Origin of the sequence: Corallococcus silvisoli, from assembly GCF_009909145.1 — a bacterium.
Lineage (GTDB): Bacteria > Myxococcota > Myxococcia > Myxococcales > Myxococcaceae > Corallococcus > Corallococcus silvisoli.
In genome coordinates this window covers 173,014-288,356 of the sequence record NZ_JAAAPJ010000001.1, presented here as the reverse complement: position 1 = coordinate 288,356, position 115,343 = coordinate 173,014, and the positions used below count along the sequence as shown (strand labels likewise).

General features: G+C 70.9%; 92 protein-coding genes (2 of these 92 only partly in view). 34 read left to right on the top strand and 58 right to left on the bottom strand.

Features of this window, described 5'->3' with window-relative positions:
- From GTY96_RS01040 to GTY96_RS00950, 19 genes are all read right to left on the bottom strand, one after another.
- A protein-coding gene (locus GTY96_RS01040) for a DUF3052 family protein (protein WP_143897634.1) crosses the window boundary here: on the bottom strand, window positions 1–136 show its 5' portion. The gene continues 401 nt to the left of window position 1, outside the view; 136 of the gene's 537 nt are visible here — the first part of the coding sequence; its start codon is at window positions 134–136; its stop codon lies beyond the left edge, outside the window.
- 93 nt (window positions 137–229) lie between these two features.
- On the bottom strand, window positions 230–748 hold the full coding sequence (locus GTY96_RS01035; protein WP_161663638.1) for an SRPBCC family protein: 519 nt from the start codon (window positions 746–748) through the stop codon (window positions 230–232).
- A 72-nt stretch (window positions 749–820) separates the two neighbouring features.
- Window positions 821–1,780: a sigma 54-interacting transcriptional regulator gene (locus GTY96_RS01030; RefSeq protein ID WP_161663637.1), complete on the bottom strand. Its 960-nt coding sequence runs from the start codon at window positions 1,778–1,780 to the stop codon at window positions 821–823.
- Window positions 1,781–1,939: 159 nt separating this feature from the next.
- The gene (locus GTY96_RS01025) at window positions 1,940–3,094 is read right to left on the bottom strand and encodes a multicopper oxidase family protein (RefSeq protein WP_161663636.1); all 1,155 of its coding nucleotides are present in this window, start codon (window positions 3,092–3,094) and stop codon (window positions 1,940–1,942) included.
- 4 nt (window positions 3,095–3,098) lie between these two features.
- Window positions 3,099–4,346 (bottom strand): beta-ketoacyl-[acyl-carrier-protein] synthase family protein, encoded by a 1,248-nt coding sequence (locus GTY96_RS01020; protein WP_143897627.1) that lies wholly within the window; start codon window positions 4,344–4,346, stop codon window positions 3,099–3,101.
- On the bottom strand, window positions 4,343–5,419 hold the full coding sequence (locus tag GTY96_RS01015) for a c-type cytochrome (protein ID WP_161663635.1): 1,077 nt from the start codon (window positions 5,417–5,419) through the stop codon (window positions 4,343–4,345). The genes GTY96_RS01020 and GTY96_RS01015 overlap by 4 nt, the downstream gene beginning before the upstream one ends.
- Window positions 5,416–6,192, bottom strand: a complete 777-nt coding sequence (locus tag GTY96_RS01010; RefSeq protein WP_143897623.1) for a cyclase family protein — start codon at window positions 6,190–6,192, stop codon at window positions 5,416–5,418. Before GTY96_RS01010 ends, GTY96_RS01015 begins: the two co-directional genes overlap by 4 nt.
- Entirely contained in the window at window positions 6,189–8,024 is a 1,836-nt protein-coding gene (locus GTY96_RS01005; RefSeq protein ID WP_161663634.1) for a virginiamycin B lyase family protein, read from the bottom strand. Before GTY96_RS01005 ends, GTY96_RS01010 begins: the two co-directional genes overlap by 4 nt.
- Window positions 8,021–9,118 (bottom strand): alpha/beta hydrolase family protein, encoded by a 1,098-nt coding sequence (locus tag GTY96_RS01000; protein WP_161663633.1) that lies wholly within the window; start codon window positions 9,116–9,118, stop codon window positions 8,021–8,023. Before GTY96_RS01000 ends, GTY96_RS01005 begins: the two co-directional genes overlap by 4 nt.
- Window positions 9,119–9,123: 5 nt before the next feature.
- Window positions 9,124–11,346 carry a virginiamycin B lyase family protein gene (locus tag GTY96_RS00995; protein ID WP_161663632.1) on the bottom strand — a complete coding sequence of 741 codons (2,223 nt, stop codon included), beginning with the start codon at window positions 11,344–11,346 and terminating at the stop codon, window positions 9,124–9,126.
- Entirely contained in the window at window positions 11,333–11,833 is a 501-nt protein-coding gene (locus tag GTY96_RS00990) for an SRPBCC family protein (RefSeq protein ID WP_143897613.1), read from the bottom strand. Before GTY96_RS00990 ends, GTY96_RS00995 begins: the two co-directional genes overlap by 14 nt.
- A 3-nt stretch (window positions 11,834–11,836) precedes the next feature.
- Window positions 11,837–14,299 (bottom strand): virginiamycin B lyase family protein, encoded by a 2,463-nt coding sequence (locus GTY96_RS00985; RefSeq protein ID WP_161663631.1) that lies wholly within the window; start codon window positions 14,297–14,299, stop codon window positions 11,837–11,839.
- A complete protein-coding gene (locus GTY96_RS00980; RefSeq protein WP_161663630.1) occupies window positions 14,296–14,574 on the bottom strand; it encodes an acyl carrier protein in 279 nt (92 codons plus the stop codon). The genes GTY96_RS00985 and GTY96_RS00980 overlap by 4 nt, the downstream gene beginning before the upstream one ends.
- A gap of 9 nt (window positions 14,575–14,583) precedes the next feature.
- Window positions 14,584–15,507 (bottom strand): beta-ketoacyl synthase N-terminal-like domain-containing protein, encoded by a 924-nt coding sequence (locus GTY96_RS00975; protein ID WP_161663629.1) that lies wholly within the window; start codon window positions 15,505–15,507, stop codon window positions 14,584–14,586.
- A 126-nt stretch (window positions 15,508–15,633) separates the two neighbouring features.
- Window positions 15,634–16,476, bottom strand: a complete 843-nt coding sequence (locus GTY96_RS00970) for a hypothetical protein (RefSeq protein WP_143897605.1) — start codon at window positions 16,474–16,476, stop codon at window positions 15,634–15,636.
- 35 nt (window positions 16,477–16,511) lie between these two features.
- Window positions 16,512–17,270: a hypothetical protein gene (locus GTY96_RS00965; RefSeq protein WP_161663628.1), complete on the bottom strand. Its 759-nt coding sequence runs from the start codon at window positions 17,268–17,270 to the stop codon at window positions 16,512–16,514.
- Window positions 17,271–17,824: 554 nt separating this feature from the next.
- A complete protein-coding gene (gene serB / locus GTY96_RS00960) occupies window positions 17,825–19,030 on the bottom strand; it encodes a phosphoserine phosphatase SerB (RefSeq protein ID WP_161663627.1) in 1,206 nt (401 codons plus the stop codon).
- A 75-nt stretch (window positions 19,031–19,105) separates the two neighbouring features.
- The gene (locus GTY96_RS00955) at window positions 19,106–20,734 is read right to left on the bottom strand and encodes a serine/threonine-protein kinase (protein WP_161663626.1); all 1,629 of its coding nucleotides are present in this window, start codon (window positions 20,732–20,734) and stop codon (window positions 19,106–19,108) included.
- Between the two features lie 69 nt (window positions 20,735–20,803).
- Window positions 20,804–21,556, bottom strand: coding sequence for a TIGR02266 family protein (locus GTY96_RS00950; RefSeq protein ID WP_143897597.1), 753 nt, complete (start codon window positions 21,554–21,556; stop codon window positions 20,804–20,806).
- 104 nt (window positions 21,557–21,660) lie between these two features.
- Between GTY96_RS00950 and GTY96_RS00945 the strand changes: the two genes are divergently transcribed.
- The 7 genes from GTY96_RS00945 to GTY96_RS00915 are packed head-to-tail and all read left to right on the top strand — an operon-like array spanning window position 21,661 to window position 29,875.
- Entirely contained in the window at window positions 21,661–22,149 is a 489-nt protein-coding gene (locus GTY96_RS00945; RefSeq protein WP_120559403.1) for an NADH-quinone oxidoreductase subunit NuoE family protein, read from the top strand.
- A gap of 40 nt (window positions 22,150–22,189) precedes the next feature.
- Window positions 22,190–23,530, top strand: coding sequence for an NADH-quinone oxidoreductase subunit NuoF (gene nuoF, locus GTY96_RS00940; protein WP_143897595.1), 1,341 nt, complete (start codon window positions 22,190–22,192; stop codon window positions 23,528–23,530).
- Window positions 23,527–24,033 (top strand): NADH-quinone oxidoreductase subunit J family protein, encoded by a 507-nt coding sequence (locus GTY96_RS00935; protein ID WP_143897593.1) that lies wholly within the window; start codon window positions 23,527–23,529, stop codon window positions 24,031–24,033. The genes nuoF and GTY96_RS00935 overlap by 4 nt, the downstream gene beginning before the upstream one ends.
- Window positions 24,034–24,058: 25 nt before the next feature.
- A complete protein-coding gene (gene nuoK, locus GTY96_RS00930) occupies window positions 24,059–24,361 on the top strand; it encodes an NADH-quinone oxidoreductase subunit NuoK (RefSeq protein ID WP_143897591.1) in 303 nt (100 codons plus the stop codon).
- A 25-nt stretch (window positions 24,362–24,386) separates the two neighbouring features.
- Window positions 24,387–26,612 (top strand): NADH-quinone oxidoreductase subunit L, encoded by a 2,226-nt coding sequence (gene nuoL, locus GTY96_RS00925; protein ID WP_143897589.1) that lies wholly within the window; start codon window positions 24,387–24,389, stop codon window positions 26,610–26,612.
- Window positions 26,609–28,300 carry a complex I subunit 4 family protein gene (locus GTY96_RS00920; RefSeq protein WP_143897587.1) on the top strand — a complete coding sequence of 564 codons (1,692 nt, stop codon included), beginning with the start codon at window positions 26,609–26,611 and terminating at the stop codon, window positions 28,298–28,300. The genes nuoL and GTY96_RS00920 overlap by 4 nt, the downstream gene beginning before the upstream one ends.
- A gap of 15 nt (window positions 28,301–28,315) precedes the next feature.
- Window positions 28,316–29,875: an NADH-quinone oxidoreductase subunit N gene (locus tag GTY96_RS00915; protein ID WP_143897585.1), complete on the top strand. Its 1,560-nt coding sequence runs from the start codon at window positions 28,316–28,318 to the stop codon at window positions 29,873–29,875.
- Between the two features lie 613 nt (window positions 29,876–30,488).
- On the opposite strand, the gene GTY96_RS00910 is transcribed toward GTY96_RS00915, so the two are convergent.
- From GTY96_RS00910 to GTY96_RS00890, 5 genes are all read right to left on the bottom strand, one after another.
- Window positions 30,489–31,922 (bottom strand): sigma-54-dependent transcriptional regulator, encoded by a 1,434-nt coding sequence (locus GTY96_RS00910; protein WP_161663625.1) that lies wholly within the window; start codon window positions 31,920–31,922, stop codon window positions 30,489–30,491.
- The gene (locus GTY96_RS00905) at window positions 31,919–34,438 is read right to left on the bottom strand and encodes an ATP-binding protein (RefSeq protein ID WP_161663624.1); all 2,520 of its coding nucleotides are present in this window, start codon (window positions 34,436–34,438) and stop codon (window positions 31,919–31,921) included. Before GTY96_RS00905 ends, GTY96_RS00910 begins: the two co-directional genes overlap by 4 nt.
- The gene (gene selB / locus GTY96_RS00900) at window positions 34,435–36,363 is read right to left on the bottom strand and encodes a selenocysteine-specific translation elongation factor (RefSeq protein ID WP_161663623.1); all 1,929 of its coding nucleotides are present in this window, start codon (window positions 36,361–36,363) and stop codon (window positions 34,435–34,437) included. The genes GTY96_RS00905 and selB overlap by 4 nt, the downstream gene beginning before the upstream one ends.
- Before the next feature lie 27 nt (window positions 36,364–36,390).
- Window positions 36,391–37,086, bottom strand: coding sequence for a phosphoribosyltransferase (locus tag GTY96_RS37380; protein WP_186001709.1), 696 nt, complete (start codon window positions 37,084–37,086; stop codon window positions 36,391–36,393).
- A 165-nt stretch (window positions 37,087–37,251) separates the two neighbouring features.
- A complete protein-coding gene (locus GTY96_RS00890) occupies window positions 37,252–38,145 on the bottom strand; it encodes an Hsp33 family molecular chaperone HslO (RefSeq protein ID WP_143897577.1) in 894 nt (297 codons plus the stop codon).
- A gap of 273 nt (window positions 38,146–38,418) precedes the next feature.
- On the opposite strand from GTY96_RS00890, the gene GTY96_RS00885 reads away from it, so the two are divergent.
- Complete coding sequence (locus tag GTY96_RS00885) at window positions 38,419–39,102, top strand: succinate dehydrogenase (protein WP_143897575.1); 684 nt, start codon at window positions 38,419–38,421, stop codon at window positions 39,100–39,102.
- Window positions 39,103–39,213: 111 nt separating this feature from the next.
- On the opposite strand, the gene GTY96_RS00880 is transcribed toward GTY96_RS00885, so the two are convergent.
- Together GTY96_RS00880 and dacB are read right to left on the bottom strand one after the other, a co-directional pair.
- On the bottom strand, window positions 39,214–39,735 hold the full coding sequence (locus tag GTY96_RS00880) for a single-stranded DNA-binding protein (RefSeq protein ID WP_143897573.1): 522 nt from the start codon (window positions 39,733–39,735) through the stop codon (window positions 39,214–39,216).
- A gap of 240 nt (window positions 39,736–39,975) precedes the next feature.
- Window positions 39,976–42,213 carry a D-alanyl-D-alanine carboxypeptidase/D-alanyl-D-alanine endopeptidase gene (dacB, locus tag GTY96_RS00875; protein ID WP_161663622.1) on the bottom strand — a complete coding sequence of 746 codons (2,238 nt, stop codon included), beginning with the start codon at window positions 42,211–42,213 and terminating at the stop codon, window positions 39,976–39,978.
- A gap of 134 nt (window positions 42,214–42,347) precedes the next feature.
- Here dacB and GTY96_RS00870 point away from each other — a divergent pair, with 134 nt between their 5' ends.
- The 4 genes from GTY96_RS00870 to dtd all read left to right on the top strand — a co-directional run bounded on the left by GTY96_RS00870 (window position 42,348) and on the right by dtd (window position 46,291).
- Window positions 42,348–43,946, top strand: a complete 1,599-nt coding sequence (locus GTY96_RS00870; protein ID WP_161663621.1) for an ABC transporter substrate-binding protein — start codon at window positions 42,348–42,350, stop codon at window positions 43,944–43,946.
- Between the two features lie 85 nt (window positions 43,947–44,031).
- Window positions 44,032–44,946 carry an ABC transporter permease gene (locus tag GTY96_RS00865; protein ID WP_143897567.1) on the top strand — a complete coding sequence of 305 codons (915 nt, stop codon included), beginning with the start codon at window positions 44,032–44,034 and terminating at the stop codon, window positions 44,944–44,946.
- Window positions 44,943–45,776 carry an ABC transporter permease gene (locus tag GTY96_RS00860; protein ID WP_161663620.1) on the top strand — a complete coding sequence of 278 codons (834 nt, stop codon included), beginning with the start codon at window positions 44,943–44,945 and terminating at the stop codon, window positions 45,774–45,776. Before GTY96_RS00865 ends, GTY96_RS00860 begins: the two co-directional genes overlap by 4 nt.
- 53 nt (window positions 45,777–45,829) lie before the next feature.
- Complete coding sequence (gene dtd / locus GTY96_RS00855) at window positions 45,830–46,291, top strand: D-aminoacyl-tRNA deacylase (protein WP_143897563.1); 462 nt, start codon at window positions 45,830–45,832, stop codon at window positions 46,289–46,291.
- A gap of 21 nt (window positions 46,292–46,312) precedes the next feature.
- Here dtd and GTY96_RS00850 read toward each other — a convergent pair whose 3' ends face one another.
- The 12 genes from GTY96_RS00850 to GTY96_RS00795 form a co-directional block, all read right to left on the bottom strand.
- Window positions 46,313–47,434, bottom strand: coding sequence for an alpha/beta hydrolase family protein (locus GTY96_RS00850; RefSeq protein ID WP_186001708.1), 1,122 nt, complete (start codon window positions 47,432–47,434; stop codon window positions 46,313–46,315).
- 87 nt (window positions 47,435–47,521) lie between these two features.
- Window positions 47,522–48,655, bottom strand: a complete 1,134-nt coding sequence (locus tag GTY96_RS00845) for an alpha/beta hydrolase family protein (RefSeq protein WP_161663619.1) — start codon at window positions 48,653–48,655, stop codon at window positions 47,522–47,524.
- A 135-nt stretch (window positions 48,656–48,790) separates the two neighbouring features.
- Window positions 48,791–49,636: a hypothetical protein gene (locus GTY96_RS00840; RefSeq protein ID WP_143897557.1), complete on the bottom strand. Its 846-nt coding sequence runs from the start codon at window positions 49,634–49,636 to the stop codon at window positions 48,791–48,793.
- Between the two features lie 25 nt (window positions 49,637–49,661).
- Window positions 49,662–50,123: a PTS sugar transporter subunit IIA gene (locus GTY96_RS00835; protein ID WP_143897555.1), complete on the bottom strand. Its 462-nt coding sequence runs from the start codon at window positions 50,121–50,123 to the stop codon at window positions 49,662–49,664.
- A gap of 173 nt (window positions 50,124–50,296) precedes the next feature.
- A complete protein-coding gene (gene hpf / locus GTY96_RS00830) occupies window positions 50,297–50,959 on the bottom strand; it encodes a ribosome hibernation-promoting factor, HPF/YfiA family (protein WP_143897553.1) in 663 nt (220 codons plus the stop codon).
- A gap of 264 nt (window positions 50,960–51,223) precedes the next feature.
- Window positions 51,224–51,961, bottom strand: a complete 738-nt coding sequence (locus tag GTY96_RS00825) for a hypothetical protein (RefSeq protein ID WP_161663618.1) — start codon at window positions 51,959–51,961, stop codon at window positions 51,224–51,226.
- 67 nt (window positions 51,962–52,028) lie between these two features.
- Window positions 52,029–52,667 carry a GNAT family N-acetyltransferase gene (locus GTY96_RS00820; protein ID WP_143897549.1) on the bottom strand — a complete coding sequence of 213 codons (639 nt, stop codon included), beginning with the start codon at window positions 52,665–52,667 and terminating at the stop codon, window positions 52,029–52,031.
- A gap of 81 nt (window positions 52,668–52,748) precedes the next feature.
- Window positions 52,749–54,269: an RNA polymerase factor sigma-54 gene (gene rpoN / locus GTY96_RS00815; protein WP_143897547.1), complete on the bottom strand. Its 1,521-nt coding sequence runs from the start codon at window positions 54,267–54,269 to the stop codon at window positions 52,749–52,751.
- 252 nt (window positions 54,270–54,521) lie between these two features.
- Window positions 54,522–55,265, bottom strand: a complete 744-nt coding sequence (lptB, locus tag GTY96_RS00810) for an LPS export ABC transporter ATP-binding protein (RefSeq protein WP_143897545.1) — start codon at window positions 55,263–55,265, stop codon at window positions 54,522–54,524.
- Window positions 55,262–55,906: an LptA/OstA family protein gene (locus tag GTY96_RS00805; RefSeq protein WP_161663617.1), complete on the bottom strand. Its 645-nt coding sequence runs from the start codon at window positions 55,904–55,906 to the stop codon at window positions 55,262–55,264. The genes lptB and GTY96_RS00805 overlap by 4 nt, the downstream gene beginning before the upstream one ends.
- Window positions 55,903–56,454: an LptA/OstA family protein gene (locus tag GTY96_RS00800; protein WP_143897541.1), complete on the bottom strand. Its 552-nt coding sequence runs from the start codon at window positions 56,452–56,454 to the stop codon at window positions 55,903–55,905. The genes GTY96_RS00805 and GTY96_RS00800 overlap by 4 nt, the downstream gene beginning before the upstream one ends.
- 13 nt (window positions 56,455–56,467) lie before the next feature.
- Window positions 56,468–57,421 (bottom strand): lysophospholipid acyltransferase family protein, encoded by a 954-nt coding sequence (locus GTY96_RS00795; protein WP_143897539.1) that lies wholly within the window; start codon window positions 57,419–57,421, stop codon window positions 56,468–56,470.
- An 18-nt stretch (window positions 57,422–57,439) separates the two neighbouring features.
- On the opposite strand from GTY96_RS00795, the gene astB reads away from it, so the two are divergent.
- Window positions 57,440–58,762: an N-succinylarginine dihydrolase gene (gene astB, locus GTY96_RS00790; protein ID WP_161663616.1), complete on the top strand. Its 1,323-nt coding sequence runs from the start codon at window positions 57,440–57,442 to the stop codon at window positions 58,760–58,762.
- A 133-nt stretch (window positions 58,763–58,895) separates the two neighbouring features.
- Window positions 58,896–59,417, top strand: a complete 522-nt coding sequence (locus GTY96_RS00785) for an aminoacyl-tRNA deacylase (RefSeq protein WP_201755748.1) — start codon at window positions 58,896–58,898, stop codon at window positions 59,415–59,417.
- Here GTY96_RS00785 and GTY96_RS00780 read toward each other — a convergent pair.
- Window positions 59,378–61,987: an O-antigen ligase family protein gene (locus tag GTY96_RS00780; RefSeq protein WP_161663615.1), complete on the bottom strand. Its 2,610-nt coding sequence runs from the start codon at window positions 61,985–61,987 to the stop codon at window positions 59,378–59,380. The genes GTY96_RS00785 and GTY96_RS00780 overlap by 40 nt on opposite strands.
- Window positions 61,988–62,162: 175 nt before the next feature.
- Between GTY96_RS00780 and GTY96_RS00775 the strand changes: the two genes are divergently transcribed.
- Window positions 62,163–62,438 carry a hypothetical protein gene (locus GTY96_RS00775; protein ID WP_143897533.1) on the top strand — a complete coding sequence of 92 codons (276 nt, stop codon included), beginning with the start codon at window positions 62,163–62,165 and terminating at the stop codon, window positions 62,436–62,438.
- 40 nt (window positions 62,439–62,478) lie between these two features.
- Here GTY96_RS00775 and GTY96_RS00770 read toward each other — a convergent pair whose 3' ends face one another.
- From GTY96_RS00770 to GTY96_RS00740, 7 genes are all read right to left on the bottom strand, one after another.
- Window positions 62,479–63,669 carry an acyltransferase family protein gene (locus GTY96_RS00770; protein WP_143897531.1) on the bottom strand — a complete coding sequence of 397 codons (1,191 nt, stop codon included), beginning with the start codon at window positions 63,667–63,669 and terminating at the stop codon, window positions 62,479–62,481.
- Window positions 63,666–64,964, bottom strand: coding sequence for a UDP-glucose dehydrogenase family protein (locus tag GTY96_RS00765; RefSeq protein ID WP_143897529.1), 1,299 nt, complete (start codon window positions 64,962–64,964; stop codon window positions 63,666–63,668). The genes GTY96_RS00770 and GTY96_RS00765 overlap by 4 nt, the downstream gene beginning before the upstream one ends.
- Before the next feature lie 104 nt (window positions 64,965–65,068).
- A complete protein-coding gene (locus GTY96_RS00760; RefSeq protein WP_143897526.1) occupies window positions 65,069–66,040 on the bottom strand; it encodes a nucleotidyltransferase family protein in 972 nt (323 codons plus the stop codon).
- An 80-nt stretch (window positions 66,041–66,120) separates the two neighbouring features.
- The gene (locus GTY96_RS00755; protein ID WP_161663614.1) at window positions 66,121–67,221 is read right to left on the bottom strand and encodes a nucleotidyltransferase family protein; all 1,101 of its coding nucleotides are present in this window, start codon (window positions 67,219–67,221) and stop codon (window positions 66,121–66,123) included.
- A gap of 4 nt (window positions 67,222–67,225) precedes the next feature.
- A complete protein-coding gene (locus GTY96_RS00750) occupies window positions 67,226–68,713 on the bottom strand; it encodes an MraY family glycosyltransferase (protein WP_143897522.1) in 1,488 nt (495 codons plus the stop codon).
- Between the two features lie 88 nt (window positions 68,714–68,801).
- Complete coding sequence (locus GTY96_RS00745) at window positions 68,802–69,950, bottom strand: glycosyltransferase family 4 protein (RefSeq protein WP_161663613.1); 1,149 nt, start codon at window positions 69,948–69,950, stop codon at window positions 68,802–68,804.
- Window positions 69,951–69,975: 25 nt separating this feature from the next.
- Entirely contained in the window at window positions 69,976–71,001 is a 1,026-nt protein-coding gene (locus GTY96_RS00740) for an ROK family protein (protein ID WP_143897518.1), read from the bottom strand.
- Between the two features lie 244 nt (window positions 71,002–71,245).
- On the opposite strand from GTY96_RS00740, the gene GTY96_RS00735 reads away from it, so the two are divergent.
- The 5 genes from GTY96_RS00735 to GTY96_RS00715 are packed head-to-tail and all read left to right on the top strand — an operon-like array spanning window position 71,246 to window position 77,464.
- Window positions 71,246–72,757: an oligosaccharide flippase family protein gene (locus tag GTY96_RS00735; protein ID WP_161663612.1), complete on the top strand. Its 1,512-nt coding sequence runs from the start codon at window positions 71,246–71,248 to the stop codon at window positions 72,755–72,757.
- Window positions 72,754–73,917 carry a glycosyltransferase family protein gene (locus tag GTY96_RS00730; protein ID WP_161663611.1) on the top strand — a complete coding sequence of 388 codons (1,164 nt, stop codon included), beginning with the start codon at window positions 72,754–72,756 and terminating at the stop codon, window positions 73,915–73,917. Before GTY96_RS00735 ends, GTY96_RS00730 begins: the two co-directional genes overlap by 4 nt.
- A gap of 23 nt (window positions 73,918–73,940) precedes the next feature.
- A complete protein-coding gene (locus GTY96_RS00725) occupies window positions 73,941–75,065 on the top strand; it encodes a glycosyltransferase family 4 protein (protein WP_161664109.1) in 1,125 nt (374 codons plus the stop codon).
- Between the two features lie 15 nt (window positions 75,066–75,080).
- A complete protein-coding gene (locus GTY96_RS00720; protein ID WP_161663610.1) occupies window positions 75,081–76,316 on the top strand; it encodes a glycosyltransferase family 4 protein in 1,236 nt (411 codons plus the stop codon).
- The gene (locus tag GTY96_RS00715) at window positions 76,313–77,464 is read left to right on the top strand and encodes a glycosyltransferase family 4 protein (protein ID WP_161663609.1); all 1,152 of its coding nucleotides are present in this window, start codon (window positions 76,313–76,315) and stop codon (window positions 77,462–77,464) included. Before GTY96_RS00720 ends, GTY96_RS00715 begins: the two co-directional genes overlap by 4 nt.
- 3 nt (window positions 77,465–77,467) lie before the next feature.
- Here the strand turns inward: GTY96_RS00715 and GTY96_RS00710 are convergent, their stop codons facing one another.
- The 5 genes from GTY96_RS00710 to GTY96_RS00690 are packed head-to-tail and all read right to left on the bottom strand — an operon-like array spanning window position 77,468 to window position 84,595.
- Window positions 77,468–78,553 (bottom strand): glycosyltransferase family 4 protein, encoded by a 1,086-nt coding sequence (locus GTY96_RS00710; RefSeq protein WP_161664108.1) that lies wholly within the window; start codon window positions 78,551–78,553, stop codon window positions 77,468–77,470.
- A 19-nt stretch (window positions 78,554–78,572) separates the two neighbouring features.
- Window positions 78,573–80,006, bottom strand: coding sequence for a hypothetical protein (locus GTY96_RS00705; RefSeq protein WP_161663608.1), 1,434 nt, complete (start codon window positions 80,004–80,006; stop codon window positions 78,573–78,575).
- A 20-nt stretch (window positions 80,007–80,026) separates the two neighbouring features.
- Entirely contained in the window at window positions 80,027–81,151 is a 1,125-nt protein-coding gene (locus GTY96_RS00700; RefSeq protein WP_161663607.1) for a glycosyltransferase, read from the bottom strand.
- A gap of 10 nt (window positions 81,152–81,161) precedes the next feature.
- Entirely contained in the window at window positions 81,162–82,403 is a 1,242-nt protein-coding gene (locus GTY96_RS00695) for a glycosyltransferase (RefSeq protein WP_161663606.1), read from the bottom strand.
- Window positions 82,400–84,595, bottom strand: coding sequence for a GumC family protein (locus tag GTY96_RS00690; protein WP_161663605.1), 2,196 nt, complete (start codon window positions 84,593–84,595; stop codon window positions 82,400–82,402). The genes GTY96_RS00695 and GTY96_RS00690 overlap by 4 nt, the downstream gene beginning before the upstream one ends.
- Window positions 84,596–84,813: 218 nt before the next feature.
- On the opposite strand from GTY96_RS00690, the gene GTY96_RS00685 reads away from it, so the two are divergent.
- From GTY96_RS00685 to GTY96_RS00630, 12 genes are all read left to right on the top strand, one after another.
- A complete protein-coding gene (locus tag GTY96_RS00685; protein WP_143897501.1) occupies window positions 84,814–86,145 on the top strand; it encodes a bifunctional glycosyltransferase/class I SAM-dependent methyltransferase in 1,332 nt (443 codons plus the stop codon).
- 7 nt (window positions 86,146–86,152) lie between these two features.
- Window positions 86,153–87,847: a hypothetical protein gene (locus GTY96_RS00680; RefSeq protein WP_161663604.1), complete on the top strand. Its 1,695-nt coding sequence runs from the start codon at window positions 86,153–86,155 to the stop codon at window positions 87,845–87,847.
- A gap of 47 nt (window positions 87,848–87,894) precedes the next feature.
- Window positions 87,895–88,221, top strand: a complete 327-nt coding sequence (locus GTY96_RS00675) for a c-type cytochrome (RefSeq protein WP_143897496.1) — start codon at window positions 87,895–87,897, stop codon at window positions 88,219–88,221.
- A 62-nt stretch (window positions 88,222–88,283) separates the two neighbouring features.
- Complete coding sequence (locus tag GTY96_RS00670) at window positions 88,284–88,610, top strand: hypothetical protein (RefSeq protein WP_143897494.1); 327 nt, start codon at window positions 88,284–88,286, stop codon at window positions 88,608–88,610.
- Window positions 88,611–88,817: 207 nt separating this feature from the next.
- Window positions 88,818–89,522, top strand: coding sequence for a hypothetical protein (locus GTY96_RS00665; protein ID WP_161663603.1), 705 nt, complete (start codon window positions 88,818–88,820; stop codon window positions 89,520–89,522).
- A 25-nt stretch (window positions 89,523–89,547) separates the two neighbouring features.
- Window positions 89,548–89,997: a c-type cytochrome gene (locus GTY96_RS00660; RefSeq protein ID WP_143897490.1), complete on the top strand. Its 450-nt coding sequence runs from the start codon at window positions 89,548–89,550 to the stop codon at window positions 89,995–89,997.
- Complete coding sequence (locus tag GTY96_RS00655) at window positions 89,997–94,307, top strand: DUF4114 domain-containing protein (RefSeq protein WP_161663602.1); 4,311 nt, start codon at window positions 89,997–89,999, stop codon at window positions 94,305–94,307. Before GTY96_RS00660 ends, GTY96_RS00655 begins: the two co-directional genes overlap by 1 nt.
- The gene (locus GTY96_RS00650) at window positions 94,304–94,813 is read left to right on the top strand and encodes a type IV pilus modification PilV family protein (RefSeq protein WP_143897486.1); all 510 of its coding nucleotides are present in this window, start codon (window positions 94,304–94,306) and stop codon (window positions 94,811–94,813) included. The genes GTY96_RS00655 and GTY96_RS00650 overlap by 4 nt, the downstream gene beginning before the upstream one ends.
- Window positions 94,810–96,048 carry a PilW family protein gene (locus GTY96_RS00645; protein ID WP_161663601.1) on the top strand — a complete coding sequence of 413 codons (1,239 nt, stop codon included), beginning with the start codon at window positions 94,810–94,812 and terminating at the stop codon, window positions 96,046–96,048. The genes GTY96_RS00650 and GTY96_RS00645 overlap by 4 nt, the downstream gene beginning before the upstream one ends.
- Window positions 96,048–96,746: a pilus assembly FimT family protein gene (locus GTY96_RS00640; RefSeq protein WP_161663600.1), complete on the top strand. Its 699-nt coding sequence runs from the start codon at window positions 96,048–96,050 to the stop codon at window positions 96,744–96,746. Before GTY96_RS00645 ends, GTY96_RS00640 begins: the two co-directional genes overlap by 1 nt.
- Before the next feature lie 165 nt (window positions 96,747–96,911).
- Window positions 96,912–100,496, top strand: coding sequence for a transcription-repair coupling factor (gene mfd, locus GTY96_RS00635; protein WP_161663599.1), 3,585 nt, complete (start codon window positions 96,912–96,914; stop codon window positions 100,494–100,496).
- A gap of 53 nt (window positions 100,497–100,549) precedes the next feature.
- Complete coding sequence (locus tag GTY96_RS00630; RefSeq protein ID WP_161663598.1) at window positions 100,550–101,272, top strand: DUF2652 domain-containing protein; 723 nt, start codon at window positions 100,550–100,552, stop codon at window positions 101,270–101,272.
- Window positions 101,273–101,281: 9 nt separating this feature from the next.
- On the opposite strand, the gene argE is transcribed toward GTY96_RS00630, so the two are convergent.
- The 5 genes from argE to GTY96_RS00605 all read right to left on the bottom strand — a co-directional run bounded on the left by argE (window position 101,282) and on the right by GTY96_RS00605 (window position 107,569).
- Window positions 101,282–102,424, bottom strand: coding sequence for an acetylornithine deacetylase (gene argE, locus GTY96_RS00625; protein WP_161663597.1), 1,143 nt, complete (start codon window positions 102,422–102,424; stop codon window positions 101,282–101,284).
- Window positions 102,425–102,491: 67 nt separating this feature from the next.
- Window positions 102,492–103,952: a hypothetical protein gene (locus GTY96_RS00620; RefSeq protein ID WP_161663596.1), complete on the bottom strand. Its 1,461-nt coding sequence runs from the start codon at window positions 103,950–103,952 to the stop codon at window positions 102,492–102,494.
- A gap of 148 nt (window positions 103,953–104,100) precedes the next feature.
- Window positions 104,101–105,579, bottom strand: coding sequence for a hypothetical protein (locus GTY96_RS00615; RefSeq protein ID WP_161663595.1), 1,479 nt, complete (start codon window positions 105,577–105,579; stop codon window positions 104,101–104,103).
- A 78-nt stretch (window positions 105,580–105,657) separates the two neighbouring features.
- Window positions 105,658–107,040: a formimidoylglutamate deiminase gene (gene hutF, locus GTY96_RS00610; RefSeq protein ID WP_161663594.1), complete on the bottom strand. Its 1,383-nt coding sequence runs from the start codon at window positions 107,038–107,040 to the stop codon at window positions 105,658–105,660.
- A 43-nt stretch (window positions 107,041–107,083) separates the two neighbouring features.
- Complete coding sequence (locus tag GTY96_RS00605) at window positions 107,084–107,569, bottom strand: ferritin-like domain-containing protein (RefSeq protein WP_143908067.1); 486 nt, start codon at window positions 107,567–107,569, stop codon at window positions 107,084–107,086.
- A gap of 271 nt (window positions 107,570–107,840) precedes the next feature.
- Between GTY96_RS00605 and ligD the strand changes: the two genes are divergently transcribed.
- On the top strand, window positions 107,841–110,375 hold the full coding sequence (gene ligD / locus GTY96_RS00600; protein ID WP_328700750.1) for a DNA ligase D: 2,535 nt from the start codon (window positions 107,841–107,843) through the stop codon (window positions 110,373–110,375).
- A gap of 75 nt (window positions 110,376–110,450) precedes the next feature.
- Window positions 110,451–111,401, top strand: a complete 951-nt coding sequence (locus GTY96_RS00595; RefSeq protein ID WP_143908065.1) for a DMT family transporter — start codon at window positions 110,451–110,453, stop codon at window positions 111,399–111,401.
- Between the two features lie 15 nt (window positions 111,402–111,416).
- Here GTY96_RS00595 and GTY96_RS00590 read toward each other — a convergent pair whose 3' ends face one another.
- Together GTY96_RS00590 and GTY96_RS00585 are read right to left on the bottom strand one after the other, a co-directional pair.
- Window positions 111,417–115,160: an FG-GAP-like repeat-containing protein gene (locus GTY96_RS00590; protein ID WP_161663593.1), complete on the bottom strand. Its 3,744-nt coding sequence runs from the start codon at window positions 115,158–115,160 to the stop codon at window positions 111,417–111,419.
- Between the two features lie 36 nt (window positions 115,161–115,196).
- Window positions 115,197–115,343 carry the 3' end of a hypothetical protein gene (locus GTY96_RS00585; RefSeq protein WP_328700749.1) on the bottom strand. The gene runs 1,368 nt beyond the window's last position, so the window shows 147 of its 1,515 coding nt (coding positions 1,369–1,515); its start codon lies off the right edge, out of view; its stop codon occupies window positions 115,197–115,199.

Sequence of the window (115,343 nt, the reverse complement as noted above, 5' to 3'; positions counted from 1 at the left end):
TCCCGGTGAGCTCCGGGCCCAGCGCGAAGCTCGCCACGCCCTCCGCCGTGGACACCTTCAGCGTCCCCTGCTCCACCGTCACCCCGAGCACGTTCTTCACCGGGATGTTGAAGCGAAACGCGCCACGGAAGCTCAAGCCCTCACTTTCAAGGTAGGCCCTGCCCTCGCCGGATTTCCCCTGGAAGGAAACCTTGCACTGCGCCTCTGAACCCATGTGCCCCCCCGCGCATCACGTCGGCTGCACCGATTCACCGAACTTGCGGCCCAGCTCCTTCAAATACGCATCCATGTTGCGGTGATGCCCCATCACGAAGCGCGACACGAAGCGGTAGAACGGATGGGTCACCGAACCGTTCTCCGTGATGGACACCCGGCACCCCTCGGCGTGGGGCTCCGCCTTCCAGGTCCAGGTCCCGCCAAACGGCAGCTGGGGATCCGCGATGCGCGTGACCAGCGTCGCCCCAGGGGGAGGCGCCACCTGCATCACCTCGGAGGGGATGGGCCCGCTCGAGTCCTCCACCAGGTAGACCGACCGGCCCTCCCTGTCCGGCAGGCGCTCCACGCGTTTGAGATTGGCATTCCATGAAGGCCATTGCGCGATGTCCGCGATCACCGGCCAGACCACCTCCGGCTGCTGCTTCAGGACAATGCTGCGCGTGGCGACATGGTCCTGGGGAAGGGCTGCCCCAACGACAGCCATGATGCCAACCAGCCCCAGCAGCGAACCCAGGATGCCGACAATCCACATGACAATCCTCTTATTCACGAAAGATAGAGATAGACCAGACCCGCCGATGGCGTCAACCCGACGGGTTGGATGTCAGCGCAGCTCACTGCCCTGGATGCCGTGTTTGCGCATGAGCTCGAAGAAGGCCCGCCGCGCCTTGCCACTGGCCCTCGCGGCCTGAGAGATGTTGCCTCGATGGCGGCGGAGCGCCTCGGTGATGTAGCGCCGTTCAAAATGATCTATCAGGTCGCGCTTGGCGCGCTGGAATGTCAAATCCAGACGCATTCCAGGCAACTCCTCTTGCCTGTTGGATTCCGGATCCATCAGGTCGATGTCCTCCGGTTCGACAAGCCTCCCCAGCTGAAGCGCGGTGAGGTAGCGAACGACGTTCTCCAGCTCCCGCGCGTTGCCCGGCCAGGAGTACTCCTGAAGCCACTTCACCGCGCGGGGCGAGTATTCGGCCCGCGAGAGGCGGTAGGCCTCCGCGTAGTGTTCCGTGAAGGCACGCAGCAGGGGGAGGATGTCGGAGGGCCGCTCCTTCAGGGGCGGCACCCGCACGGGCACGACGCGCAGACGAAAGTAGAGGTCCGCGCGAAAGATTCCCCGGCGCACGGCGTCCTGCAGGTCCGCGTTGGTCGCGGCCACGATGCGCACGTCCGCCCTGCGCGTCCTGTTCTCCCCCAGCCTGCGGTACTCGCGCTCCTGGATGAAGCGCAGCAACTTCACCTGGCTCACCAGCGCCAGGGAGTCCACCTCGTCGAGGAAGAGCGTCCCGGACTCGGCGCTCGCGACCAATCCCTCGCTTTGCAGGCGCGCCCCCGTGAAGGCCCCCGACACGTGGCCGAACAGCTCGTTCTCCAGCAGCTCCGCGGGCAGCGCCCCACAATTGATGGCGACGAACGCACCGCGCTGCCGGCTCTGCTCGTGCAGGAAGCGCGCATAGCGCTCCTTGCCCACGCCCGTGGGTCCGGTAATCAACACCTCGGTGAGGGTGGGGGCGACCTTCGTCAACTGCTCGAGCACCCGTCGATGCTCCGGACTCCGACCAACCATTTCCATGAGGCTCTTCGATTCGGCGTCGCTCGAAACATCCCCGGCACACGCGCCGGGCGTCATTGCCAGTGGACCTCCCCGACCTTCTCGTACGGGGATGCTCGCGAAACTTCCCGCCGCCCCCAGGATCCGCGCCAGGAGCGGGCCGTCTCTTCCGGCTCAGGGCGCCGGGCCCTTTTCCACATCCACCTTGAGGGCTCTCAGGGCCGAGGCGCGCCAGAGCTCTCGCAAGCTCCGGATGCCGGGCCCGACCGGGCCTTCTCCCTTCTTCGGGAAGCGCTCGGGGCCCACCAGGAAGTGCGCCATCATCCCTCCCGGATAGCGCCCCGCGTTCGTGACGTGCGGGGACGAATGACAGTGCAGCGGCCAGTCCCCCGGATTGTTCGCCACGAACACGATGTCCACCCGCTCCCCTGGCCCCAGCGTCACCGTGTCCATCAGGGCCGGGTCGGTCAATGGCTGTCCATCCTTGTGCGTCACCAGGAACTCATGCCCATGCAGGTGCATGGAGTGCGACAGCGCTCCCGCGTTGATGAAGCGCACCCGCACGACGTCCCCCAGGCGCGGATGGAAGGACTCCGTCTCCGGATAGGAGCGGCCATTGATGGTGAAGATGTCATAGAGCCCGGAGTCGCGCGGATGCCCCGGCGTGCCCATGTCCGCGTAGTCGCGGTTCCACTCGTCGAGCAGCATCACCAGGTCCTGGTCCACCGCGGGCTCGGCCGTGCGGGGGAGGATGATGAGCGCCCCGCTCATGCCTCGGTCCAGGTGCTCGTTGGTGTTGACGTGACAGTGGTACCAGTGCGTCCCCGCCGGCCGCGCGATGTATTCGTAGGTGTAGCTCTGGCCCGGCGGGACGGGGTTCGCCCAGACGGGGAGCTCCATCCCTTCGTGGGATTGCCCCGCGGGGTGCGGATGGGGAGCGCCATCCATCCGGTGCGGCACCCAGAGGCCGTGGGAGTGGAGGGAGTGCGGGTTGGAGGTCTCGTTCACCAGGCGGATCCGCACCCGGTCCCCTTCCCGCGCCACCAGCGTGGGCCCGGGGATGCTCCCGCCAAAGGACCAGACCTTGTACATCGTGCCGTCCGCCAGCCTCAGCTTGCGCTCGCTCACGACGAGCTCGTATTCCCAGACCGCCTGACCGTTCTCCATCCGCGGCTTCAGCTTCGCGCGCAGCAGGTCCAGCCGGGCGGAAGGCGGTGGCAGGGTCTCCTCCATCAGCTCCTCCTGCGATTGGGCATGCCCCGGACCTCCCGCCCACAGCAGGACCAGCGCGACACAGGAGAGCCGCAGGGCCTTGGCAATGGCTGTCATCGCGTCAGACCGCCGCCATGACCAGGGCGGAGTGGATGCCCGAGAAGCCATTGCTGAGCTTCACCAGGTGGCCGCACGCCGCTGCGCGGCCCGCGTGCGCCAGATAGTCCAGGTCACAGCCCGGTCCTGGCTCGTCCAGGTTGATGGTGGGGAAATGGAACTGGTGGCGCAGGGAGAGCGCGCAGGCAGCCACCTCCAGCGCGTTGGACGCCCCCAGCGCGTGCCCCAGCATCGCCTTGAGCGAGTTGACGGTGATGGCTCGGGAGCGCGCCCCCAGGACGGCCTTGATGGCGTTGGTCTCACACAGGTCGTTCTGGGGCGTGGAGCTGCCGTGCGCGCTGACATGGTCGATGGCCTCCGGAGGCAACCGCGCGTCCTCCAATGCCAGCCGCAGGCAATGCGCCAACGACAGCCCATCCGCCGCCAGCTGGGTCATGTGGTAGGCATTGCTCGAGGACGCGAAGCCGGTGACCTCCGCGTAGATGGGCGCCCCACGCTCGCGGGCGTGCTCCCGCTCCTCCAACACCAGCAGCGCCGCCCCCTCCGCCAGGACGAAGCCGTCCCGCTGGCGGTCGAAGGGGCGGGACGCGGCGGTGGGAATGTCGTTGCGGCGGGTGGTGGCGCCAATGACGTCGAAGGAGGCGAAGACCATGGAGGTGAGCGGAGCCTCCGCTGAACCCGCCAGGGCCACGTCCGCCACGCCGGTGCGCACCAGGTCGAACGCCGTGGAGATCGCATCCAGCGAGGCCGTGCACCCGGTGGACACCGTCAGCACCAACCCCTCGCAGCCACAGCGGGCCGCCAGCTCGTCCGCGACGGTGTGGAAGGAGAGCTGCCGGAGCAGGGCCGGGGGCGCCACGGACGGCGCGCCGAGCTCCCCCCGCTCGCGTCGCAGGAAGGCCGCCTCCACTTCGATGGGCGCGCCCACCGCGTTGCCCAGGACGAGCGCGGAGCGGGTCTCATGCAGACTTCGCAGGTCCGCGTCCTTCAGCGCGAGGTCCAGCGCCAGCTCCGCCAGGAACGAGCGGCGGTCCGTGTGGCGCCGCTCATCCTCGGGCAGCAACGCGTCCGGAATGCGGCCCGCCACCCGCGAGCGCAGCGTCTCCACCGGGAAGCCTCCCGGCAGCTCCGTCAGGGCCACCGTCCCGCTGCGGCCCTCGCGGATGCCGTTCCAGAAGGCCTGCCGGCCCACTCCCACCGGAGAGACCGGCCCCACCCCGGTGATGACGACGCGACGACGGTTCGAGTTCATGGCTGGAGGTCTCCTCGCGAAGGGGCGGCCCCTCCGCTCAAGGTCATCACGTAGTCCGCGAGCAGCTCGATGTCCGGGCGGTCCAGGACGGCCCCCCAGGCGGGCATCAGGGACGACTTGCCCACCGCGCTCCCGCCGGAGCGGATGGCGGTGATGATGCTGTCGCGCGTGAGCATCCCCATCTCCTGCGCGGAGCGGTGGTTGCGCGGCGCCACGAAGAGGTGGCGCGCGTTGATGCCGCGCCCGTCGCCCCGCACGCCGTGGCACTGCGTGCACAGGAGCCGGTACAGCCGCTGCGCGCGACGCTTCGGCTCGGGCACCGTCTCCACCGCCACCCACGCCTCCGCCTTCACGACCGGAGCCTGCGCGGCGGCGGCGGGGGGCTGGGCCAGGTAGTCGACGATCGCGGCGATCTGATCGCTGCGCGCATCCGACCGGGGCATCAGGCTGCGCAGCCAGTAGCCCGGATCCGCGATGTACGCCGCCATCCACTCGCGCTCCAGGCGAGCACCGGCGGTGGACAGCTCCGGTCCGGACACCCCGCCCTGCCCTGCCCCGGACTGATGGCAGCCGCCGCAGGGCAACAGCTTGGAGAAGTGCACCTGCGCGCGGATGGCGCCGTGGGGCTCCGCGATGGGGTACGGGTTGAGCTCCCGCTTGAGCCCTCCCAGATGCGCGGCCACCTCCCGCGCGTCCTTCGCGGACAACGCCAGATGCGCTGGCAGACGGGCCACGTCCACCCGGTCCCCCTCCGCCGTGGGCACCACGTAGCGGTAGGGGAGCCAGCCCGCGGGCCGCACCCGGGTGGGCGCCTGGAGCCAGGACTCCACCCACTCCGGCCGCAGCCTCGTGCCCGCGTATGACAGGTCCGGCCCCTCGGCCTTCTCCGCGTCCAACACGTCGCCGGTGCCGGCGGGCCGGGGGACATGACAGCCCTGGCACCGGTCGCGAAACAGCGCCGCCCCCGGGCCCTCGGTGGCCCGCGTCCTCGCCGCGCGGGCCGGGCCCCCGGCCTTCGCGACGCCCGCCAGCAAGAGCCCCAACAGCAACGTCCCCCGCGCCACGCGCTTCATGACGCCACTTCCGGGTCGAGGAAGGCCACCGGGCGGACCCAGCCTCCGCTGCCCCGGTGGACCTTGATGGGAAAGCACGCGACCCGGAAGCCCGCCGCGGGCAGGCGCTCCAGGTTGCACAGCTTCTCCATCACGCAGAACTCCGCCTCGCGGCCCACGAAGTGCGCCGCCCACACGGTGTCCGCCCCCTGCTCCTCCATCCGCCGGCGCATGACGCCATACGCGGGGTCGATGCTCCACGCGTCGGTGCCGAACACGCGCACGCCTCGCGCGACCAGCAGCCGGACCAGGTCCGCGGACAGCCCCCGGCCCCGGTCCGAATACCCCTCCTGCCCGAAGAAGGCCCCGGCGCCGGTGTGGAACAGGACGATGTCTCCCTCGACAATCAGGTGGCCCTGGCGCTCCTCCCAGTCCAGCAGCTCCTCGGGCGTCACCAGCGCGTCAGCGGGCCCCGCCTCCACGTCGACGCAGCACCCCTCGCTCCAGAACCACTCCAGCGGCATCTCGTCGATGGTGCGCGCGGGCACCCCGTTCACCCTGGGCGCGTAGTGGAACGGCGCGTCCATGTGCGTCCCCGCGTGGGTGATGGCGGTGATGCGTTCGCTCGCCCAGGCGCGTCCCCCCTCCAACCGCTGGGGATCCATGCCCACGAGGCTCGCCAGATGGGCGCCCCCCGCCTCGTGTGGCAGCCGCTCCAGCACCACCGGCACGCGCTCGCCCGGATTGGGGCCGAAGGGCGCGCTCAAGTCCACCAGCCGCGCGAAGCCGCTCATGGCTCGCCCACCTTCACCGCCAGCACCGCGTCCGGCGACTCCGGCGCCTTGACCACGTACTGCCCGGGCCGCTCGAACTTGAACGTGAACCGGTCTCCGGACTTGAGGAGCCCCGAGGACAGCAACTGGCCTCCGCCCTCGACCGTCAGCGCGTGCGTGGCGGTGGACACCGTGTGCCCGGTGTTGGGCGAGTCATACCGCCACCGCACGCTGTCTCCGGGGCGCAGCACCAGCTCCCTGCGGTCGAAGTACGGAGGGGTGTCGAGCACGCGCACCTCCACGTCGCCAGCGGAGGTGTTCGCGATGAAGTCGACCAGCCCCTGGTACGCGGACAGAGGGAACGGATGGAAGCGGGCCGCCTCCTCCCCCAGCGTGCGACGGATGCGCGTCAGCCCGTCGCGCACGTCCTGCTCCCCAAGCCGCTCCGCCTCCGTCACGAGCCGGTCCCGCACCTGCTGCCCCTCCAGGTCGACGGGCCGCAGGCGGGACAGCGCGTACTGGAGCGCGAGCCGTCCTGGCCGGTACTCGAAGCGGGACTCGACCGAGGCGCGCTGCCCCGCGCCATCCGTCGCCTGCACGCTGAGGATGTGGGGCCCCGGCGTGAGCGATACCAGCTCCAGGAACCCTTGCACGGGCGTCACCGGCACGCCGTCGATGCGGTACTCGGTGTCGCGCACCCCGGAGACGCGGTCGGTGATGCGCACCGACAGCATCGTCCGGCCTCCCTCCGCGACCCCCGCGGGAGAGAGCACCTGGATGGACGGGGGCGCCAGGTCCAGCACGCCCAGCTTCCCGGCGTACTGCTCGGAGAACCAGAGATTGCCCTGCTTGTCGAAGCCCAGACCGAAGGGCCGGGAGCTGCGCGCGGTGGGCGGCACCCCGGGCTCCAGGTCGGGCGCGCCCGTGGGCATCGGGAATGACGTGAAGGCCCCGGTGGACGGCCGGTAGCGCAGCGCCAGGTTCCCATCCAGCGCCAGCGTCCACACGCCACCGGACGGCGACACGGCGATGCCAGCGGGGCGCCGCGCCTCCGCGGGCACTTCGATGATCCGCGGCGTCTGCGCGTCCGGAGCCAGATAGCCCAGGCGGCCCTCCAGCTTGGCGAACCAGACGCCGCCTTGCGCATCCACCGCCAATCCCGCCGGTCCGCTGACGACGCCCGTGCTCTCCGTGCCCAGGCGCCACTCCCGGATCGCCCCCGTCGCGGGATCCAAGCTGCCCACGGTGTCGGTGAAGCCCTCCGTGAACCAGACCCGGCCGCTGCGCGCGTCGACCGCCAGCCCCGCGGGGCCCGACTGCCGGTTGGGCAGCGGATAGTTCCGGACGCTCCCGGACGCGGGATCCAACCGGCCCACCTGCCCCGCGAAGCGCTGGGTGAACCACACCGACCCGTCCGGCCCCAGCGCCACGTTGAAGGGCCAGGTGTTCTTGCCCTCCAGGGGGAACTCCTTCTTCTCGCGCGTGGTCCGGTCGAAGCGGATGAGCTTGTTGTCGTAGCTGGCGGCCACCCACACGGAGGCCTCGTGCGCCGTCCCCGGCGCACCCACGGCCACCCCCACCGGCCGGCTCTCTGGACCGAACGGGAAGAGCTCCAGCGAGCCGTTGGAGAAGCGCGCCAGCTTGCCCGTCTTCGCCAGCGCCACCCACACCGCGTCCTGCTCGTCCACCGCGACGATGGCGGGACCGCTGCCGGGATGATCCAGCGCGAACTCCTGGAAGTAGGGAGTGGGCATCCCCGCGGGGGCCTCCGGCGTCGGCTCCGAGGTGCCCTGCTTGCAACCCACCGCCAGCGCCAGCAGCGCCGCCGTCCACGTCCATCCTCCACGCTTCATTTCCGTGCCCCCCATGTGTTCGTCGTCCTCTCCACGTCCGGGTCCGCTGCCTTGATGCGCTCGAGGAGCCAATCCACCGACTGCGGAAGCCACTCGTGGACGCGGCTCGTGCCCACGTGCTCCGCGTTCCAGGTGCGCAGCTCCACGCGCGAGCCTCCCCACGCCACGAAGGCCTCCGCGTGCTCCGGGCCGAACAGGCGGTCCTGCTCCATGTGCAACAACAGCAGCCGTCCCTCCGGCGCCTTCAGTCCCCCCAGGTGGATGCGCGAGGCCAAGCCCTCCACCTCCGCATCGCCCCGGAGGTTGAACGACAGCGACAGCATCCGGCGCATGCGCTCCAGCGCCATGAGCGGTCCATCCATGCCAGCGTTGGGTGACACCGCCACGCCCGCCACGAAGCGCGGCTCGCCCGCCAGCGCACGCGCCACCAGGTGCCCTCCGAAGCTCACCCCCAGGGCACCCAGCCCACGCGCCACCAACCCGGGCTGCCGCGCGGCCCAGTCCGCGAGCGCGGGCGCCACCGCCTCCACCTCGAACAAGGGTGTCCGGGGCCGGGCGCCGAACGCCGCTGGCAGGTCCAAGGCCAGCACCGCCATCCCCCGGGCCAGCAGCGGCTCTCCAAAGGCATGCAGCTCCACCTCGCACAGCGAGTCCAACCCGTTGAACAGGACCACCAGCGGCGCCGGTCCCGTCGCCGGCAGGCGCAGGTAGCCCGTCACCGGTCCCCGTGGCGTGGCGAGCCGCACCGCGCGGCCCAGCCCCGGCTGCAGCGCGAGCGCCCGCCGGTACGCCAGCCGCGCCCGGTGGCGCAGCCGCAGCGCGCTCCGCCACCACGGCGTGCCGGACGCCACCAGGTGGAGTCCCAGCGACGCCGCCTGATAGGTGCTCGCCGTCCACAGCCAGGCCTGGGCCGCGGACCGCGCCCGCCCCTCGCGCGAGGCCTGATCCGCCAGCTGCCGCAGGTCCATGGCGGAGCCCAGGAGCGCCGCGGTCCACTCCTGGCCCGCATCCATCCTCCGGGTGGCCGCCTCCAGGGCGCCGAAGGGGACCCCCGCGAAGGCCGCCCGGAACACCATGAATCGACGTGGCTCCATGGCGTCTACCGTCCCGCGGACGCGCCAGTGCCCGGCGTCGCGCCCGGCCCCAACGTCGCGCTGGACACGCCCTCGATGCACAGCCGCCCCAACTTGTTGGCGAACTGCTCGGAGAACCACAGGCAGCCCTGGCTGTCGCGGTCCAGCCCTCCCATCCACGCGCCCTCGGCGGGAATCTTGTAGATGGACACCACCTGCTTCTTCGTGAGGTCGAAGCGCAGGATGGCGTTGTAGAAGACCGTGGACACCCAGATGGCGTTGGACGCCTTGTCGTAGTTCACCTTGAACGGCGCGGACTGAACGGGCAGCGCGTACTCGGTGATCTTCTTCGTCTTGCGGTCGAACATGCCCAGCTTGTCGCTGCGCATCTCCGCGAACCAGATGTTGCCGTCCGCGTCCTCCATCAGCGACAGCGGCCAACCCAGACGCGTGGGCAGCTCCCACGTCTCCACCGTCCACCGGTCCTTGTCCAGATGGCCAATGCGGTTGCCCGTCTTCTGCGCGAACCAGACCTCGTTCGCGCTGTCGACGAAGATGGTGCGCGGCTCCGCCTTGGGATTGGGCATGTCCAGGAAGCGCCACTCGCCCTCGGGCGTCATCCGCGCCAGCTTGTTCGCGTCGCTCAGCGCCACCCACACGTTGTGGTCCAGGTCCACCGCGATGCCCACGGGCAGCGCGCCGGGCAGCGGGATGGCGTACTCCGTGATTTTGAAGTCGCGGATGCGCGCGATCTTGTTCGCCGTGCGCAGCGTGACCCAGACGTCATCGCCGCAAGGATCCAACGACATGGACGTGGGACCGGATTCAGGCGTGGGCGTCTTCAGCTCGTGCAGGGCGCCATCCTTGTAGTACCCGATGGCGCTGCCGCCCGGCCCGGGGGGGAAGCCCGGGCTCACCCAGCCTCCGCCCATCTGCGTGAACCAGACGGTGTCGCGCGCATCCACCGCGACGATGCCCGGCACCGACTGCGGCGTGGGGACCTCCAGCTCCATGAACTCATGCCGCGCGTTGACGATCTTCCCACCCGGCCCCGCTCCGGGCGTCTCCCCGGCCAGGTACGACAGGTCCGTGCGGACGATGACGCCCACCACGTTGGAGCCCTGCTGCGCGAACCAGAGGTTGCCCTTGGAGTCGAGCGCGATGCCGGCCGGGAACGCGTCCTTGCCGGGCAGCTCGAAGTACTCGAACGTGCGCGTCTTCGGCTCGAAGCGGCCCACCCGGTTGGAGAACAGCTCGCTGAACCAGATGTCCCCGCGCTTGTCCGCCGCCAGGAAGAAGGGGCCCCCGTGGCGGTTGTCCGTGGCGAACTCCTGGATGGAGCCGTCCTCGTGGATGAGGCCGATCTTCCCCGCGTTCCGCATGGAGAACCAGACCTGTCCGGCGCCGTCCACCACCAGGCCGCACGGCTTGGAGTCCGGGGTGGGGAGCTTGAACTGGTCGAACGTGCCCGTGCGCGGGTCGTAGCGGCCCAGCGTCCCGACGTCGCGCATGGCCACCCAGACGCGGTCCTGACGGTCCACGGCGATGCCGGTGGACTTGGTCTTCGTCGCGGGCAGGGGCACCTCCGTCACCTGCCCCGTCTTCGCGTCGATGCGGGCCAGCTTGTCCGCCATCGTCTCTGTCACCCAGCCATTGCCCTGGGAGTCCAGGACGATGGCGGTGGGCCACGCGTCGGGCGTGGGGATGTCGTAGCGCACCAGCCGGGTGCCGTCCGCGCTGCGCCGGGAGATGCGGTTGGCCAGACGCTCGGCCACCCACATGTCTCCATCCGGACCGAAGAGGATGCCCATGGGACTGGAGCCTTCGGTCCCGGTGGTCCACTCGGTGATGGTGCCCCCCTGGTCCAGGCGGGCCACCTTGTTGACCGCCGGCACGTCGATGAAGTTGCGAGCGAAGCGCCCGCCGCTCTCCGTCACCCAGACGCGGTCCTTCTCGTCGATGGCGATGATGTGCGGCACCGCGTGGGGAGTGGGCACGTCATACGCGAACAGCGAGAAGGGGCGCTTCGCGCTGGAGCGCAGCTGGTGCAGGCGGGCCTGCACCTTCGTCACCGCGGACTCCACATACGCGTCGGTGGCGGCGGCGCTGGGCGCGCGCCCCGGTTCGGAGGACTCCGGGCTCCGAGCGACCGCGGCCGGAGCCAGGTCGGAGGCCTGCGTCGCCAACGACGCGGAGCACCCCAGGGCCCAGCCCAGCCCGGCCAGCAGCCATGCCCTAACGGCTCGCATGGGCCACCTCCTCCAGGTTCTCCATGCGCCGCTTGAGGCCCAGCATCGTCTGCAGGCTGTTGTTGCGGATGAGCTCCAGCATCTGGGCGCGGACGTCGTCCGGCCCGGTGAGCGCCGCCCCCGTCTCCGTCAGGTAGCGGGTGGCCACGTCCAGGTGGAGGTCCACCTCATGGCGGCTGGTGATGATGGTGGCGTCCTGCTCGCTCGCCACCTCCCACCAGCCGTAGTGCCGGCGCAGGAACGGCGGCGGCTCCGGCTGGTAATAGAAGATGCAGTCCCCCTGGAGGACCCGCATCGTCTTGAAGACATCCGTGCGGCCCCGGCTCCGGACGGTCATCTTCAACACCTGCGTCTGCGCGTCGGCGTAGAGCATGTCGATCTTCAGCACGTGCGGCGCCACCTCCGGCCAGGACTCCAACCGCCAGAAGGCGTCGAGCACGGTGCGCGCGTCACGGGCGATGCGGATGCCCACGGAAAACGTTTCCATTGTTCATTGACCTCGAAAGTGAATGCGGGAGAGGAGGTTGGCGTTCTGCTGCGTGAACCAGATGTTTCCGTCCGCGGACGCGAGGATTCCGCGCGGCTTGGCGCTGGCGATGCGCATGGGGATGAGCTCGAAGGCCCGGGTCCGCGGATCGAAGACCGCGATGCGATTGCCGCCCACGCCCCCCAGGCCGCCGCCATCCGTCAGCCAGATGCGACCGCGCGCATCCTTGGCCAGCCGCACGGGCTCCGCGTCGCTCGCCGGCACCGTGAACTCCTCCCAGCGCCGGGTCCCCAGGTCCAGGCGCGCCAGCTTGCCGGCGCCTCCCTCGGCCACCCAGACCGCCGCGTCGTCCACCAGCACGCCAATGGGCGAGCTGTCCGGGGTGGGCATCGCGTGGACCTCGAAGGTGTGACGGACGGTGTCGAACCGCGCCACGTAGTTCCCGGCCTCCTCCGAGGCGGAGATCCACAGCCCGCCCCGGCGGTCCGCCGCCAGGTGGAGCGGGCTGCTGCCTTCGCGCGGCATCTCGAACAGGTCGAAGCGGCGCTCGGCCCTGTCGAAGCGTGCGATGCGATTGGCCCCCAGCAGCGTGAGCCAGACCGCGTCGTGCTCGTCCACCGCCACGCTGGAGGGCAGCGCGGCATCGATGGGCAGGGGATACTCGTCCACGTGGCCCGTGCGCGGCTCCAGCCGCGCCAGCGCGTTGGTGCGGAACTGGGCGATCCAGAACTGGCCCGAGCGATCCATCGCCATGCCCGACGGCATGCTGGAGACGCTCGGCAGCGCGTACTCGCGGAAGCGCTGCGTGCGCCGGTCGAAGGCGCCAATGCGGTTGCCGTAGAGCTGGTTGAACCAGAGCAGCCCCTCCGCGTCCTCGATGAGCTCGTTGCCCGGGCCACTTCCAGCGTGTGGAAGCGCGAAGTCCTCCTGGCCCAGGAGCGCCTGGGGGCCCTCTGGCTTGGGGCTGGGCCCCGGAGCAGGCACCCCACCGCGAGTCCCCTGCGTCCCCGCGGGGGGAGCCACGCGCGGCGCGCCATCTCCATCCCCGGGCGCCGGGGGGCCGCCTGGGGAGGGCGCCCAGGGCTTCTCACGCCCCGAAGCCTGCACGGGCCCCAGGGAAGGCCCGGGGACGGGATCCGGGTAGCGGGCCAGCTCCTCCGGCACCACCATGCCAATCTTGTTGCCCGTCTGCTCCGTGAACCAGACGCGGCCCTTGCGGTCCACGGTGATGCCGCCCGGCCGGCTGTCCGGGGTGGGAATCTTGTACTCGAGGATCTTCCCGGTCCGGGTGTCCATCATCCCGATGGCATTGCCAAACACCTCGGTGAACCAGAGCCGGTCCTTCGCGTCCGCGACGATCTTGAACGGCGCGGAGAAGCGCGTGGGCAGCGCGTACTCGATGATCTGGTCACCCACGACCTTGGCGAGCTTGTTGCCCACCATCTCCACGAACCAGACGGTGCCGTCGCTCGTCTCCGCGATGCCCGTGGGACGCGCGTTCTCCGTGGGGATCTTCAGCCGCACGAAGCGGCGGCGCGCCGGCTCGTAATAGCCAATCTCGTTCGCGGTGCGCGCCGTGTACCAGATGCGCTGACGGCGATCGACGTACACCGTGCGCGGCTCGGAGTCCTTGCCGGGCAGCTCCACCTCCGTCACCTTGCCATCGGGAGTGATGAACCCGATGCGGTTCGCGTACCGCTCGGCGAACCAGATGCGCCCCTTGGCGTCCAGGTCGATGCCCAGCGCGTATCCCTTGGGGCTGGGCAGCGGGAACTCGCGGATGGTGCCCGAGGGGTCCAGGCGGCCAATGCGATTGGTGAGGCGCTCCGTGAACCAGACGGCGCCAGAGGCGTCCATCACCAGCGAGTCGACGCCCACCGTGCTGCCGTCGCTGCCGGGCGTGGGCGTGGCGAACTCGATGATCCGCCCCTGGTCATCCACCTGGCCCAGCTTGTTGTTGGCGGGGATGTTCTCGAACCCATAGAAGTCCCCGCCCCCTTCGGTGAACCACAAGGTGTCGTCCTTGCGGCTGGGGATGATCATCCGGGGCACCGCGCGCAGGGTCGGGATGACGAACTCGCGAAACGCCGCGTGGTAGGGGAACTCGGGAGGCGAGTCGGTGGTGCCGTCCGGGTTCTCCACCGTCACGGCTCCGCGCATGAAGTGGTGGCGGAAGCAGACGTAGGGGTACACCCCGGCGCGCTTGAACGTGTAGCTCCACTCCGCCCCCACGGCGAGGTCGCCGGAGAAGAGGATGAGGGCATCGTCGGTGATGGAGTGCACCATCTCCGGCCCGTGGTTCTTGAAGGTGATGGTGTCGCCCACCCGGGCACGCAGCGACAGCGGCGTCATGTACGGCGGCGCATCCGTGAGGTCGATGACGTGCGTCTGGCCAGCGCGAGCCTGCACCGCGAGGAGCAGGCCCATGAGCAGCAGCAGGCCACGCGAGGAGGAACCCAGGGTCACGGCGAGGCCCCCGTGTCGCCATTGCCTTCCGCCAGCAGCGGCGTGATGCGCGCCGCGAGCTCCTCGACCGTATGGACGTTGCGCACGTCCGCGGCCACCCGCGACGGCAATCCCAGCCGCTGGCAGACGACCGCGGACAACTCCACGGTCTCCAGCGAGTCGATGCCCAGCTCCTCCTGGAGATGGGTGGAAGGCTTCACGGTGCCGGGCGGGTGCCCGAGCGAGTGGAGGGACTGGAAGATGGTTTCGATCACATCAGGGGTTGGGAGCGCCATGGGGGTTCCTCAGGTGTAGAGCCACAGCAGGTCGACGCACTGATGTCCCAACGACAGGACAAGCACCGACCGGCCTGGGGAAAGGGATTGAAGGAGCTCGCAGGCGAGCGCCGCCGCGAGCGCGCTGCCAGCCCCCAGCGCGTCGCCCACCGTGCGGCACACGTCGAACAGGCGGAGGCCCTCTCCGCGGGTGCGCCGGAGGAGCCCATGCAGGACCCGCTCGGTCCCGCTCCAGGGAGGGGCGTCACACACCACCGCTTCGAGCGGCCGGTCCCGGACGTGCCGGTCCAGGAACCCGCGCAGCCGCGCCTCGGCGTTGACCGCCGTGGTGAGCCGGAAGCTCGCATGAGCGCCAATGACAGGCGCGCCCACCGGGGCGGCCCCCTTGCGCAGCAACAGGAACGCGGACGCCTCCGCGAGCGGGGCCGGCCGCTCGTCATCACCGAGCGCGGTCAGGACCAGCGGGGTCACGGGCGCCTCCGCGCCCCCCGCCAGCATCAGTGAGCCGGACGCGCCGTGGCGAAGCCGGTGATAGGCCATCCCAATGGCCTGCCCACCGGAGCACCGGTCCGTGGTCACCGTCTTGGCGATGCCCTGCATCCCCAGCGCGATGGTGGTGTGTCCCTGGGCGGCGGCGGGAAACCAGGCGGTGGCCAGATAGGGGCTCACGGCCCCGGCGCCCTGGGTGTGCAACGTGCGGATCTGCGGTTCGGTGAAGGTCCAGCCCGCCAGCATGTTGCCCACGAAGAGTCCGCACGCCGTCCGCTCCTCGGCGGACAGCGGCGCGAGCAACGGCTGCACGGCGGCCAGCGTGAGCAGCGAGAAGCGGTCCATCTTGCGGAACTCCCGCGGCGGGAGGTTCGCTCCCGCCGCGAGGTCCTGCTCAGAAACCAGGCGATCCCGCTCCGGGTCGAAGCGGTGATGGCTTCGCACCGCGGAGAGAATCTCCCCCAGCGTCCTCCATCTCGGGGTGAAGGCGGCATGTGATTGGACAAAGACAGGGCATTCACCGCCCTGCCGGGAGATGTCAGGAGAGGACATGGCTGGAATGCGGTGCGGTTAGCGGGGCTTGGAGCGGCCCTGACGGACGTTGGCGGAGGAGGGTCCGTAGTTGTCGACCACCCGGAAGATGTAGAAGCGGGCGGGCACCTGGAGCGACCCGTAGAACACTCGCGCGAGCGCGGCGATCTTCGGATCCTCGACGGGCCCATGCCGGCGCACGTACGAGTTCTCCGCGTCCTCCAACGTGTTGTATTCGCCGTAGTTGAAGGACATCCGCGAGGCCTCGGCGGCCCGAGGCGAGTACGGCGTCTGCCGCTCCGGGGCGGGAGCCGTCGTCTCCACGAGCACGTCATCCCCCAGGAAGCCCGCGGGCTTGCGGCCGCGGGTCACGGTCTTCACGTCATCCAGCGCCTTCTCGTACTGCTCCCAGTACTTGGGGAACGGGATGAACATGCCCAGGTGGGCCACCTGGTTCACCTTGCCCTCGGCGAACTCATTGCCCTTGGGCTTGCGGTTGATGGCCTGCGGGGTGAAGGCCTGCGTGAGGACGGCCGTGTGGACCTCCGGGGCACGGCGGACATACGGCGCCACGGCGTCCAGCCGGCGCTTGAGCATGTTCTCCGCCGCGACGGCGTTGGAGAAGCGGGCGTAGGTGGCGTACTTGAGCGCCAGCGTGTCCAGGCTGTCGAGCACGCGCTCATTGATGAAGCCGGGTTCGCGTTGGTACGCGACGCGCGTCGACGCCAGGGCCTCCTTGAACTGCTGCTGGGCTTCTGGCGCGACGTCATAGACGATGATCTGCGCCACGGGCCCCTGCTGCTCCCCGGGCGGCTGGGCGGCGGCTGGCGCGGACATCGCGAGCGCGCAAGCGAAGGTGAACAGCGGAATCAACTTTCGCATGGTTGGGATTTCCTTTCCGGAGTCGGAGGGCGGACTCAGCGCGCCATGTAGTTTTCGATGACGACGCCCGAAGCCACTCCCGCCACACGGCTGCCGGCGCGCGACAGCTGCGCGCTCTTCAGCGTGGAAGGCAGCTCGTAGTATTCGGTGTAGGCCGCGTAGCCATTCCCATCCGACAGCGAGAGGATGGCGGTGCCGGACATGCCCGGGCGCCCGGTGATGGCCTTGCGGATGTCGTCCAGCGGCGTCTTGGCGTCGAAGAACTCCACGCTCGCCGTCTGGCCCACGTAGCCGATCTTCATGAAGTTGAGCGACGCGGTGTACTCCTGGAACACCTTGCTGTCCTGGTACGGCATGGCCCGCACGAGCGTGGTGGCGGCCTTCTTCACGCCCTTGGCGTGGTTGCGCTCCCAACTCCAGTCACTGAGGATGACATCCACCAGCTTGCCCTGCAGGCGCGTGGGCGACGCGCTGGCGAGGGAGTCCGTCTTGGATTGCCGGTAGCGGGTGATGGAGGTCCCCATGTCCGGGTCGAAGTAGCGGCCGAGGACGATGTACGTCGGGTCCGCCTCGCGGTGCGCGGGCAGCACCTCGACGATCTTCTCGCTGCCGAAGCCCGTCGCGACGCGGTCATACGGGCCGGAGCGCAGGGATTGGGTCAGGAAGGCGCTCTCCCCGCCCTTCTTCACGGTGTAGATGTCGATGGTGAAATAGCTGGCGAGCGCCGCGGCTTCCATCTCGTACACGGGCTCATCCGCGTGCGCGAGGGTGCCGCACAACAAGGCTGGCGCCATCGCCAACCATCGCAGTGCTTGCTTCCAGGTGGGACTGCACGTCTGCCTCATGGTCCATACCTCCGGTGGGTGGAAACTGCGCTGTACGGGCGCGCTGTACGGGCAGCCAGGACATGAGCAAGCGTGGGGCCAACGTCTGCCCTTCTAAAAAGACAAGCAATTACACAATGTTGGTCTTTCTCGGACTAACCTGACGGACCTGTCAGGTCGGATATTTTTGTCCAGCTCCATGGGCACTCCCCCCTGCGTGCCTAGGATGATTTTGACCTCGGCCGAGGGCTGGGATTGGCGTCACGGCGCGGCGCCCTCCGGAAACGGGCGGAGGCCCGGCGAACGCGGCGCCAATCCATGGCATTTCCGATGCCCGCCGAGGACCGAGCGGACCCAGCAGGTCCTGTCGGACGCACGGGGCGTGCCATGCCCTTGTCAGGCATTCACCGCCACGAATGGCTGGATGGCATTGCACAGGGCGGCTTCAAGCGCTTCGCGCCGGCGCCCCGGCTCGCGTCAGGGACGCGAGGCATTGATGAAGCAGGTCCCGTCCGCCGCCTGCTTCAACCCACCTCGCGCAGCTCGCGCGCGGTGAGGCCCAGCAGGGTCAGGATGGTGTCCAGCCCGCCAGCGGAGATGGACGTGTCAGCCGCCTCGCGAAGCCGGGGCTTGGCGCGGAAGGCGATGCCCAGCCCCGCCTTCTCCAGCATCAGCAGGTCATTGGCCCCGTCTCCCACGGCGATGACCTGCTCCAGCAGGACGCCCTCCTGCTTCGCCAGCAGTTCCAGAAGCTCCGCCTTGCGGCGCGCGTTGACGATGGTGCCCACCGTGCGCCCGGTGAGCTTCCCGTCCTGGACCTCCAGCGCGTTGGAGTACGCGAAGTCGATGCCCAGCCGCCGCTGGAGCGCCTCCGCCGCCACGGAGAAGCCACCGCTGATGACGGCCGTGCGGTAGCCCAGCCGCTTGAGCACGCGGATCAACGTCTCCGCTCCTTCGGTGAGCGGCAGGTTCGCCGCCAGCTCGTGCAGCACCCGCGCGTCCAGTCCGGCGAGCAGCGCCACGCGCTGGCGCAGGGATTCGTCGTAGTCCATCTCCCCGTGCATCGCGCGCTCGGTGATGGCGGCCACCTCCGCGTGGACGCCGTACGCCCGCGCCAGCTCGTCGATGACCTCGATGCGGATGAGCGTGGAGTCCATGTCCATCACCACCATCCGCTTGCCGCGCCGGTAGAGGCTCTCGCGCTGGAGGGCCACGTCGAACGTGGAGCTCTCCATGGACAGCGCCAGGAGCGCGCCCTTCAGCGCCACCGGGTCCGCGTCCGGAGGGAGCGTGACGTGCAGCTCCACCGACGCCAGCGGCGTCTCGCTCAGCCGGGTGATGCGCTCCACGCGAGCGCCGCCCGCCGCGAGCCGCGCCGTCAGCGCATGCACGTCGCGCATGCCCAGCGCGCGGCCCACGGCGGTGACGACGTAGCGCAGCGGCTCCGGCCCGGCGGGCTCCACGGCGGCGGGCACCACGCGGACGTCCACGGTGACGCCCAGCTCACGGGGCAGCTCGGACAGGGCCCGCAGCAGCGGCTCGACCTCCGGAGGGGCCGCGGGCAGGCGCACCCAGAGGGCCAGGGTGAGCATTCCCCGGAGCACCCCCTGCTCCACGTCGAACAGCTCCGCGCCCGCTTCGGCGAGCAGGCCCGTGATGCGGGCGGTGGTGTCGGGGCCGTCCCTTCCGGTGACGGTGAGGAGGACGCTGTCGGAGGGGCGCGCGGTCATGGGCGCGCCGCAGTCTGACAGGTCCCAGCCGGAGCGGGCGAGCCTCGCGTGGAGGCCCGCCTGCCCGGAGAGGGGCTACTCCTGCTGCGGATCCGAGGACAGGATGAGCGAGCCGCGCTCCTGGTATTCGCGCTCCGGGAAGGCCTTGTAGAAGTCCTCCAGCATCGCGTCCACGTCCGGGTAGCGCTGCTCCCGCTTGTCCTGCGTGGCCTTGTCGAAGAGCTGATCCAGGCCGCTGGGCGCCTCCGGGTTCACCTCCGACGGCAGGGGCGAACGGCGGCCCGGGATCTGCCCGGTGAACATCTCGTAGAGCAGGATGCCCAGGCCGTACACGTCCGCGGACGGGCCCGGCTCCTTGGCGCCCCGGTTCATCAGCTCCGGCGCCATGTACACCATGCCGCCGGTGCCCACGAACACCTGGGGCATGCCCTTGGTGGCGTCCACCTCCACCACGCGGCTCATGCCGAAGTCCGCCAGCTTCGCGTTTCCGTACGCGTCGAAGAGGACGTTCTCCGGCTTGAGGTTGTGGTGGGTGAGCCCCGCGGCGTGCGCCGCCCGGAGGCCATAGGCCAGCTGCAGGAAGGTGCGCAGCGCGTGCGGCACTTCAATGCCCTTGCCGCCGCTCGCCTCCAGCCGCTCCTTTAGGCTGCCGCGCATCAGCTCCACGACGAAGTAGGGCCGCCCGGAGTCCACGTTCTGGTCGATGATCTGCACCACGCCCGGGTGGCGCACCTGCGCCTGCGCGCACAGCTCCTTCTTCAGGCGCTTGAGGACCTCACCGCGCTGGAGGAAGGAGAAGTAGCCGAAGATGTCCTTCAGCTCCTTGATGCAGATGTCCAGCCCCAGGGCGTTGTAGCGACCCTTGAAGACCGTGCCGAGCGGCCCCGTGCCGATGGGGTCGAACTTCTGGTAGCGCAGGTCCAGGTCGCTGGAGCCCTTCGCGGCGGCGGCATTGGGAACCGGGGCTGCGGGAGCGGGGGTCGTGGCGGGAGGGGGCATCGGAGCGGGCGCGGCGGCGAGCGGAGGGGTGATGATGAGCGGTTGGGGGGCGCTGGGGACCGGCGCGGCCACGGGCTGGGGGGCCGGTGCGGGCGGCAGCCCGATGAAGGTCTCCCGGCGGCCTTCCGCGGGCCCGTCCTGGCGGGCCATGGGCTGCGGCGTGGAGATGGGCGGCGCCGGCATCGGAGGGGCGACCTGCGCCAGGTCCAGGGCCGGCATCGCCACCCGGTGCGTGCGCGACGGCGGCACGGGCGGCGGCCCCGCCTGCGACTGCGAGGGGCCCCCCGCCGACGACGGGTCCACCTCCGCCTCGTCCAGCAGCAGCTCCGGCGGCGGCGGCGGCACGCTCATCGGTTCGTCCTCGTCCAACGGACGGCCGATGTGCGTCGCGTCCTCCGCCGGGAGGAGCTGATCCGCGAAGAAGTCGTCGACCTCCGACGCGAACCGGTCCTGGAGGTCCCCCTCCACCACCCGCTCACCCTGTTCGGTGAGCTTGAGCTGGGCCTCGCGGTCCATGGCGATGTAGTGGAACTTGCGCAGGAAGAAGAAGTAGTTGTCGAACTCCAGCGAGACGGACGGTTCGAGGGCGGCCTTCACGTCGGCCAGCTTGTTCGAGCGTCCCAGGCGGCCGTTCTCCCGCAGATTCTGCAGGATGAGCAGCGCCTCGCCACTGACGGTGTCACGATGGATGGCGGGCTTCGTCATGGGTGCGCCGGACTCTACGCGGCACCTGCCCGGCGCTTCAACGTCTGGTGCGACGAAGCCGCGTCTTCTCTACTTGATGCGCAGGAGCTGCTTCACCGTCTCCAGCACTTCCACGAACCGCACGGGCTTGCGCAGGTAGATATCCACCCCCAGCTGCATCGCCCGCTCCTGGGCCTCCTTGCCGCCCGCGGAGATGGCGATGACCGGGATGCCCTTGAGCGCCTCCTCCTCCCGGATGCGCTCCACCAGGGCGAAGCCGTCCATCACCGGCATGTAGAGGTCCAGCATGACCAGGCTGAAGCGGTCCTCGCGCAGCCGCAGCAGCGCGTGGTGCCCGTCCGGCGCGAAGTGGACCTCCAGCGGCACCTTGCCGTGCAGGTCGTTGCTCGCGAGCTTCTTCAGCACGTAGCTGTACATCTCGATGATGTGGGGGTTGTCCTCGACGATGAGCACACGGTACCCGTCCTGCTCGGAAGGGGTCGTCGCGCTCTCCTCTGGTCCCGCCGCAGTCAAGATGTCACCCAGTCGCCGCCGGTCCTGCTCGCTCTCCACCCGGATGCCCACGCCGCCCGGCTGATCGGGAGCGGCCAGGCGCACCCACGCCACGGTCCCGGCGACTTCTACCGGATCCAGCAGTCCCGGGAAAGAAAGAGCAAGCCGAAGCTCATCCCCCACCGCGAAGAGCTGCTCGGTCTGGACGAAGAAGCCTCCGGCGGAGAGGTTCTCCGTCACGTCCCGGAGTGGACGCCCATGCGGGTAGTCCACCCGGAGGACGGTGGGGACACGAGGGTACTGCCGCTGGTCCGCAGGGTCCGGGCTCATAACAAGGGGTTGAAATCGCTCGGAAATTTGCTGATGGCGGTCCAGTCTACCGCCGAGGGTTTATGTTGACAACGAAGCCATTGCGGCAATACGTACGGCCCGCCATGGCGGAGCCCCTGTTCACTCCTGAAGAGCAGAAGAAGTTCGACGCGGGGATCGCGGAAATCCTCTCGCACTACCCCCCTGATCGCAAAAGCGCCGGCATGCTTCCCGCGCTGCGCCTGCTGCAGGACCTCAAGGGGTGGTTGCCTCCTGACGGTCTGCGCCTGGTGGCGAAGAACCTGGAGGTCACGCCGGAGCGCGCCTACGAGGTCGCCAGCTTCTACGTGATGTACCACCTCAAGAAGCCGGGCAAGTACGTCATCGACGTCTGCACGAACCTGTCCTGTTCACTGTGGGGCGCGGAGAAGATGCTCGCGTACCTGGAGCAGAAGCTGGGGCTCACCGCCGGTGAGACGAACGACAAGTTCACCCTGCGCGAGACGGAGTGCCTGGCGTCCTGCGGGACGGCGCCCTGCCTGCAGATCAACGAGGACCACCACGAGCGCCTGACCCAGGCGAAGCTGGACGCCATCCTGGCCCGGCTGTCGTGAGTCGCCCCTCCTCCCCCTCGCTTTCCTAGGACATCCATCCATGGCCTCTACGGCAAAGGCGGTTGAACCCGTCATCTCGGCGGCCTGGGGCAAGCCCCAGTCCTGGACCCTGGACAGCTACCGTTCACGCGGCGGCTACGACGGGCTCAAGCGGGCCCTCACGATGGAGCCCGCGGCCATCATCGATGAGGTGAAGAAGTCCAACCTCCGCGGCCGCGGCGGCGCCGGCTTCCCCACGGGCATGAAGTGGAGCTTCGTCCCCAAGGACAGCCCCAAGCCCAAGTACCTGGCGGTCAACGGCGACGAGTCCGAGCCGGGCACCTTCAAGGACCGCTACATCCTGGAGAACGACCCGCACATGATGCTGGAGGGCATCGCCATCGCGTCGTACGCGCTGGGCGTGCACACCTGCTACGTGTACCTGCGCGGCGAGTTCAAGTTCCAGGCGGAGCGCACCCAGGCGGCCATCGACGAGGCCTACAAGGCCGGCATCTTCGGCAAGTCGATGCTGGGCAAGGACTACGAGCTCAACTGCTACGTCGTCCGCGGCGCGGGCGCGTACATCTGCGGCGAGGAGACGGCGCTGCTGGAGTCGCTGGAGGGCAAGAAGGGCTGGCCCCGCCTGAAGCCCCCCTTCCCCGCGGTGGTGGGCCTGTTCGGCAGCCCCACGGTGGTGAACAACGTGGAGACGCTCGCCAGCGTGCCCCCCATCCTCGCCAAGGGCGCGGAGTGGTACGCGAAGCTGGGCACGGACAAGTCCGGCGGCACGCACCTGGTCTGCCTGTCCGGCTCCGTGAACCGCCCCGGCGTCTACGAGGTGGGGATGCACACCACCATCCTGGAGCTGATCCACGACGACCAGTACGGCCAGGGCATGCCCAAGGGCCGCAAGGTGCGGGCGGTCATCCCGGGCGGCTCCTCCGCGCCGGTGCTGGGGGCGGACGAGCTGGACGTGGCGCTGGAGTTCGAGGCGCTGAAGATGAAGCAGACGATGGCCGGCTCCGGCGGCGTCATCGTGATGGACGACGCCACCTGCATGGTGCGCAGCCTCTGGCGCGTGGCCCGCTTCTACGCGGAAGAGTCGTGCGGCCAGTGCACGCCGTGCCGCGAGGGCACGCCCTGGCAGACGCGCCTGCTGCGCAAGATTGAAGAAGGCCGCGCGGACATGAGCGACATCGACATGCTGTCGAACGTCGCCTCCTCCATCGCGCCCTACCCGCCCATCGGTCTGGGCAACACCATCTGCGCGCTGGGCGACGCGGCGGCCCTGCCGACGCACTCGTTCCTCATGCGGTTCCGGGACGAGTTCGAGGCTCACGTTCGGGAGAAGCGCTGCCCGTTCGGTGACCACCCCTGGGGTTCCTTCGGAGACTGGTCTTGAACATCGAATTGGTTCTCTTCGGCGTGTTCGCCGTGATGACGCTGCTGTCGGCGGGGCTGGTCATCACCGCGCGGAGCCCCATCAACTCCGCCATGGCCCTGGTGTCGACGTTCTTCTTCCTGGCCGGCATCTACGTGCTCCTCTGGGCGCACACGGTGGCCGTGATCCAGGTGCTCGTCTACGCGGGCGCCATCATGGTGCTCTTCCTCTTCGTCATCATGCTGCTCAACCTGGGTGACGCGGCCCACCGCGGCCGGCCCACGGTGACGCGCATCCTGGGAGGCGCCTCCGCGCTGGGCCTGCTCGCCGTGCTGGTCGTGACGCTGGGCCGCATCGACGCGCAGCCCGCGCGCCTGGGTCCGCAGGCCCAGGCGACGTTCGGCACCATGGCGTCCATCGGCGAGACCATCTTCACCACCTGGCTGCTGCCCTTCGAAGCGGTCAGCCTGCTCCTGCTGGTGGCCATGGTGGGCGCGGTGGTCGTGGCCAAGTCCCGCATCTAGTCCTCGCGCCCTTCAGGACAATCCAATGGTCCCCATCACCTACTACCTCCTGCTGGCCGCGGCGCTCTTCTGCATGGGCATGTTCGGCGTGCTGGTGCGTACCAACGCGCTGGTCGTCTTCATGTGCGTGGAGCTGATGCTCAACGCGGTCAACCTCACGTTCCTGGCCTTCGCGCGCATGCACGGCGACGGCATGGGCCACGTGTCCGCCTTCTTCGTCATCGCCGTGGCGGCCGCGGAAGCGGCCATCGGTCTGGCCATCGTCATCGCGGTCTTCCGCAGTCGCGGCTCCGTGAACGTGGACGACATCCGGACGATGAAGCACTGAATCCCGTCACTCCCTGAGCCCATCCATGGACGGAATCGTCGAATTCTTCAGAACGGCACCCATCCCCCCCGATGTGTTCGCACCATCGCTGGGGTTGATCATCCTGCTGCCGCTTTTGGGCGCGTTCGTGTGCGGCGTGTTCGGCAAGTGGCTGGGCCGGGCCAACGTGCACCTGGTGGCGTGCTCCGCCATCGCGGGCGCCTTCGTGCTGAGCGTGCTGGCCTTCTGGGCCACCAGCGACGCGGCCGGCGGGCGCGTGGTGAGCATGGCCAACCCGTTCGGCCTCGAGCGGGACGTCATCCGCTACGCCATCGCGCACGACTATGGGACGTGGTTCGCCGCGGGTGACTTCCGGGTGAACTTCGGCCTGCTGGTGGACCACCTGTCGGGCATCCTGCTGCTCATCATCACGGGCGTGGGCTTCCTCATCCACCTGTACTCCACGAGCTACATGGAGCACGACGACGGGTACTGGCGCTTCTTCGCGTACCTGAACCTCTTCGTCGCCGCGATGCTCACGCTGGTGATGGCCGACAACCTGGTCCTGCTCTTCGTGGGCTGGGAGGGCGTGGGCATGGCCAGCTACCTGCTCATCGGCTTCTGGTACACGGACAGCGCGAAGGCGTGGGCGGGCCGCAAGGCGTTCGTCACCAACCGCATCGGTGACTTCGCGTTCCTCATCGCCACGTTCCTGCTCATCCTCACGGTGGGCGCCTTCAACCGCCAGGCGGACGCGCGCGACTTCAACGCCGCCAGCAGCTCGCGGGCCCGCTACGCGCAGGGCATCGAGCAGAAGGGGCCCGTCACCTTCAAGGGCCTGGAGAAGATGGCCCTGGCCCTGCCGGAGGGCACGGGCGGCGCGGTGTCGCTGGCCACGCCCATCGAGGCCGGGCCGCTGTCCGGCTACACCTTCGGCGGCGTGATGACCGCCATCATGCTGCTCTTCCTGCTGGGCGCCGCGGGCAAGAGCGCGCAGCTGCCGCTGTACGTCTGGCTGCCGGACGCGATGGCCGGCCCGACGCCGGTGTCCGCGCTCATCCACGCCGCCACGATGGTGACGGCGGGCGTGTACCTGTTCTGCCGCATGAGCTCGCTGCTGGTGCTCTCCCCCACGGCCATGGCGACCATCGCCATCGTGGGCGCGCTCACGTCGCTGTTGGCGGCGCTCATCGCGTTCGCGCAGGACGACATCAAGAAGGTGCTCGCCTACTCCACGGTGTCGCAGCTGGGCATCATGTTCATGGGCGTGGGCATGGGCGTCTTCTGGGCCGCCGAGATGCACCTGATGACGCACGCGTTCTTCAAGGCCTGCCTCTTCCTGGGCGCCGGCAGCGTGATGCACGGCAACGCGGACGAGACGGACATCAAGAAGCTGGGCGGCCTGTGGAAGGAGATGCCCTGGACGCACGGCACGTTCCTCGTCGCCACGCTGGCCATCACCGGCATCTTCCCCATCATGTCGGGCTTCTTCTCCAAGGACGCCATCTTCCACGGCGTGCACCACAACCACCTGCACGGGCTGGAGTGGGTCTCCACCTTCGTCTACGTGATGGGCCTGCTCATCACCGCGTCCACGGCGTTCTACATGTCGCGCGTGTACCTGCTGACCTTCACGGGCCCGCGCTCCAAGGAGGCCAAGGTGCCGCACGCGCATGAGAGCGCGTGGCACATGACGCTGCCGCTGGTCGTCCTGGCGTTCCTCAGCTTCGTGACGTTCGCCTACGCGCTGCCCCTGATGCCCCGCACGGGCGGCGGGATGCAGCCGGTGTTCGAGAACTTCCTCAGCCCCGTGCTCCGCCCCGCGGAGGCGGTGGCGCGCGCGGCGGAGACGGTGAAGCTGGACACCAGCACGCCGGCCATCACGGACTACCTCTTCGCGTGGCTGGTGGCGCTGTCCGGCGGCGCGGCGGCGGCGTTCGCCTACCTGAAGTACTTCCCCTCGCGCGCGGGCCAGCCCGTGCCGGCGTTCGCCCGCGCGGTGCGCCGCACCGCCCAGAACAAGTTCTACGTGGATGAGCTCTACGAGTTCATCCTCATCCGGCCGGTGAAGTTCGTGGCCTTCATCCTCTTCCGCGTGGTGGACGCGCTGGTCATCGACACGGTGCTGGTGCGCGGCACCGCCTACGTCACGGAGAAGGTGGGCCTGGGGCTGCGCCGCCTCCAGACGGGCGACGCGCAGGCCTACGCCGCCATCATGGCGCTCGCCATCCTGGGCGGCGCGGTCTACGCCCTCCTGCAGGTGCTTTCATGAGCTTCTTCGACACCCACCTGTTGAACGTCGTCATCTACCTGCCGCTCGTCTTCGCGGCGCTGGTGCTGATGCTGCCTGCCTCCGAACACGGGCAGGTGCGCGCCATCACCTTCGTGGGCATGCTGCTGGACCTGGCGTTCGGCGTCTGGGCGTACTTCCGCTTCGAGCCCTCCGGCGCGGAGTTCCAGATGGAGTACCGCGTCCCCTGGTTCCAGCAGTTCGGGATGAGCTACCACCTGGGCGTGGACGGGCTGGCGGTGAGCCTGCTGCTGCTCACGGTGTTCCTGGGCCCGCTGGTGGTGCTCGCCTCCACCACGTACATCCAGCACCGCATCAAGGAGTTCCACCTGGCGCTGCTGGTGCTCCAGACGACGATGCTGGGCGCGCTGGCGTCGATGGACGTCCTGCTCTTCTACATCTTCTTCGAGGCCATGCTCATCCCCATGTACCTGATGGTGGGTGTGTGGGGCGCCGAGGACCGGCGCATGGCGGCGGTGAAGTTCTTCCTCTACACGCTCGTGGGCTCCCTGCTGATGCTGGTGGCCATCGTGGCCGTGTACTTCATCAGCGGCGGGCCGGGCACGCGCTCGTTCGACTACGGGCAGCTCTACAACAACCTGCTCGCCGCCAATCAGCAGCTGGCCGCGTGCAGCAGCGGGCCGGAGGGCGCGTGCGCGTCGCTCACGGGCCTGGCCGCCACGCTGTACACCTACGGGCCGTGGATGTTCGCCGCGTTCGCGCTGGCGTTCGCCATCAAGGTCCCCATGTGGCCGGTGCACACCTGGTTGCCGGACGCGCACGTGCAGGCGCCGGTGGCGGGCTCCATGATCCTGGCCGGCGTGATGCTGAAGATGGGCACCTACGGCTTCTGGCGCTTCGCCATCCCGCTGTTCCCGGTGGCGGCGCACGCGGCGCGGCCGGTGCTGGCGGTGCTGTCCGTCATCGGCATCGTGTACGGGGCGCTGATGTGCCTGGCGCAGCGGGACATCAAGAAGCTCATCGCGTACTCGTCCGTCAGCCACCTGGGCTACTGCATGCTGGGCCTGCTGGCGGTCACGGGTGAGGGCGCGACGGGCAGCGCGTACCAGATGCTCAACCACGGCGTGTCCACGGGCGCGCTGTTCCTCCTGTTCGGCTTCCTCTACGAGCGCCGCCACACGCGCCTGATGTCGGACTACGGCGGCATCGCCAAGGTGATGCCAGTGTTCACCGCGGCGTTCGTCATCATCACGTTCTCGTCGGTGGCGGTGCCGGGCACCAACGGCTTCATCGGCGAGTTCCTGGTGCTGATGGGCACCTTCAAGAGCACCCTGCCCCTGCCCTTCGGCGTGTTCGCCACGCTGGGCGTCATCCTGGGCGCGGCGTACATGCTGTGGATGGTGCAGAAGGTGTTCTTCGGCGGCATCACGCACCGGGAGAACCAGCACCTGCGCGACATGAACCTGCGCGAGATGCTCACCACGGCCCCCTTCATCGTGCTGGTGGCGGTGATGGGCCTGATGCCGCAGCCCTTCCTGGACCGCATCGCTCCGTCCACGGACCGCTACGTGGCGCGCGCCAGCGTGGGCGCTCCGAGCGCCCCCCAGGCGAAGGACGACCAGCTGCGCGTGGAGGTGATGTCGCTGCCCTCCACCGCCGCCGCGGCCCGCCCCTCCGTTCCCGCCGCGCCGCTCGCCGTGCGCGAGTAGGCCCCGAAAGACTCCATGAACCTGCCAAATCTCACCCTGGCGGATTTCCTCCCCCTGCTGCCCGCCATCATCATGGTGGTGGCGGCCTCCGTCCTGCTGCTGTCGGAGGTGTTCCTCTCCGCGACGGCGTCCCGCGGCTACCAGGCGGTGCTCACCGTCGTGGCGGCGGCGGCCAGCGGCGCCGTGGCCGTGGGCCTGATGTTCGAGCCGCCGCACGAGGTGTTCCTCGGCTTCGGCGTGCTGGACCCCTTCTCCAGCTTCCTCACCCTGGTGGTGAGCGTGGGCCTGGCGCTGGCGGCGCTGAGCGCGGTGGGCTTCCTGCGCAAGCGCGGCGCGGAGCGCGGTGAGTTCTACGCGCTGATGCTCTTCGCTTCGGCGGGCATGAGCCTGCTGGCGATGTCGTCGGAGTTCATCACCATCTTCGTCAACATCGAGGTGCTCTCCATCGCGACGTACGCGCTGACGGCGTACCTGCGCCGCGGCACCCGTCCCAGCGAGGCGGGCTTCAAGTACTTCATCCTGGGCGCCTTCTCCTCCGCCATCCTGCTGTACGGCACGGCGCTGCTGTATGGCGCCACCGGCACGACGAAGCTGAACGACATGGTGGGCCCGCTGCAGCAGGCGCTGGCCACGTCGCCGGCGCTCGTCTACGTGGGCGCGGTGCTCATCGCCGCGGGCTTCGCGTTCAAGGTGGCGGCCGTGCCGTTCCACATGTGGACGCCGGACGTGTACGAGGGTGCCCCCACGCCGGTGACGGCGCTGATGAGCGCGGGCGTGAAGGCGGCGGCGTTCGCGTCGCTGGTGCGCGTGTTCCTCACGGTGGGCAAGGGCATGGACCCGAAGCTGCCGCTGATGCTGTTCGCCACGCTGGCGCTGCTCACGATGGTCGCCGGCAACCTGATGGCCATCCCGCAGCGCAACGTGAAGCGCATGCTGGCGTACTCGTCCATCGCGCACGCGGGCTACCTGCTGCTGGGCGTGGCGGCGCTGTTCGTCGCGGCGCCGGGCGAGCACTTCCGCCTGCTGTCCGCGTCCTCGCTGTCGGGTGGGACGCCGCTGGACGTGGCCCGCTCCGACGCGCTGCGCGGCATCCTCTACTACCTGCTGGCGTACACCTTCAGCGCGGCGGGCGCGTTCGCGATGGTGTCCGCGCTGGAGCGCCGCGAGGACGAGGAGAAGGGAACCGCCTGGGACCTGGAGCGCTTCGCGGGCCTCGCGCAGCGCCGTCCGGGCTGGGCGTTCGCGATGGCGGCCTTCATGCTGTCCCTGGGCGGCATCCCCCCCACCGTGGGCTTCATGAGCAAGCTGCTCATCTTCCAGGCGGCCATCGACGTGGGCCTCGTGGGCCTCACCGTGGTGGCGGTGCTCTCCAGCGCCGCGGGCGCGTATTACTACCTGCGCGTCGTCGTCTACATGTTCATGCACCCCATCCCCGAGGGCGCGCAGCCGCTGGAGCGCAACTGGGGCACCGAGGCCGCGCTGGTCATCTCCACCGTCGCCGTCGTCCTGCTGGGCATCCTCCCCGGCCACGTCACCGACTGGCTCGCCCAGGCCGGCACGCTGTTCGGCCAGTAGCCTCCCGCCGGCAGCTCGCGGCACCCGACGCCCGCCTCGGCCCCCCCGGCCCTGGCGGGCGTTGTCGTTGCGGGCCTGGCCCGTGGCGTCATGGACCCACGTCCATTGCAGAAATGAAATGGAGGGCTGGGGGTGCCCGCCCCCGCGCCGCATTTCAGAAATGAAATGGCTCCCCCGCGTGGCTCACGGCGTCATGAGCCCGTTCCCAGACGCCCGAGGCGTCACGCGCGGCGGAAGCGAGGCAGGAGGGAGGGGGAAAAGAAGGCGGCCCGGCACCCGTGAGGGTGTCGGGCCGCGGGTCTTCTCAAGGTGACACACCGGAAGTGCTGAAAGGGTGGGGGGGAACCACTTTCAACCTCGCTTCGATGCGTCCCGCCGTAACCTTTAGCAGGTGCCATGCCAGTGCCCGCGCGGATCAAAACTCCAGACTTCTCAGGCACTTGGACGACCGGACGACACTCCCACCCCCACCCTCCCCCATTGCAAGGCTGCAATCGCGTTTCAGGGATGAAAACGCTGAACGAAATCAGGGACTTGTTTTTTTCATCCCTGAACGTGGCGGATTTCGGATCTGCACTCACCCTGGAAGGTGGTGCGAGGCGCCGCCGGGGCCCTACTCACGGGCACCGGCGGGCGGCCGGAGGTTGAGCCGCTTCATCTTCCGCCACAGCGTCGTGGAGGAGACGCCCAGCTCGTCGGCCACGCGGGCCAGGTCCACGCCGTGGCGCTCCAGGGCCTGGACGATGGCGCGGCGCTCGGCCTCCTCCACCACCTCCGCCAGCGTGGGGCCGGTCGCCTCCGCGGAGGGCGACCGCGCGTCGGTGGGCGGCAGGCCGGGGGACGCCGGGAGCACGCGACCCTGGGGGCGCAGCGGGAAGTCCTCTGGCAGCAGCTCGTCCGCTTCCGCGAGCGCGGCGGCCTGCTCCACCAGGTTCTCCAGCTCGCGCACGTTGCCGGGGAAGCTGTACGTCATCAGGTGGTCGACGGCGGAGGCGGACAGGCGCCGGGGCCGGGGGCTGCGGGCGTTGGCGCGCTCCAGGAAGTGCTCGGCCAGGGCGGGCACGTCCTCCAGGCGCTCGCGCAGCGGGGGCACGCGCAGCATCACCACGTTGAGGCGGTAGTAGAGGTCCTGGCGGAAGCGCTTCTCCTTCACCTCCAGCTCGATGTCGCGGTTGGTGGCCGCGGCGATGCGCACGTCCACGCGCAGCGCGGTGGACTCGCCCACGCGGCGCACCTCGCCGTCCTGCAACGTGCGCAGCAGCTTGGACTGGAAGGTGGGGCTCGTCTCCGTCACCTCGTCGATGAAGAGCGTGCCGCCGTCCGCCTCCTCGAAGAGGCCCCGGCGCGTCTTCACCGCGCCGGTGAAGGCGCCCTTGGCGTGGCCGAAGAGCTCGCTCTCCAGGAGCGTCTCGCTGATGGCCGCGCAGTTGACGGGCACGAAGGGCTGGTTGCTGCGGCGGCTGTGCGCGTGGAGCGCCCGGGCCACCAGCTCCTTGCCCGTGCCGCTCTCGCCCTGGATGAGGACGGTGGCGTCGCTCTGCGCGACGCGCAGCAGGCGCGTGGTGAGGTCCCGCATCGCCTGGCTGCGGCCCACCAGCGCGGACAGGCCGTGGCGCTGGTTGAACTCCGTGGCGAAGTTGTCCACCGCCGCCTGGAGCTTCGCCCGGTCCAGGGCGCGCTCCACGCGGTAGCGCAGCTCCCCTTCCTTGAAGGGCTTGGTGACGTAGTCGTACGCCCCCAGGCGCATGGCCTCCACCGCGCTGTCGATGGAGCCGAAGGCCGTCATCATGATGACCTGGAGGCGCGGGGCCACCTCCAGCGCCCGCTTCAGCAGCGTGAGCCCGTCCATGGGCTCCATCTTCAGGTCGGTGAGGAGCAGGTCCACGCGCCCCTGGGCGAGCACGCCCAGGGCCTCCTCGCCGGTGGCGGACTCGGAGACGGTGTAGCCCTCCGCGCGCAGGAGCAGCGCGGTCGTGGCGCGCATGTTGCGCTGGTCGTCCACCACGAGGATGCGTCCTCGGGGAATCGGGGTGGTCGCGTCGGTCATGGGAAGGACAGGGGCTGCATGAGCGGCAGCCAGAAAGTGAAGGTCGTACCGCGCCCCGGGACGCTGCTCTCCACGGCGATCTCGCCGCGGTGCTCCTCCAGGATGCGCTTCACCACCGCGAGCCCCAGGCCCGTGCCCTGGGCCTTGGTGGTGAAGAAGGGTTCGAAGACGCGGTGGAGCAGCTCGGCCGGGATGCCCGGGCCTTGATCCACCACGTCGATGCGCAGCTGCTCGCGGCCGCCGTGCGCCTCTCGGCGCGCACGCACCTGGACCTGGCCTCCCTGGGGCATGGCCTGGATGGCGTTGACGGCCACGTCGAACAAGGCCTGGCGGATGAGCCGCCGGTCCATGGGAACCGGAGGCATGTCGGGCTCCACGTCCAGGTGGATGGACACCGGCCGCTCCGTGGTCCCCTGGGCCTTCGCGGCCTCCAGCGCGTCCTGGAGCACGCGCTGCAGGTCCTCCGGCTGGAGCACCGGGTTGCGCGGGCGGGTGAAGTCCAGCAGGTCGCCCACCATCCGGTTGAGCCGGTCGCTCTCCTCCCCCAGGATGTCCAGCAGCATGGCGGCGTCCCCCTCAGGCTTCATGATGCGCCGGAGCGAGGCCACCGCGTTGAAGATGACGCCCAGGGGGTTGCGCACCTCGTGCGCGACGATGGCGGACAGCTCGCCCAGCGCGGTGAACCGCTCGCGCTTCACCATCTCCGCGCGGGTGGCCGCCAGCTCCGCGTAGCTCGCCCACAGGGACTCGTAGAGGCGCGCGTTGGCGATGGACAGCGCGAGCTGGCCACACGTCGCCTCCGCCAGGTCGATGAGCTCCGGGCCGAAGGGGCGCGGCCCCCGCACGTCGTCCACCATCACCACGCCGATGAGCTCCTCGCGCGAGGTGAGCGGCAGCCCCAGCAGGGCCTTCTCCCCCAGGCGCTCGACGAGCGCGGCGCTGGCGGCCTCTCCCCCGGACGTCAGGTCCTCGATGGCGATGGGCCTGCGCTCGCGGGCCACGCGCGCGGCCAGGTCCTGGCTGTCGAGCGGCACCACCACCGTGCGGAACAGGTCCCGGTGGGCCGCCGACGCCGCCGCGCCGCGGAGCAGCTTGGCCTGCTCGTCGTAGAGCAGGATGAAGCAGTTGGACACGTCCAGCAGGTTCACCAGGAAGTCGGACGCGACGTCCAGGATGCTCGCCGTCTCCAGCACGCCGGACGTGGTGCGCGCCAGGTCCAAGAGCAGGCGCGACTCGGTGAGCTGGCGCGCGGCCTCCGCGCGCAGGCGGCGCTGCTCCAGCAGCGTCACCAGCAGCTCCGCGAGCGCGGCCAGCAGCCGCGCGTCGCGCTCGTCGAAGGGGCGCTCCTTCGGACGCAGCGCCTGCACCACCCCCACGGCCTCCCCGCCCCGGGTGAGCCGCGCCGCCGTGCCACCGCCGAAGCGGCCCGCGGACAGCATCTCCAGCGCGCGCCCCTGGGCCTCCGAGGACAGCACGCCCCCGTCCTCCCGGAGCGAGGCGGACAGCAGCACGCCCGTGATGCGGCCCGCGTCCACGCCCATGGGGCTCCCCTCCTCCAGCCCCACGTGGGCGAGGAGCCGGGGGCCCTGGCCGGCCTCGGGGACGACGTGCAGCGCCACCGCGCGGGCCTGGAGCAGCTCCGCCACCCGCGCGAGGAACGTCTCCGGCGGCGGGGGCACGGGCTGCGCCACGAAGCGCGCCATCTCCGCCACCGCCTCCACCTCCCAGCGGCTGCGCACGCCGTCCGCCTGGAGGTTCGCGTCCGCGAGCGCCGCGCCCACCACCTTCGCGAACAGCGTCAGCACCGAGCCGTGCCGGGGCGCCACCCACGGGCCCGTCACCCACAGCACCTCCGACCGCGGCCCGCCCACCGGCAGGTACGCGTGCGTGGGCTGCGCCTGGTCCGCGCCGCCGAACACCGGCCGGCCATCCGACAGCGCCTCCAGCGCCAGGTGCGCGTCCGCGGGCGGGGGCACGCCGTCGCGCACCACCAGCCGCGTGCCCTCCCAGCGCAGGAGCCGCGCCCGGAAGCCCGCGGCCTCCAGGCCCGCCAGCGCCACGCGCCGCACCGCCTCCTCCGAGCGCGCGGACACCAGCCCCGCGGAGGTGTCCACCAGCCGCTCCGCCACCGCCAGCTCCAGGGGGCGGTCCGGCTGGACGATGCAGTTGAGGAGCAGGCCGTGGCCGCCGCCCTCCAGCAGCAGCCGGGAGCCCTGCACGCAGACCTCGTTCAGCTGCCCCTGGAGGCTGCTCACCCGGTAGAGCTGCATGCGCCCATCCAGCGGCGAGCCCGCGGCCAGCCGCTGGTAGCGGTCCGCCAGCCGGCTGCGCTCCTCGGGCTGCACGAAGTCCAGGAAGGAGTGGCCCTCCACCTGCTCCAGGGGCAGGCCCAGGAGCCGCGCGTACGCGTCGTTCGCCACCCAGACGCGCCCCTCCCCCTCCAGCACCAGCATGGGATTGGAGAAGGGCTCCACCAGGGCGCGCAACGCCCCCACGCTGTAGGCCTTGGGACTCATCCGCGACGCAGGACCCGCTTGTCACCCACCCGCAGCGTCACCTTCTCGCGGTCGAAGTACTCCGACAGGGGGATGGTGAACTTGCGGCTCTGCCCCACCAGTTCCTTGAAGTCCTGCGTGGTGATCTCCTTCTGTTCCTTCAGGTACGTCACCAGCCGCGCGCGCAGCTCGTCGAGCGCGCCCGCGTCGAAGCACAGCTCCTCGCTCACGCGCACGCCCGTGCCCGTGGCCACCAGCACCTTCAAGAGCTCCTGGAGCTTCGCGGGGGGAAGGCACAGCTTCAGCGCCAGCTCCGTGACGGTGGGCGGCGCCAGCCCCGCCGCGGACAGCTCCGCGGACAGGCGCGTGCGCGCGGCCTCGTCCCCCAGGGTCAGCGTGCGGCCCCGGCCTTGGAGGCGCACCACGTCCTTCTCCGCCTCCACCTGCCCCGCGTCCACCAGCGCCTGCACCACGCGCTGGAACAGCCGCGCGTCCAGCCCGGAGGAGAGCCGCTGGCGGAGCTCCTCGCGCGGCAGGCCCTCGCGCATCGGCTCGCGCTCGTGGAACGCAGCGAGCAACGCGAGCGCGCGCTGGCGCAGCCCGTCGAACACGTCGTGCGCCACGTAGAGCCGCTTGTCGCGGTCCACCAGCAGCACCTGCCCCTTCGCGCCCAGCAGCTCCAGCGTGCGCGCGAGCACCTTCGGCCCCAGCCCCGAGCGGCCGAACAGCTCCGTCTGCGTGAGCCCCGCGTAGCCCGCCTGCCGCAGCAGCCAGGCCACCTGTCCGGCCGCGTCCGACTCCAGCAGCGGCCGCACCACCGCGGACGCGCCCCGGCGACGGCGCGGCGGGGTGATGGAGAGCACGCGCCCCCCGGCCACCGTGGCGCCCCGCCCCGGCAGCGCGCGCGAGCCGCGCAGGATGAAGCGCTGACCCACGAGCGCCCCCACCGGGGACTCCAGCCGCAGCTGCGCGAGCCCCGTCTCCCCGGGCGAAAGCGAGTCCAGGTCCAGCAGCGCCACCGTGGCCTCCACCTGCGCGGTCCCCAGGTGCAGCAGCAGCTTGCGGCGCTTCGCGAGCGGCGCTTCGGCCGCGGGCAGCAGCGTCAGCTCCACGTCCAGCATGGACGTCTCCGGCAGCTCACCCGCGCGCGTGAGCACCATGCCCCGGTGGAGGTCCTCCGTCTGCGCGTCCGCCACGTTCACCGCCGCGCGCTGCCCCGCCTCCACGCGAGGCACCGGCTGCCCGTGCACCTGCACGCCCCGCACGCGGAACGGCCCCGGACGGGCCCCGGGCGCCCCCGGAAGGAACGCCACCGCTTCATCCACCGCCAGCGCGCCGGACAGCAGCGTGCCCGTCACCACCGTGCCGAAGCCCTTGATGGTGAAGGCCCGGTCCACCGGGAGGAACACCGGCCCTTCGGAGGGCCGCCGCGGCAGCGTGGCGCCCGCGCGGCCGAGCGCCGCCTTCAGGTCCGTCAGGCCCGCGCCCGTCTTCGCGGACACCGGCACCACGGGAGCGGACTCCAGGAAGGTGCCGGTGGTGAGCGAGGCGAGGTCCGCCTCCACCAGCGCGCGCCAGTCGTCGCCCAGGGCGTCCAGCAGGTCCGCCTTGGTGAGCGCGACGACGCCGGCCTTCACGCCGAGCAGCCGGCAGATGTCCAGGTGCTCGCGGGTCTGGGGCATGACGCCCTCGTCCGCGGCCACCACCAGCACCGCCAGGTCCACGCCGCCCGCGCCCGCGGCCATGGCCTTCACGAAGCGCTCGTGGCCGGGCACGTCCACCACGCCCGCCTCCTGGCCGCCAGCCAGGGACAGGTGGGCGAAGCCCAGCTCCAGCGTGATGCCCCGCCGCTTCTCCTCCGGGAGCCGGTCGGTGTCGATGCCCGTCAGCGCCTTCACCAGGGACGTCTTGCCGTGGTCGATGTGCCCCGCCGTCCCGATGATCATCGCCGCGTCAGCGCCCGGGTCCCGGGCTCAAGCCCCGGCCTTGTCCGGGTCGTCGTCGAAGTGGGCCTCGCCCATCACCGGCTCGTAGTCCCAGGGGAAGACGAAGAGCGAGTCGGTGGACAGCCCCACGTGGTCCGGCGTGAAGCCCTCCGGCCGCGCCACCAGGCACGCCGTGCGGATCTCCTTCGCGCCCACCTTGCGCGCCAGCGTCGTCGCCAGCTCCAGCGTGTCCCCGCTGGAGGCGATGTCATCCACGATGAGCACGCGGCGGCCCTTGAGCTCCGAGGGCATCTCCCCGCCCACCTGGGGCTGGCCGCGCTCCTTGGTGCGCTCGGCCTTGTCGCGGCTGCGGCGGCTGATGCGCACGGGGAAGAACTCGCAGCCGAGCGCGCCCGCGAGCGCCCCGCCCACGAACACGCCGCCGTGGGCCACGCCCACCACCGCCTGCGGCTCCCACGCCTGACGGATGGCGCGCGCCAGCTTCTGCACCGAGCGGTCGAACTCCGCCCACGACAGCTCCACCACGCCGGTGGACTTCTGCCGGGACTGGTCACGCCCGGTGGGCTGGCGCGGCGCTTCCACCTGCGGCGCCAGGACCAGGTCGGTGGGAATGGAGACCAGCTTCTCCGCGTCCTTCTTCTGGGACGCGGAGGGCACGGCGGACTTCGGGGAAGGCTTGCGCTGGTCCTGGGACTTCGGCGGCGCTGCCCGCTTGATGGCCACGACGAAAGCTCCGGGTGAGGTGAGGCGGCCCTGTCATATCCCGAGCATCGCGACCCCGCCACAACCGCCGCGCCTGCTTTCCTGAACGGTGTGAAGCGTTGAAACATCCTCCGGGACGGGGGGATGTCTGTCTTCACGACAGGGGGCTTCCCCCGGGTTCCACCGTCAGGCGCTTCCCTCCGTGAGCATCTGCTGGATCTCCGCGCCCGGGATGACATAGCGCGTCGTGCAGAACTGGCAGGTGGCCTCCGCCTGGCCTTCCTTCTCCAGCAGGTCCTGGAGCTCCTCGCGCCCCATGGCCAGCAGCGCGAGCTTCACGCGGTCGCGGCTGCACGAACAGGTGAAGCGCAGGGGGTAGCGCGACATGACCTCCAGGTCCGCCTCCGGCACCAGCGACCGCAGGAGCGTCAGCGCCCCGTCCCGGGCGTGGGCCCGCACCGCCGTCTCGAACTGCGCCCGCAGCCGGGTGCCCAGCGCGTGGAAGGCGTCCTTGTCCCCGTTGGGCAGGGGCTGCACGAGCAGCCCCACCACGGTTCCCAGCGCGTCCTCCTGGCCGTCCACCACGCCGGGCAGCTGCGTCATCAGCAGGTGCGAGGGCACCTGATCGGACTGGTGGAAGTAGCGCTCCAGGTCCGCCACCAGGTCGAAGTGCTCCAGCTCCACGGAGGAGCGGTAGTATTCGCCGCCGCCCTGGTCGCGCAGCACGGACAGGAAGCCGTGGTTCCCCAGCACCGGCCGCCAGTGGTAGTGGCCCTCGGTGCCCACGTATTCCACCAGCGTGTTCTTCACGTAGCCGCGCACGACGCCGTTCGCGTCGCCGTCCACGAAGAGGCCGCGCAGGGGGCCGTCGCACTCCAATTGCAGGTTGATCCGGGAGTCCGTGCCCTTGCGGAGCGCGCCCATGAGGGCGGCGGCGGTGAGGCCCTGGGACAGGAGGGCGGCGGAGGCCGGCATGCTCTGGTGCGAGGCGCGGGCCTGGCGGGACAGGGCCCCGGTGGTGGCCAGGACCAGACGCAGGTCCGACGCCTTCAACAATCCACTGACAAGCTCATCGGGCATAGGGTGGGTTAGCGTGCCCCAGCCGGTCGCGCCCGCCAACGGAAGAGGGGCGGGGGCGGGACGGCCGCTCGCCGGCCAGCAGTCAGGGCGGGGGGCTGGCATCGCCAGCGCTTATGAGTCGGTGTGCCCCGGCTGGCACGGGCGGATGCGGAAGAAATCCAGCGGGAGGGAAGGAACGGCTATAAACCGCCCCCTGGCCGTCATCACCGGCCCTGACTTGGGCTCGCGGGGGTTCTCCACCCCACCCATCCGCGTGCCCGCGCTGGAGACTCGATGAGCACCCAAGCCACCGCCGAAGCCATCACCGACCGGACGCCCCTGTTGAAGTCTCGGCTGGGGTCGTTCCTCGCCGTGATGCCCCTGAGCATCTGGGTCATCAACCATCTGTGGAACAACCTGTCCGCCTTCTACGGCGCGGCGGCCTGGGAAAAGTCGGTGACGGAGTACGCGAACCCGTTCGCCCAGGCGTTCACGTTCATCATCGTCATCCTGCCGCTGCTCATCCACGCCGCGTGGGGCATGGTGCGGATGTTCAGCTTCAAGCCGAACAACCTCGCCTACAACAACTACGGCAACCTCAAGTTCCTCGTGCAGCGCGTGGCGGGCCTGGGCGTGCTCGCGTTCCTGGGCGCGCACATCTGGCTGGCCTTCCTGCACCCGCGCCTGGTGGAGGGCCACGCGGAGCCCTTCGCGGACATCGCGCGGGAGATGCGCTTCCACGGCCCCACGCTGATGGTCTACCTGCTGGGCACGCTGGGCACCGCGTTCCACCTGGCCAACGGCCTCCAGACGTTCGCCATGGGCTGGGGCATCTTCGCCAGCGACCGCTCCATGCGCCGCTTCGAGCCCTTCACCATCCTCATCTTCCTGGTCCTGCTGGCCATGTCCTGGGGCGCCATCTACGCCCTCTACACGGCGGGCGCGGCGTACGGCCCGGGCGGCATGGACGTCGGCTGAAGGCAGCGCCGAGGCCGGGGCGCTCCGACGGGGCGCCCCCTGAAAACACGACCGGCCGCCCCTGACGTCCAGGAGCGGCCGGTTCGCTTTTCAGGGGTGGGCCCCCGCGCGTCAGAACGGGATGTCTTCGTCCGTGCCGCCGGAGTGGCCACCGCCCATGTTCCCGCCGTCGTCCATGCCCATGGGGGGCGGCTGGCCGTAGTCGTCCCGGCCCTGCGAGTAGCCGCCGTTGCCACCGCCCTGCTGCTGCCGGCGTCCGCCGCCGCTACCGCTGCCGCCGCTGTAGCCCTCGCCGGCGTCACGGCCGCCGAGGAAGGTGACGGAGGTGGCGACGACCTCGGTGGTGTAGTTCTTCTTGTTCTCCTTATCCATCCACTCACGCGTCTGCAGACGGCCCTCGACGAAGCACTGCCGCCCCTTCTTGAGGTACTCGCCGCACAGCTCCGCGAGCTTTCCCCAGACGACGATGCGGTGCCACTCGGTGCGCTCCTGCTTCTGGCCGTTCTTGTCGTTCCAGCTCTCGCTCGTCGCGATGCGGAAGTTCGCCACGGCCTGACCGCCCGGGGTGAAGCGCACTTCGGGGTCCGCCCCGAGATTGCCAATGAGAATGACCTTGTTCACGCCACCAGCCATGTTTCCTCCCGAAACCCGGCCCACCAAGGGCCCGGCACAACCCGCGGGGCCAGACGCCCCGACAGGTCCTTCAGCCCATAGCATCCACCACTGACATTCCCCCGGCCAGATTCCGGCCAGGGCGCACGCCCGCCTGCTCCCTGGTCGGGAGGCGCTGGGATTCCAGGGGGTTGCGCGGGTGCTGGGAGGGCGGCCGCCCGGGGCCGTGCGTCCCGGGCGGCGGAGGCCGGCGGCGGGAGCCTACCCGCCCGGGCGGAGGACGCCGGAGGCGGGCACGGCGTCGGGCGAGGCGGAGCCCGGCGCCACCACCTGGACCGGCTGGGCGCGCTGGGTGGTGCGGGCCTCGGCGGTCTTGATGGTGAGGGTGGAGTCCAGCCCCTTGGCGAAGGCGGTGAGCTGCGAATCCGCGCCGCCGGTGCCCAGCTTGCGCAGGGACTTCCAGAAGGGATGGGTGGTGTCCCCGCCCTTCACCAGCCCCTGGGCCAGCAGGGTGACGGTCGCGTCGCGCTCGCCGGCGCTCGCGGTGCGCAGGGCGGTCACCAGCTCCTCGGGGGCGGTGCGGGCCACCTCGCCCAGGCCGTCGCTGAGCTCATCCTGGGCCTGGGCATCGCGGGCCGTGCCCGCCGCGCGGCACAGCTCCAGCACGCGGGCCAGGGCCTCCGTGTTCCCGCTGGCGGCCAGCTCCACCATGCTGCTCACGCCGGGGACGCCCACCGACAGGACCCGGGCCACCTCGCGCAGCCGGCCGTAGACGTCATCCGTGGAGGAGTAGCTGTCCAGCAGCGTGCGCGTGCCCAGGTAGTCGTGCGGGTTGGACTGGTAGAGGCCCTCCGCCAGCACGGCGCGCACGGCGGGGTCGCGCTCGCTGCGCCACGCGGTGCGCAGGAAGCCGATGTTGCGCTGGTCGTGCTGCTTGCCCAGCTCCAGGTAGGTCTTCACGCGGTTGACGATGTCCGGCGCGCCGCCCTGGGCCTTCTGGCCGTCATTGAGCGACGCCAGCGCGGTGCCCGGCCCCAGCGTGGAGCCGGTGGCGGCCACCGCCGCGCCCAGGGCGTCCATGCCCGCGACGACCGGGCCGGCGCGGCCCGCGTAGTCGTTGACCATGATGGAGAAGGAGAACTTCTCCCCGCCCGCGGACTGCACGTAGCCGCTGAGCGCGGAGACGCCCTCCAGGGTGCCCGTCTTGGCGCGCAGCCGGCCCACGGCGTCCGTGCCGTCGAAGCGATACTTGAGCGTGCCGTCCTTGCCAGCGATGCCCAGCGAGGACAGGTACTCCGGGGCCAGCGGGAAGCGCTCGTACATGTGGCGCAGCAGCCGGTCCACCTGCGCGGTGGAGAAGCGGTTGGCGTCGTTGAGGCCGCTGCCGTTCTTCATCACGTAGGTGCCGCGCGCGATGCCCACGTCGCGGGCCAGGAACTCCTCCACCACGTCGATGCCCTTGGCGAACGAGCCCGGCGCGCCCCGCAGCTCCGCGCCCATCGTCTTGAGCAGCGTCTCCGCGACGAAGTTGCTGGAGAGCTTGTTGAGGCGCTTGAGGACGATGTCGAACGTGTCGGACTGGGACACGTACACCATGCGCGCGCGCGAGGGCGTGAGGCCCAGCTTCACCTTCCCCTTCACCTTCACGCCGCGCGAGACGAGCAGCTGCTTGAGCGTGCCGCCGAAGTACAGGGGCGGGCTGTCGATCTTCTTCCACACGCTCACCGCGCCGCGCTCGTCGGGCACCTGGCCCTTCACGACGATCTTCTGCTTGTCGCCGGACGCGTCGGACTTCACGGACACGCGCCGCGCGCGGCCGGGGCCGCTGGTGACGGTGTTGTCCACGATGAAGAAGTCGCTGGGCGGCTCCATGTCCACCACGGCCTTGCCGCCGGGAGCGGAGCGCACATAGACGGCCACCGCGTTCCAGTTGAGGCTGACCGCGCCGGTGGGCGCCATGTACGCGCGGTCGGAGTCCTCCTGGTCGTAGCCGGGCGGGGTGCGCTCGGCGTCGAACCAGGAGTCGTCCACGACGATGTCCTGCACCTCCTTGAGGCCCGCGTGGAGCAGCTCGGAGGTGATGCCGTAGAGGCGCTCGGTGGTGATGGTCGGGTCGCCCTTGCCGCGCACGTAGAGCGTCTTGACCTTGCCGTCGGCGGGCAGCTCCGGCTCGACGAGGAACTCCGTGTCGTAGCGGAACTCCGGCCCCAGGGACACGAGCGCCGCGGAGGACGTGACGAGCTTCACGTTGGAGGCGGGGTTGAGCAGCTCGTCCGCGTTGTGGCTGAACACCACCGTGCCGTCGTCCAGGCTCTGCATGTGCACGCCGACGCGGCTGCTCTTGAGCGCGGTGCGCTGCATCACCTGCACGAGCGCGTTCTTCAACGCCTCGCGTTCAGCCTTTTTGTCGGTGGACGGCGGCGCGGCAAGGGTGGCGGACGGCAGCCACAAGGCAATGGCGGCCGCTGCCCAGAAGGGTCTGGTTCGAAAAACCTGCACGCACGCTCCGGGGAAGTCGCGTTCCATTATGAAGAAGGGAGGAAAGGGGCGGCAAGGGCGGGGGGTGGATGCATCACCGCCTTCAACTTGCCCGCCTGCCTGCTTCCTGGAAACAGAGAGAAGGCTGTCGCAGCATGGGCGCTCCGCCTGACATCCACCCCGTGACAGACGCCATCCTTCCCCTGCCCTCCCACGGCCCGTGGGTGTTCGTCATCGCGCTGGCGTTGGCGCTTGACGCCGGCTGCCGCGCCCCCACTCCCCCGGCCGGCATCACGGTGCTGCTGGAGGCGCCGCCGGACAGCCTGGATGACCGCTTCGCCCTCACGGCCCATGGACAGCGCCTGGCGCAGCTCATCAGCCCGGGCCTGCTCACCTTCGACGACGCCAGCCGGCCCGTGCCCCAGCTGGCCGAGTCCTTCCGGGAGGTGTCCCCGACGGTGGTGGAGTTCATCCTGCGCCCGAGGCTCACCTTCCACGACGGGAGCCCCGTCACCGCCGGGGACGTGAAGGCCAGCTACGACAGCCTGCGCGACCCGAAGCTGGGCAGCCCCAAGCGCGAACGGTACGAGCCCCTGGAGCGGGTGGAGGTGGTGGACGCCCGCACGGTCCGTTTCCACCTGAAGCGGCCGTACGCGCCGCTGCTCGCGGAGCTGTCCGCGGCCATCCTCCCCGCCGGACGCGCCGGGCCGGGCGGCATCGAGGCACAGGCGGCGCACCCGGTGGGCGCGGGGCCCTTCCGCTTCGAGTCCTGGCCGGACGAGGAGCACCTGACGCTCGTCCCCTTCGCGGGCTGGCACGGAGGAGCGCCCGCCATGTCCCGGCTGACGTTCCGCGTGGTGCGGGACGAGACGACCCGGGTGCTGGAGCTGCTCAAGGGCCGGGCGGACCTGGTGGTCAACGGCGTGTCCCCGGCGGTGCTGCCCGCGCTGCGCGAGGCGCCCCACCTGCGCGTGGTGACGAAGCCGGGCACGGGCTTCACCTACCTGGGCCTCAACCTGCGCGAAGGGCCGCTCGCGGACGTGCGCGTGCGCCAGGCGCTCTGCCACCTCATCGACGTGCGCCCGCTGGTGGAGCACAAGCTGCACGGGTTGGCGGAGCCCGCCTCCAGCATGCTGCCCCGCGAGCACTGGGCCTTCACGGCCACGCCGGGGTGCGGCTACGCGCCCGAGGAGGCGGCCCGGCTGCTGGATGCGGCGGGGTATCCGGATCCGGACGGTCCCGGGGGCAGGCCGCGCCTGTCCTTCACCTTCAAGACGAGCACGGACCGCTTCCGGCGCGCGGTGGCGCTGGTGCTCAAGGAGCAGCTGGCGAAGGGCGGCGTGGCCGTGGAGGTGCGGGCGCTGGAGTTCGGCACCTTCTTCGAGGACGTGCGCCGGGGCCGCTTCGAGCTGTTCACGCTGAAGTGGGCCGCGGTGATGGAGCCGGATCTGCTGCGGGGCGCGTTCCATTCCGCGAACATCCCCGGGCCGGAGAACCACTGGGGCGGCTTCAACCGGGGCGCGCTCAAGGACCCCACGCTGGACCGCGTGCTGGAGGCGGCGACGCAGGCCTCCCCCGAGGAGCGGCGGGCGCTCTACGCGCAGGCCCAGCGGGAGCTGGACGCGGACATGCCCGTCATCCCGCTGTGGCACGAGGCGAGCATCGCGGTGGTGTCCTCGAGGCTGGCGGACTTCGAGCCCAGCGCGCACGGCCTGCTGCTGCCGCTGGCGAAGGCGCGGGAGGTGACGCCGTGAGCAGGCACCTGGTGCTGGGGAGCGCGCACGTGAGCGGCGGCCCGCGACCGTCGCGGGCCCGAGCCATGCCCCCCGGGAGGGCCCCGTGAGCCGGCGGCTGGTGTCGGCGGTCATCGCGTTGGTGGGCGCGCTGCTGCTCGTGTCGCTGTTCCTGCACCTCGTGCCGGGGGACCCGGTGGACGTGATGCTGGGCGAGCAGGCGACCCAGGTGGACCGCGCGGCGCTGCGGCGGGCGGTGGGGTTGGACCTGCCGTGGTACGCGCAGCTCTGGACGTTCGCCAGGGACCTGGCCACGGGGGAGCTGCGCACGTCGCTGCCTCCCTTCCAGCGCAAGGTGCTGCCGGCCCTGGGCGCCGCGCTGCCGTACACGCTGCTGCTCACCGTGGCGGCGATGGCGGTGTCGCTGGTGCTGGCGCTGCCCCTGGGCGTGATGGCGGCGGCGCGGCGGGGCACGCCCGTGGACGCGGCGGCGATGGGCGTGTCCGTGGCGGGCGTGGCCCTGCCCCGCTTCTGGCTGGGCCCGGTGCTCATCATCCTCTTCGCGCTGAAGCTGGACTGGCTGCCGGTGTCGGGCGCGGAGTCCTGGCGGCACCTGGTGCTGCCCGCGTTCACGCTGGGCACGGCGCTGGCCGCGTTCCTCGCGCGGATGACTCGCGCGACGATGCTGGAGGCCCTGCGCGAGGACTACGTCACCGTGGCCCGGTCCAAGGGCCTGTCCCCCCGCGTGGTGCTGTGGAAGCACGCGTTCCGCAACGCGCTGCTGCCGCTGGTGACGGTGCTGGGCCTGGAGTTCGGTGCGCTGCTGGGCGGCGCCATCGTGACGGAGAAGGTGTTCGCGTGGCCGGGCATGGGCACGCTGCTGCTCACCGCCATCGAGAAGCGCGACTACAACACCGTGCGCGCCACGGTGCTGCTCTTCACCTTCTGCTACGTCCTGGTCAACACGCTCACCGACGCGGCCTATACGTGGGTGGATCCCCGCGTGAGGAGGCGCTCGTGAGCGGGCCCCGCGGCCTCCGGCTGCGCTCCTGGGGCGCCCGGTTCGGGCTCGCCGTGGCGTGCGTCTGGGTGTTCACCGCGCTGTTCGCGCCGTGGCTCAGCCCCTCCTCGCCGGACGCCATCGACCTCACGCGCGAGCTGTCGCCGCCGACGTCGGGGCACCTGCTGGGGACGGGGGAGAATGGCATCGACGTGCTCACCCACGTGCTGTACGGCGCGCGCGTGTCGCTGGAGGTGTCCTTCTTCGCGGTGGTGCTGTCGGCCGCGGTGGGCATCACGCTGGGCGGCATCGCGGGGTACGCGGGCGGGCTCGTGGACGAGGGCCTGATGCGGCTGGTGGATGTGCTGCTCGCGTTCCCCGGCATCCTGCTGGCGCTGTTCATCACCGCCGTGCTGGGCCCCAGCCTCGCGAACGTCGTCTTCGCCCTCTCCTTCACGGGATGGACGGGCTACGCGCGGCTGACGCGCGGACAGGTGCTCACCCTGCGCGAGCGCGACTACGTGCAGGCGGCGCGCGCCCTGGGCAGTGGCCCGGGGCGGATCCTCGTGCGGCACCTGCTGCCGAATGCCGCGGGCCCCCTGCTCGTCCAGGCGACGTTCGCGCTGCCGGGGGCCATCGTCGCGGAGGCCTCGCTGAGCTTCCTGGGGCTGGGCGTTCCACCGGGCACACCGTCCTGGGGCGCGCTGGTGGACCAGGGGACGCAGTACCTGCTGGTGGCGCCGCATGTGGCGCTCTTCCCCGGCATCGCGTTGGCGGTCACGGTGCTGGGCTTCAATCTGTTGGGCGACGCGCTCCGCGACGCGATGGATCCACGCCAAGAAGGCCGGTGACTTGAAGGCACCGGGCGTCCCTGGCAGGAAGCAGGGACGGAGGTGACGAAGACATGAAGGCCGTGGTGCAGCGGGTGCTGGAAGCGTCGGTGACGGTGGACGGCCAGCGCGTGAGCGAGATGGGCCCGGGCCTGCTCGTGCTCCTGGGCGTGGGCAAGGGCGACACCGACGCGGACCTCGCGTGGATGGTGGAGAAGCTGGCCACGCTGCGCATCTTCGAGGACGCCGACGGGAAGATGAACCTGTCGCTGGAGGACACCTCCAAGCACCTCATCGTCGTCAGCCAGTTCACCCTCTACGGGGATGCGCGCAAGGGCCGCCGGCCCAGCTTCACCGACGCGATGGAGCCGGTGGCGGCCAAGGCCCTCTACGAGCGCGCGTGCGAAGCGCTGCGCCAGCGCGGCCTCACCGTGGGCACCGGCATCTTCGCCGCGGACATGAAGGTCGCGCTCGTCAACGACGGGCCCGTCACCCTCCTGCTGGAGAGTCCGCCGAAGGCCGCGGCCCCGGCCTAGCCACCGGCCCCAGCGTCCGCCTCAGCGGAGCGCCCCGGCGGCCTGCTGGCGCACGTCCAGCGTGCGGCGGAAGAACGCCACGCCCTCGGCGCTCGTGCGCGCATGCGAAGCCGCGCGCGTCCCGGCCACGGGGTCCTTGCACAGCATGGCGATGACGTCGAAGCCCTTGGGGTAGCACTCGGGCAGGAAGCTGAAGTGGCCCGCGTCCTCCAGGACCACCGTCGTCGTGGAGGCGACCGGCAGCAGCGCGGACAGGTGGAGGCCGTGCCGCGCGTGCGGCATCAGCTCGTCGCCCTTCGCGAGCACCAGCTCCACCGGCCGTTGGATGTCCGCGGTGTCCCGGGCCTCGAAGGAGGCCGCCATCCCTGGCGCCATCGCGAAGGCCGCCTTCACGCGCGGGTCCTGGTACGAAGCCCGCGACACCTTCATGTCGATGCGGTCGTAGTCCACGTCGCGCAACCCCTCGCAGCCAATCTCCTCGCGGGTGCCCGGCGTCTTGCAGCGCCGCGCGATCCACTCCAGGTTCAGGTTCAGCCCCACCAGCGCCAGCGCCGTGTAGCCCCCCATGGAGTGCCCCGACGCGCCGATGCGCTCCGGATCCACTCGCGGCCCCCACGTCGCGTCCTTCAGCAGGTGGTCGAGGATGACCGTGAAGTCCCGCGGCCGCTCGTAGGCCCGCGCGAAGCCCTCCGGACTCGTGTCTCCGTAGGTGTTGCCCGGGTGGTTCACCCCCACGACGATGAAGCCGTGCGCCGCCAGGTTCGCGCCGAACCAGGACAGGTCCATGACCGAGCCACCGCTCCCGTGCGACAGCAGCACCACCGGCCAGCGCGCCTGTGCGTCCGACAGCGGTGCGTCCTTCGCGCCGAAGAAGGGCTTGAACAGGTCCGACGGCGCGCGGTCATCCATCGGCGTGCCCGGAGCCACCGGGTACCAGAGCAGCGGCTTCAGCGTGCGGTGGCGGGCCGCGTCCTCGAAGGTCAGTGACTGCGTGACGCCCACCGCGTAGGCCGCGTCCGCCCCGTAGAGCGCCGCCACGTCCGTGCGCGGCGCCTCGGACGGCTTCTTCGACGCACAGCCTCCCGTCAGCACGACGGCGGCGACGAGGAGCGCTGCGGACCTCAGCTGGAAGGCGCGGTGCATGGGCCCAAGCATGGCCGGGAACAGACTTCGATGGAAATCACGGGCACACGGCCCAGCCCGGTCCCCGGGCCGCGACCGGGCCCCTGCTCAGCGGGCGGCGAGCGTGCTTCGGAAGAAGGCCACGGCCTCCGCCAGCGTGCGCGCATGCAGGGCCGCGCGCGTTCCGGGGACCGCATCCCGGCACAGCTCGGGGGTGGCCTGGAAGCCGAGCGGCGTGCACTCGGGCAGGAAGCTGAAGTGCGCCGCGTCGTCGAGCACCACCGTCCTCGCCGCCGGCAGCTGTCCCGCCAGGCGCATGCCCATGCGCTCATGCGGCATCAGCTCGTCGCCCTTCGCGAGCACCAGCTCCACTGGCGCGTGGATGTCCACCAGGTCCTGGTCCTCGTAGGAGCCCGCCATGCCCGGCGCCATCGCGAAGGCCGCCCTCACGCGCGGGTCCTGGTACGAAGCCCGCGACACCTTCATGTCGATGCGGCCGTAGTCCACGTCGCGCAGCCCGTCACAGCCGGGATGCATCCGGGTCTCGGGCGAGGTGCAGACCCGGGCGATCCACTCCAGGTTCATGCGCGCGCCCACCAGCGCCAGCGCCGTGTAGCCCCCCATGGAGTGTCCCGCCGCGCCAATGCGCCGCGAGTCCATGCGCGGCCCCCACGCCGGGTCCTTCAGCAGGTGGTCGAGGAGGACGGTGAAGTCCCGAGGCCGCTCATAGCCACGCGCGTAGCCCTCCGGGTTGTCGTCCCCGTAGGTGTTGCCCGGATGGTTCACCGACACGACGAGGAAGCCGCGCGCCGCCAGATGCGCGCCGAACCAGGACATGTTGATGGCCATGCCCCCGCTGCCGTGGGACAGCAGCACCACCGGCCAGCGCGCCTGGGCGTCCGACACCGGCGCGTCCTTCGCGGCGAGGAAGGGCGCGAACACGGCGGACGTCTTCTGTTCCCCCATCGGCGTGCCGGGCGACGCCGGGTACCAGACCACCGCCTTGAGCGAGCGGTGTCGCTCGGTGTCCTCGACGGCCAACGACGCGAGCCCCACCGCGTAGGCCGCGTCCGTCCCCTCGGGGGACACGGAGGCCTCCGCAGGAGCCTGTCCGGCGCCACGCGAGGAGGCACAGCCGCCCAGCAGCAACGCCGCGGCGACCCCGAGCGCACCCAGCACGCGCGGGGAGTCGGGAGGGCGCGCACGAGCGGTCCGGGAGGAGCGTCGCGAGAAGGGGGACATGGCGGGACTCCTCCAGTTCAGGGGGTGGAGCCGCGCGCGCTGGCGCGCGGACAAGACCGGGCCGGGACCGCCCATGGGCGCGGTCCCGCGGTGCCTACGGCGCGCCTGGGCCCCCATTGCGAGGGCCTCGGCGAATCACAACCGCACGGTGGTCCCGCGCGTCACCAGCGCCGCCAGCCCCTGCTTCGTCTGCGCCGCGGAGCGCAGGTGCAGCGTGAGCGCGCCCAGCTCGCGGATCCACGTGGCCGCGTTCGGGCCCAGGCCGGAGAAGAGCACGGACAACGGCGGCGGCTGCGGCAGGCGGCCCGACCAGTAGCCCAGCACCTCGTCGCGCTCCGGCAGCGACGGCAGCTTCATGCGCTCCTGCTCGCGCGTCAGCAGCCGCTCCAGCTTGCGCGGCAGGTTCACCTGCCAGTGCGCCACCGTCTTCGCCGGCCGCCACGCCCAGTCCGCGAAGGCGAAGCGCTCACGGGCCGCGTACTCGCCCCGGCCCTGCGTGACGAAGACGCGGTCCGGAGGGAACTCCGGGAAGGGGTCCCACTGCCCGGCCAGGAGCGACGCCAGCCCCTGGTCTCCCGGGGGACGCCGCCGGAAGCCGTCCCGCACCGCCCGCGCCGCCCGCGTGTCCCAGTAGGGATAGGACGGGTCCTCCACCATCAGCGCCAGGTTCAGCGCCTCGTCCCACTCGTCCGCGTAGCCGCCGGGGGCACCGCCCACCTCCCAGCCACCGGGCGCCTCGCGCCAGGGCTGGAACACCAGCCGGTCCACCAGGTCCATCCACCCGTCCGAGTCCACCGAGCCCACGCCCCCCGGCAGCGCCGACGAGGACAGCCGCTGGCAGAGGGTGAAGGCCTGCGCATCCCCCAGCTGGTTGGAGAGCGACTCCAACGCGCCGGAGGCATCCCCCATCGCGCGTTGGAAGAAGGGCAGGACCTGCTCGTGAAAGAAGCGGTCGTTGATGGGACGTAGGACGACGTCCATGCGGGGCGTCCTTCCTGTCCGGCCCTCAGGGCCGCGCGTCTTCCTGGACGATGAGGGCGTGGATGTCCGACGCCGTGGGCGCTTCCAGGATGGCTGCCCGGAAGCGAGGGTTCTTGAAGAGCCGCGAGATGCGCGCCAGCGCCTTCAGGTGCACCCCCGCGCTGTTCTCCGGCGCCACCAGGGCGAAGAACAGGTGCGTGGGCTTTCCGTCGATGGATTCGAAGTCCACCCCCGCGCGCGACACGCAGAAGGCCGCCTGGAGGCTGTCCATGCCGGCCAGCTTGCCGTGCGGAATGGCCACGCCTTCACCAATGCCCGTGCTGCCCAGCTTCTCGCGTTCCTGGAGCACCGCCACCAGCCGGTCCTCGCGCAGCGTCGGGTGCGCCCTGGCCAACGTGGCACTCAGCTCGCGCAGCACCTCCGCCTTCGTGCGGGACTGCATGTCCGCGACGACCGCCTGGGGGCTGAGGAAATCGGCGATTCTCAATGGCGCTCCCGCACTGGCGCTCCGGGCCGGCAATGATTCCTCGGCCGGCAATTACTCCTCACACTGGATTCGCGCAAGGGTCGCCTGGGCGGTCACAGGCGCTTCGCTCACTGCGCGTCAGCCCCGGACCCGGGCCCGGGCGTTCATGCCCCGGACCCGGACCCCGGCCCGCGTCACGTGCCGGTGGCGGCCACCGGCGCGGAGGGCAGGTGCGGTTCGATGACGCCGAACCCCCCTTCCTTGCGGCGGTAGACGATGGACAGCGCCTGCGACTGCTGGTTCTGGAACACGTAGAAGTCGTTGTTCATCAAGTTCATCTGCATCACCGCGTCGTCCACCGACAGCGACTGGATGGCCAGATGGGTGGTGCGCACCAGGCGGGCGACGCCCGGCTCGGCCACCGGCACGGCGGCCGGGGGGCGCGGGGCGGGGGGCGCGGCCTCGGCGGCTTCGGTCGCCTCGGCGGCCTCGTGCTCCGGCTCGTGGACCTCGAAGACGTCGTGGCGGACCCTCACCAGGTCCTGGCCGTGGTGGACCCGCTCCTTGCCGTGGTGCGACTTGAGCTTGTCCCGGTAGCGGCGCAGCTGGCGTTCGATCTTGTCCATCGCCAGGTCGATGGACGCGTACATGTCATCGCTCTTCTCACGCCCCCGGAGGATCCATGCGCCGGAGTGGATGGTGATGTCCGCGTGGTGCAGGTGCCGCTCCAACGACAGCACCACGTGGGCCTCGCCAGCCCGGTCCAGCAGTCGGTTCACCCGTTCGACCTTTTCACGGGCGTACTCCTTCAGGGAATCCGACGCTCCGAATTGACGGAAGGTGATGTTGAGCTGCATGCGTGGCCGCCTCCTAGGGAGAGAGGTAAGCTCCGTGACAGATCAGAAACGGAGCCCACGCCGAAAGCAACCCGGCCCCCCAGGTTGGAACTTCCCGTCCACGGCTCGCGCTCGCGAAAGCGACCGCCAGAGGACAGGTCTTGTGTCCGCTGCCCACCACGCGGGAGGGATTCCGACCCAGGTCTGATTTCCCGGATCTCCGTCCCCCACTCCCGGTGTGTTGCGTTCACTCGAGCAACATGCCCGTCAGCGCCCGCCTGGGTTTCAGGGGACGACGGAGAGCACGAAGTCCTGCGAGTGGTAGATGGCGCCGGAGCACGACGCCACGCCCGAGCACTCGCTCATGACGCCGGACAGGTCCGCGCCCAGGGTGAGCGTGTGGTTGGCCTGCGGCGTGTTGGCGGGGATGGGGAGGCGCACCTTGACGCCGTCTTGCGTGACGGCGAGCTGACCGGGCGCCCTGCCGCCTTCGCGCAGCAGCAGCGCCTCCACGGGGCCGGGGACCTCCGTCGCGGGCTCCCAGCGGAACTCATACGTCTGCCCCACGCGCAGCTTGTCCGGGGTGCCCTCGCCCTGGAACACGAAGCGGCGCTTGGCCTTGGCGTTCTGGAGCACCAGGCGCACGGTGCTGGTGGCGTCCTGGAGCTGCACGGTGATGTCCCCCACCGGCTCGCGGCCCCAGGCCTCCGGGTCGTAGTTGAAGTAGACGCGGCTGTTCTCGCACGCGCCCGACCGGCCGCCCACGGACGACGCGCCGCCCGGCACCACCGTCATCGCCGCGCCGTTGAGGGTGGCCGTGACGTCGTCGGCGAAGCGCGAGCACGGGCCGTCCCCCGTCACCGAATAGCTGACGGTGAAGCGGTGCGCGCCCTCCGCATCCGGCGTCTCCGCGTCGTCCACGTCCGTCAGCGCATACGTGAGCGAGCGGTCCGCCATCTCCGCCAGCGACATGACCTTCGTCTCGCCGCCGCCGCATCCGGTGAGCGCGACGAGCGCCCCCAAGGCAAGGGATGCACCAACGGTTCGACGGGGGGACATGACAGGAAGGACCATAGGGCCCGGCACCCTATCACTCCCGCGCCAGCAGTCCTTCGAGTCGTGTCCGCACGCCAGGCCACTCGGTGTCGAGGAAGGCGTAGTACGCGCTGTCCCGCACGACGCCGCCCCGCACCAGCATGTGGTTGCGCAGGATGCCCTCGAAGCGAGCACCCAGGCGCTCGATGGCCGCGCGCGAGCGCGCGTTGCGCTGGTCCGTCTTCAGCTGCACGCGCATCACGCCCAGCGTGTCGAAGGCGTGGCGCAGGAGCAGGAACTTGCACTCCGTGTTCACCCGCGAGCGCCACACCCGCCGGGCCAGCCACGTGGAGCCGATCTCCAGCGTGCGGTGCTCGCGGGAGATGTCCATGAAGCGCGTGGTGCCCACCACGGCCCCGCTCGCCTGCTCGCAGATGGCGAAGGGCTGTTCGGTCCCCGCGGCGGCGGCCCGGAGCGCGGCGGTGACGTAGTCCGCCACGTCCGCTTCGGTGCGCAGCACGCGTGAGAAGTGCGCGAAGAGCTCCGGCTCACAGAGCGCCGCGAGCGCGGGCACGTGGGAGGAGGACAGGGGCACCAGCCGCACCGCCGCCCCCTCCAGGGTGACGGGCGGGACGGTCAGGGGCGCGGGGTCGCGGCGGGGCACGCCGACGTCATGGGGGAACACGGGGTCCATGGCCCCACTTCATGCCCCAGGGCCGGCCCTGGCGTGCAGGGCCGGTTCCGACAAACCGGCTGGACCAGCCCGGCCCGCGGCTCAGAAGTACTTCTTGCGCTTGCTGCTGGGGAGGATGCCCAGCACCTCGCGGTACTTGGCCACCGTGCGCCGGGCGATCTCCGTGCCCTGCGAGCGCAGCAGCTCCACGATCTTCTGGTCCGAGTACGGGTTGCGCGCGTCTTCCTGCGACACCAGCTGCTTGATGTGGTGCTTCACGGCCTCGCTGGCCGTGTCCTCGCCGGACACGCGCGCGATGGACGAGTTGAAGAAGTACTTCAGCTCGAAGATGCCCTGCGGCGTGTGCACGTACTTGCTCGTCGTCACGCGGCTGACGGTGGACTCGTGCATGCCGATGTCCTCCGCCACGTCGCGCAGGATGAGCGGCTTGAGGTGCGCGATGCCCTTGTCCAGGAAGTCCCGCTGGAACTTCACGATGCTCTCGGTGACCTTGTAGATGGTGCGCTGCCGCTGGTGGATGGAGCGGATGAGCCACATCGCGCTGCGCAGCTTGTCCTGGATGAACTCCTTGGTCTGACCGGGGCTCACCGCGCCCGTCTTGAGCGCGTTCCGATACATGCCGGAGATGCGCAGCTTGGACAGGCCGTCGTCGTTGAGGACCACGGTGTAGTCCTCGTCCCCCAGCTTGTAGACGAAGACGTCGGGGGTGATGTACTGCGCGTCATCCCCGCTGAAGTTGCGGCCCGGGCGCGGATCCAGCTTGGGCAGCAGCTTCGCCGCCGACACGACCTCCTCCAGCGTGACCTTGAGGTCCTTGGCGATGGCCGGCAGGTTCTTGCTCTCCAGGTACTTCATGTGCCGCTTGATGATGAGGCCCAGCAGCGCCGCGTTCGGGTCCTTCATCGCCTGCAGCTGGATGAGCAGGCACTCCTGCAGGTCGCGCGCGCCGCAGCCCCGGGGCTCCAGGTTCTGGATGCGGCGCAGCGTGCGCTCCGCCACGTGCATGGGCACGTCCGCCTCGTTGGACAGGCGGATGAGCGGGTCGCCCTCCACGTCCGGCAGCTTGAGGTAGCCGTCGTCGTCCAGGTTGCCCAGGATGAGCACCGCCACGCGGCGCTCGGCCTCGTTGAGCCGCAGCGTGCCCAGCTGCTCCTGGAGGTGGTCGACCAGGTCCTCCTTCTTCACCATGTTGGCTTCGAACGACGGCAGGTCGTCCGTGGCCACGTTGCCCTTGTTGGAGGCGGTGGTGGGCTCGTTGAACTGGTAGCTGTTGAGGTAGGACTCCCAGTCAATCTCCGGGGGGCCCTCCCCGTCCGCCTTGAACTCCTGGGCGGTCTCCGGCGTCGCCGAGGGCAGGTCGACGTCCCGCGCGATTTCCGCGTTGTCCGCTTCGAGCGAGGCCTCGCCCGGCTCCTTCTCACTCACCTCGCCCGGCATGCCCTCCTCGGGCTGCTCCAGGAGCGGGTTCTGCTCCATCTCCTCGCGGACCTGGTCCAGGAGCTCCATTCGCGAGAGCTGGAGGAGCTTGATGGCCTGCTGCAGCTGGGGCGTCATCACCAGCTGCTGCGCGAGCTTCAGGCTCTGTTTGAGTTCCATCGCCATGTGGGGGCGTCTCCAGAAGGCATCCGTGCCACTTGAAGGGAGGTTCCCATCAAGGACCGTGCCAACCTAACAAGGACCCCCGGCCACGTCCAGTGCCCCGGGCCGTGGTTCCTGACTTGCATCATCAAAAATCCGCAAGAAATCCAAAAGGTTGTCGCAACCCCCGCCTGCCTGGCCGATGTTCAAACGTCGACGCAAAAGCGGGGCCAACTTCACTCCGAGCATCTGGAGACACACGGAGAGAGTGGCTTTTCAGGGGGCTTGGAGGCGAAACCGGTCCCCCAGGTAGACGGCCCGCGCGCGGGCGGAGCCGGCGATCTGCGCGGGGGTTCCTTCTTCCAAGATTTGCCCCTGTGCGATGATGTAGGCCCGGTCACAGATGCCCAGGGTGTCCTGGACGTTGTGGTCGGTGATGAGGATGCCCAGGCCCCGCTCGCGCAGCAGGTGGATCTGCCGCTGGAGGTCGCCCACGTTGATGGGGTCCACGCCCGCGAAGGGCTCGTCGAAGAGGATGAAGCGGGGGGCGGGGATGAGGCTGCGGGCGATTTCGGCCCGCCGCCGCTCGCCGCCGGAGAGGGTCTCTCCCCAGGACTCGCCGACGTGGGAGAGGCCGAACTCCTCCAGGAGGGTGTCGGCGCGCTTCTGGCGGTCCTGGGAGGTGAGGCCCTTCTGGAGCTCCAGCACGGCCAGGAAGTTCTGGCGCACCGTGAGCTTGCGGAAGACGGAGGCCTCCTGGGGCAGGTAGCCCACGCCGCGGCGGGCACGGCGGTGCATGGGCAGGTGGGTGAGGTCCTCGTCGCCCACGCGCACCCGGCCCGCGTCGGGCGTCACCAGGCCCACGACCATGTTGAAGCTGGTCGTCTTGCCGGCGCCGTTGGGGCCCAGCAGGCCCACGACCTCCCCCGGGGAGACGTTGAAGGAGACGCCCTGCACCACCTGACGGCGGTGGAAGGTCTTCTGGAGGCCTTCCGCGAACAGCTTCGCGCCGCCGCTCATGGGGCGGTGCCCCCGGCCTTCGGCGCGGGCGCCTTCTTGCGGGCGCCGGGGACGGCGGTGCTGGCCGGGGACTCCACGAGGATGCGGGCGTTCTCCACCTCCACGCGCTCGTTGCCCAGGATGAGGCGCACCTTGGTGCCGGTGACGTAGGTGTTGCCCTGGCGAGCCTCCGGGGAGCCCGTCACCACCAGCACGCCGGAGGGGACGTCGTAGTCGGCGCGCTCGCCCCGGGCCTGCCGGTCGCCGTCCACGGCGCGCACGTTGCCCGCGCACACCACGCGCGTCACCTGGCGGGTGGCGTTGTAGTAGCCGGTCATCTTGTCGCAGCGGATGTCCATGGTCTGGTGCTTCACCCGCACGTTGCCGGTGAGCACCGCCTGGGTGCGGTCGCCGGTGACGTGGTCCGCGGACAGGTCCACCGGGTTGCGCAGGTCCGCGGGGGCCAGCGACGTGCCCGGCGCGGGCAGCGGCGCGGCGGGGGCGCCCGCGGCGGGGGCCGGGGGCTGCGCGGCCGGGCCCGCTCCGGGCTTCGCGGCGGGGGTGGCCTGCGCGACGGCCGGCATGCCCGGAGTGGCGGGCGAGGCGGCCTGCGTGGACGTGGGCTGGGCCAGGAACAGCGCCATCACGAGGAACTCAATCACTCCGTCGCTCCACCCAGCACGGCCTCGACCGTGCCGTCGAAGGTGAACGTCTGGTCCTGCGCGGACAGCTCGAAGCGGTCCGCCCGCATCTGGTAGTCGGGGCCCTTCATCGTCACGCCCTCCTCGCCATGCGCCCGGCGCACGTCCGCGTCGTAGGTGAGCCGGGGCGTGTTGGCCACCATGCCCACGTCCGTGCGCACGACGACGCCCCCCGTGCCCACCCACCGTCTGGACGCGAGGCTGCCGTCCATATTCGGCGCGGCGATGGTGGTGCCGTCGGACAAGGTGGGAGGCGAGCCCTGCCCGCCCGGGCCGGGGGGCAGCCGGACGACGACGTCGGTGGCCTGCACCTCTCCGCCCGCGCGCCGGTAGAGGACGCGCGCGGCGGTGCCGGACACCTGGAGCCTGTCGCCTTCGAACGAGCGGAGGTGCGCGCCCTCCAGCACCACGTCCGGGAGCGGCTCGCTCGCGGCGCCTGGGGCGGACCGACGAGGGCCGCAGGCGGTGGCGAGGAGTCCCAGGAAGCTCAAGGCAAGCAGGCGCGGCACAGGGGCCTCCTTATCACCGCGCCGGGGCGGACGCTGTGTCGGCGAGGGCCGGGGAAACGTCCCCGGGAGGACGCGTCTTCCACCGCTGATGCATCCACACCCACTGTTCGGGTGCCCGGCGGATGGCCGCCTCGATGCGCTGTGACAGGGCCGTGGTGAGGGCCTGGACGGCCGCCTCGCGCTCCACCGCGTCCGGGGCGGGCACCTCCTCCATGGTGAGCCGGTAGCCCTCCTTGTCGCGCTGACAGAAGCCCACCACCACCGCCGCGCCGGTGCGCAGCGCCAGGTCCGCCGCCGCGCGCGGGGTGGCCGCCAGCTCCCCGAAGAAGGGCACGAAGACGGACTGCACCCGGGTGTCCTGGTCGATGAGGATGCCCAGGATTTCACCGCTCCGCAGCGCGCGGAGCATGGCCCGGGCCGCGCCCTCCTGGCCGCGCCAGATGCTGCGGACGCCGCCCTTCGCGCGGAAGTCCTCCACCAGCGCGGTGAGGCGCGGGTCGCTGGTCTCCTTCGCGATGCTCTGGCTGGGGTAGCCCGCCTTCGCCACGCGCCGCGCGAGCAGCTCCCAGTTGCCCACGTGCCCGGACACGAAGACGACGCCCTTCCCCTTCGCCAGCGCGGACTCCAGCACCTGCCGGTCCTGCGCGGGCCAGGCCACCAGCGCCTCCAGTCCGGCATCCAGCGCGCGCGTGGAGGCCACCTCCAGGGCGGCGGCGGCCAGGTGGCGGAAGGCCCCCCGTCCGAGCGCGTCACGCTCCGCGTCACCCAGGTCCGGGAAGGCGCGGGCCAGGGACTTGAGCGCCTTGCGCCGCTCTCCGCCCGCGAGGGCATAGGCCCAGCCGCCCAGCGTCATTCCCAGGGTGCGGGCCATTCCCAGCGGCAGGAACTGGAGCAGGCGCAACATCCCAGCGATGAGCAGGTAGCGCAGGTAACGCTTCAGGCGCTTTGTTAAAGGGGGACGCTCCACGACGCGTCTCCATATCCCATGCGCGAATACAACTTCGACGGCCTCATTGGTCCGACCCACAATTACGCTGGCCTCTCGCCCGGCAACCTGGCGTCACAGCACCACGGGGGCCAGCCCAGCCAGCCCCGGGAGGCGGCGCTCCAGGGGCTGGAGAAGATGCGCTTCGTGTCGGAGCTGGGCGTGGGGCAGGCCGTGCTGCCGCCCCAGCCGCGCCCGTCCCTGCGCACGCTGCGCGCGCTGGGCTTCACGGGCTCCGACGAGGAGGTCATCACCCGCGCCGCCCGCGACGCGGAGCACCTGCTGCGCCTCACCTCCAGCGCCTCCGCCATGTGGACGGCGAACGCGGCCACCGTGGCGCCGTCGGTGGACACCGCGGACGGCCGGGTGCACCTGACGCCCGCGAACCTCACGCAGATGTTCCACCGCGCCATCGAGGCGGACACCACGCACGCGGTGCTGCGCGCCATCTTCGCGGACCCCCAGAAGTTCCAGGTCCACGCCCCGCTGCCGGGCGGCTCGCACTTCGCGGACGAGGGCGCCGCGAACCACACGCGCCTCGCGACGCCGGGCCACCGGGGCGTGCACCTGCTGGCCTGGGGGCGCAGCGCGTGGCAGGACGTGAAGGGGCCGCAGCGCTTCCCCGCGCGGCAGACGCTGGAGTCCAGCCAGGCCCTGGCGCGGCTGCACCAGCTGGACCCGGCCCAGGTGCTCCTGCCGCAGCAGCACCCGGACGGCATCGACGCGGGCGCGTTCCACACCGACGTGCTCGCGGTGGGCAACGAGCGCTTCCTCATGCTGCACGCGCTGGCGTTCGTGGAGCACCCGAAGCTGCTCCAGGCGCTGCGCGAGAAGCTGGGTGACGCCTTCCGCTTCGAGGTCGCGACGGACGCCGAGCTGCCGGTGAAGGACGCGGTGCGCGCCTATCCGTTCAACTCGCAGGTGCTGTCGCTGCCGGATGGCACCATGGCCATCATCGCGCCCATCGAGAGCCGCGAGACGCCCACGGCGCGCGCCTTCCTGGAGCGCGTCGCCGCCGGGGACAACCCGGTGAAGGCGGTGCACTACCTGGACGTCCGTCAGTCCATGAACAACGGCGGGGGCCCGGCGTGCCTGCGCCAGCGCATCTCCCTCACGGACGCGGAGCGGGCCGCCATCACCGCGGACGTCTTCTACTCCCCGGCCCTGCACGCGTCGCTCGCGGACTGGGTGCGACGGCACTACCGCGACGTGCTCAAGCCGGAGGACGTGAGGGATCCGCTGCTGGCGCGCGAGACGATGACGGCGCTCGACGAGCTGACGCGCCTGCTCAAGCTGGGCAGCGTCTACGACTTCCAGCGGTGACGTGAGCCTGTCCTCCTGCCTGCCCTCCGTCACGCCAGACGTCCGAGGGCAGGCCCGCCCGCCTGCGCTCGGCGGCGCATGGCCGCTCGCGTCGTCCGGACACACCTTGACTGTCAAGGAGGTGACGTCCCCCATGATTCCGACCGCCATCCAAAACTACCTGCGGCGCCACCGCGTCCCCTTCGAGCGGTACGCCCACGACAGAGCCGTGACCGCGATGGAGCTCGTGGGCGTCCTCAACGTGCCGGGCTGGCGCGTCGCGAAGTCCGTCATCGTGCTGGCCAACCGGCAGCCCTGGATCGTCGTCGTGCCCGCGCTGGCGAGCCTGGACCTGCGGCTGGTGCGCGACACGCTGGATGTGCGCACCGCGCGGCTCGCCGCCGAGTCCGAGTTCATCGACCACTTTCCGGGCTGCGAGCCCGGCGCGGAGCCGCCATTCGGAGAGCTGTACGGCCTGCCCGTGGCGCTGGATGAATCGCTCAGCATCAACGAGCGACTGCTGTTCCGCGCCGGTTCGCACGAGGAGGCCCTGGAGATGCGCTTCCAGGACTTCGCGCGCCTGGAGTGGCCGCTGGTCGCGTCCTTCATCCAGCCGACCGCGGTGGAGAAGGCGACCTACGGCGCTCCCATCGAGGACTCGGGCGCGTCCGCCTGAGCCTTCGGGGCCTCCAACAGGTCCCGCTGACGTGCGTCCACCAGCGCACGCTCGCGCTCCTCCAACCGCGCCGCCCAGGCCTCCGCCTCCGCGCGCCGCGTGTCGCCCTGCCCCATGAGCCGAAGGCCCTCGTGCACCGAGCGCGCCGCCGCGTCGTAGCGCGACAGCAGCTCTTGCAAGCGAGCCACCGCGAAGTGGCTCTCCGGTCCTGGCAGCAACCCCACGACCGAGCGGCGCTGCTCCAGCGCACGGGCCAGCAGGCCTTCGCGCTCGAAGCTGTCCGCCTCCAGGGACAGCAGGCGGGCGCGCTGGCGAGTGTCCGTCAGGTACGGCGCCACCACGGCCAGCGTGTCCCGGGACCGGCGCAGGAGGCCTGCCTCCTGCTGCCGTGTGGAAAGGGTGAAGGCCAGCTCCACGTCCTGGGGGAAGCGCTTCGCGAGCGATTCCAGGGACTGGAGGGCTTCGGCCTGCTTGCCCTGCGCGCGCCACAGGTCCGCGCGCAACAGGTGCGTGGGCAGGACATCCGGAGCGCGCCGCTCCACCTCCGCGCACGCCGCCTCCGCCGCTGGGAGGTTCCCCTGGGCGAGCTGGCCGCGCGCCTCGCGCACCCAGAGCGCGGTGGCCTCGGGCCGGCCCTCGAAGTGCTCGCGCGCCCAGGCGAGCCACGTGAGCCCCAGGGCGCGACGCGCGGGCTCGGCGAGCAGCGCCCCGGCCAGCTCCGAGGCCTGTCCCGGGGACTCGGGGGTCAGGGTCTCGAGCTCCTCCAGGGTGCGCGCCAGGGGCACCGCTTCGGTGAGCAGCACGCGCGTGTCACCCGCGTCGTGCGCGAGGCGGTACTCCAGGAAGGCCTGCGCGCGGCGGCCCAGGTGTAGCAGCGCCCGCGCCGCCACGCGGTGCGACGGCGCATCCAGCGGCCGGAGGTACAGCGCGTGGTTGACGAAGGTCAGCGCGTCCCTCGCGCCCGTCGCCCCGTCCGCCACGGAGGCCATCGCCACCAGCCGGTACAACAGGTAGTCCGCCGGGTGCACGTCGATGAGCTGGAGCCCCAGCGCGCGCACCTCCGCGCTCGCAGGATGGGCCGTCACGCGCTCCGCCAGCAGGGCCTCCGCGTCCGCCATCCTCCGGCGGCCCGACACGAGCGCGAGGAGCATCACCGCCGTGAGCGCCGCCGCCAGGGCCAGCGCGGGACCGGTGGGCACCGCGCCCATGCGCGTCCGTCGCGCCACGCCGCGCTCCGCGTCGCGAGGCCTCGCCACCGCGCCCAGCACCACCGCCACCGCCACCGCGCACGCCGGCAGCTCCAGGCTGAAGTCGAAGAGGTTGTGCAGTCCCAGGGCCGCCACGCCCGACAGCACCGCCAGCTCCACGGGGCCATGGTCCTCGCGCCGCACGCGACGGACGAAGGCCCAGACGCCCAGCCCCAGGAGCAGCAGCCCGGGCACGCCCCACTCCGCCGCCACCTGCAGCACCCCGTTCTCCGGGTGCGTGAAGGTGTTGGGGTTGGGTTCGGTCTGGTAGCGCGGGAAGGCGGCCTCGAACGCGCCGCGGCCCATGCCCAGCACCGGGAAGGCGCTGGCCGCGCGGGCCATCATCGGCCACGGCTCCATCTTGCCGCGGCCCAGGGCCTCCACGCCGTCCACGCTGCGCGCCTCCGCCCACAGCTGATCCGCCGCCAGGGACACGCCCACGGACACCATCGCCAGCAGGCCCAGCAACACCGCCGCGCCCCGGCCCCACGCGGGCCGCGCGGGAGTGCGTGCCTCGCGCCGCTGCTTCAGCAGCCACGCCGCGAGCAGCACCTGTCCGAAGACCAGGAACACGATGCCCGCGCGCGACAGCGACAGCAGCACGCCCACGCCAGAGACGAGCGCCGCCATCGCGAAGGGCCACGCCCGCGAGCGCGGCTGCTTCGACAGCGCGAGCCCCACCGCCACCGTCGCGCACAGGCCCAGGAACCCGGCCAGGTGGTTCGGATTTCCAAACGGCGTCACCAGCGGAGGTCGCGCGTGCACGTAGGCCCGCAGGCCGAACAGCGTCTCCACGCCGAAGAGCGCGTGCCCCAACCCCACCAGCGCCACCGCCGCGCCCGTGAAGGCCAGCACCGCGAGCAGCCGCTGCCGCGACGCCCGCGCGCGGCACACCTGCGCCGCCGCGACGAACGTCAGCAGATACGCCGCGTGCTTCGCCAGCTCGCGCCACGTGGCGGACGGATCCAGCGACACCGGCCGCAGCCCCTCGAGCCCCAGCGGCACGAGCACGTCCTCGCGCAGCGCGAAGGCCTCCGGGCTCACGTACTTCAGCACCCCCGGCGGCAGCGGCACGAGCTGGAGCGCGCACAGCACCACGCCCCCCACCAGCGGCGCCGCCAGCAACGGCACGCGCGGCGTCTCCCGCTGCCGCCGCGCGCCCACGAAGGCCAGCACCGCCGCGGCCCCGGACAGCACGCACAGGGGCCAGGACACCCAGGGTGCCGCTCCGCCCAGCGCCGCCGGCCCCAGGACCACCAGCGCCGCGAGCGCCGCTTCGGCGAGGACCGTGTACCGGGAGACGCGGAGAGGGCCAGGAGCCATGCGAGGCGCGCGAGTATGTCACGCCCGTCACGCGCCCCGGCCCCGTCCTCCCAGCCAGGGGACACGCCGCCCGGACGCCTCCTCCCTCCAGGGAGGCTTCAGGGCCACCGAATGAACGGGCCCACCGGGACACCGCTTGCATCCGGGGACCCATCTGGCATCTTCGCCCGACCCCATGCGTCGCTTCCTGCTTACCGCCGCCGTCCTCTGCGCTTCCCTCTCCGGACTCACCGCGTGCAAGAGCAGTTGCCGCGAGCTGTCCGAGAAGCTCTGTGAGTGCGCCTTGAACTCGGTGGAGAAGCAGTCCTGCCGGCAGCGCGCCGCCGACGAAGAGAAGCGCGTGGAGCCCACCGCCGAGGATGAGCTCGCCTGCGAGGCGAAGCTCGACGGCTGCGACTGCCGCACCATCGAGACCGAGGAAGGCAAGAAGGCCTGCGGTCTCGCGCGCTGAGCGCCGTCCGCTGACGACGGCGCGGGGCCCGCCCGCGGACCTACGCTCCCGGTGCCATCCGCGCCGGAGCCGCCCGCGCGGAGTCCCCGCCCTCCACCCACGGCTGGAGCCCGCGCTTCACCTTCGCGCGCCACGGCGTCTCCACCCACCGGTGCACCGCCACGGACGCCGGCACCAGCACCACCAACAGCACGGCCAGGAAGCGCGAGGGCGACGTCAGGTCCACGTAGCGCTCCAGCCAGTGCACGAACTCGCTGACCGGGTACTGGAGCAGGTACAGCGCGTAGCTGGCCCCGCCCAGGTGCACCAGCCACGGCCGCGCGAGCAGCCGGCCCAGGGGGCCTCCGCCCCGCGCGAGCCCGTACACCAGCAGCGCGGACGCGGGCGCCAGCAGCGCGTTGTGCATCAGCGGATACGGGATCCACCCACCCTGGGAGAACCCCGCGAGCAGCAGCGCCGCGCCCGCCAGCGCCATCACCGCGCCGGAGCGCGGAGGGCGGGAGGCCGCCCGCTCCCGCACGAAGACGAGCCCCAGGAGCACGCCCAGGAGGAACTCCGGCAGGCGCAGCAGCGGGTTGAACTTCACCACCGACAGCCAGAGGCCCGTGAACGCCACGTCCAGCGTGCCCGGCCCGTCCGGACGCAGGGCCACGTAGAGCACCGGCGGCACCAGCCCGAGCAGCCACACCCCCACCAGGGCCGCCGTCATCCGCGCGCCCCGGAAGGGCGCCAGCCGCCGGGCCAGCGCGGGGAACACCGCGTAGAAGAAGGCCTCCACCGACACGGACCAGGACGGCGGGTTCCAGTAGAGCGCCAGCCGGGGCACCCAGGCCTGGAGCAGCGCCAGCGTGGTGAGGCCCGCGGTGCCCAGCTTCGCGGCGGCGACCGGCAGCGAGTTCACCGCCAGCGACGCCCCCATGGTGGGCGCCGCAGACAGCAGGAACATCAGCAGGAACACCGGGTAGACGCGCGCCACGCGCGCGCTCCAGAAGGCCCGGGGCGCGGTCCCCATCCCGCCGCCCGCGTCCACGTAGTTGTACGCGAGCACGAAGCCGGACAGCAGGAAGAACACCCCCACGGAGGCGTAGCCGGAGCCCACCAGGTGGACCACCCACTCCGGCGCCACGTCCTTCAGGCACGCGGTCCCGAAGTGGAAGAGCACCACGTGCAGGGCCGCCAGGAAGCGCAGCCCCGTCAACGCATCCAGCGCGCCACCCGGCTGCTGCTTCATCGACGGCCGATGCCGAAGTAGGTGAAGCCCTGCTCACGCATGCGCGCGGGCTGGAAGATGTTGCGGCCGTCGAAGACCACCGGCGACTTCATCAGCGACTTCATGCGCGCGAAGTCCGGGTGGCGGAACTCGTTCCACTCGGTGACGACGAACAGGCCGTCCACGCCCTCCAGCGCGTCGTAGGGCACGTCCGCGTAGCGGATGCGGTCGCCGAAGACGCGCTTGGACGCGTGCGCGGCCACCGGGTCATGGGCGATCACCTGCGCGCCCTTGCCGATGAGGCCTTCGATGACCTCGATGGCCGGCGCCTCGCGCATGTCGTCCGTCTTCGGCTTGAACGCCAGCCCCCAGACGCCGAACTTCTTGCCCTCCAGCGACCCGTAGTGCTTCACGGCCTTGCTCACCAGCAGCTTCTTCTGGCGCTCGTTGGTGCGCTCCACCGCGCGCAGCAGGTCCAGCTCCAGGCCGTACTCACGCGCCGTGGTGACCAGCGCCTTCACGTCCTTGGGGAAGCAGGAGCCGCCGTAGCCCACCCCCGGGAAGAGGAACGGGTAGCCGATGCGCTTGTCCGCGCCCAGGCCCTTGCGCACGAAGTCCACGTCCGCGCCCACCTTCTCGCAGAGCGCGGCCACGTCGTTCATGAAGGAGATGCGCGTCGCCAGCATCGCGTTGGCCGCGTACTTCGTCAGCTCCGCGGAGCGCGTGTCCATGAACAGGATGGGGTTCTCCGTGCGCACGAACGGCGCGTAGAGCTCTCCCATCAGCTGCCGGGCCCGCTCGGAGTCCGCGCCAATGACGACGCGGTCCGGCTTGAGGAAGTCGTCCAGCGCGGCGCCCTCCTTGAGGAACTCCGGGTTGGACACGACGTCGAACTCCACCTGCGTCACCTTGGAGATGGCGTCGCGCACCTTGTCCGCGGTCCCCACCGGCACGGTGCTCTTGTCCACCACCACCGTGTACTGCTTCATCGCGCGGCCAATCTGCTGCGCCGCCGCGAGCACGTACTGGAGGTCCGCTTCGCCGCTCTCGCCCTCCGGCGTGCCCACCGCGATGAACACGGCCTGGGCATTCGCCACGCCCTCCGCCAGGTTCGTCGTGAACGTGAGGCGCTTCTCCTTCACGTTCTTGCGGATCAGCTCCTCCAGACCCGGCTCGTAGATGGGGACCTGCCCATCCTGGAGCATGCGGATCTTCCGCTCGTCGATGTCCACGCATGCGACGTCGTTGCCCGAGTCCGCGAAACAGGTACCCGCGACGAGTCCGACGTAGCCCGATCCGATAATGGCAATGCGCATTCTTGAAGTGTCCTGGTTTCGACAGGTGGCGTCATGAACTCATACGCCGACAGGCGCACCGAAAGAAAGCCCGGGGGCGATGGACGCCGAGCGGCCGGACAGCCTCATCGCCCCGTGAGAAGGCGGCGCAGCCGGTCCACGCCTCTCAACGCGGAAGAACGCCCGGGGGTGCTCACCGGACCCACCACCCCCCGGTCCAGCAGCTCCCGGGTCGCGCGGCGCAGCGGAGGGAAGGCGGCGGTGGCCGCGCCCTCCGCTTCCGGGAACAACCGCGCGACGATGGCGAGCGACGTGTAGAGGGCGCGCTCCAGGCCGAACGCCTCCGCGCGCGTCAGCAGCGCCGGGACGTCCAGGGGACGCGAATACACGCCGCCCATCCACGTGGCGCCGGTGATGAGCTCCCGCAGGTCCACGTACGACAGCCACGGCACGTCGTAGCCGTGGTGGGCCTGGTCCAGCGCGGTGAGCAGCAGCGCGTCCTCCAGCTCCGGACGGAAGACGGACTGCCCGTAGACCTTCATGGGTCGCGCGCGGTCGAAGATGCCGGCCAACTGCTCACGTCGGCTCGCGCCCAGCACGTCCGCGTACAGGTAGATGGGGGTGCGGCCGTCGGACACCACGCGCGCGGCGCCGCTGTTCGTGGTGTCCGCTTCGGGGACGAACTCGTGGTTGGACAGGTAGCCGGCGAAGCCGTCCACGTCCATGCGGCGCACCAGCACCTGGATGTCCAGCACGGGCCGGAAGCCCACGTGCGGATAGAGCGCCTCCGCGAAGGCGGCGCCGCCCAGGAGCAGCAGCTTGCGGCCCTCCAGCTGGTCCACGATGCGCTTGAAGTGCACCAGCTTCATGACGTTGTCGTTCACGGAGCCGGTGTAGATGGACATCATCCGGTCGCGGGCCCACTCCGGCGCCTCGCCCCCGCCCATCCGGTACTCCAGGTTGTACGCCGCGAGCGGTGCCAGCCCCTGCGAGATGGCCCAATCGACATAGGCCTCCCACGGTGCGCCCCGGAGCTTTCCGCGCGGGGGCTCGAAGGAGGACAGGACCCGGAAGGTATCGAGGAGGCTGGGCGCCATGGTGCGGCACCTTTAATGGTCCGGGCCTGCCCGCCGCAATCACCGTCTTGCGGCGCGCACGCGGAGCTGGGGCCTGGACATCACTCGCGTCCCACTCCGGGACGGGCCGCTCGTGGCCCTGGCGGGCGCACGGGCCTGGGTTCCCCTGCCTCCGGCGCGCTCCGGAGCGGGCCCCCGAAGCCCCGCAGCCGCCGCAGCGCGTACCGCACCATGGGCCCTGCCCGGGGGGCCAGCGCGAGCTTCGCGGCGACCCACGCGGGCTTGCTCCGGGCGAGCTCCGCCTCCACGAGCCGGGGCCCGGAGAACAGCCGGACCGCCAGCACCCGCTGCCACCGGGGCGGGGCCAGGGCCTTCAGCACCCAGGGAGGCACGGGCGCGTCCAGGAGCCGGTGCGCGGCGTCCCACGCGTACCAGACCAGGTGGGGCAGACCGCTCTGCCTCGCGCGCGTCACCACCCGGTCCCAGTCGAGCGTGGGGTGGGCCCTGGCCAGCAGCTTCAGGTCGAACAGCCATGCCAGCCGCTGCAGCAGGTGATTGCTCGCGTGCAAGGCCAGGTACACGGCCTCGTCCTCGGGGCACAGGTAGCGCACGCGCTGGCCGTCCAGCTCCGCGTCCCGGGCCCGCGCCACCAACGCGTCACCCTCCAGCGCCTGTCCGTAGCCCGCGAGGGCGCGGTAGTGCAGCTCCACCAGCCCGTCGGGGCTGGAGAGCTCGACGTGGTGCGTGTCGTCCCGGTCCATGTCCCCGGCCCTCGTCGTCAGGCCCAGCCCCTCCAGCGCGTGCACGGAGCAGAGCACCCGGGCGCGCGCGACGAGCAGATCCACGTCCGTCGTGGCCCGCTGGAGGGGCTCCGGGTAGAGCCTGCGCGCGAGCCCGTAGCCCTTGAGCAGCACCGGCGTCACGCCCACCTCCGCCAGGGCCGCGAGGCTCTTCGCGAGCAGCGCCCGCACCCGCATGCCCCGCGCCGCGCCCGCCAGCGCCTCGCGGCGAAGCAGCGCCTGCGCGTCCGGGGTCAGCCGCCAGTCCGCGCGGGCGAGCGCGTGCTCGACGAAGCCCGCGAGGCCGTGGCGGACAGCGGACTTCACCAACGCGTCACAGGCACCGGCCTCCGTGGGCGCGGGGGCGGCGGGCGCCGCCGGCCAGGCCTGGAGCAAGGACAACAGGGCCACGGAGGTCGTCATGCGCTCACCGCCGCAGCGCGATGATGCGCCCGGGCTCGGCGGCCTCCAGGGCCACCAGCTGCCCGGCGCGTTCGGCCACCACGTCCGCGAGCACCTCCAGCGCCAGCTCCTCGTCCCGGTCGATGGTGGAGCGCCCGTCGCGCCAGACCAGGCGCAGGACGCCGAGCAGCGCCTCTCCGTCCTTCACGTCGATGCGCACCTCCAGCGCGGCGGCGGAGCCGGCCGCGGGATCCTTCGACTCGAAGATGACGCCTCCGCCCGGCTCCTCATGCGGGCGGCGCAGGCGCAGCTCCACCTGGGACGTGGACATGCCGCCGGACAGCGGGCGCACGGCGTTCCACACCTCCTGGAACGAACCGGCCGCGCGCACCGCGGCGGTGACGGAGCGCACCAGCGTGCGCAGCTCGTGGTTGTGCTGGCGCGTCTGCTGGACGGCGCCCACGTGGCGCATGTCCAGGTAGCCCAGCTTGCGCATCAGCACCACGATGACGACGCCCATGCCGCAGAGCAGCAGCGCGCTCTGCGTGCTGTTGGCGAAGTGGAGCCCCAGCGCGGTGAGCATGAAGAGCGTGCACAGCGCGTAGAGCACCAGCACGGTGGTGCGGTGGGAGAGCAGCAGGCGGCTCATCAGCCGGTGGTGGATGTGCTCCTTGTCCGCGCTGAACATCGGTCTGCCCAGCAGCGAGCGGCGCACCATGGCCAGCAGCGTGTCCATGATGGGCAGGCCCAGCGCCATCACCGGCACGAGCAACGCCACCGCGGTGCCGCTCTTCGACGACGTCTTGATGGACACCGCCGCGAGCACGAAGCCCAGGAACATGCTGCCCGTGTCCCCCATGAAGATGGAGGCCGGGTTGAAGTTGAACACCAGGAACCCAAGGATGGCGCCCGCGAGCGCGGCCATCAGCAGGCACAGCAGCACGTCCCCGCGCATCAGCGCGAGCAGGAAGTGGGTGCCCACCCCGAAGAACGCGACCCCGCCCGCCAGCCCGTCCAACCCGTCGATGAGGTTGAGCGCGTTGATGACGCCCACCACCCACAGCAGCGTCAGGGGCAGGCTGAGCAGCCCCAGCGTCAGCTCCGCGCCGAACGGGTTGGCCAGCACCTCGATGCGGAACCCCAGCGCGTAGAGGCCCAGCGCCACCGCGAACTGCACGGAGAACTTCAGCTTCGCGCCCGCCCCCTTGAGGTCGTCGTAGAGGCCCAGCGCCGCGATGATGCCGCCGCCGACGAAGAGCCCCACGATGAGCGCCGTCTGCGAGACGAACTGGTCCCCCACGCCCGAATCCACCAGGAACAACGCGCACAGCGGCGCGAAGAAGCCCCCCACGATGCCAATCCCGCCCAACCGGGGGATGGGCCGCACGTGCACCTTGCGGCTGGAGTTCGCCTGATCCAACCAGCCCCACGCCAACGCGCGCTCACGCACGCCCCACGTGAGCGCCAGCGCCACGACGAGCGATACGAGGAAGGCGACGAAGAAGGTGATCATGCGGGGAGAACGTCCACCCCACATCGTGACGGCCCTCTATGCAACGCGTCAACGTCCCGGCGGCGCAGGTGCGGAACGACTCGCCTGCCTACCTGCTTCCAAGAGAGCCGACACGCAGGACTTCTTCGTAAAGCGACAGGGTGCGGGTGGCGATGTCGGGCCAGGTGAGTCCCTGGACTTGAGCCTGGGCCGCGCGGCGCAGCGCCTGTCGCAGGGCCGTGTCCCGCGCGAGCGTGCGCACCGCGTGCACCAGGGCGTCCACGTCCCCGATGGGGACGAGGAAGCCCGTGCGGCCGGGGTGCACGACGGAGGGCGCCACGCCCACGGGGGTGGAGACGGGCACGAGCCCGGAGGCCATGGCCTCCACCAGCGCCATGCCGTAGCCCTCCGCGTGACTGGGGAAGAGCAGCACCTCCTCCCGCGCGAGCAGGCCGGGCAGCGTCGCGTGGGCGTAGTGCGGCACCACGCGCAGGCGCGGCTGGAGGGGCGCGGGGAAGGCGGCGCGGACCTCCGCTTCGGGGGTGCCGGTGCCGTACAGGGTCAGGGTGAAGTCGAGCCCCCAGGCGTGCAGCCGGCTCGCGGCGGCGATGACGTCCTCGCGTCCCTTGCGCTGGATGAAGGTGCCCACGGTCGCGAGGCGCAGCGGTCCGTCCGGAGGTGGCGCGGGCGCGGGCAGTCCGTGGAAGGCCTCCGCGAGGCCGTGGGGGATGAGGCTCAGCTTCGGCGCGGGGACGCGCAGCCGTTCACGCGCGTAGGCGGCATCCGCTTCGTTGAGGAGCACGGAGCGGTCCGCGAGGCGCAGCGTCTGCGCCACTTCCCAGAGGCGGAAGCCCCCGTGGTACAGCGGGTACTTCCAGCTCAGGCGCGCCTTGCCCTCGCGCGCGTCGGCGCGGAGCTGTTCGGAGACGGTGTGCTCCAGGCCGTGGCTGCGCGTCACCAGCGCGTGGCGCGCGGCGGCGCCGGGGCGGCCCGCGCGGGCCCAGGGCCAGGCGTCGCCGGTGGTGACGTCGAGCACGTCGTAGTTCCTTGCGGCGCGGGCGAGGTGCGCGGAGAGGATCCACGGGAAGCGGAGGTTGTGGAGCGCGGAGTGGTGCCGCTCCCCGGGGAAGGCCTCGCCGTAGCTGTAGTAGTCCACGGTGCAGCCCCGGGCCTGGAGCGCCCGGCCCAGCGCGAGCGTCACGCCGGGCGCACCCAGGTCCTGGGACAGCGGGTGGTGGATGGCCAGGAGCACGCGCATGCGCGCGCTTCATAGCAGGCGCTCCTCACATCTGCGGGCCCGCGAGCAGCGCCGCGCCAATGGCGCCGGACAAGTCCCCCAGCGTCGACACATGCATCGCGGGCCTGCGCTCCGTGATGAACAGGTGCGGGTACATGGCGTCCTGGATGCGGCCCAGGTAGGCCGGCCCCAGCCGGGACCCCAGCCCGCCTCCGATGACGATGGCCTCCAGGTCCAGCAGGTTGATGACGGACGCGAGCGTCGCGCCCAGCATCTCGATGGCCCGGTCGATGAGCCGCGTCGCCAGCGGATCCTTCTCCTTCAGCGCCCGCGCCCACACGCCGCTCGACAGGCGCGTGCGGTGCTTCTCGCGCATGATGTCGAACAGGACCGTCTTCTCCCCTTTCCTCGCCGCGCTGCGCGCCTTGCGCTCCATGGACGCCCGGCCCGCGTAGGCCTCCATGCAGCCGCGCCGGCCGCAGCCACAGCGCGCGCCGTTGGGCTTCACCACCATGTGGCCAATCTCACCGGCGGCCCCCTGCCCCCGCCATGGCACGCCATTGAGCACCAGCCCGCCGCCAACGCCCGTGCCCCACCACACGCCCAGCAGTGAGCGGTAGTCGCGCCCCGCGCCCAGCTTGTACTCGGCGGCGACCGCGACCTGCACGTCGTTGCCCAGCACCACCTTGCCGCCCACGAGGTCGCCCAGGTCCGAGGCGAGCGGATACGGCGCCTCCCACCCCCCCGCCACGTTGGCCGTGTGCGCGAGCGTGCCGCTGTTGGCATCCACCGCGCCTGGAGCGCCCACGCCCACCCCGGCGAGCTTCGCGGGCTCGATGCCCGCCGTCTTCGCCGCTTCGCCCAGCGTGCCGTAGAGTTCCTTCACGATCACGTCCGGGCCGCCCTCGGCGGGAGTCAGGTGGCGGGCCCGGCCCAGCACCTCGCCGCTCGCGTCCACGACGACGGCTTCAATCTTGGTGCCGCCCAGGTCGATGCCTCCCCATGCGCGAGCCGCGTCCTTCGGTGTCCCGTTCGTGGCTCCGTGCCCGTTCTTCGCTGAAGCGTCGGCCATGTCGCGCCCCCTGGTTCGCGGCGCACTGGTGGCCGCACGCGGCACAATCTGCGCAGTGGCGTTCCCGCAGGGGCCGCCGTGCCGGGAACCCCCGGGGCCGCTCGCCCGCTCCCCGGGGCTGCATCCGGGCCCTTCCGCCTCGGAGGAGAACCGCGCGCCCTCCTCCTCCGGCCCTTGTTCGCCGGAAGCAAGGGCGCATATAGGCTTGAGCGCCAGTCCCCTTCGTGGAGCGCCCCGCCTTCCCATGAGCAGCCGTCCCACCTCCACGCCCGACGCACCGGAGCTGGGCACGTCGGACGTGAAGGTCCGCGCCCAGCGCTCCATCATCGCGCTGGGCCTGCGGACGCTCGGCTCCCTGGGGCTGCGCGTGGTGAGTTCGCTCGCCCTGTCGCACCTGCTGTTCCCGGGGGACTACGGCGCGTTCGCCATCGTCGCCTTCACCGCCGCGATGGGCGCGTTCCTGGGGGACCTGGGCCTCAGCGCCTCGCTGGTGCGCCAGCAGCACGAGCCCACCCAAGATGAGATCAGCACCGCGTTCTGGAGCCACCAGGCGTTCACCGTCCTCATCGTGGGCGTGCTCTTGTTGCTCGCGCCGTGGCTGTCGCGCTCGTACGACCTGGGCCCTTCGGGCGCGTCGATGGTGAGCGTGATGGCGCTGGGGTTGTTCTTCCACTCGCTGCGAGTGATTCCCATCATGGTGCTGGAGCGTCAGCTCCACTTCCCCAAGCTCGCGCGCATCGAGCTCATCGAGGGCATCGCGCAGACGGCGGCCACCATCCTGCTGGCGTGGTTGCACTGCGGCGCGTGGTCGCTCATCGGCGGAGGGCTGGTGCGAGGCGGCCTGGGCATGTTGATGCTCTGGGCGGCGGCGGGCTGGAGGCCGAGGGGCGCGTTCCGGTGGGACATCGTGAAGCGGCTGCTCGCCTTCGGCATCTGGTTCCAGCTCACCGGCATCATCCCCGCCGCGCTCCAGGGTTGGATTCCGCTCGTGGTGGGGCGCATGGAGGGCAAGGACGCGGTGGGGCTGGTGAACTGGGCGAGCGCCCTGGCCTCCGTGCCGCTGGCGCTGAGCAGCGTCCTCACGCGCGTCGCGTATCCGGCCTACAGCCGCATGCAGCAGGATCCGGTCGCGCTGGCGGAGTACCTGCGCACGTCCATCCGGCGCGTCAGCGCGGTCCTGTGCCTGGCCATCCCCTTCGGTGTCATCGCGCTGCCGCCCTTCATCCCGGTGGTCTTCGGAGCGCGCTGGAGCCTCGCGTCCACGCTGGTGCAGTGGTTCACCATCGAGGCCTCGATGCAGGCGGTGCAGGGCCTGCTGCACTCGCAACAGCACGCCAGCGGACACGCGCGGGAGCGGATGTACGTCGCCACCGCCGCCAGCCTCGCGCGCTTCGCCCTGGGGGCGCTCGCGGTGATGCGGTGGGGCATCGTCGGCGTCGGGGTGAGCGCGACGGTCATCACGCTCACCGAGCTGTGGGTGACGGCGCGGCTGGTGGCGCGACGCAACCCGAGCCTGTCGCGGCTCGAGTTCGAGGTGATGGAGCCGTTCCTCACGGTGGGCGCGCTGCTCGCGCTGGCGCTGGGGCTCTCCCGGCTCGCGATGGGAGAGGATGGCCTGCTGGTGCAGGCGCTGGTGGCGGCGGGCGTGCTGACCGCGCTGGTGCTCGCGCGCGAAGCCACGCGGCGCGGCCTGTCGCTGCTGGGGGAGCTGCGCGGCCTCGTCCAGCAGGTGCGCGCGAGGCGGGCGCCGCCGTGAGCCGTCCCGCGGCCCCGACGTGGCACCTGCTGACCGGCGAGTATCCGCCCGCGCCCGGCGGAGTCTCCGACCATTCGAGGAGCATCGCCCAGGCGCTGGTGAAGGCGGGGGAGACGGTGCGGGTGTGGACCCCGGGGACCGAGGCCGTCACGGAGGAGCAGGGCGTCACGGTGCACCGCTGGCCCGGCCTCTTCACGCCGCTGGGCTTGCCGCGCCTGACACGGGAGCTGGATGCGTATCCGGGCCCCCGGAGGCTCTTGCTCCAGTACGTACCGCATGCGTTCGGCTGGAAGGCGATGAACGTGCCGTTCTGCGCGTGGTTCGCGGCGAGGCGGCAGGACGAGCGCGAGCTGTTCCTCCACGAAGCGGTGTACCCATGGAGCGCGGGTGCGCCGTGGCGGCATCAGGTGCTCGCGGGCGTCACACGCGTCATGTTGCGCACGCTGGCGCATGGCGTGGGGCGCGCCTACGTCTCCATCCCCGCGTGGGCGGAGCATCTTCCGGAGCCGCTGCGCACGCGAGCCCGGTGGTGTCCCATCGCCAGTCCCCTGCCCCTCGAGGTCTCGCGGGAGGCCGTGCGAGCGGTGCGCGAGGCGTTGGGGGGGACACCGTGCGTGGCGCACTTCGGCACCTATGGCGCGGCCATCGCGAAGCCACTGGAGGCGGTGCTCGTCCCGTTGTTGCAGCGCGATGAACGGCGACAGGCGCTGCTGCTGGGCCGGGGCAGCCAGGGCTGGTGCGGCACCATCGCGCGGAGGCATCCCGCGCTGGCCCGCAGGCTCCACGCGAGGGACGGCCTGTCACCGGAGGACGTCGCCGCGCACCTGAGCGCGGCGGAGGTGTTGTTGCAGCCGTACCCGGATGGCGTCAGCGCGCGGCGCAGCAGCGCGATGGGAGGCCTGGGCCTGGGCCTCCCCATCGTCACCCACACCGGACACCTGACCGAACCGCTGTGGCGTGAGCTGCGCCCCGTGGCGCTCGCGGACGACGCATCCCCCGGTGCGTTGTTGGAGCTCGTGGAGCACCTGCTGGGGCACGGTGAGGAGCGCCGGGCCCTGGGTGAGCGGGCGGGCCGCGTCTACCGTGAGCACTTCGCCCTGGAGCACACGGTGGCGCATCTGCTGCGTCAGGCCCCTCCTGTGTTCAGGGACAGCCCGTGAGTGCCTTGCGACTGAAGGTCCTGATGGATCCGCGCGAGGAGGGCTGGCCCAGCATGGACCTGGTGGGCGAAGCGCTCGCGGAAGGGCTGACGGCCTTTCCCGCCGAGGTCGACGTCGCCCGTGTGCGGCCGTCCATCCCTCGCGTCCTGCGAGGACTGCCCCGCGTGGGCAGCCGCAAGGCCGCCTTCAACGGGGACCGGCTGCTCACACGCTTCGGCCTCTACCCCACGCGCCTGCTGCGAGAGCGCCGGGGCCCTGATGCGTTCCACGTCGTGGACCACACCTACGCGCAGCTCGTCCACGCGCTGCCAGCGGACCGCACCGGCGTCTTCTGCCATGACCTGGATGCCTTCCGCTCCGTCCTGGAACCCCACCGCGAACCACGGTCGGCGTGGTTCCGCCTGATGGCGCGCACCACGCTCAAGGGGCTGGAGCGCGCGGCCATCGTCTTCCACGGCACGCAGCAGGTGCGGGAGGAGCTGCTCGCGCACAGCGTGGTGCCTCCCGAGCGGCTGGTGTGGGCTCCGTACGGCGTGTCACCAGAGTACCGGCCGGCCCCTGTTCCCGGAGACGCCAGCGACGCGGTGCTCGCGCCGCTTCACGGACGCCCGTACCTGCTGCATGTCGGAAGCGCCATCCGCCGCAAGCGCCTGGACGTGCTCTTCGACGTCTTCGCGGCGCTGCGCGCACGGCACCCGGACCTCATGCTGGTGCAACAGGGCGGAGACCTGGACACGGCGCAACAGGCGCGGGTCGCACGGCTCGGCTTGGAGGATGCGCTGCTGCGGCCGCCCCGGCAGGAGCGAGCCACGCTCGCGGGCCTCTACCGCAAGGCGCGCGCGGTGCTGGTCCCCAGCGAGGCGGAAGGCTTCGGGTTGCCGGTCATCGAAGCCCTGGCTTGTGGCGTCCCCGTGGTGGCCAGCGACCTGCCCGTGCTGCGCGAAGTGGGCGCCGACGCCTGCACGTACTGCCCGGTGGGAGACGTGGCCGCGTGGACGGACACGGTGGATGCATTGCTCACCGGGCGCGGCCCCGCGCCGGAGCCGGAGACGCGGCGAGCCCGGGCCGCACGCTTCACCTGGAGCGCCCACGCGCGCACGGTGCTGGACGCGTACCTGCATCGCCTTGACCGGCCCGGACGGGTCTGATTCGGTCGCTTCCGCGTGCGCATCCTGTTCCTCAACCCCGTGGGAATCCTGGGCGGCGCCGAGCGCGCGCTCGTCGATCTCCTCGCCTGTCTGCGCAAGATGGAGCCCGCGCTGTCGCTGCACCTCATCGCGGGCACGGACGGGCCACTCGTGGAGCTTGCCCGGGGCCTCGGCGTGGAGACCCGCGTGCTCGCGCTTCCCGACTCCCTGGCCGCGCTCGGCGACAGTGGACTGAGGGGCCAGGGCCGGGCCGGCCTCTGGCGCTTCACGCGCGACCTGGCTCCCACGCCGCTGATGCTGGCCCGCTACGGCCTGGAGCTCCGGCGCGCGGTGCGCGACGTGGCGCCCGACCTGATCCATTCCAATGGCATCAAGACGCACCTGTTGAGCGCGGCCACCACCGGGCTCGCGATTCCGCTCGTGTGGCACGTGCACGACTTCCTCGGTGAACGTCCCCTCGTGCGCCGTGCCCTCATGGGGATGCGGCTCCTGGCGTCGGCCGCCATCGCGAACTCGCAGGCCGTGGGCGAAGACGCGCGCGCCGTGCTCGGGGAGGTGCCCGTGCACGTCGTCCCCAACGGCGTGGACGTGGAGCGGTTCTCCCCGGGTCCTGGTGACGGCGCGCACCTAGATGAACTGGCGGCGCTGCCCCCCGCGCCGCCGGGGACGCCGCGCGTGGGGCTGGTGGCGACCTACGCACGCTGGAAGGGGCACGACGTCTTCCTGGAGGCCGCGGCCCTGCTGACGCGTCAGCGACCGGACCTCCCCGTGCGCTTCTATCTCGTGGGCGCCCCGCTCTACCGCACGGCGGGCTCGCAGTTCACCGAAGCGGAGCTGCGCGAGTGGGTGGAGCGCCACGGCCTGACGGGCCGCGTGGGCTTCGTGCCCTTCCAGCCCGAGCCCGCCCGCGTCTACCGGGACCTGGACGTCTTCGTGCACGCGAGCACCCGCCGCGAACCCTTCGGCCTCACCATCGCGGAGGCGCTCGCCTGCGGCCGTGCCGCCGTCATCTCGCGGTCCAGCGGCGCCGCGGAGTCGCTGCGGAACGAAGCGGACGTCCTGGCCATCGCCCCCGGAAACGCGAACACGCTCGCGGCGGCGCTGCGCCGGCTGTTGGAGGACGAAGGCCTGCGAGACACCCTGGCCTTCTCTGCCCGCGCGACCGCCGTCTACCGCTTCTCCCGCGAGCGCTACACCCGGGACATCCTCGAGGTGTACCGGGGCCTCGTCTCCCCGCGAGGACATTCATGAAGCGCCCCTGGAAGCTCGTCACCGTCTCGCACTCGTATGTCGTCACCCTCAACCGGCGGCTGGCCAACGAGATGACCCGCGTGGGAGCGGGCCGCTGGGATGTCACCGCCGTGGCGCCTCGCGCCTTCCATGGGGATCTGGGCCCGCTGGTGCTCCAGCGCGACGCCACCGAGTCCGTGAACCTGGAGGCCGTGCGCGTCTTCTTCAGCCGCTCCCTGCACGGCTTCGTCTACGGACCCGAGCTGCGCGCACGGCTGTCGGACGGCGTGGATCTGGTGCACGCATGGGAGGAGCCCTATGTGTTCTCGGGCCTGGAGGTGGCGCTGCTGACACCGCGCCACGTGCCGCTCGTCTTCTGCACGTTCCAGAACCTGGCCAAGCGCTATCCCCCACCCTTCGCGCAGGCCGAGCGTTTCGTGGTGCGCCGCGCCGCGGGGTGGATCGCCTGGGGCCAGACCGTACACGACACGCTCCTCGCCCGGCCCGGCTATGCGCTGCGTCCCTCGCGCTTCATCCCCGTGGGAGTGGACGTGGAGCACTTCCAGCCATCGCCTGAAGCAGGCCGCGCCTTCCGCGAGGGCCTCGGCTGGAAGCACGAAGGACCTCCCGTGGTGGGCTGCCTGGGGCGCTTCGTTCCGGAGAAGGGCCTGCGCCTGCTCATGGGCGCGCTCGACGCCCTGCGCACTCCGTGGCGTGCCCTCTTCGTCGGTGGCGGCCCCATGGAAGGAGAGCTGCGCGCATGGGCGGAGCGCCATGGAGATTCCGTGCGCATCGTCACGGGCGTCAAGCACGCGGAGGTCCCTCGCGCGCTCAACGCGATGGACGTGCTCTGCGCGCCCAGCCAGACGACGCCCGCGTGGAAGGAGCAGTTCGGCCGGATGCTCGCGGAGGCCTTCGCGTGTGGCGTGCCCGTGTTCGCCAGTGACTCGGGAGAGATTCCGCACACCGTGGGGGACGCCGGTCGAATCCTTCCGGAGGCGGATGGCAACGCGTGGACCGCCGCGCTCGCGGAGCTGTTGGAGAGCCCCGCCCTGCGCCAGGAGCTGGCCGCGAGGGGCCGCGAGCGCGCGACGTCTCGCTTCGCATGGCCGGTGGTTGCCCGGGCGCACCTCGACTTCTTCGAGCAGGTGCTCCAGCGGGGCACCTGAAGCTCACGCCTCCAGCCGCGCCACCACCGCCGCCGCCATGGCGTCCCACGTCCAGGCCCGAAGCTCCGACGACAGCGCGGCCACGCCGGGCATCCACTCCCCGCCCTGGGCTCGCCATGACTCCAGGCGCCGCACCAGCTCCGCCACGTCCTCGGGGTCTTCCAGCAGCAACCCCTGGAGCGAAGGCGGATAGCGCTCCGCCACGCCCGCCGAACGGCTCACCAGCGCGGGGATGCCCACGCACAGCGCCTCGTGCACGCCCAGCCCATAGGACTCATAGCGCGTGGGTGACACGAGCAGATCCGCGGCGGCCAGCAGGCGAGGCACGTCTTCACGGAAGCCCAGGAAGCGGATCCGTCCGTCCAGCCCCTGCTCGCGCGCGGCGCGCTCCCAGGTCTCGCGTTGCGCGCCCGTCCCCACCACGCACAAGTCCACGTCCCACTCAGGCCGCGAGCACAGGCGCGCCCAGGCCTGGAAGAGCGTGTCGAAGCCCTTGCGCCGGTCGCCCAGCGCGCCCACGAACAGCGCCACGCGCCGTTCGGCGGACCAGCCCAGCGACGCCCGGGCCTCGCGGCGGAGCTCGGGAGACGTGGACGCGAAGCGCGCGGGGTCGCCGCCCAGGTACACGACGTGGACGCGGGAGGCGTCCACGCCCGTCGCGGCCAGCAGGTCCTGCCGCGTGCGCTCCGAGTTCGCGAGGATGATGCGTGCGCGGCGCAGCGCGCGTTGTTCGCGGCGCAGATACACGCGGTGGCTCACGTGTCCCTTGAGCCGGCGCAGGGGATTCCCGACGGGCTCGGGGGCATGCGCGCCGTGGACGTAGTGGACCCAGTTGGCGGCGGGCACCTCGCAGTTGCCGCCGTTGGCCACCACCTGCCCCCCTTGCGCCAGCGTGCGCGCGGCCCAGAAGCGCCCCACCGCGTCGAGCAGCGGCTCACCCAGGAGGTACGCATTCGCGGGCTTGGGCACGCGGACGAAGCGCACGTTGGGGTAGCGCAGGAGCGAGTCCTCCACCCGATACGCCACCAGCCGCACCGGCCCGCCCTGGCGCGCGAGCCAGTCCGCCAGCGCGAGGTTCGCGCGGTCCATGCCTCCGGTGGACACGAAGTCACCGGCGATGAGGGTGTACGGCCGCATTCCGGTTCCAGTACGCACTGAAGAAGGCCGCGTTGAGCAGCCAGAACTCCATGCCCATCTGGCTCATGAAGAATTGATAGCTGAAGGTCTGGGCCAGCGCGCCCAGGTCGTACGCGAAGAGGAGGCTGCCCCAGAGCCAGAACTCGCCCTGCGAGTCATCGCGGCGCCGGGCCACCTGGAAGCCCCACCCCAGCGTCGCCAACAGCGCGAGCGGGTAGCAGACGAGCCCCAGCCATCCGCCGTCGTAGGCCCAGGCCGTCCACTGAATCTCCGCCCAGAGCGGCGGGTTGGCGCGGTCGCTGTTGTCGCCGAAGTAGGCGTTGGCCATGCCGTAGCGGCCCAGGCCCGCGCCCAGCGGGAACTCCGGAAGGACCTCCTCGAAGGTGCTGTCGAGGAAGCGGCCCCGGTTGGCCTGATACACCTGCGAGGGCCCGGATGCGGTGAGCGTGCTCCACCGCGAGAGCACCGCGTCGCCGCCGACGGCGACCGCCCAACCAAAGGCCACCACCGCGAAGCCGCCCACGACGCCGGCCAGCGCCATGAGGCGCACCCACCGGCCACTCACGGTGAGCACCAGCCCCATGGCGGCCATGCACACCAGCAGCGTCACGGCCGCGACGCGGACCTGTCCCAGGTACAGGCAGCTCAACCCGATGCCGATGCCCGCCGCGCCCAGCCCCTTCTTGAGCAATCCCTCGCGGCTGAGCAGGAGCGCGCCGCCGAGCAGCACGGCGTAGAAGGCGCCCGTGGAGGCTCCGCCCGGGACATCCGTCAGCCCCATGGGGCGGAACACCCGCTCACCGCTCGCGGTCTCGAACTGAAGGCTGCGCACGTAGCCTTCGCCCTGGCTCTCCACGATGGCGGACAGCGCGGGCTGGAAGCGGCCGGGGAAGGACACCTGGAGGATGCCCAGCGCGGCGCTCGCCATGTTGAACAGGAAGAGCAGCAGGACCACGCGCCCGAACATCTTCGCGTCGATGCGCAGGCGGCTCGCCCAGAACAGCGGCGCGAACACGGACACCTGGATGCCGAGCTGCGCTGCCGCGGCGAGCGGACTGTTGGTCCCCGGGTGGAAGAAGTTCAGCGCGGTGAGCCCCGCGGAGGCCAGCAGGAAGGGCTTCGCCGGGTGCTTGAGCCGAGGCCCCTTCGCCAGCGCCAGCAGCGCGAGGCTCGTGCCGAACGCCAGGATGCGGAACACCACACGCACCGGCGCCAGCGCCTCCACCAGCAGCGCGAGCTGGCAGACGAAGAGCAGCACGATGAAGGCCACCACCAGCCGGCCTGAGCCCAGCAACCCCGTGGGCGCGGAGGCGGGCGTGGGTGCCGCCCGAGCCACGGGCTCCAGCGCGCGGCGCACATAGCGCGAGTGCAGCACGCCAGGTCCCCGGAGCTGGGGGCGAGGCATGGAAGCGAAGCGTGTTCCCTTCACGGAGCACGCTCCCGAGCCACGGAGCGCACCGCGTGCTCCAGTCCCTCCAGGAACGCGGCCGGGGCGCTGAGCTTCGAGGCGCGCGCGGGCCCGCCGGCGCCCAGGGTCCGCCGAACGTCCCCATCCTGAATCAACGCGAGCAGCGCGCGGGCCAGCGCCTCGGGCTTCGGCGGCACGAGCACGCCGCACGACGCGTCGACGATCTCCAGCGGCCCCCCGAGAGAGGTGGTGACCACCGGAAGCCCTGCGTACAGCGCCTCGACGAACGCCAGTCCGAACGGCTCTGGCCCCGTGTTGGGCTGACAATGCACCTCCGCCGCGCGAAGCAGCCGGGGCACGTCCGAGCGCTGGCCCAGGAAGCGCACCCGCTCACCGAGCCCCAGGCCCACGGCCTGCGCCTTCAAGCCCGCTTCGTACGCGGCCTCTTCCGGACGTTGTGCGCCCCCCACGAGCCACGCCTTCCAGCGAGGCACCTGCCGCAACCGCCCCAGGGCCTCCAGCAGCAGCCGCTGTCCCTTCCACTCCTGCATGCGGCTGGCGTGGACGATGACGACCTCCTCCGCGTCCGCGCCCAGCTCGGCCCGCAGAGAGGCGCGCTCGGAAGGAGTGAGCCCCGCGCCCCCATCCGAGACAGGCGGATGAAGCACGCGCCACGGCGTGCGCGGATACACCCTCGGCAAGGTGCTCGCGGTGTATCGGCTGTTGCACAGCACCAGCTCCGGAGCGGTGACGCGCGCCCAGCGCTCCGCCCAGTGCTCACCCGTGAGGGCGTCATGCTGGAAGAAGACGAGCGGCACCCCGGCCGTGCGCGCCACCGGACCGAAGAGCGCCTGCGGCCATGCCGCGTGACACACCACCGCGTCGAACGCCTCGCGCTTCAGCAGCGCCATCAGCGCGCGGCGTGCCTCCCAGACCCGCCACGGACGGCTCACCTTCGCGGGGCCCAGCAACGTCAAGGAAGCGCCCGCCGCGCGAAGCTCCTCCGCGATACGCCCCTCGAAGCACAGCGCGAATGCGTGCTCCGCGCCGCCGCGCCGGTTTGTCCCGGCGAGCGCGAGCGTGCGCAGCAGTGTCTCGACGCCGCCGTACAGGTTGCCGCTGGACACATGCAGCACGCGCATGGGCGGACCTTCAGCTCCCACCCGCGACGTGCCGGACGGACGCACCCGGCCGGACCTCCGCCAGGGGCTGACGTCCAAGCGCCTCCGCGTACAACTCCAGGCTGCGCGACGCCATCACGTCGTGGCCGAACTCACCTAGCGCCCGCTCCCGCGCTCCACGCCCCAGCCGCTCCCGAAGGCCCGGCTCCTCCACCAGCCGGCGCGCCGCCGCCGCGAGGGCCCGCGCATCCCCCACCGGCACCGTGAGCCCGGTGCGCTCGTGGAGGCTCACCCACGCCACGCCCGAATCCGGGACCGCGGTGTTGATGACGGGCAGCCCACTGGCCAGCGCCTCCACCTGCGACAGGCCATACGCCTCGCTGCGCGCGTTGCTCGGGAACCACAGCGCGGTGGCGGCCCGGTACGCGCCCGCGAGCGCATCCGGCGACAGATAGCCCGCCCACGTCACGCGCGCCTCGATGCCCAGCGCGCGGGCCCGCGCACGTCCCTCCTCCGCCAGCGGTCCCTCGCCCACGATGACGAGCCTGCCCGGCGCGTGCACCAGCGCATCCAGCGCCGTGAACAGTCCCTTGTAGTAGACGAGCCGCCCCACCATCAGCCACAGCGGCCCGCCCGCGGCCTCCGCCGTCCAGCGGGCCTGGGCTTCGCGGGCCTCCGTGGACGGGTGCAGGTATGCCTCCAGCTCGATGCCCAGCGGCAACACCCGCACCTTCGACCTGAACGTGGAGAGCAGCGACGAGCCGCGCACGTACGCCTCGCTCGTGGCCAGCAGCCGCGCGGCGCGCGAGTACAACATCCACTCGAACGGCCGGAAGAGCGCGCCCGCGACCTTCTGGCGGATGATGTCGCTCTGGTGCGTCACCACCACCGGGGGCAGGCGCGGCACGGCATCCAGCGCCAGCACCATGCTCGGGTTGGGCACATGCAGGTGCACCACGTCCACGCCCCGCGCCAGCGCACGCCGCAGCACGAAGGGCAGCGACGGCATCACATCCATGCGGGCCACGGACGCCAGCCGGCCCAGGCGCACCACGCGCACCGGACCATCCCAGTCCTCCCGGGTGGGACTGCGGCCGTGGAACTCGTGGCTGGTGCCGGTGCCATCCACCGAGTGGTTCGCGCACAGCACCTCCACCTGCGCGCCCAGCGCGGCCTGCGCCTTCGCCAGCGTGCGCACGTGCGCCTCCATTCCACCGGAGGCGGGCGGGTAGAACTTCCCCAGGTGCAGCACCCGCAGGCCCGCGCCCGTCACGACGGCGCCACCCCGCCCTTCGGCTCGTCCTGCGTCGGGCCATAGCCCTGGTAGCCCAGGTACGTGTCGCCGTAGCGCGGCTGGCGCAGGTCCACGTCGTTGAGGATGGCGCCGAACATCCGGGCCTGCACGTCCGCCAGCGAGCGCAGCGCGCGCTTCGCGGCACCGCGGTCCGTGCGCCCCGCCTTGAGCACCATCACCACGCCGTCCGCCTGCGTGGCCAGCACTGCGGCGTCCACCACCGCGTTGAGCGGCGGGCTGTCCAGGATGATGCGGTCGAACTTCTCCGCCGCCGTGCGCAGGAGCTCCGCGAAGGCGCGCGTGTGCAACAGCTCCGCGGGGTTGGGCGGCAGCGGCCCACACGGCAGCACGAAGAGGTTGGGCACCTCCGTGCTCTTCACCGCCTTGTCCAGCGAGCCCTCGCCCACCACCAGCGAGCTGATGCCCAGGTCGTTGGGCACGCCGAACGCGCGGTGCAGCCGGGGCCTTCGCATGTCCGTGTCCAGCAGCAACACGCGGTTGCCGCTCTGGGCCATGGCCACGCCCAGGTTGATGCAGGTGGTGGACTTGCCCTCCTGCGGACCGCTGGACGTCACCACCAGCGTCTTGCAGGGGTGGTCCGGCGACATGAACAGCAGGTTGGTGCGCACCGCGCGGCAGCACTCCGCCACCGCCGAGCGCGGCGCGCGGTGCACGTACAGGTCGCGCTCGCGCGGCTCCCGCACCGCCTCCATGCGCGGCACCACGCCCAGGAACGCCAGGCCCAGCACCTCCTCCACGTCGGACTGCGAGGTGACGCTGTTCTCCAGCATCTCCAGGAACAGCGCCACGCCCAGGCCCAGGAGGAGCCCCATCACCCAGCCCACCAGCAGGTTGCGCCGCACGTGCGGCCGCACCGGCACCATCACCGGCTGCGCGGCGTCCAGCACGCGCACGTTGCTGGTGCGCAGCAGGCCCGACAGCTCGATGTCCTTCAGCCGCTTGAGCACCAGCTCATACAGGCGCTGGTTGTTGTCCGACTCGCGCTGGAGCCGCCCGTACTCGATGGCCTTCTTGTTCACCAGGAAGGCCTCGGCCTTGGTTTCATCCAGGAGCTTGTTGAGGTTGCGCTCCTCGCCCTGCGCCTCCGCCAGCTGCGTCTCCGCCGAGCGCACCACGTTGGTCAGGCTCTTGAGCAGGTCGTCGCGCACGACCTCCAGCTTGCGGTTGCACTCCAGCAGCTTCGGGTGCTCCGGCAGGTAGCGCTCGGACAGCTCCGCGCACGCGGCCTTCTGCTCGCCGTAGCGCAGCTTCAGGTCCTGGATGGGCCCGTCCTTGGCGCCGGGCACCGCCTCCGCCCACGTCTCGTCGGTGTTGCCCGCGTCCTTGCGCAGCCGGTGGATGGCGTCCACGCGCGCCTGCTGCGCCGCGATGCGCGTGCGCACCTCGGTGAGCTTCAGGTTGTAGGAGTTGATCCGCTCGCTGACGATGCTCAGCCGCGACTCCAGCGACGTGGACAGCATGTCCGCGTCCTTCTTCAGGTCGTAGACCGCCATCTCACCGGCCTTCGATTGACGGCCCAGCTCATCCAGCCGCCCCTCCAGCCACGTGCGGGCCTCCTCCGTGGTGCGCAGCTTGAGCGCCAGGTTCTCCGCCATGTACGCGGCGGCCACCTCGTTGGAGAGCAGCGCCGCGCGCACGGGGTCCACGTCCTCCACGCCGATGTTCATCACCCGCGAGTCCTTGCCGGGCACCACCTGGATGCGCGAGCGCAGGAGGCCCACCGCGTCCGCGTCCTCCAGCGCCTTCGCGCGCGCCGCCGGGTCCTGGTTCGCGGGCAGGCCCAGGAAGGCCGCGTCCTTCGACAGCCCCAGCCGGTCCACCACGCGGCTGGCCACCGCGCGCGAGGTGATGATCTCACTCTGGGTGGCGTAGTACTCCTTGTTGAACCAGTAGTTGCTGCGCTCCTCCCCCATCACCTCCTTCACCTCGCCATCGAGGATGCGCGGCGCGGTGACGTCGATGATGAGCGAGGTGCTGGCCGCGTAGATGCGCGGCTGCCGCAGCGTCCACGCGGCCGTGAGCGCGGTGATGGCCAGCGCCACCCCCAACATCACCCACTTCCGGCGCCACACGCCCCGCACCCGGTGCATCACGCTCGCGGGCGTCGCGCCGGGAGCCCCACCGGCGGGATCCAACACCGTACCTTCCACGTCGCGTCTCTCCGGAAGTGGCTGCCGCGGGCGGTCTCCACTGGCCGGAAACCTCCGGACCCGACCTGCACCCACATCGCGCTGGGGGAATACCCTCCGGAGCGTGCAACGGGCCGGGCGGGTTGTCCATCAGACCGCCGCCGCCTGGATGCTCCTCGTCCATCCGGTCCCGTCCGGGAACGCGCACCCTGGATGCGCCTGTGGTAGGGAGCGGCGCCATGGTTCCTGCTCTTTCCGTGGTCCTCCCCTTCACCCCGGCGACGGCCTCCGCCGCCGCCCACTTCGCCAACGCCCTGTCCGGTCAGGCTCAGGTCGTCCTCGCGGGTGAAGGACCGGTGGACGTCACGCCCGGACCCAATGTCCACGTCCTCGCCGCCCAGGGCGGCAAGGGAGCGGCGATCCGCGCCGCGCTCCCCCACGTCACCGGCACGCTCACGGTGCTCCAGGATCCGGACGCCGCCTATTCGCCGGACACCTACGACGCCCTGGTGCAGCCCCTGCGCGACGACACCGCCGACGGCGTCTTCGGCCGCCGCCCCGGCATGTCGCCGGAGATGATGGCCGAGCGCGCGCTGGGCGGCATCACCCGCTTCGTCACCGACGTGGCCCTGGCGGATCCGCTCACCGGCCTGCGCGCCTTCCGCACGGACGCGCTGCGCTCCATCCAGCTCACCAGCGACGACGACGCGGTGGACGCGGAGCTGGTGGTGAAGCTGGCCGCGCAGCTCTTCCGCCTCACGGAAGTGTCCCTGCCGCCCCTGCAGGCCGTGCCGCGCCGCCCGGCCTCCGCGCACCTGGCCCGCCTGCGCACGCTGGTGCGCTACGCCACCGTGCGCGACGACGCGGACAACCAGCACGAGGGCTACTCCACGCTGGAGCGCATGGACGGCGCCACCCACTACAACCAGTGGCTGGGCCGCCGCTTCCGCGAGCACATGGGCCGCCGCGTGCTGGAGATTGGCGCGGGCATCGGCACCATCACCCGCGAGCTGGAGGCGGGCGCGGAGATGCTCGTCGCGCTGGAGGTGGAGCGCTTCTACGTGGACCGCCTGAAGAACCTCTTCCGCGGCAAGCCCCACGTGCGCCCCTACCTGTCCGACGTGGCGCTCGCGGACTGGGAGTCGCTGAAGGCGGAGAAGCTGGACACCATCGTGCTGTCCAACGTGATGGAGCACATTCCGGACGACGCGTCCGCGGTGCGCCGCTTCCGTCAGATCCTCCAGCCGGATGGCCGCGTGCTCATCCTCGTGCCGGCGCTGCCGCAGCTGTTCGGCGCCATCGACGAGGCGGTGGGCCACTACCGCCGCTACACGCCGGAGTCGCTGCGCGCGGTGCTGGAGGAGAACGGCTTCCGCGTGGACACGCTGGAGTGGATGAACCTGGTCGGCCTGCCGGGCTGGTTCGTCAACAGCCGCCTCCTGCGCCGCCGCGCGGTGCCCAAGCTCCAGCTCAAGCTCTACGACACGCTGGCGCCCCTGTTCGCCCAGGCCGAGCGCCAGGTGAAGCTGCCCGTGGGCATGAGCCTGTTCGCCGTCGCCCGCGCCGTCTGACGCCCGAGTGAGCGCCGCGCCCCACCCCACTCCGCCGCCCCCCGACGCGGCCCCAGCGCTCCCCACCGGAGCGCCCGCGCCCCGCGCCACCGGCCTGCCGAGGGCGGTGTGGGCCCTGGTGGCGGCGCTCTACGTGGTCCTCTTCCCGTACCACCCGGGGCTGCGCTCGCCCAACGAGCTGTGCCGGCTGTGGCAGACGCGAGCGCTGGTGGAGGACGGGACGCTCGACATCAACCAGGCCCTGCGCGACTACGGCCCGGTGGGCGACCTGTCGGTGATGAACGGGAAGTACTACCCGTCCAAGGCGCCCCTGCTGTCCTTCGCCGCGGTGCCCGTGTACGCGGCCCTGAGGGCCGTGGGCGGCGGCCACCGCTACGCCGTGCCGGAGGTGCCGCTGGTCTTCTTCAGCCGCCTCTTCCTCACGGTGCTGCCCACGCTGGGCCTGCTGTGGCTCGTGCGCCGCTTCCTGCGCGCGTTCCTGTCGCCCCTCGTCGCGGACGGCGTCACGGTGACGTACGCGCTGGGCTCGCTCGCGTTCAGCTACTCGCTGCTCTTCATGAGCCACCAGACGACGGCGGTGCTGCTCTTCGCGGGCTTCTACGCGCTGTGGCGGCTGGCCCGTGGCGAGTGGCGCGACCGGGGCTACGTCGTGGCCGGTGCGTGCGCGGGCGCCACCGTCGCGGCGGAGTACACCGGCGCGCTGGGCGTGCTGGGCCTCATCCTCTACGCCTGCCTCACGCTGCTGGGGACGCCGGACCCCTGGGCGGTCCGGCTGCGCAAGCTGGGGCGGGCCACGGGGCTCGCCGTGCTGGGCGCGCTGCCCTTCATCGCGGCGCTGATGCTCTACCACCAGGCGACGTTCGGGCATCCGCTGGAGACGGGCTACAAGCACCTCAACGACGCAGCCTACCAGCCGTGGCACCTGGGCGGCTTCCTGGGCATCCGCACGCCGGATCCCCGCGCCTTCACGCTGTCGTTCTTCTCCCCGCTCCGGGGGCTCTTCACCCTGTCGCCCTTCCTGCTGCTCGCGCTGCCTGGGCTCGGGCTGCTCCAGCGTCAGGGCCGCACCTCCCCGGAGGCGCGCGCCCTCTTCTGGATGTCCGCGGTGACGCTCGCCGGCTACACGTACTTCACGTCGTCCTTCACCTATGACTCGTGGGGCTGGACCACCGGGCCACGCCACCTCACGGGCCTGGTGCCCTTCCTGCTGCTGCCCGCGGGGCTCGTGCTGGAGCGGCTGCGCGGCGCCGGGCGGCCCGCGCTGTCGGGCATGGCGGCCATGCTGTGCTCGGCGTCGGTGCTGATGACCGGGCTGGCCACGTTCATCAACTACATCCCCGACGACGTCTCCACCCCCGTGCTCGCGCTGGCCCGGCCGCTGCTCCTGGGCGGCTACCATCCGCCCAACCTGCTCGCCTTCGGGGGCTTGCCCACCGCGCTCGCGGGCGCGGTGCTGTTCGCGGCGCTCCTCGCCGTGGCGGCATGCGTCTTCCTCGCGCTGGGCCGGGACGCGTCCGGACACGGCGCCTCCCCCAGGGCCTGGGCGGCGGGGCTCGCGACGCTGGCGGTGCTCGGGGGCGCGCAGGCGGCGTTCACCCGGAACGACCGGGCGGACCAGAACGCGGTGCGCTTCCTGGAGTCCGTCTGGCTCCAGCCCCCGGATCGCCCGTCTCCTGCGTTCTGGCCCCACGCCGGTTCCTGAGCGCGCGGGGGTCGCTATACTGGCGCCCTTTCTCCCGGAGACGGTGCATGACGACGCGGTGGTCCCTGCTGTTCCCCCTCCTGCTGTGCGCCCCAGCCGCTGCCTTCGCCGACGACACCGCGGCGCTCTGGGACAAGAGCTGCAAGGGGTGCCACGGCGCGGATGGCCGTGCCCAGACCCGCATGGGCAAGAAGGAGTCCATCCCCGACATGAGCCGGGCCTCCTGGCAGAAGGCCGAGTCGGACGCCGAGCTGCGCGGGGTCATCGCCAACGGCTCCTCCGACAACCCCAAGATGAAGGCCTACAAGGACAAGCTCACCCCGGAGCAGATCGACGCCCTGGTGGGATACATCCGCACCTTCAAGGCGAAGTAGCGGGCCGCGTGAATAACCGCTGGCGCATGGGCGTCGTGAAGCCTGGGAGAATTGGAGCCGCCATGAAGACCCTCACCGTCGCCATCGTGTTCTGCCTGTCCATGGTCAGCGTCTTCGCCTCGGTGCGCGCCGACGCCAATGCCTTCCCCCGCCTGGAGTCGGGCATCTCGCAGCCGGTGGCGCTGATGCCCAAGGGCGGCGACGGCAAGGGCGGCGGCAAGGGTGGCGACGGCGGCAAGGGCGGAAAGGGCGGCGGCGAGGAGGACGAAGAGGAGTACCGCCAGCAGCCACGCGGCCTGTCCCAGAAGGCCGCCCTGGAGCTGGTGGATCCGGGCGTCCTGGACGACATGCTCCGCCTGCGCGCCGCCCTTCGCGGCGGCCAGCGCTAGCACCGTCGCGGCCCGAAAGAGGGCCGCGACCTCGCAAGAATGAGGGGGCTCGCAAACTTTGCGCAGTCCCCTGACGTCAGACGGTACCCCCCCACTCGCGGACATCCCTTATTCCAGCGGGTTGAGTGCTGAATCTTTCGGCACGGGGATTGCTGTTCCGGGCTCCCAAGCCGTGCCTCCCCCCAGGGGCATGCGAAGGAGTCCCCGATGGTGCTTCGCCCAACCCTCCGCCGCCGGCCCCGCGGCTTCACGCTCCTGCTCGCACTGGGAGTGGTTGCCGTCGTGACCATGGCGGTGATGCTCAGCTTCAGCGTGGTGGGCCGCGAGGCCGACAGCCAGGCGGACACCCGCCGCAGGAAGCAGGCGTTCTTCGCCGCCGAGGCGGGCCTCGCGGAAGGCCGCGAGGCGGTGCGCCTGATGATGGCGGCCAACTCCCCTCAGCCCACCCTGAACCTGCCCAACGCGTTGGGGGGGGCCGTCCCAGTCACGGACATCCCCGGCATGGCCACCGCCAATCCGCCCTGGTACGAGCTGCTGCCCGGAGCAGGCGCGGGCAACTGGAACGAATACAGCCTCCGCGTCGCCGACCTCGACGCGACGGAAATCCCCGCCGGCGTCGTCTACCCGGAGCAGCGCAACGTGCGCTACCGCGTCTTCGTCCGGGACGACGTGGACGACGAAAACTCCAGCGTCGACGCCAACCGTCAGGTGTGGATCCTCTCCGTGGGCGAGGTGACCAGCGCGAACGGCCGTCCGACGCGCGTGATGACCCAGGCGCTGGTCAACAACGCCGACGGCACCTCCGTCTTCACGCCGGGCTGCATCACCAAGGGCTGCGGCCCGGACATGACCTACAACAATCCGACGGACCAGAAGGCGCCCGACGATTCGACGACCACCACGCTTCCGTAACTTCGCCGCCCCCCACGAGCCCATCATGAAACGCCTGACTCCCCTGCTGCTCCTGCTCCCGGCGCTCGCCAGCGCCCAGGAGCGAGGCGAACTGGCCTTCAACAAGGCCTGCGCGCAGTGCCACCAGGCACAGACCCCGACGGAGAAGCCCAAGAGCCTGCTTGGCTCCCGTGAGCCCGTCGGGCCCTACATGGATCAGGTGCTCCGCAGACAGAACCTGACGCAGGTACGGACGTGGGTGAGGAGTCCCCACGCGATCAACCCGAAGACCAACTGCGACACACGCCTGCTGCCTCCGGATGACCTGGATGCGCTGACTAGCTTCCTGGCCACCGTGACGGTGCCCGCGGCTCCGCCGCGCCGGATGCTGCTGCGGCAGCAGATGGAGCAACAGGTGGCGGCCCGGGAAGTGCGTGAAAAGGCCGAGGCGGAAGCGAAGGCGAAGTCCCAGCCGAAGAACCAGGGGAAGAAGTGATGCGCACGCTCTTTCAACGAACCCTCACGGCACTGGTGCTGACAGTCGCGACGCCCGCCATGACGGCGTCGCAGCAGCTCTGTCAGGACGACCTGGCCAACGACAAGCAGGGCGACTTCAAGCTGGGCCCGGACGGCCTCACCGTCGCCAACAACACCATCATCCTGCGCGATGACGGCCGCCTCCAGCTCAACACCAACCTCAAGAAGCTGGACTCGGAGAACATCACCTTCCCGTTCGACCAGACCGTCACCATCGACTACGTGTACGAGTCCGCCGGCGCGTCCCACTCGCTCGGCTACATGTACATGGATGACGTGAAGGCCCGCGGCTACGCGGACGCCAACGGCAACCTGGTCGACAAGAACAACAACGGCATCCTCGACCTGCACGAAGCCATCTACAACATGACGCCGGACGACGACACCGTCCTGCCCGTCAAGTACGTGGGCCTGTCGCGGCGCTGCAGCCAGACCTTCACGTCCGGAGGCAAGAAGTACTACGAGCCCGAGCTGGCGCTGCGAGCCAACTGCGCCAAGACCTACGTGGCCAAGCCCGACGTCACGGACGCGCGCCCGGGCCGGGCGGACTCCAGCTTCTACAACATCGCGGTGGACTGGGTGGGCGCGACGATGCCCGTCAAGGGCAACGGCGACCCCTCCAACCTCACGGACGACGACGCGTCCGACAAGGGCCTGTTCCCGCACATCCCCAACCTGCTGGAGCCGGCTGCGCCCGAGAACAACAACCTGGGCCTGGGAAGAATGGTCTTCCTGCTGGTGGATGACGACAGCGACAAGACCGTCCACCGCAACCTGGGCCCCGTCGCGGACGTCATGGACACGTACGACGGCATCCCGGACTACAACGTCTCCCAGTACGACTTCCGCGGCATCAAGCTCCCGCAGCCCCCGCCCTCGGATCCCGAGTACACGAACTACCAGCAGATCAACACGGGAGACCGCCGGGTCAACCTGGGCCTGGTCCAGGGAGGCAAGGAGATCGTCTTCTTCGCCGTCGTGTACTACGACGCCCGCCACAACACGGACAACGACACGGTCGCCCCCTGCCTCAAGCGCAAGCCCTACACGGGTGACCCCGCCGAGGACGGCAAGTGCCTGCTGCACCTGCAGACGTCCATCTCCGTGTTCTTCTCCAAGGCCACCTGGAACCTGGACCAGAACTTCAAGGCGCCCGCGGACAACAAGGTGGCGGAGCGCAACATCGGCTGCAGCTACTCCGAGAGCTGCAACTCCCCGACGGACGCGTCCGCCTGCCTCATCACGGGCACCACGAAGAAGGCCTGCGGCTGGCTGGAGCAGGACACGCTCAACCGCCTGGATACGGTCGCGTACAAGAACCTCAAGATGCCCAAGGAGGGCGTGACCATCATGCGCCCCGGCACGGAGCCGGGGAACCTGAAGCCGGAAGTGGACCGGATGAACTACATGCCCCACGTCATCGTGGGCGCACCCACCACGGACCCCTTCCGGTGGATCCTCGGCTTCGAGGACCTCAACGGCGGCGGTGACCGCGACTTCAACGACATCGTGTTCATGATCAACAAGGAGAACGGCGGTGGCGCCAAGTCCACCACCGTGTCCTCGGACGTCATGAGCGACGTGGGCGACGCGCTGGGCCCGAACTTCACCATCACCAAGGTCCGCTTCCGCCGCCAGGACGACGTCGCGCCCTACGCGACCCCGGGACCCCCTCCCAGCAACATCCGCGCGGGCTGCACGAAGGCTCCTTGCTGGACGGAGGAGATCCCCGGCGCGTGCACGGCCGGCAGCGTGAAGCCCACCATCACCTATTCCATCGCCGTGGACTGCCGCGTGCTGGACGCCAACGGCAAGTACCAGAAGAACGAATCCCCCGGCTGGGTCCCGGTGCCCCTGAACAACACGCCGCCGTACCCCGACCAGGAGGTGGAGATCGACATCCTGGCGCTGGGCCTCACCGGCTCGCAGCTGTGCTGGAAGGTGGACATCAGCAGCCCCAGCGAGCTGTGCCGTCCCATCATCGACGACGTGGACATCGGCTATCAGGCGGTGCGCTCCGGCGCCTACGCGCGCTCCAGCCCCAGCACGCTGGGCAACGTCGCCGTCTGGGGCGTGAACGAGACGCCGGGTCAGAACTGGGGCGTGAACTGGAACGCCGAGGGCAGCCTGCCCGCGGCGGGCATCCGCGGCTATGACGGCGCCAAGGACTTCACCATCCGCGGTCGGATGTACCTCCAGTCGCTCTACGACCCGGAGAAGCCCGATGAGACGGCCCCGAAGCAGCGCTGGGAGGCCGGGCGCGTGATGGCCCTGTCGCTGGCCGCCTCCAACCCGCTCAACCGCAAGCTCTACACGATGAACGACGCGGGGGTTCGCAAGGAGGTCAAGGACGTGGCCGAAGTGGGCGGCACGCTGCTTCCCGCCTCCTACTGCAACACCTACAGCGAGATTGATGGCCGCTATCTGTACGACATGAATCACGACGGCGTCTGCACGGTGACCGCGGCCGCGGATCCAGCCCCCTACAGCGACCGGCAGTTCCTCATCGACTGGCTGTACGGCTACGAGAACCCCAAGGCCTCCGGCACCAACAAGATCCGGCCCTGGCCCATGGGCGGCATCAACCTCTCCACCGTGGCGGTGGCGGTGCCCCCGTACCAGGACAACTGGTACCAGAACGCGAAGGCCGCCGAGCGGACGGACTACCTCAACAACTTCATGAAGCCCCTGGAGACCCGGAGCACCCGGGCCTTCGTGGGCACGATGAGCGGCGTGCTCCACTCCTTCGACACGGGCGACTTCCGCAACGCCCTGAAAGACGGCTGCCGCCCGAACGACCAGTACCGCGGCTACTTCGTGCCGGAGAACTGCCCGGCCCCCTCCACGCCGGCCCAGCGCAAGTACGGCACCGGCAACGAGGCGTTCGCGTACATGCCCAACATGATGCTGAGCCAGTACCGCAACCAGTACGTGCGCTTCCGCAACTCCGGCACGCTCGTGCGGCCCCAGATGGACGCGTCCCCCAGCATCGCCAACGTGGACCTGGGTGACCGGAACGACTGGGCCGACAGCATCAAGTACACCTGGAAGCCGGCGTCGACGGCGGAGAAGCAGAAGGGCGCCAAGACGGTGCTCGTCTCCGCGACGGGCAAGGCCAACCCCGTGGTCTTCTCGCTCGACATCACCGACCCGACCAACTCCTGGTACCCGCTCCCGCTGTGGGAGTTCAGCCTCGCGGACGTGGACGTGACGACCGCGTTCTCCTCCGCGCAGACGGCGGACCCCGCCGTGCTGATGCCGGACAACACCGGCTCGCGGCACGCCCCCTCCATCGCCCGCATCTCCTGGGGCTCCGCGGCTGACAAGGACCGGCGCTGGGCGGCGGTGGTGGGCACCGACTACGAGCCGGCGACCAAGCGCGCGGGCGCGGTGTTCATCCTCGACATGAAGACGGGCAAGCCGATGCAGTACGGCACCGCCAAGAACGCGGGCGTCATCACCTTCGAGCAGGGCTCGGGCATCGCGGCGGAGACCGCGATGCTGGACCTGGACCAGGACGGCTCCTATGACGTCATGTACGTGCCCACCACGGCCGGCAGCGTCTGGCGCGTCAACCTCAAGGACGTGAGCACCAGCCGGAAGCTGGGCAGCCAGGTGAAGAAGTGCATGGTCGCCCACGCGGCGTCCGCGCTGAAGAACAACCCGAACGCCAACCAGACGGAGCTGGAGCTGCAGCAGCTCTACTCCAACATGGCGGTGAAGCTCGTCACCACGGACGCGGGCCCCGCGGTGCGCTTCTTCTTCGGGACGAGCGACAGCCCGGACAAGTACACGGACGGCTACAAGGAGCCGAACCCCAACGGCCCCCCCACGTACCAGTACCACCTGCTGGCGTTCGAGGACACGGACCCCAGCGGGACCAAGGGGTGCGCGGAGCTCAAGCCCCTGTGGGTGGAGAAGCTGGCCCCGGGCCAGAAGCTGTGGGGCGGCGTGGCGCTCAGCTCGAACAGCGTCTATGCCGCGACCGCGGTGGGCCAGGCGGCGGACATCTGCAACCTGGACGCCGACGCGAACGGCAAGTCCTACATGGCCAACCAGCTCTCGGGCACGATGACCTCCACCGAACTGGAGGGCCATGCCATCTCCGCGCCGGTGGTTCACGACGAGCACCTCTTCGTGCTCACCGCGACGGGCAAGATGAAGGTCAAGGGCGGGAAGAAGTGGAACAACAAGGCAGGCGCGAACGGAATGCCCACCTCGCAGATCATGTTGTGGGAGCCGCTGCCCGACGGGAGACTGCCGCAATGAAGCAGCGCGCCTCACGCGGTGTCACCCTGCTGGAAGTCATGGCCACCATGGCCGTCATGCTCGTGGGCGTGGCGGCGGCGATGACCGTGGTGAGCCAGACGACCCGCTCCAACCGCCGCACCCTGACCGCGAACCAGGCGCAGATCATCGCGGAGCAGACCCTGGAGGACATCCTCCAGACAGGCTGCCAGGGCTCCGTGAACTGCAATGTCGTGCAGAGCCGGACCTTCGACGTGTATCAGACGGCGGAGGGGTTCCAGAGGACCGTGCCCCCGGCGGATCCCAAGGTCGTTGCGCGCAGGTACACGGTGGTCATCGACGTGGACAACTCCAGGATCCCCGGCAGCATCGAGGGGGGCATGGCGGGACAGCCGGCCATTACCCGCAACCTGGTGGGAGGCACGCCGGGCACCCTCGTGAACGTGCGCGTGTCCGTGAGCTGGGATGAGGTCGGCGTCCGCGCGGACCGGCAGATGGTGGTTCTCCAGACCCGATTGGCACCATGAAACCATCCTCCATGCACGAACGGGGCTTCACGCTCCTCGAAGTGATGATCGCCAGCTCCCTGGGGGTCGTCGTGATCGCCACGGGTCTGGTGGTGGGCACCCAGATGCAGAAGCGCGCCCTGTTCGAGGAACAGACGATGACCGCGCAGGTCACGGGGCGGGCCGTGAAGGAGATGCTCACCATGGACCTGTCCCGCGCGGGGATGGGCATGGGCAACACGCACATCTCCTTCAAGGACGATGACGTTCGCTCGGCCATCACCGTGTGGCGCAAGCCGGACCTGAAGACGGGGGCCGGGACCACGCTGGGCGCGGATCCGACCTTCGAGCCCCCGCCCGCCGGGTTTCCGGTCTCGGACGCCCTCCAGCTCTACTGGGGGGATACGAATGGCATGGTGACCCTGGCGGAGTGTGACGGGACGAGCGTCCGCGACACCGCCAACACCACCCGCTTCTGCGCGAAGCCGCAGGCCTCCACGGCCATGGTCACCCCCACGGGCCCGGCCACCGCCATCCTGGTCAGCGGCGGGAACAAGCTCGCATGCCCCGTCAGCATCATCGGCATCAACCCCGGGGCGGCAGGCACTCTTTCCTCCATCACCGTCAACAACGGCGGGGCGAACGCGCCGTCCCCGACGTGCAACAACGCCGCTCAGTGGCAGAAGGCCGCGGGAACCGTGGAGAACTGGCTGGCCCTGCGCTTGGGCGGCGCGGCCTACCGGGTGAACTGGAGGGGGGGCATTCCCACGCTGGAGGTCCGGGCGCCGAGCGATGCGAACTGGTCCGTGTTGAGCCGCGACGTGGAGCAGCTGACCGTGCGCGAAGGGGTCGTCAACCTCGGCAGCGACCAGAACGTGCTGAATTGGTACCCCGGCGTCAACGCTGGCGTGACCTTTCCGGCCATCTCCGAGTGTGACAAGGCGATGTACGACCTCGGTAACTTCTGCAGGACGGACGTGTTGTCGCCCACGGGGGCTCCCCTCCCGGCCGTGTCCACGTACCCCGACGTGAAGGCGGAGATCATCCGGCGCCTGCGGCAGCGGGTGCGCGAGCTGGAGGTGACCCTGGTCATCCGCACCCGCCGAACCAACCGGGACGCGGACATGTCAGGGCAGGATGAGGAGGGCCTCGCGAAGGACGGCTACACACGGCGTCGCTACACCTTCATTGTCACGGCGCGCAACATGACGGTGGGCCTGAGTCGGCCGCCAGCGGATCCGGCGGGAGGGACGTGATGAAGCGCACCCGTGGCATGACGCTGTTGGAGATGATGACCGCCGTGGCGGTGGTGGGCATCATGGTCTCCCTGGCGGTGGTGGGGATGCAGGGCCGCATTGGCGGGCAGCGAGAGACCTCCGCCACGCGCGAGCTGTGGTCGTCCTCGATGCGTGCACGCCAGCTGGCCATCAGCACCAACCAGCCGGTGCGCTTCGTCGTGGAGAACAACATCCTCCAGCCGGACGGAGCACAGCACACCGTGGCCCGCTGGGAGCGTCTGAGGTGCGGAGACGACCTCAGCGCCCCGGATAATGACTGGGGCGTGGATAGGTGCCCCAGCGCGGCCTGCGTGAACAAGACGTGCCGCACCACGCCCGCGTGCTGCAGTGAGACGGGACCGGACATCATCATCCCGCCCACCATGAGCGCCACGGACATGAACGGCCTCTGCTTCCTGCCGGGCTCCGGCCGGCCGGCGTTCAACAAGATGGACTGCCTGCGGGGCTCGCTCGGCCAGCCCGCGGTCGTGGCGGCGGCGGCCCCCGCGGACAACTCCATCCTCTTCCGGTTCACCTCGAACCGCGCCAAGAGCGTGCTGATGGTGGAGCCGCTGACGGGCCTGTCCAATGTGCTGGACTGCGACTCGCTGGCCGCGACCACCACCGACGCCAGCCGGAAGGACACGCGGCTGGCGCAGGCCTGCACGAAGCCCTGATGTCCAGACGCGAACGCCCGTGGGCCTCCCTGGCCCCGGGCGCGCGTGAGTCTCCCCGCCCAGCGAGCGTCCCGTTGTTCCGGAACACCCGACAGGGCCCGCATCCGGCGTTGCTTTGAGACAGGGCGCACCCTAATTAGCCGAGGGCCCCACCCGGGCCCTCGAATGGATACCTCTTCTCCCCCGAAGTCCTCCGGCGCGTCCTGGCCGGGCAGTCCCCCTTCCTCCCCGGGTGATGTCCTCGCCCGGCTGCTGGCCTCGCTGCGCGCCGGGCATCGCACGCGGACGCAAGGCGTGAAGGGCGCGGCGCGCGGGCATCTGCTCGCCCGCCTGCACCGCGAGCTTCGCGTGCCCCTGGTGTGCGTGGCCGCGGATGAGGAGGCGGCGGACGCGCTCGCGCACGACCTGGCCTTCTTCCTGGGCGGCACCGGCAGCCTGCTGGAGCCCCGGGTGCTGCGCCTGCCCGCGGACGAGGTGCTGCCCTACGATGAGCTGTCGCCCGAAGCGGGCCCCATCACCGAGCGGCTGGGCGCGCTGTTCCACCTGGCGCGCGGCACGCCGTTCCCCGCGCTGGTGCTGTCCCTGCGCGCGCTGCACCGCCGCGTGCTGCCGCTGGCGGTGATGGAGGGACTGGCCCAGCGCGTGGAGGTGGGCCAGGACTTCGACCGCGACTCGCTGGCGCGGAAGCTTTCGCTGATGGGCTACCAGAACAGCCCGCTGGTGGAGGACAAGGGCACCTTCAGCGTGCGCGGCGGCCTCCTGGACGTCTTCAGTCCACTGTACGAGCGGCCGGTGCGCCTGGAGTTCTTCGGGGACACCATCGAATCCATCCGCGTCTTCGACCCGGAGTCCCAGCGCACGGTGGACGCGCTCAAGTCCGTGGACCTGGTGCCCGCGCGCGAGCTGCTGCTCACCGACGACACGCGCCCGCGCGCCGAGGCCGCCGCCCGCGCGGTGGCCGACCGCATCAACCTGCCCACCATCAAGCTGCGCGAGCGGCTGGACGCGCTGCGCGAGGGCCTGCCCGGCTTCGGCCTGGAGGGCCTGCTGCCCGGCTTCTTCGACGGCGGACTGGCCACGGTGTTCGACTACCTGCGCGCGTGGGCCCCGGAGCCCGTCGTCTACCTGGATGATCCGGTGGCCCTGGACCGCGCCCAGGACGAGCTGTGGGCGGAGCTGGCGAAGGGCGTGGAGGAGGCGGACGCGCGGCAGGACCTCACCTATCCGCCGGAGCACCACTTCCTCACGCGCGAGGGCGTGGCCGCGAAGCTCCAGGCCCTGCGCGTGGTGGAGGGCGGGGGGCTGTCGCTCACGCAGTCGGAAGTGCCCGTGGCCTTCAACTTCGGCACGACGCAGGACCTGCGCGAGGCCATCCTCGCGCACCACGGCGAGGAGGGCGCCCTCACCCCGCTGGTGGAGCGGCTCCAGCGCTGGCGCGACACGGGCGTGGCGTGCGCGGTGGCGTGCGGGACGCTCAGTCAGGCGGACCGCCTCAAGCGGCTGCTCCTGGACCGGTCGGTGATGGTGAAGGTCCACACCGAACCCATGCAGGACGCCGCGAAGCTCTACGAGCCCGCGGTGTGGGCGCACCTGTTCACCGGCGAGGTGAGCCAGGGCTTCGTCGACCCCGAGGGGCGGCTCGCGGTGCTGGCGGACGAGGAGATCTTCGGCGTCCGCTCGCGCCGCCGCGTCAAGCGCAGCAAGAAGCTGGACGCGTTCGCCGCGGGCTTCAAGGACCTGAAGGAAGGCGACCTCATCGTCCACACCGACTTCGGCATCGGGCGCTACGCGGGCCTGACGAAGATGGAGGTGCAGGGCGTGCCCGGGGACTTCCTCGTCCTGGAGTACGCGGGGCGGGACAAGATCTACCTGCCGGTGGGCCGCATGCGGCTCATCCAGAAGTTCACCGGCGGGGACCCGGAGAAGGTCCAGCTGGACAAGCTGGGCACGACGAGCTGGGAGAAGACGAAGAAGCGCGTCAAGGAGCAGCTGCTCAAGATGGCGGCGGAGCTGTTGCAGATGGCCGCCGCGCGCAAGGCGCACCCCGGCTATGCGTTCCAGCCGCCGGACCGCTACTTCGCCCAGTTCGAGGCGGACTTCGAGTTCGAGGAGACGCCGGACCAGGCGAAGGCCATCGAGGACGTGCTCGCGGACATGCAGAAGGCGCAGCCGATGGACCGGCTCGTCTGCGGCGACGTGGGCTACGGCAAGACGGAGGTGGCGATGCGCGCCGCCTTCAAGGCCACGCTGGACCGCAAGCAGGTGGCGGTGCTGGTGCCCACCACGGTGCTGGCGCAGCAGCACTTCCATTCCTTCAAGAAGCGCTTCAAGGACTACCCCGTCACGGTGGAGGTCATCTCCGGCATCCGCAAGCCCCCGGAGATCCGCGACATCCTCCGGCGCGCCAAGGAGGGCAAGGTCGACATCGTCATCGGCACGCACAAGCTGCTGGCGGGCGAGGTGGCCTTCCGGGACCTGGGGCTGCTGGTGGTGGACGAGGAGCAGCGCTTCGGCGTGAAGCAGAAGGAGGCGCTCAAGCGGCTGCGCACGCAGGTGGACGTGCTGACGCTGACGGCGACGCCCATCCCCCGCACGCTGCACATGAGCATGTCCGGCGTGCGCGACATGAGCATCATCGCCACGCCGCCGCAGGACCGCCGGGCCATCCGCACCTTCGTGATGAAGTACGACGAGGCCGTCATCAAGGAGGCCGTGGAGCGGGAGATCGCCCGGGGAGGCCAGGTCTTCTTCGTGCACAACCGCGTGGAGTCCCTGCCCTCCATGGAGCAGGAGCTCAAGAAGCTGCTGCCCCAGGTCTCCATCGGGGTGGCGCACGGCCAGATGGGCGAGGGTCAGCTGGAGAAGGTGATGCTCCAGTTCACGGAGCACAAGTTCCAGGTGCTGCTGTGCACCAGCATCATCGAGAGCGGCATCGACATCTCCAGCGCCAACACGATGATCGTCAACCGCGCGGACCAGTTCGGCCTCGCGCAGCTCTACCAGCTGCGCGGGCGCGTGGGCCGCAGCAAGGAGCGCGCGTACGCGTACCTGCTGGTGCCCACCCGCCGTCCGGTGACGAAGGACGCGCAGCGGCGGCTGGAGGTGCTCCAGAACTTCACGGAGCTGGGCGCGGGCTTCTCCATCGCCAGCCATGACCTGGAGATTCGCGGCGCGGGCAACCTGCTGGGCGAGAAGCAGTCGGGCGCCATCGCGGAGATCGGCTTCGACCTGTATGCGCAGCTGATGGAAGAGGCCGTGGCGGAGCTGCAGGGCATGCCCCCCAAGGTGCATGTGGAGCCGGACATCAACCTGCCCATGCCGGCGCTCATCCCCGACGACTACGTGGCGGACGTGCACCAGCGGCTGGTGTTCTACAAGCGCTTCAGTCAGGCCAGCCACCCCGACGAGGTGACGGACCTGCGCGCGGAGCTGGTGGACCGCTACGGCGAGGCCCCCGACGAGGTGGATGCCCTCTCCGAGGTGACGCTGCTGAAGATCGACATGCGCGAGCTGCGCCTGCGCGCGCTGGAGGCGGGCCCCGCCCGGTTGTCCCTGGCGCTGGGCGGCGACGCGCTGCTGGACGGCGCGAAGGTGGCGGGGCTGGTGCAGCGCTCCAAGGGCTTCTACCGGCTGACACCGGACATGAAGCTCATCGCCCGGGTCCCCCCGGAGGTGAAGGGGCATGCGCTGCTGGCGGAGGCGCACAAGATGCTGCGGGACCTGGGCACCTGCGCGCTGCCCCGACACTGAGGACGCCGCCGGGAAGGAGCGTCCAGCCCGGATTGGGTTAGGCTGGACGCCGCATGGCGATAGAGAAGGCGCTGCTGCTCATCGCGGATATCGGTGGCTACACCCGCTTCATGCGGCAGCATCGCTTCGGCCTCGCGCACGCGCAGGACACGGTGGCGCGGCTGCTCGAGGCCGTCATCGACGCCTCCGGCCGCTTCAAGCTCGCCAAGCTGGAGGGCGACGCGGCCTTCTTCTACGCCGTGAGCGACGACGCCACGCCGGTCGCGCGGCAGGTGGCGGACATCCGCCGCGCCTTCCTCGCCCGCCGGGAAGAGCTCGTCGTCGACCGCATGTGCCAGTGCGACGGGTGCATGCAGGTGGGCGCCCTGACGCTCAAGTTCGTGGCCCACGCCGGGGAGGTGGCCTTCCAGAAGGTGAAGCACCTCACGGAGCTGGCGGGCGTGGACGTCATCCTGGTGCACCGGATGCTGAAGAACGACGTGCCCGTGTCCGAGTACGTCCTGATGACCGACACGGTCCACGAGCAGTTGGACCCGGCGCTGCGCCAGCTCAGCCTGAGCCTCGAGCACGACTTCGAGGGCATGGGCCGCACGGCGACGCACTACATCGACCTGGGCACGCTCGTCGACACCGTGCCCGCGCCGGCTCCGAACCTGCTGCGCAAGCTGTGGCGCAAGCTGACGCTGGAGCTGCGCTCCCTGAAGTACGTGCTCGGCTTCAAGGAGGCCTGCCAGGGCTTCCGCAACGTCGAGATCGTCGACGCGAAGCAGCCCTGACGCCCTGCCTCAGCGGCCCGCGCAGAAGCGGGCCACGGCTTGCGTCAGCGCGGCCTCGCAGCGGACCAGGTCCTCCATGGGGACGAACTCCCCCGTCTGGTGCGCGACGCGGATGTCTCCCGGGCCGAACACCACGGCCTCCGCGCCCAGCTCCGTCAGCTGGGGGGCCTCCGTGCCGAAGGACACCGTTTCGGAGGCGTTGCCGCTCACCTCCTCCAGGAAGCGCACCACGTCCGCGTCGCCGCGCGTGTGGACGCCGCGGTCCATGCGCAGCACGTTGATGCGCGCCTCGTAGGCGGGTTCGTCACGCACGAGCTCCTGCCGGATGTGCTCCATCAGCTCCGGGACGCGCTCGGCGGCCTGACCGGGGATGGGGCGCCATTCGACGGTGAAGCGGCAGGAGCCCGGCAGGACATTCTTCGCCTTGCCGCCCTGGATGAGGCCCACGTTCACGGTGGTGAAAGGCGGCTGGAAGCCCTCGTCGCGGTCCTCGCGCAGCACGGTGTTCGCCAGCGTCTCCAGCCGGTGCAGGAAGCGGCCGGCCCGGAAGATGGCGGACGCGCCCAGCTCCGGGTACGCGCTGTGCCCCTCCTTGCCCAGCACCTCCACCTCCGCCAGGCAGTAGCCCTTGTTGGCGCGCACGGGGATGAGGCGCGTGGGCTCGCCGACGATGGCGTGCTTCGCGCGGCCCAGGCCCGCGGACACCAGCTTCTTCGCGCCCACCAGGCCCACCTCTTCATCCGCGGTGAGGATGACCAGGAGGGGGGCCTGCAGTGCCGGCAGGTCCTTGCGCGTGGCCGTGTGCAACGCGCAGGCGATGAAGCCCTTGGTGTCGCACGCGCCGCGGCCATACAGCTTGCCGTCGCGCTCGGTGAGGCGCAGCGCGTCCTTCCAGGCCGCGTCGTAGGGGACGCAGTCGGAGTGGCCCACCAGCGCCAGGGCGGCGCGGTCGGCGTCGCCCTTGCGCGCCACCAGGTTCACCTTCGCCACGCCCGCGTCGTCGGTGTAGTGCTGACGCTCGGCGGTGAAGCCCGCGGCCTCCAGCCGCGCCTGGGCGTAGTCGATGAGGGGCGCGTTGGGGCGCGAGGACGTGGTGTCCAACGCCACCAGTTCCGCCAGGGTGGCCCGCAGCGCGGGCAGCGTGTCGCTCATGGGACGGCCTCCAGTCAGGCCATCTCCATGCCACTGCCCGCGTCGCGACGCCAGCGCGGGAGCGCCCTCAGCGTCGCGCGGAGGCCACCCCACCCTCCTCCAGGACCGCCGGGAACACGGAGTTGTCATCCGCCCCAGGCCGCCCCAGCCCCTTGAGGATGGCGGGCGCGGAGGCCGTCACGTGCCCCACGTAGAACACCCCGTGGTACCCCTCCTTGTTGGCTGAATCCCAGACGTGCACGAAGAAGCGGTCCCCATTGTCCTTCCCCTTCGCCTCCTTCACCCCGCACTCCAGCTTCCCGCCCTTCTCTTCCGCCGCGCAGATCCACGCCGTGCCGCTGTCGTACGCCATGTCCAACGACTTCACGTCCGACAGCTGCGCCTTCAGCAGGTGCCCCATGGGCCGGAACTGCTTGTCCCACAGCAGTCCCTTCGCCGTGCGCGGATGGATGTTGCCGCTCACCACCAGGTGGAATCGCTCCGGCGTCGCCTTCACCTGCGCCAGCACCGTCTGCGTGAGCGCGTCCTCTCGCTTCTGGCCCGACAGCTTCGGGTGGTCATAGACGAACACTTCCACGTCCAGCCCCTGCACCCTCAACTGCCGCAGTTGCTCCAGCATGTTCGCCACCGCCTCGCTGCCTCGCCCGTCCGGGTACGGGCTGCGCCAGAAGGGCGCCTCCATCAGCTTGAGCCAGTCCACCTCTCCTCCCTGGCTTTGGATGAAGGTCGTGATTCGCGCCTCGTTCTCCACCGGCAGCTCCAGCCCCACCGTCACCGGCATCCCTGACGTGACGAGCTGACACACCGCCTGCGCGATGAATCGCGGTACCTCCTGTGTCCCGTGCAGCTCCCCCAGCAGCAGCACTCCTCCCGCCTTCGCCTGCTTCTTCAGTCCGAGGATGGACTGGCCGCACTCGGTGAACGCTGGCGTCTCCTTCGCGTCCGCCGCTCGCGCCACCTGCTGCTCCGCGCTCACCTGCTGCTTCTTCGCCAGCTTCGGGGCGATGCCTCGGAAGACCCGCCACTCCATCGTCAGGTCTCGCGTCCCCTGCCCCGAGTCCACGTAGAAGCCATTCTCTCCACGGGGGAAGGAAAACCGGTCCTCGTTGTCCTCCGCGCTGAGAGGGAAATCGTCGCCGCCACCGGGCCCAAGCACTCGGGACACGCCCCAATCCACCTCCCTGCCAGGCTGGGCCAGCGTCTTGTTCACCGTCTTGGTGATGCGGATGATCCACAGCTTGCTCTTCGTCGGCGTCTCGCGCTTGCCGATGACCATGTACCGGTGCCAGTAGCCAGCGATCTTCGAGCCGCCGAACTCCTGCTTCCAATCCGTCTCCAACACCAGGCTGCCCCGGTCCTCACGGTAGGGCAGGTGCGCGTCCGTGAAGTACTCGCGCACCGCGGGCCACATCTCCTCCAACGGCGCGTCGTAGATGGCTTCGTAGTCCGGCGTCTCCAGGTCCTGCCGCCCGGCGCAGCCCACCGCCAGCAACAGCGCCACCATTCCCATCAGCCATGTCGAACGCATCTCCCGACTCCTTCATCCGGTTTCGTGATGACAGGGAAACGCGAGGACACCCTTGACGTATCGCGAGCGCATCCGCCCGCAATGCGAAGGGCCGCGCGCGTCCCCCTCTCGGATGACTCGCACGGCCCCTGTCCTCCACTTCAATCCGTTACAAGCTGGACGTGGGCTCCTGCTCGGGTGCCACCTCCGGATTCCCCAGCGCCTTGAGGACGGCGGGCTCCGACGCCGTCACGTGCCCCACGTAGAACACCCCGTGGTACCCCTCCTTGTTGGCTGAATCCCAGACGTGCACGAAGAAGCGGTCCCCATTGTCCTTCCCCTTCGCCTCCTTCACCCCGCACTCCAGCTTCCCGCCCTTCTCTTCCGCCGCGCAGATCCACGCCGTGCCGCTGTCATACGCCATGTCCAACGACTTCACGTCCGACAGCTGCGCCTTCAGCAAGTGCCCCATGGGCCGGTACTGCTTGTCCCACGGCAGCCCCTTCGCCGTGCGCGGATGGACGTTGCCGCTCACCACCAGGTGGAACCGCTCCGGCGTCGCCTTCACCTGCGCCAGCACCGTCTGCGTGAGCGCGTCCTCCCGCTTCTGGCCCGACAGCTTCGGGTGGTCATAGACGAACACCGCCACGTCCAACCCCTGCGCCCTCAACTGCCTCAGCTGCTCCAGCATGTTCGCCACCGCTTCGCTGCCTCGCCCGTCCGGGTACGGGCTGCGCCAGAAGGGCGCCTCCATCAGCTTGAGCCAGTCCACCTCTTCTCCCTGGCTCCGCAGGAAGGTGGTGATTCGCTCCTCGTTCTCCACCGGCAACTCCAGCCCCACCGTCACCGGCATCCCTGACGTGACGAGCTGGCACACCGCCTGCGCGATGAACCGCGGCACCTCCCGCGTCCCGTGCAGCTCTCCCAGCAGCAGCACCCCGCCCACCTTCGCCTGCTTCTTCAGTCCCAGGATGGACTGCCCGCACTCGGTGAACGCTGGCGTCTCCTTCGCATCCGGTGCTCGCGCCACCTGCTGCTCCGCGCTCACCTGCTGCTTCTTCGCCAGCTTCGGCGCGACGCCTCGGAAGACCCGCCACTCCATCGTCAGGTCTCGCGTCCCCTGCCCCGAGTCCACGTAGAAGGCGTTCTCCCCCACGGGGAAGGCCAGCCGGTCCTCGTCATCCTCGATGGAGACGCCGTACGCGCCGCTCGCGGTCGAGGACGGATCCCCCGGGGCTCCGGTGTCTCGCGTGGAAGGGTCGCCGCCAAGCCCACGGCCGACGCCCCAGTCCAGTTGCCGTCCGGGCAAAGCCAGCGCCTTGTTCACCGTCTTGGTGATGCGGATGATCAACAACTTGCTCTTGGTCGGCGTCTCGCGCTTGCCGACGACCATGTACCGGTGCCAGTAGCCAGCGATCTTCGAGCCACCGAACTCCTGCTTCCAATCCGTCTCCAACACCAGACTGCCCCGGTCCTGACGGTAGGGCAGGTGCGCGTCCGTGAAGTACTCCCGCACCGCGGGCCACATCTCCTCCAGCGGCGCGTCGTAGATGGCTTCGTAGTCGGGCGTCTCCAGGTCCTGCCGCCCGGCGCAGCCCACCGCCAGCCCCATCAGCACCACGAGCGACAGCCACTGTCCTGAACGCATCCACATCCTCCTGCGGAAGCCTACATCCTGGCCTTCAACGCCTCGGGCGGTCCTCCATATCGAGGCCGCCTGTCACCCTCACGGATAAAGACGCCGGGCGAGCTGCTGGAACGTCCGGCCGCTCTCGTCCATCAGCGGATGCCGGCCGTCCCGCACCACCCACCGGCCCGCCACGGCGACCTCGCGCACCGCTCCCGCCGTCGCCCCGAAGACGATGCCCGGCAGCAGCGACGCGAGGCCCGCGCCCACCAGCGACGGGTGATGCAGATCCACCGTGAAGAAGTCCGCGGGCGCGCCCGGCGCCAACGCGCCCGTGTCCATCCCCAGGCTCCGCGCGCCCTGCACCGTGGCCATGTCGAAGAGCCGCGCCGCCAGCCCGTCCAACGTCCCCGTCCCCGGATCCAACACCGCGCGGCGCAGACGCACCAGGCGCAGGTGCTGCTCCAGCTGCCGCGCCTCCTCCAGCAGGTCCACGGTCGTCTGGCTGTCCGAACCGAAGCTCACGCGCGCCCCGGCCTTCACCAGCGCGTCCGCAGGCACGATGCCATCCCCCAGGTTACGCTCCGTGGACGGGCACGCGCACACCGTGGCCTCCGCGCGGCCCAGCAGCGCCACCTCGTCGTCCGTCAGGTGCACCCCGTGCACCGCCGTGAAGCGCGGCCCCAGCAGCCCCACGTCCGACACCAGCTCCACGGGACGGCGGCCGTGCTCCGCCAGGCACGCTTCAATCTCCTTGGGCTGCTCCGCCACGTGCATGTGGATGGGCATGACAGCGGGCGCGGCGCGGGCCACCTGCTCCAACCAGTCGCGCGACACCGCGCGCACGCTGTGCGGCGCGAGCCCCACGTTCACCCGTGCGTCGCCACGCACCGCCTGGGCCAGGTCCTGCGTGGTGGCGAGGAACGTGTCCACGTCCGCGTCGATGAAGCGGCGCTGGCGCGGGTTCGCCGGCACGTTGAAGCCCGCGCGCGCATAGCCCACCCGCAGCAGACAGATGCGCAGCCCCACGTCCGTCGCCGCGCGGATGACCGCGCGCGCCAGGGTGTTGCGGTCCGCGTAGGGCGTCCCGTCGGACTGGTGGTGCAGGTAGTGGAACTCGCCCACCGCGGTGATGCCCGCGAGCGCCATCTCCACGAACACCTGCCGGGAGGCGGCGTAGACCTCCTCGGGCGTGAGGGCTTCCGCGGCGCGGTACATCGCCTCGCGCCAGGACCAGAAGTCGTCCTGCCCCCGGCCGGACGCCACGTATTCGGTGCGCCCCCGGATGAGCCGCTGGAAGGCGTGCGAGTGGCCGTTGACGAGTCCCGGAAGCAACGCCCGGCCCGCGAGCCGCTCCACGCGCGCGCCCGGAGGCACCTTGTCGAGCACTCGGCCGTCCGCGCCCACCGCCAGCGCGCGGCCTTCGTGGAAACGCCCTTCCGCGAAGAGGAAGTCAGGTTGGTAGACTGTGATGTCGCTCACGCGCGGCAGCGTATGCCAGTTCCCGGCGGGGCGCGGAAGCAGCTCAGGCGCCCAGTTCAGCACCGTCCATGAGGGGCGCGCGGCCCTCCGCCCAGGGACGGGTGCGCACCGCGTCGCGGATCCACGTGCCGTGCCGCCGCTCGTCCTCGCGGTGCTGGTGGATGAGGGCCTTCACCTCCGGAGTCCACTCGAACTGGAGCGCCAGCTCATAGGCCCGGTCGAACAGCTCCTCGTTGCCGAGCATGGCCCACAGCGTGGCCTCCGTCCCCATCAGTCCCGTCATCGCCGTCAGGCTCTTCATCGCGGAGCCCTTCAGGTCGGGCCGCAGCGTCACCGGGTCCCCCCCGAAGTGGCGGATGAGCGTGTTGAGGTCCTGCACGTGCCGCAGGTGGTCCGCGCGGAAGCTGTTGAGGCGCTCGCGCACCAGCGCCGGCCCGATGCGCGCGATGGCGACGTCGTACGCGCCCACGGCGTCCGCGTCGAGCTGGGCCAGGCTGTGCAAGCGAGCCACTTCGGACTTGTCGGCCATCGGCGCCTCCTCCAGGTGAGTGAAACGCAGGTGAGTGAAACAGGCGGATGCGAAGGCCCAACCAATGTGGTGCGCCCTCCTCCCGGAACCAACCGCCTTTCCGCGCACCCACCCCTCCGCCGCCCCCAGGGCAGGCGGTCGGTCGCGAGCCCGTGCACGTCCATGGCCCCGGACAAGCAACCCCCACCTCCCCGGAGCGCCTGCCCTCCTGGTCCCTCGCCCGTCGGCATGGGGAATTGCGCCCCCACCCTCCTGTGCAGAGCGTTGGAGGGTGAAGACCTCCCAGACACAGAAGCGTCTGCGCCGCTACCGGATGAAGCGGGACTTCCACCGCACGCCGGAGCCCTCGCCGGACGTGGGCGCACCCAGCGAGAGCGCCCCCCGCTTCGTGGTGCACAAGCATGACGCCACCCGGTTGCACTACGACCTGCGCTTGGAGATCGGCGGCGTGCTGGTGAGCTGGGCCATCCCCAAGGGACCCAGCCAGGACCCCGCGGTGAAGCGGCTGGCGGTCCAGACGGAGGACCACCCGCGCTCCTACGCGGACTTCGAAGGCCACATCCCGGATGAACAGTACGGCGGGGGCGACTCGCTGCTCTGGGAGTCCGGCACCTTCGAGACGGTCCCACCCGGCGACGCCGAAGCCCAGTTGAAGCGTGGCCACCTGGAGGTCGTGCTCCACGGCGCGAAGCTGAACGGGCGCTGGCACCTGGTGCGCACCCGTCCCCGAAGCGGCAAGGCACAGTGGCTCTTCTTCAAGGCGAAGGATGCCTTCGCCCGCCCTGGCTCCGACATCACCGTGGAGCGCCCCGAGTCCGTGAAGAGCGGCCAGGTGCGCACGCAGGGGCCGCGCAAGCCCGGCGTGGCGCGCGCCAGGAAGGCCGTCCGCGCTCCCGCCAGGTCCGCCCGCGCGCCGGCGACGCCGGAGGCGCTGTTGAAGCGGGTGTGGCCTCCCATGCTCGCGCGGCTGGCCGTCTCCGACGAGGTGCACGACGAAACGCACGCCTACGAGGTGAAGTACGACGGCTTCCGCGCCATGTTCGCCTCCACGCACGGCAAGAGCGCCTTCCAGAGCCGCCGGGGCAACGACCTGTCGAGCCGCTTCCCCCGGCTCACCTCGTCACTGCGCGAGCTGCCCGCGCGCGACCTGGTGCTGGATGGGGAGATCGTGGCGCTCGACGCGAAGGGGCGCTCCAGCTTCCAGCTCCTCCAGCACGCGGAGGCGGACACGGAGCAGCGCCTCCGGGTGTTCGACCTGCCGTGGCTGGACGGCGAGGACCTGCGCCAGCGCCCCTATGGGGAACGCCGCGCCCGGCTCGAGAAGCTGATGGCGCACGCGGCGCTCCCGCTTCAGCTCTCCGAGAAGCTGGACCTGCCCTTGTCGCGGGCCCTCCTGGAAGCGCGCCGCAAGGGCTGGGAGGGCATCATCGCCAAGCGCAGGGACTCGCCCTACACCGGCACGCGCTCTGGCGACTGGTTGAAGCTGAAGGTGGTCGCGGGCCAGGAGGTCGTCATCCTCGGCTACCTGCCCATCAAGAACGCCCGGGCGAAGTCGGAGATCGGCGCGCTGCGCGTGGGCGTGCGCGGCCGGGGCGGCTACCACGACGTGGGCAAGGTTGGCACGGGCTACACCACCGAGGACCGCCGCGAGCTGCGCGGGCTGCTGGACGCCTCGCGCGTGAAGAAGTCCGCCGCCGTGGATGCGCCCGCGAACACGGACACCGTCTGGGTGAAGCCGAAGTACGTGGCCCAGGTGCGGTTCACCGAGTGGACGAAGGACGGCCGCCTGCGCCAACCCGTGTTCCAGGGCCTGCGCGGCGACAAGGTTCCCCAGGAGGTCGTGCGGGAACACCCCGCCCCCGTCGAAGGCTCGGCCCGCCGGGGCTCGCGTCGGGCTCCGGCGCGGGTCTCCGCTCGCACCACGACGAAGCCCGAACGCGAGGTGTCCGGGCGCGCCCCGCAGGTGCACCTCACGCACGGCGACCGCGTGCTGTTCCCCGGCGCCGGCCTGACGAAGGCGGATGTGTTCGCGTACTACCGGGACGTGGCACCGCTGCTGTTGCCCGTGCTCGCGGATCGTCCCCTGGCCCACCAGCAGTGGCCCGCGGGCATCGAGGCCCCGGGCTTCTTCCGCCATGAGCTGTCCGGCATCCCCCCGTGGCTGCCCACGCTGCGCGTGCGCCACGAAGCGAAGACGCTGCGCCACGTGAACGTGAAGAGCACGGCCGCGCTGCTGTGGCTGGCCAACCAGTCCGCGCTCACGCTGCACATGTGGCTGAGCCACGCGCCCCGGCTGGCGCAGCCGGACTTCGTGGTGTTCGACCTGGACCCCGGCGTCGGCGGTTGGAAGGACCTGGTGAAGGTGGCCAAGGCCCTGCACGCCCGCCTGGAGGAGCTGGGCCTGGAGTCCTTCCCGAAGACCTCCGGCAAGCGAGGCCTGCACGTGCTGGTGCCGCTGGCGCCGGGCCACACCTACGCGCGCACCCAGGCGTTCGCGGACGCGCGGGTGCGTGAGCTGGAGGAGGACCTGGGCGGCATCGCCACCACGAAGCGCTCCATCCGCGACCGCGAGGGCCGACTCTACCTGGACGCGGGCCAGAACGCGCGCGGCAAGACGGTGGTGGCGCCCTACTCGCTGCGCGCCGTGGAGGACGCGCCCTTCTCCGCGCCGCTCGCCTGGAGCGAGGTGAACGGCCGCCTGGACCCCCACCGCTTCCGCCTGAAGACGCTGAAGAAGCGCCTGGACGCGGTAGGAGACCTGTTCGCGCCCGCGCTCCGCGTGAAGCAGGTGCTGCCGGCGGAGTGAGTCGCCTGCTTCCGCGTCGCGCCCTGAACGGATGTCTCCCCGAAGGGCCCTGGCGCGTGCTAGTGCCCCCGGGCCATGTCGTCCGCACCCGCCGTGAGCCTCCCCGTGCAGTCCGCGCCGCGATGGAAGGTGTCCCTCGCCTACGCCACCTGCTTCATCCTCTGGGGCTCCACCTGGGCCGCGGTGAAGGTGGGGCTGGAGGACCTGCCACCGCTGCGCTTCGTGGGCACGCGCATGCTCGTGGCCGGGCTGGCGCTGCTGCCCTTCGCGCGCTCGCGCGGCGCGGCGCTGGGCAACGGCACCGGGTGGCGCATCGCGGGGCTGGGCGTGCTCCAGCTCGCGTTGCCCTTCGGGATGCTCTTCGTGGCGCAGCAGTGGATCCCGTCCAGTTGGGCCGCGCTCCTCTTCTCCACCTTCCCCGTGTGGCTGCTGGTGGTGGGGCGCGTGCTGGTTCCTGATCAGCTGCTCACCGGGCGCAAGCTCCTCGCCGCGGGCCTGGGCCTGACCGGCGTGGTGGCGCTCCAGCACCAGGAGCTCGCCTCGCTCAGCTTCTCCGGCATGGTGCTGCTCGGCTGCGCGATGACGCTGGGCGCGGCGGCGTCCGTGGCGGTGGCCAACGTGCTGGTGCGCCAGCACATGACGCACGTGCCGCCGCACCTGCTCACCATGGTGCAGTCCTTGAGCAGCGCGGTGCTGCTGCTGTCCGCCTCCGCGATGACCGAGTGGAATCAGCCGGCGCACTGGACCACGCGCTCGGTGAGCGCGCTCCTGTACCTGGCGCTGGGCGGGACGGTGCTCACCTACCAGTGCCTGTACTGGCTGCTGCCGCGCATCTCCCTGGCGGCCCTGGGCGCCATGGCCCTGCTGGACACGCTGGTGGCGGTGACGCTGGGCGTCGCGCTGCTGGGTGAGCCGCTCACGCCCGCACTGCTCGCGGGCGGCATGCTCATCCTCACCGCGGCGGCGCTCGCCAACCGCGGCGAGGCCCCGGAGGCGAAGGCGCCTCCGGAAGCGACCCCGGGGTGAAGCGCCGCCCCCGCGTCAGAAGGGCAGGGGCAGCGAGAACGCGGTGCCGTTCTGCGTGCCGGTGCGGTAGCTCTTCGGCGCGCCGATGACGACCGTCGGCGGCGAGCCTCCGCTGCCAGGGACGACCGCGATGGACTGACCGAGCGAGCTGCGCTCCGCGCCGTCGCCCACCACGAGCAGGAAGGGCGACAGCGGCCCCTGCGACTTCGTGCCGCCGGCGAAGAGGAACGCCGCGCCCTCGCCGTCCGAGGCCACCGACGCGCCCGGCGCGCCCACCCACAGGTCCGGCACCCCGTCGCCGTTCAGGTCCTTGCCGCCCGAGAGCGCCGTGCCAAAGGTCACCGCGCGGGCGCGGTACGTCAGGTTGGGCGGCGCCAGCGTGGCGCTCAACGCGTCCACCAGCACCTCACCCGCCGTGGGCCTGAGCCCGTTGAGCTTCGCGATGTCGAAGAGCAGCACCGCGGGCTGGCTCACGCCGTCCACGAGGTAGTTGTTGGCCGACACCGCGATGAAGTCCCGCGTGTCGCCCAGGAAGCGGCCCGCGCGCGTGGAGGCCACGCCCAGGTTCATCAGCGCGCGGCCCACCTCCGCGTCACCGGCGATGCGCACCATGGACGCCGCCGTGCGGCCTCCGCACCGGCTGCCGCCCGGGTCGTAGCCATAGAGGATGACCACGCCCGAGTGCGAGCCGTCCGAATAGCGCCACGCCACCTCGTCGCAGCCGTCCCCGTTCAGGTCGCCCAGGGCCGCGGGCGCGGAGGTCTGCGGCAGCGCGGTGGTGTTCCACTGGGTGGGGGGCCAGACGACGGGCGTGGACGGCCAGGAGTAGAGGGCGTCACAGGCCAGGGTGAGCTTCGCGAGCGAGGCGTCATCCGGCGCGCGGCCCAGGAACAGGTCGAAGCCGCGGTCGCGCAGCACGGCCACGTCCTGCTTGCCGTCGCCGTTGAAGTCGAAGCCGCCCACCACGTTGCGGCCCAGGGTGGTGCGCTTGCAGCGGGTCGCCGCCGGGTCGTCGCAGGTGGTGACGACGGACGGCGCGAACACGCGGTAGGCCGCCTTGAAGGTGCCGTCCGCCTGTCCCAGCGACACCAGGAAGCCGCCCAGCGTCTGCGTGCCCGCCAGCATGCACGCGTTCTGCACGTACGGATCCTTCTCCGACGCGGCGGACCCCGTGCCGGGGATGACCAGCGCGGTGGAGCCCGCCACCATGTCCGGCCGCCCGTCGCCGTTGAAGTCCGTGAAGGCCACGTCCACGCCCACGTTGCGGCCTCCCCACCAGGGCGAGCTGGCGCCCTCGCCGGACACCGTGGCCGTCCCGGGCGTGGCCGTGTCGAAGGTGTACGCGCGGCCCACGTTGAGGTCCGCGCCGTCGTTGTTGGGGCCGGGACCCGAGAAGCCCTGCGCGCCCACCAGCGCCATCACCTTGCCGTTGAGCCGGGCCAGCGCCACCCCTTCACCGAAGCGCTCCATGCTGGCCTTCGTCGTCACCTCCAGGCCGCTGCGCGTCCACTCGGACAGGCTCGCGCCCGCCTTCTGGTAGACGTCCACGCGGCCGGTGAAGGCGCCCGTGGCGGACGAGGCGCGGCCGGAGAAGCCCGCCAGCACCGTGCCCGACGGCAGCGTCCAGGCCGAGAGGCCCGCGCCCAGCACCTCCGCCTTCGCGGCGCCGCCCAGCGCCACGAGCGGCTTGTTCATCACCGTGTTCTTCGCCAGGGACGTCAGCGGGAACGCCAGCACCTTGCCCGCGTTGCCCAGCGTCTGCGTGCCCGCCGTCACCGACGCGTACGGCGCGCCCAGGAGCAGCTCCGGCCCCGCCGTTCCGTCCACGTCCATCACCGCCCAGCTGCGGGTCGCGGTGATGCCGCGCGCGTCGCCGTAGAAGCGCGCGTACGCGTCCGCCAGCGGCACCTTCACGGGCGCCGCCTGCGACGGGTCGTCCACCAGCGTCGCGCCCCGCAGGTCGAACAGGTAGGCCCCGCCCGCGTCCACCTGCGCCGCCACGCCGCCCTCCTTGCTCAGGTCCGGCGAGTCCGCCTTGTCCGCCATCACCAGCAGGAGCGGAGGCCGGCTGCCCTCGGCGGGGATCGCGCCCAGGCGCCAGGTGCCCTCGTTGCCCAGGACCTCCACGGCGGTGTTGGACGCCATCACGTACAGGTCCGGCGCGGAGCGGTAGCGCGCCCCGGTGGCGCGCGCGAAGTACACCGCCACGCCCATCTGCTGCCCGTCGGTGGTGCCGTCCGCCTTGTAGCGGGTCAGCTTGTGCAGCGACGCCAGGTCCGGGCGGCCGTCGTCGTTGAGGTCCGCGACCACGATGGCGCGGCCCAGCTCCGTGTTGCTGCGCAGCACGAACTTGCCGTCCACCAGCAGGTCCTGCCCGCCCAACCGCACCGCCGGCAGGTCCGGGACGGGCTGGTTCTTGGCGAGCAGGAAGATGTCGATCACCCCGCGCCGGCTGACGCCGGAGATGGTGGACAGGTCGCCCGCGGGCGAGCCCACGAACAGGTCCATGTCGCCGTCGCCGTCCGCGTCCGCGATGGCCAGACCCGTGCCGAACCCGCCTCGGCCCAGGCCGGTCAGCGCGGGCCGCAGCAGCGCGGGCGGCTGGCCCGACTTGAAGGTGTAGAGGTACACCGCGCCCGAGTCGCCGATGGTGACGTCCGCGCCCGGCGACGACACCGCCAGGTCCGCGCGCCCGTCCCCGTCCAGGTCGCCCGCGGCCAGCATGTCTCCGAAGAGCGCGCCCTCCGTCTCGCCCGTCAGCACCCAGGTGGGCTTCGAGGGCAGGCCGGACGCGCTGCCCTTGTAGATGAACACCGCGCCGCCCGTGGGGCGCGACAGCTCGCTCTCACGCTGGCCCACCGCCAGGTCCTGGATGCCGTCGCCGTCGAAGTCCGCGGTCACCATCGTGGCCGCGTCCGTCAGCCGGCCGTGCGCCAGCAGGGGCCGCTTCAGCTCATCCAGCACGCGCACCGCCACGGGGGCCACGTCGCCGGTGAAGGCGTCCTTCGCCTCCAGGGAGATGAGGCCGGAGGCGCCCGCCTCCACCACCACGCGCCCGTTCACCACCGAGCCGGGGCCGGACTTCTTCGTCCACACCACGCGGTCCGTGCCGCCCGCCGTGCCCAGCGGCGCGGACGCGCCCGACGGGAGGGCCAGGTACTGCGGGTCGCCCACCAGCTTCGCGGCCTTGCTCACGGTGTACTGGAGCACCGCCACGTCGCCGGACTTCGTGTCGCGCACGGTGAGGACGTCCTGCGCCTCCACCTGCCCCGCCGTGTAGAGGCCCGCGTCGGTGAGCGTGGCGCCGGAGCCGTTGCTGGTGAGCGTGAAGGACGCCGTGCCCACCAGCCCGTCGATGGCGATCTGGAAGGACGCGCCCGGCCGCAGCATGGCCCGCGCGGGCGCGACGCCGAAGCCCGCCAGCACCTTCACCCGCACGCTCGCGGTGCCGCCGCACTGGTCGTCCACCACCGTCAGCGTGTCGTCCGCCGGCGTGCGCCCCGCGACGAAGCGGTTGCCGCGCATGTCGCCAGAGGAGCCGCCCGCCTCCGCGCGGAAGGTGTAGTGGCCGCTGCCGCCACCCGCCGTCAGCGTGGCCACGCTCCCGGAGCGCACCGTCGTGGGCTCCGCCGACAGCGTCAGCGGAGCGAGGCCTTCACACGGGCCCACGTAGGGCAGGACCTCGGCGGGCCGCTGCCCGTCATCACAGGCCAGGGTCAACAGCGCGAGCAGGGGGGTCGCGCGGGCGAGACGTTTCATGGGGGTGCCTCGAAAAATGAAGTCACGAAGAGGGCGTCAGGGGAGCGCGCCGGACGACACCCACCGCTGGATGAGGGCGATGCCCTGCGGATCCAACGGCCCGTCCGCGGGCATGCGCAGGTCGCGCACCGCCGCGTTGATGAGCTGGGCGTTGGACTTCCACAGCTCGTACGTGTTGAGCGG

Coding starts and splice junctions, on each gene's coding strand:
- GTY96_RS01035 (WP_161663638.1), bottom strand. CDS start 748: ATGTGGATTGTCGGCATCCTGGGTTCGCTGCTGGGGCTGGTTGGCATC.
- GTY96_RS01030 (WP_161663637.1), bottom strand. CDS start 1,780: ATGGTTGGTCGGAGTCCGGAGCATCGACGGGTGCTCGAGCAGTTGACG.
- GTY96_RS01025 (WP_161663636.1), bottom strand. CDS start 3,094: ATGACAGCCATTGCCAAGGCCCTGCGGCTCTCCTGTGTCGCGCTGGTC.
- GTY96_RS01020 (WP_143897627.1), bottom strand. CDS start 4,346: ATGAACTCGAACCGTCGTCGCGTCGTCATCACCGGGGTGGGGCCGGTC.
- GTY96_RS01015 (WP_161663635.1), bottom strand. CDS start 5,419: ATGAAGCGCGTGGCGCGGGGGACGTTGCTGTTGGGGCTCTTGCTGGCG.
- GTY96_RS01010 (WP_143897623.1), bottom strand. CDS start 6,192: ATGAGCGGCTTCGCGCGGCTGGTGGACTTGAGCGCGCCCTTCGGCCCC.
- GTY96_RS01005 (WP_161663634.1), bottom strand. CDS start 8,024: ATGAAGCGTGGAGGATGGACGTGGACGGCGGCGCTGCTGGCGCTGGCG.
- GTY96_RS01000 (WP_161663633.1), bottom strand. CDS start 9,118: ATGGAGCCACGTCGATTCATGGTGTTCCGGGCGGCCTTCGCGGGGGTC.
- GTY96_RS00995 (WP_161663632.1), bottom strand. CDS start 11,346: ATGCGAGCCGTTAGGGCATGGCTGCTGGCCGGGCTGGGCTGGGCCCTG.
- GTY96_RS00990 (WP_143897613.1), bottom strand. CDS start 11,833: ATGGAAACGTTTTCCGTGGGCATCCGCATCGCCCGTGACGCGCGCACC.
- GTY96_RS00980 (WP_161663630.1), bottom strand. CDS start 14,574: ATGGCGCTCCCAACCCCTGATGTGATCGAAACCATCTTCCAGTCCCTC.
- GTY96_RS00970 (WP_143897605.1), bottom strand. CDS start 16,476: ATGCGAAAGTTGATTCCGCTGTTCACCTTCGCTTGCGCGCTCGCGATG.
- GTY96_RS00965 (WP_161663628.1), bottom strand. CDS start 17,270: ATGGCGCCAGCCTTGTTGTGCGGCACCCTCGCGCACGCGGATGAGCCC.
- serB (WP_161663627.1), bottom strand. CDS start 19,030: ATGACCGCGCGCCCCTCCGACAGCGTCCTCCTCACCGTCACCGGAAGG.
- GTY96_RS00955 (WP_161663626.1), bottom strand. CDS start 20,734: ATGACGAAGCCCGCCATCCATCGTGACACCGTCAGTGGCGAGGCGCTG.
- GTY96_RS00950 (WP_143897597.1), bottom strand. CDS start 21,556: ATGAGCCCGGACCCTGCGGACCAGCGGCAGTACCCTCGTGTCCCCACC.
- GTY96_RS00945 (WP_120559403.1), top strand. CDS start 21,661: ATGGCGGAGCCCCTGTTCACTCCTGAAGAGCAGAAGAAGTTCGACGCG.
- nuoF (WP_143897595.1), top strand. CDS start 22,190: ATGGCCTCTACGGCAAAGGCGGTTGAACCCGTCATCTCGGCGGCCTGG.
- nuoK (WP_143897591.1), top strand. CDS start 24,059: ATGGTCCCCATCACCTACTACCTCCTGCTGGCCGCGGCGCTCTTCTGC.
- nuoL (WP_143897589.1), top strand. CDS start 24,387: ATGGACGGAATCGTCGAATTCTTCAGAACGGCACCCATCCCCCCCGAT.
- GTY96_RS00920 (WP_143897587.1), top strand. CDS start 26,609: ATGAGCTTCTTCGACACCCACCTGTTGAACGTCGTCATCTACCTGCCG.
- GTY96_RS00915 (WP_143897585.1), top strand. CDS start 28,316: ATGAACCTGCCAAATCTCACCCTGGCGGATTTCCTCCCCCTGCTGCCC.
- GTY96_RS00910 (WP_161663625.1), bottom strand. CDS start 31,922: ATGACCGACGCGACCACCCCGATTCCCCGAGGACGCATCCTCGTGGTG.
- GTY96_RS00905 (WP_161663624.1), bottom strand. CDS start 34,438: ATGAGTCCCAAGGCCTACAGCGTGGGGGCGTTGCGCGCCCTGGTGGAG.
- selB (WP_161663623.1), bottom strand. CDS start 36,363: ATGATCATCGGGACGGCGGGGCACATCGACCACGGCAAGACGTCCCTG.
- GTY96_RS00890 (WP_143897577.1), bottom strand. CDS start 38,145: ATGCCCGATGAGCTTGTCAGTGGATTGTTGAAGGCGTCGGACCTGCGT.
- GTY96_RS00885 (WP_143897575.1), top strand. CDS start 38,419: ATGAGCACCCAAGCCACCGCCGAAGCCATCACCGACCGGACGCCCCTG.
- GTY96_RS00880 (WP_143897573.1), bottom strand. CDS start 39,735: ATGGCTGGTGGCGTGAACAAGGTCATTCTCATTGGCAATCTCGGGGCG.
- GTY96_RS00870 (WP_161663621.1), top strand. CDS start 42,348: ATGGGCGCTCCGCCTGACATCCACCCCGTGACAGACGCCATCCTTCCC.
- dtd (WP_143897563.1), top strand. CDS start 45,830: ATGAAGGCCGTGGTGCAGCGGGTGCTGGAAGCGTCGGTGACGGTGGAC.
- GTY96_RS00850 (WP_186001708.1), bottom strand. CDS start 47,434: ATGCACCGCGCCTTCCAGCTGAGGTCCGCAGCGCTCCTCGTCGCCGCC.
- GTY96_RS00845 (WP_161663619.1), bottom strand. CDS start 48,655: ATGTCCCCCTTCTCGCGACGCTCCTCCCGGACCGCTCGTGCGCGCCCT.
- GTY96_RS00840 (WP_143897557.1), bottom strand. CDS start 49,636: ATGGACGTCGTCCTACGTCCCATCAACGACCGCTTCTTTCACGAGCAG.
- hpf (WP_143897553.1), bottom strand. CDS start 50,959: ATGCAGCTCAACATCACCTTCCGTCAATTCGGAGCGTCGGATTCCCTG.
- GTY96_RS00820 (WP_143897549.1), bottom strand. CDS start 52,667: ATGGACCCCGTGTTCCCCCATGACGTCGGCGTGCCCCGCCGCGACCCC.
- rpoN (WP_143897547.1), bottom strand. CDS start 54,269: ATGGCGATGGAACTCAAACAGAGCCTGAAGCTCGCGCAGCAGCTGGTG.
- lptB (WP_143897545.1), bottom strand. CDS start 55,265: ATGAGCGGCGGCGCGAAGCTGTTCGCGGAAGGCCTCCAGAAGACCTTC.
- astB (WP_161663616.1), top strand. CDS start 57,440: ATGCGCGAATACAACTTCGACGGCCTCATTGGTCCGACCCACAATTAC.
- GTY96_RS00785 (WP_201755748.1), top strand. CDS start 58,896: ATGATTCCGACCGCCATCCAAAACTACCTGCGGCGCCACCGCGTCCCC.
- GTY96_RS00780 (WP_161663615.1), bottom strand. CDS start 61,987: ATGGCTCCTGGCCCTCTCCGCGTCTCCCGGTACACGGTCCTCGCCGAA.
- GTY96_RS00775 (WP_143897533.1), top strand. CDS start 62,163: ATGCGTCGCTTCCTGCTTACCGCCGCCGTCCTCTGCGCTTCCCTCTCC.
- GTY96_RS00770 (WP_143897531.1), bottom strand. CDS start 63,669: ATGAAGCAGCAGCCGGGTGGCGCGCTGGATGCGTTGACGGGGCTGCGC.
- GTY96_RS00765 (WP_143897529.1), bottom strand. CDS start 64,964: ATGCGCATTGCCATTATCGGATCGGGCTACGTCGGACTCGTCGCGGGT.
- GTY96_RS00760 (WP_143897526.1), bottom strand. CDS start 66,040: ATGGCGCCCAGCCTCCTCGATACCTTCCGGGTCCTGTCCTCCTTCGAG.
- GTY96_RS00755 (WP_161663614.1), bottom strand. CDS start 67,221: ATGACGACCTCCGTGGCCCTGTTGTCCTTGCTCCAGGCCTGGCCGGCG.
- GTY96_RS00750 (WP_143897522.1), bottom strand. CDS start 68,713: ATGATCACCTTCTTCGTCGCCTTCCTCGTATCGCTCGTCGTGGCGCTG.
- GTY96_RS00745 (WP_161663613.1), bottom strand. CDS start 69,950: ATGCGCGTGCTCCTGGCCATCCACCACCCGCTGTCCCAGGACCTGGGT.
- GTY96_RS00740 (WP_143897518.1), bottom strand. CDS start 71,001: ATGGCCGACGCTTCAGCGAAGAACGGGCACGGAGCCACGAACGGGACA.
- GTY96_RS00735 (WP_161663612.1), top strand. CDS start 71,246: ATGAGCAGCCGTCCCACCTCCACGCCCGACGCACCGGAGCTGGGCACG.
- GTY96_RS00725 (WP_161664109.1), top strand. CDS start 73,941: ATGGATCCGCGCGAGGAGGGCTGGCCCAGCATGGACCTGGTGGGCGAA.
- GTY96_RS00715 (WP_161663609.1), top strand. CDS start 76,313: ATGAAGCGCCCCTGGAAGCTCGTCACCGTCTCGCACTCGTATGTCGTC.
- GTY96_RS00710 (WP_161664108.1), bottom strand. CDS start 78,553: ATGGACCGCGCGAACCTCGCGCTGGCGGACTGGCTCGCGCGCCAGGGC.
- GTY96_RS00705 (WP_161663608.1), bottom strand. CDS start 80,006: ATGCCTCGCCCCCAGCTCCGGGGACCTGGCGTGCTGCACTCGCGCTAT.
- GTY96_RS00700 (WP_161663607.1), bottom strand. CDS start 81,151: ATGCGCGTGCTGCATGTGTCCAGCGGCAACCTGTACGGCGGCGTCGAG.
- GTY96_RS00685 (WP_143897501.1), top strand. CDS start 84,814: ATGGTTCCTGCTCTTTCCGTGGTCCTCCCCTTCACCCCGGCGACGGCC.
- GTY96_RS00675 (WP_143897496.1), top strand. CDS start 87,895: ATGACGACGCGGTGGTCCCTGCTGTTCCCCCTCCTGCTGTGCGCCCCA.
- GTY96_RS00670 (WP_143897494.1), top strand. CDS start 88,284: ATGAAGACCCTCACCGTCGCCATCGTGTTCTGCCTGTCCATGGTCAGC.
- GTY96_RS00665 (WP_161663603.1), top strand. CDS start 88,818: ATGGTGCTTCGCCCAACCCTCCGCCGCCGGCCCCGCGGCTTCACGCTC.
- GTY96_RS00660 (WP_143897490.1), top strand. CDS start 89,548: ATGAAACGCCTGACTCCCCTGCTGCTCCTGCTCCCGGCGCTCGCCAGC.
- GTY96_RS00655 (WP_161663602.1), top strand. CDS start 89,997: ATGCGCACGCTCTTTCAACGAACCCTCACGGCACTGGTGCTGACAGTC.
- GTY96_RS00650 (WP_143897486.1), top strand. CDS start 94,304: ATGAAGCAGCGCGCCTCACGCGGTGTCACCCTGCTGGAAGTCATGGCC.
- GTY96_RS00645 (WP_161663601.1), top strand. CDS start 94,810: ATGAAACCATCCTCCATGCACGAACGGGGCTTCACGCTCCTCGAAGTG.
- GTY96_RS00640 (WP_161663600.1), top strand. CDS start 96,048: ATGAAGCGCACCCGTGGCATGACGCTGTTGGAGATGATGACCGCCGTG.
- mfd (WP_161663599.1), top strand. CDS start 96,912: ATGGATACCTCTTCTCCCCCGAAGTCCTCCGGCGCGTCCTGGCCGGGC.
- GTY96_RS00630 (WP_161663598.1), top strand. CDS start 100,550: ATGGCGATAGAGAAGGCGCTGCTGCTCATCGCGGATATCGGTGGCTAC.
- argE (WP_161663597.1), bottom strand. CDS start 102,424: ATGAGCGACACGCTGCCCGCGCTGCGGGCCACCCTGGCGGAACTGGTG.
- GTY96_RS00620 (WP_161663596.1), bottom strand. CDS start 103,952: ATGCGTTCGACATGGCTGATGGGAATGGTGGCGCTGTTGCTGGCGGTG.
- GTY96_RS00615 (WP_161663595.1), bottom strand. CDS start 105,579: ATGCGTTCAGGACAGTGGCTGTCGCTCGTGGTGCTGATGGGGCTGGCG.
- GTY96_RS00605 (WP_143908067.1), bottom strand. CDS start 107,569: ATGGCCGACAAGTCCGAAGTGGCTCGCTTGCACAGCCTGGCCCAGCTC.
- GTY96_RS00595 (WP_143908065.1), top strand. CDS start 110,451: ATGTCGTCCGCACCCGCCGTGAGCCTCCCCGTGCAGTCCGCGCCGCGA.
- GTY96_RS00590 (WP_161663593.1), bottom strand. CDS start 115,160: ATGAAACGTCTCGCCCGCGCGACCCCCCTGCTCGCGCTGTTGACCCTG.